The sequence below is a fragment of the Kitasatospora cineracea genome (genome assembly GCF_003751605.1).
In the GTDB taxonomy this organism is placed as follows: Bacteria; Actinomycetota; Actinomycetes; order Streptomycetales; family Streptomycetaceae; genus Kitasatospora; species Kitasatospora cineracea.
Genome location: NZ_RJVJ01000001.1, coordinates 4,194,908 through 4,307,257, shown reverse-complemented (window position 1 = coordinate 4,307,257; position 112,350 = coordinate 4,194,908). Strand labels below are relative to the sequence as shown.

102 protein-coding genes, 2 pseudogenes and 1 riboswitch (2 of these 105 only partly in view) are annotated in these 112,350 nt (G+C 74.7%); of the genes and pseudogenes, 43 read left to right on the top strand and 61 right to left on the bottom strand.

Annotated features, from left to right (window positions below; genetic code table 11):
• From hisG to EDD39_RS19575, 6 genes are all read right to left on the bottom strand, one after another.
• Positions 1–446 carry the 5' portion of an ATP phosphoribosyltransferase gene (hisG, locus tag EDD39_RS19600; protein ID WP_030461410.1) on the bottom strand. 403 nt of this gene lie to the left of the window's left edge, so only the first 446 of its 849 coding nucleotides appear in the window; the start codon lies at positions 444–446; the stop codon falls past the left edge of the window.
• Positions 447–487: 41 nt separating this feature from the next.
• Entirely contained in the window at positions 488–760 is a 273-nt protein-coding gene (locus tag EDD39_RS19595) for a phosphoribosyl-ATP diphosphatase (protein WP_030461409.1), read from the bottom strand.
• Positions 761–876: 116 nt separating this feature from the next.
• The gene (ribH, locus tag EDD39_RS19590; protein ID WP_123557775.1) at positions 877–1,374 is read right to left on the bottom strand and encodes a 6,7-dimethyl-8-ribityllumazine synthase; all 498 of its coding nucleotides are present in this window, start codon (positions 1,372–1,374) and stop codon (positions 877–879) included.
• Between the two features lie 93 nt (positions 1,375–1,467).
• Entirely contained in the window at positions 1,468–2,733 is a 1,266-nt protein-coding gene (locus tag EDD39_RS19585; RefSeq protein WP_123557773.1) for a bifunctional 3,4-dihydroxy-2-butanone-4-phosphate synthase/GTP cyclohydrolase II, read from the bottom strand.
• Positions 2,730–3,371, bottom strand: a complete 642-nt coding sequence (locus EDD39_RS19580; protein WP_123557771.1) for a nicotinamide mononucleotide transporter family protein — start codon at positions 3,369–3,371, stop codon at positions 2,730–2,732. Before EDD39_RS19580 ends, EDD39_RS19585 begins: the two co-directional genes overlap by 4 nt.
• The gene (locus EDD39_RS19575) at positions 3,368–4,027 is read right to left on the bottom strand and encodes a riboflavin synthase (RefSeq protein ID WP_123557769.1); all 660 of its coding nucleotides are present in this window, start codon (positions 4,025–4,027) and stop codon (positions 3,368–3,370) included. The genes EDD39_RS19580 and EDD39_RS19575 overlap by 4 nt, the downstream gene beginning before the upstream one ends.
• A 182-nt stretch (positions 4,028–4,209) precedes the next feature.
• A riboswitch (FMN riboswitch) is annotated at positions 4,210–4,337 on the bottom strand.
• A 149-nt stretch (positions 4,338–4,486) separates the two neighbouring features.
• Between EDD39_RS19575 and EDD39_RS19570 the strand changes: the two genes are divergently transcribed.
• From EDD39_RS19570 to EDD39_RS19560, 3 genes are all read left to right on the top strand, one after another.
• Entirely contained in the window at positions 4,487–4,735 is a 249-nt protein-coding gene (locus EDD39_RS19570) for an SCO4226 family nickel-binding protein (RefSeq protein WP_123557767.1), read from the top strand.
• 45 nt (positions 4,736–4,780) lie between these two features.
• A complete protein-coding gene (locus EDD39_RS19565) occupies positions 4,781–5,419 on the top strand; it encodes an MSMEG_1061 family FMN-dependent PPOX-type flavoprotein (RefSeq protein ID WP_244256809.1) in 639 nt (212 codons plus the stop codon).
• A 293-nt stretch (positions 5,420–5,712) separates the two neighbouring features.
• Positions 5,713–7,107 (top strand): FAD-dependent oxidoreductase, encoded by a 1,395-nt coding sequence (locus tag EDD39_RS19560; protein ID WP_123557765.1) that lies wholly within the window; start codon positions 5,713–5,715, stop codon positions 7,105–7,107.
• Between the two features lie 213 nt (positions 7,108–7,320).
• On the opposite strand, the gene EDD39_RS19555 is transcribed toward EDD39_RS19560, so the two are convergent.
• Together EDD39_RS19555 and EDD39_RS19550 are read right to left on the bottom strand one after the other, a co-directional pair.
• A complete protein-coding gene (locus EDD39_RS19555; protein WP_123557763.1) occupies positions 7,321–7,980 on the bottom strand; it encodes an ABC transporter ATP-binding protein in 660 nt (219 codons plus the stop codon).
• Entirely contained in the window at positions 7,977–9,089 is a 1,113-nt protein-coding gene (locus EDD39_RS19550) for an ABC transporter permease (RefSeq protein ID WP_123557761.1), read from the bottom strand. Before EDD39_RS19550 ends, EDD39_RS19555 begins: the two co-directional genes overlap by 4 nt.
• A gap of 112 nt (positions 9,090–9,201) precedes the next feature.
• Between EDD39_RS19550 and EDD39_RS19545 the strand changes: the two genes are divergently transcribed.
• Complete coding sequence (locus EDD39_RS19545; RefSeq protein WP_123557758.1) at positions 9,202–9,792, top strand: TetR/AcrR family transcriptional regulator; 591 nt, start codon at positions 9,202–9,204, stop codon at positions 9,790–9,792.
• A gap of 39 nt (positions 9,793–9,831) precedes the next feature.
• Here EDD39_RS19545 and EDD39_RS19540 read toward each other — a convergent pair.
• A pseudogene (locus tag EDD39_RS19540) lies at positions 9,832–11,216 on the bottom strand (FtsW/RodA/SpoVE family cell cycle protein).
• Between the two features lie 142 nt (positions 11,217–11,358).
• Between EDD39_RS19540 and EDD39_RS19535 the strand changes: the two are divergent.
• The 4 genes from EDD39_RS19535 (at position 11,359) to EDD39_RS19520 (ending at position 15,522) form a co-directional block, all read left to right on the top strand.
• Complete coding sequence (locus tag EDD39_RS19535) at positions 11,359–12,351, top strand: cytochrome c oxidase assembly protein (protein WP_123557756.1); 993 nt, start codon at positions 11,359–11,361, stop codon at positions 12,349–12,351.
• A gap of 156 nt (positions 12,352–12,507) precedes the next feature.
• Entirely contained in the window at positions 12,508–12,936 is a 429-nt protein-coding gene (locus EDD39_RS19530; RefSeq protein WP_123557754.1) for a DUF302 domain-containing protein, read from the top strand.
• Positions 12,937–13,103: 167 nt separating this feature from the next.
• Entirely contained in the window at positions 13,104–15,266 is a 2,163-nt protein-coding gene (locus EDD39_RS19525; RefSeq protein ID WP_123557751.1) for an MMPL family transporter, read from the top strand.
• A gap of 31 nt (positions 15,267–15,297) precedes the next feature.
• Positions 15,298–15,522 (top strand): hypothetical protein, encoded by a 225-nt coding sequence (locus tag EDD39_RS19520; RefSeq protein WP_123557749.1) that lies wholly within the window; start codon positions 15,298–15,300, stop codon positions 15,520–15,522.
• Positions 15,523–15,607: 85 nt separating this feature from the next.
• Here EDD39_RS19520 and EDD39_RS42725 read toward each other — a convergent pair whose 3' ends face one another.
• The gene (locus EDD39_RS42725; RefSeq protein WP_244256807.1) at positions 15,608–17,179 is read right to left on the bottom strand and encodes an HAD family hydrolase; all 1,572 of its coding nucleotides are present in this window, start codon (positions 17,177–17,179) and stop codon (positions 15,608–15,610) included.
• A gap of 362 nt (positions 17,180–17,541) precedes the next feature.
• A complete protein-coding gene (locus EDD39_RS19505) occupies positions 17,542–18,777 on the bottom strand; it encodes an ADP-ribosylglycohydrolase family protein (protein ID WP_123557747.1) in 1,236 nt (411 codons plus the stop codon).
• A 174-nt stretch (positions 18,778–18,951) separates the two neighbouring features.
• Here EDD39_RS19505 and EDD39_RS19500 point away from each other — a divergent pair, with 174 nt between their 5' ends.
• Complete coding sequence (locus tag EDD39_RS19500; RefSeq protein ID WP_123557744.1) at positions 18,952–19,158, top strand: hypothetical protein; 207 nt, start codon at positions 18,952–18,954, stop codon at positions 19,156–19,158.
• 39 nt (positions 19,159–19,197) lie between these two features.
• Here the strand turns inward: EDD39_RS19500 and EDD39_RS19495 are convergent, their stop codons facing one another.
• The 3 genes from EDD39_RS19495 to EDD39_RS19485 form a co-directional block, all read right to left on the bottom strand.
• Complete coding sequence (locus tag EDD39_RS19495) at positions 19,198–19,941, bottom strand: SOS response-associated peptidase (RefSeq protein WP_123557742.1); 744 nt, start codon at positions 19,939–19,941, stop codon at positions 19,198–19,200.
• Between the two features lie 60 nt (positions 19,942–20,001).
• Positions 20,002–20,973 (bottom strand): aldo/keto reductase, encoded by a 972-nt coding sequence (locus EDD39_RS19490; RefSeq protein WP_123557740.1) that lies wholly within the window; start codon positions 20,971–20,973, stop codon positions 20,002–20,004.
• 163 nt (positions 20,974–21,136) lie between these two features.
• On the bottom strand, positions 21,137–21,541 hold the full coding sequence (locus tag EDD39_RS19485) for a hypothetical protein (RefSeq protein WP_123557738.1): 405 nt from the start codon (positions 21,539–21,541) through the stop codon (positions 21,137–21,139).
• A 102-nt stretch (positions 21,542–21,643) separates the two neighbouring features.
• On the opposite strand from EDD39_RS19485, the gene EDD39_RS19480 reads away from it, so the two are divergent.
• A complete protein-coding gene (locus EDD39_RS19480) occupies positions 21,644–22,321 on the top strand; it encodes a (2Fe-2S)-binding protein (protein WP_123557736.1) in 678 nt (225 codons plus the stop codon).
• A 3-nt stretch (positions 22,322–22,324) separates the two neighbouring features.
• Here EDD39_RS19480 and dmpG read toward each other — a convergent pair whose 3' ends face one another.
• The 6 genes from dmpG to EDD39_RS19450 are packed head-to-tail and all read right to left on the bottom strand — an operon-like array spanning position 22,325 to position 28,499.
• Positions 22,325–23,335 (bottom strand): 4-hydroxy-2-oxovalerate aldolase, encoded by a 1,011-nt coding sequence (dmpG, locus tag EDD39_RS19475; RefSeq protein ID WP_123557734.1) that lies wholly within the window; start codon positions 23,333–23,335, stop codon positions 22,325–22,327.
• Complete coding sequence (locus tag EDD39_RS19470) at positions 23,332–24,279, bottom strand: acetaldehyde dehydrogenase (acetylating) (protein ID WP_123557732.1); 948 nt, start codon at positions 24,277–24,279, stop codon at positions 23,332–23,334. The genes dmpG and EDD39_RS19470 overlap by 4 nt, the downstream gene beginning before the upstream one ends.
• Positions 24,276–25,109, bottom strand: coding sequence for a 2-keto-4-pentenoate hydratase (locus tag EDD39_RS19465; RefSeq protein ID WP_123557729.1), 834 nt, complete (start codon positions 25,107–25,109; stop codon positions 24,276–24,278). The genes EDD39_RS19470 and EDD39_RS19465 overlap by 4 nt, the downstream gene beginning before the upstream one ends.
• 17 nt (positions 25,110–25,126) lie before the next feature.
• Positions 25,127–25,969: an alpha/beta fold hydrolase gene (locus tag EDD39_RS19460; protein ID WP_123557727.1), complete on the bottom strand. Its 843-nt coding sequence runs from the start codon at positions 25,967–25,969 to the stop codon at positions 25,127–25,129.
• Positions 25,969–26,910 (bottom strand): VOC family protein, encoded by a 942-nt coding sequence (locus EDD39_RS19455; RefSeq protein WP_123557725.1) that lies wholly within the window; start codon positions 26,908–26,910, stop codon positions 25,969–25,971. The genes EDD39_RS19460 and EDD39_RS19455 overlap by 1 nt, the downstream gene beginning before the upstream one ends.
• Before the next feature lie 26 nt (positions 26,911–26,936).
• Positions 26,937–28,499, bottom strand: a complete 1,563-nt coding sequence (locus EDD39_RS19450; protein ID WP_123557723.1) for a bifunctional 3-(3-hydroxy-phenyl)propionate/3-hydroxycinnamic acid hydroxylase — start codon at positions 28,497–28,499, stop codon at positions 26,937–26,939.
• A gap of 270 nt (positions 28,500–28,769) precedes the next feature.
• Between EDD39_RS19450 and EDD39_RS19445 the strand changes: the two genes are divergently transcribed.
• Positions 28,770–29,468 (top strand): TetR/AcrR family transcriptional regulator, encoded by a 699-nt coding sequence (locus EDD39_RS19445; RefSeq protein ID WP_244256806.1) that lies wholly within the window; start codon positions 28,770–28,772, stop codon positions 29,466–29,468.
• A gap of 15 nt (positions 29,469–29,483) precedes the next feature.
• Here the strand turns inward: EDD39_RS19445 and EDD39_RS19440 are convergent, their stop codons facing one another.
• The 4 genes and pseudogenes from EDD39_RS19440 to EDD39_RS42720 all read right to left on the bottom strand — a co-directional run.
• Positions 29,484–30,281 carry a helical backbone metal receptor gene (locus EDD39_RS19440; protein WP_244256804.1) on the bottom strand — a complete coding sequence of 266 codons (798 nt, stop codon included), beginning with the start codon at positions 30,279–30,281 and terminating at the stop codon, positions 29,484–29,486.
• 67 nt (positions 30,282–30,348) lie between these two features.
• Complete coding sequence (locus EDD39_RS19435; RefSeq protein WP_208765535.1) at positions 30,349–33,825, bottom strand: carbohydrate binding domain-containing protein; 3,477 nt, start codon at positions 33,823–33,825, stop codon at positions 30,349–30,351.
• Between the two features lie 232 nt (positions 33,826–34,057).
• The gene (locus tag EDD39_RS41070) at positions 34,058–34,543 is read right to left on the bottom strand and encodes a hypothetical protein (protein WP_244257295.1); all 486 of its coding nucleotides are present in this window, start codon (positions 34,541–34,543) and stop codon (positions 34,058–34,060) included.
• Between the two features lie 235 nt (positions 34,544–34,778).
• Positions 34,779–35,456, bottom strand: a pseudogene (locus EDD39_RS42720) (MFS transporter); the annotation flags it as partial.
• Positions 35,457–35,551: 95 nt separating this feature from the next.
• On the opposite strand from EDD39_RS42720, the gene EDD39_RS19425 reads away from it, so the two are divergent.
• Entirely contained in the window at positions 35,552–36,025 is a 474-nt protein-coding gene (locus EDD39_RS19425; protein WP_123557716.1) for a hemerythrin domain-containing protein, read from the top strand.
• Between the two features lie 228 nt (positions 36,026–36,253).
• On the opposite strand, the gene EDD39_RS19420 is transcribed toward EDD39_RS19425, so the two are convergent.
• Both EDD39_RS19420 and EDD39_RS19415 read right to left on the bottom strand, forming a co-directional pair.
• On the bottom strand, positions 36,254–36,901 hold the full coding sequence (locus EDD39_RS19420) for a DUF7691 family protein (RefSeq protein ID WP_123557714.1): 648 nt from the start codon (positions 36,899–36,901) through the stop codon (positions 36,254–36,256).
• A gap of 154 nt (positions 36,902–37,055) precedes the next feature.
• Complete coding sequence (locus EDD39_RS19415; RefSeq protein ID WP_123557712.1) at positions 37,056–38,276, bottom strand: PucR family transcriptional regulator; 1,221 nt, start codon at positions 38,274–38,276, stop codon at positions 37,056–37,058.
• 316 nt (positions 38,277–38,592) lie between these two features.
• Between EDD39_RS19415 and EDD39_RS19410 the strand changes: the two genes are divergently transcribed.
• Positions 38,593–39,033, top strand: coding sequence for an SsgA family sporulation/cell division regulator (locus tag EDD39_RS19410; RefSeq protein ID WP_123557710.1), 441 nt, complete (start codon positions 38,593–38,595; stop codon positions 39,031–39,033).
• An 81-nt stretch (positions 39,034–39,114) separates the two neighbouring features.
• Here the strand turns inward: EDD39_RS19410 and EDD39_RS19405 are convergent, their stop codons facing one another.
• From EDD39_RS19405 to EDD39_RS19385, 5 genes are all read right to left on the bottom strand, one after another.
• On the bottom strand, positions 39,115–39,978 hold the full coding sequence (locus tag EDD39_RS19405) for an ABC transporter permease (protein ID WP_123557708.1): 864 nt from the start codon (positions 39,976–39,978) through the stop codon (positions 39,115–39,117).
• Positions 39,938–40,795 carry an ATP-binding cassette domain-containing protein gene (locus EDD39_RS19400; protein ID WP_030464282.1) on the bottom strand — a complete coding sequence of 286 codons (858 nt, stop codon included), beginning with the start codon at positions 40,793–40,795 and terminating at the stop codon, positions 39,938–39,940. Before EDD39_RS19400 ends, EDD39_RS19405 begins: the two co-directional genes overlap by 41 nt.
• A complete protein-coding gene (locus EDD39_RS19395) occupies positions 40,792–41,301 on the bottom strand; it encodes a MarR family winged helix-turn-helix transcriptional regulator (RefSeq protein WP_123557706.1) in 510 nt (169 codons plus the stop codon). Before EDD39_RS19395 ends, EDD39_RS19400 begins: the two co-directional genes overlap by 4 nt.
• A 155-nt stretch (positions 41,302–41,456) precedes the next feature.
• Positions 41,457–42,260: a hypothetical protein gene (locus EDD39_RS19390; RefSeq protein WP_123557704.1), complete on the bottom strand. Its 804-nt coding sequence runs from the start codon at positions 42,258–42,260 to the stop codon at positions 41,457–41,459.
• Between the two features lie 135 nt (positions 42,261–42,395).
• The gene (locus tag EDD39_RS19385; protein WP_123557702.1) at positions 42,396–43,391 is read right to left on the bottom strand and encodes a hypothetical protein; all 996 of its coding nucleotides are present in this window, start codon (positions 43,389–43,391) and stop codon (positions 42,396–42,398) included.
• Between the two features lie 283 nt (positions 43,392–43,674).
• On the opposite strand from EDD39_RS19385, the gene EDD39_RS19380 reads away from it, so the two are divergent.
• Positions 43,675–43,944 (top strand): GlsB/YeaQ/YmgE family stress response membrane protein, encoded by a 270-nt coding sequence (locus tag EDD39_RS19380; RefSeq protein WP_030913001.1) that lies wholly within the window; start codon positions 43,675–43,677, stop codon positions 43,942–43,944.
• A 160-nt stretch (positions 43,945–44,104) separates the two neighbouring features.
• Here EDD39_RS19380 and EDD39_RS19375 read toward each other — a convergent pair whose 3' ends face one another.
• Positions 44,105–45,436: a hypothetical protein gene (locus EDD39_RS19375; protein ID WP_123557699.1), complete on the bottom strand. Its 1,332-nt coding sequence runs from the start codon at positions 45,434–45,436 to the stop codon at positions 44,105–44,107.
• Between the two features lie 302 nt (positions 45,437–45,738).
• On the opposite strand from EDD39_RS19375, the gene EDD39_RS19370 reads away from it, so the two are divergent.
• A complete protein-coding gene (locus tag EDD39_RS19370) occupies positions 45,739–46,431 on the top strand; it encodes a hypothetical protein (RefSeq protein ID WP_123557697.1) in 693 nt (230 codons plus the stop codon).
• Between the two features lie 94 nt (positions 46,432–46,525).
• Here EDD39_RS19370 and EDD39_RS19365 read toward each other — a convergent pair whose 3' ends face one another.
• Together EDD39_RS19365 and EDD39_RS19360 are read right to left on the bottom strand one after the other, a co-directional pair.
• Positions 46,526–47,167 (bottom strand): LuxR C-terminal-related transcriptional regulator, encoded by a 642-nt coding sequence (locus tag EDD39_RS19365; protein ID WP_208765533.1) that lies wholly within the window; start codon positions 47,165–47,167, stop codon positions 46,526–46,528.
• A gap of 121 nt (positions 47,168–47,288) precedes the next feature.
• Positions 47,289–48,476, bottom strand: a complete 1,188-nt coding sequence (locus tag EDD39_RS19360; RefSeq protein WP_148089475.1) for an ATP-binding protein — start codon at positions 48,474–48,476, stop codon at positions 47,289–47,291.
• Positions 48,477–48,903: 427 nt separating this feature from the next.
• Between EDD39_RS19360 and EDD39_RS19355 the strand changes: the two genes are divergently transcribed.
• The 5 genes from EDD39_RS19355 to EDD39_RS19335 all read left to right on the top strand — a co-directional run bounded on the left by EDD39_RS19355 (position 48,904) and on the right by EDD39_RS19335 (position 53,876).
• Entirely contained in the window at positions 48,904–49,452 is a 549-nt protein-coding gene (locus tag EDD39_RS19355; RefSeq protein ID WP_123557693.1) for a hypothetical protein, read from the top strand.
• Between the two features lie 59 nt (positions 49,453–49,511).
• On the top strand, positions 49,512–50,096 hold the full coding sequence (gene thpR, locus EDD39_RS19350; protein WP_123557691.1) for an RNA 2',3'-cyclic phosphodiesterase: 585 nt from the start codon (positions 49,512–49,514) through the stop codon (positions 50,094–50,096).
• 315 nt (positions 50,097–50,411) lie between these two features.
• A complete protein-coding gene (locus EDD39_RS19345) occupies positions 50,412–52,517 on the top strand; it encodes a cellulose binding domain-containing protein (protein WP_123557689.1) in 2,106 nt (701 codons plus the stop codon).
• Between the two features lie 145 nt (positions 52,518–52,662).
• Entirely contained in the window at positions 52,663–53,151 is a 489-nt protein-coding gene (locus EDD39_RS39670; RefSeq protein ID WP_162870063.1) for a hypothetical protein, read from the top strand.
• A 176-nt stretch (positions 53,152–53,327) separates the two neighbouring features.
• Positions 53,328–53,876, top strand: a complete 549-nt coding sequence (locus EDD39_RS19335; RefSeq protein ID WP_123557687.1) for a signal peptidase II — start codon at positions 53,328–53,330, stop codon at positions 53,874–53,876.
• 168 nt (positions 53,877–54,044) lie between these two features.
• Here the strand turns inward: EDD39_RS19335 and EDD39_RS19330 are convergent, their stop codons facing one another.
• Both EDD39_RS19330 and EDD39_RS19325 read right to left on the bottom strand, forming a co-directional pair.
• Complete coding sequence (locus EDD39_RS19330) at positions 54,045–54,677, bottom strand: SMI1/KNR4 family protein (RefSeq protein WP_123557686.1); 633 nt, start codon at positions 54,675–54,677, stop codon at positions 54,045–54,047.
• Positions 54,678–54,815: 138 nt separating this feature from the next.
• Complete coding sequence (locus EDD39_RS19325; protein ID WP_123557684.1) at positions 54,816–56,135, bottom strand: MFS transporter; 1,320 nt, start codon at positions 56,133–56,135, stop codon at positions 54,816–54,818.
• Between the two features lie 294 nt (positions 56,136–56,429).
• Between EDD39_RS19325 and EDD39_RS42715 the strand changes: the two genes are divergently transcribed.
• Complete coding sequence (locus tag EDD39_RS42715) at positions 56,430–58,214, top strand: discoidin domain-containing protein (protein WP_123557683.1); 1,785 nt, start codon at positions 56,430–56,432, stop codon at positions 58,212–58,214.
• Positions 58,215–58,264: 50 nt separating this feature from the next.
• Here EDD39_RS42715 and EDD39_RS19315 read toward each other — a convergent pair whose 3' ends face one another.
• Positions 58,265–59,464 (bottom strand): IS110 family RNA-guided transposase, encoded by a 1,200-nt coding sequence (locus EDD39_RS19315; protein ID WP_123557681.1) that lies wholly within the window; start codon positions 59,462–59,464, stop codon positions 58,265–58,267.
• Between the two features lie 274 nt (positions 59,465–59,738).
• On the opposite strand from EDD39_RS19315, the gene EDD39_RS42105 reads away from it, so the two are divergent.
• Positions 59,739–63,575: a discoidin domain-containing protein gene (locus tag EDD39_RS42105; protein ID WP_123560598.1), complete on the top strand. Its 3,837-nt coding sequence runs from the start codon at positions 59,739–59,741 to the stop codon at positions 63,573–63,575.
• Between the two features lie 124 nt (positions 63,576–63,699).
• Here the strand turns inward: EDD39_RS42105 and EDD39_RS19300 are convergent, their stop codons facing one another.
• Entirely contained in the window at positions 63,700–64,467 is a 768-nt protein-coding gene (locus EDD39_RS19300) for an NPP1 family protein (protein ID WP_123557679.1), read from the bottom strand.
• 210 nt (positions 64,468–64,677) lie between these two features.
• A complete protein-coding gene (locus tag EDD39_RS19295; protein ID WP_123557677.1) occupies positions 64,678–65,394 on the bottom strand; it encodes a TetR/AcrR family transcriptional regulator in 717 nt (238 codons plus the stop codon).
• A gap of 86 nt (positions 65,395–65,480) precedes the next feature.
• Between EDD39_RS19295 and EDD39_RS19290 the strand changes: the two genes are divergently transcribed.
• Complete coding sequence (locus EDD39_RS19290; RefSeq protein ID WP_123557675.1) at positions 65,481–66,329, top strand: NmrA family NAD(P)-binding protein; 849 nt, start codon at positions 65,481–65,483, stop codon at positions 66,327–66,329.
• Between the two features lie 61 nt (positions 66,330–66,390).
• Here the strand turns inward: EDD39_RS19290 and EDD39_RS19285 are convergent, their stop codons facing one another.
• Complete coding sequence (locus EDD39_RS19285; RefSeq protein WP_123557673.1) at positions 66,391–67,635, bottom strand: S53 family peptidase; 1,245 nt, start codon at positions 67,633–67,635, stop codon at positions 66,391–66,393.
• A gap of 425 nt (positions 67,636–68,060) precedes the next feature.
• Between EDD39_RS19285 and EDD39_RS19280 the strand changes: the two genes are divergently transcribed.
• The 3 genes from EDD39_RS19280 (at position 68,061) to EDD39_RS19265 (ending at position 71,166) form a co-directional block, all read left to right on the top strand.
• The gene (locus EDD39_RS19280) at positions 68,061–68,399 is read left to right on the top strand and encodes a hypothetical protein (protein ID WP_123557671.1); all 339 of its coding nucleotides are present in this window, start codon (positions 68,061–68,063) and stop codon (positions 68,397–68,399) included.
• A gap of 208 nt (positions 68,400–68,607) precedes the next feature.
• Positions 68,608–69,759: a hypothetical protein gene (locus EDD39_RS19270; RefSeq protein WP_123557669.1), complete on the top strand. Its 1,152-nt coding sequence runs from the start codon at positions 68,608–68,610 to the stop codon at positions 69,757–69,759.
• Positions 69,760–69,900: 141 nt separating this feature from the next.
• A complete protein-coding gene (locus EDD39_RS19265) occupies positions 69,901–71,166 on the top strand; it encodes an APC family permease (protein ID WP_123557667.1) in 1,266 nt (421 codons plus the stop codon).
• A 32-nt stretch (positions 71,167–71,198) separates the two neighbouring features.
• Here the strand turns inward: EDD39_RS19265 and EDD39_RS19260 are convergent, their stop codons facing one another.
• Entirely contained in the window at positions 71,199–71,648 is a 450-nt protein-coding gene (locus EDD39_RS19260; RefSeq protein WP_123557665.1) for an ArsR/SmtB family transcription factor, read from the bottom strand.
• 106 nt (positions 71,649–71,754) lie between these two features.
• Between EDD39_RS19260 and EDD39_RS19255 the strand changes: the two genes are divergently transcribed.
• Both EDD39_RS19255 and EDD39_RS19250 read left to right on the top strand, forming a co-directional pair.
• A complete protein-coding gene (locus tag EDD39_RS19255; RefSeq protein ID WP_123557663.1) occupies positions 71,755–73,935 on the top strand; it encodes a heavy metal translocating P-type ATPase in 2,181 nt (726 codons plus the stop codon).
• Positions 73,932–74,345, top strand: coding sequence for a (2Fe-2S) ferredoxin domain-containing protein (locus tag EDD39_RS19250; RefSeq protein WP_123557661.1), 414 nt, complete (start codon positions 73,932–73,934; stop codon positions 74,343–74,345). The genes EDD39_RS19255 and EDD39_RS19250 overlap by 4 nt, the downstream gene beginning before the upstream one ends.
• Positions 74,346–74,401: 56 nt before the next feature.
• On the opposite strand, the gene EDD39_RS19245 is transcribed toward EDD39_RS19250, so the two are convergent.
• Positions 74,402–74,905 carry a MarR family winged helix-turn-helix transcriptional regulator gene (locus EDD39_RS19245; protein ID WP_123557659.1) on the bottom strand — a complete coding sequence of 168 codons (504 nt, stop codon included), beginning with the start codon at positions 74,903–74,905 and terminating at the stop codon, positions 74,402–74,404.
• A 49-nt stretch (positions 74,906–74,954) separates the two neighbouring features.
• Between EDD39_RS19245 and EDD39_RS19240 the strand changes: the two genes are divergently transcribed.
• Both EDD39_RS19240 and EDD39_RS19235 read left to right on the top strand, forming a co-directional pair.
• The gene (locus tag EDD39_RS19240; RefSeq protein ID WP_123557657.1) at positions 74,955–75,512 is read left to right on the top strand and encodes an isochorismatase family protein; all 558 of its coding nucleotides are present in this window, start codon (positions 74,955–74,957) and stop codon (positions 75,510–75,512) included.
• A 397-nt stretch (positions 75,513–75,909) separates the two neighbouring features.
• The gene (locus tag EDD39_RS19235; protein ID WP_123557655.1) at positions 75,910–76,608 is read left to right on the top strand and encodes a DUF1062 domain-containing protein; all 699 of its coding nucleotides are present in this window, start codon (positions 75,910–75,912) and stop codon (positions 76,606–76,608) included.
• Positions 76,609–76,791: 183 nt separating this feature from the next.
• On the opposite strand, the gene EDD39_RS39665 is transcribed toward EDD39_RS19235, so the two are convergent.
• The gene (locus EDD39_RS39665) at positions 76,792–76,950 is read right to left on the bottom strand and encodes a hypothetical protein (protein ID WP_162870062.1); all 159 of its coding nucleotides are present in this window, start codon (positions 76,948–76,950) and stop codon (positions 76,792–76,794) included.
• Between the two features lie 27 nt (positions 76,951–76,977).
• Here EDD39_RS39665 and EDD39_RS39660 point away from each other — a divergent pair, with 27 nt between their 5' ends.
• On the top strand, positions 76,978–77,148 hold the full coding sequence (locus EDD39_RS39660) for a hypothetical protein (RefSeq protein WP_162870061.1): 171 nt from the start codon (positions 76,978–76,980) through the stop codon (positions 77,146–77,148).
• Positions 77,149–77,303: 155 nt separating this feature from the next.
• Here EDD39_RS39660 and EDD39_RS19225 read toward each other — a convergent pair whose 3' ends face one another.
• Positions 77,304–77,756 carry an FxLYD domain-containing protein gene (locus tag EDD39_RS19225; protein WP_123557651.1) on the bottom strand — a complete coding sequence of 151 codons (453 nt, stop codon included), beginning with the start codon at positions 77,754–77,756 and terminating at the stop codon, positions 77,304–77,306.
• A gap of 407 nt (positions 77,757–78,163) precedes the next feature.
• Here EDD39_RS19225 and EDD39_RS39015 point away from each other — a divergent pair, with 407 nt between their 5' ends.
• The gene (locus EDD39_RS39015) at positions 78,164–78,856 is read left to right on the top strand and encodes a hypothetical protein (RefSeq protein ID WP_148089474.1); all 693 of its coding nucleotides are present in this window, start codon (positions 78,164–78,166) and stop codon (positions 78,854–78,856) included.
• Positions 78,857–79,123: 267 nt separating this feature from the next.
• Here the strand turns inward: EDD39_RS39015 and EDD39_RS19210 are convergent, their stop codons facing one another.
• Entirely contained in the window at positions 79,124–80,107 is a 984-nt protein-coding gene (locus EDD39_RS19210) for a LysR family transcriptional regulator (RefSeq protein ID WP_030462788.1), read from the bottom strand.
• 217 nt (positions 80,108–80,324) lie between these two features.
• On the opposite strand from EDD39_RS19210, the gene snpA reads away from it, so the two are divergent.
• Complete coding sequence (snpA, locus tag EDD39_RS19205) at positions 80,325–80,954, top strand: snapalysin (protein ID WP_030462789.1); 630 nt, start codon at positions 80,325–80,327, stop codon at positions 80,952–80,954.
• 80 nt (positions 80,955–81,034) lie between these two features.
• On the opposite strand, the gene glsA is transcribed toward snpA, so the two are convergent.
• Positions 81,035–82,057 (bottom strand): glutaminase A, encoded by a 1,023-nt coding sequence (gene glsA, locus EDD39_RS19200; protein WP_244257234.1) that lies wholly within the window; start codon positions 82,055–82,057, stop codon positions 81,035–81,037.
• A gap of 247 nt (positions 82,058–82,304) precedes the next feature.
• On the opposite strand from glsA, the gene EDD39_RS19195 reads away from it, so the two are divergent.
• Both EDD39_RS19195 and EDD39_RS19190 read left to right on the top strand, forming a co-directional pair.
• Positions 82,305–83,696, top strand: a complete 1,392-nt coding sequence (locus EDD39_RS19195; protein ID WP_123557643.1) for a uracil-xanthine permease family protein — start codon at positions 82,305–82,307, stop codon at positions 83,694–83,696.
• Positions 83,697–83,801: 105 nt separating this feature from the next.
• Positions 83,802–84,854, top strand: a complete 1,053-nt coding sequence (locus tag EDD39_RS19190) for an aldo/keto reductase (RefSeq protein ID WP_123557641.1) — start codon at positions 83,802–83,804, stop codon at positions 84,852–84,854.
• 36 nt (positions 84,855–84,890) lie between these two features.
• On the opposite strand, the gene EDD39_RS19185 is transcribed toward EDD39_RS19190, so the two are convergent.
• The gene (locus EDD39_RS19185; RefSeq protein ID WP_123557639.1) at positions 84,891–86,834 is read right to left on the bottom strand and encodes a hypothetical protein; all 1,944 of its coding nucleotides are present in this window, start codon (positions 86,832–86,834) and stop codon (positions 84,891–84,893) included.
• A 175-nt stretch (positions 86,835–87,009) separates the two neighbouring features.
• Positions 87,010–88,203, bottom strand: a complete 1,194-nt coding sequence (locus EDD39_RS19180) for an LLM class flavin-dependent oxidoreductase (protein ID WP_244256802.1) — start codon at positions 88,201–88,203, stop codon at positions 87,010–87,012.
• Positions 88,204–88,788: 585 nt separating this feature from the next.
• Here EDD39_RS19180 and EDD39_RS19175 point away from each other — a divergent pair.
• The gene (locus EDD39_RS19175) at positions 88,789–89,577 is read left to right on the top strand and encodes a lytic polysaccharide monooxygenase (protein ID WP_123557637.1); all 789 of its coding nucleotides are present in this window, start codon (positions 88,789–88,791) and stop codon (positions 89,575–89,577) included.
• Between the two features lie 179 nt (positions 89,578–89,756).
• Here the strand turns inward: EDD39_RS19175 and EDD39_RS19170 are convergent, their stop codons facing one another.
• Complete coding sequence (locus EDD39_RS19170) at positions 89,757–90,641, bottom strand: LysR family transcriptional regulator (protein ID WP_123557635.1); 885 nt, start codon at positions 90,639–90,641, stop codon at positions 89,757–89,759.
• 106 nt (positions 90,642–90,747) lie between these two features.
• On the opposite strand from EDD39_RS19170, the gene EDD39_RS19165 reads away from it, so the two are divergent.
• On the top strand, positions 90,748–91,485 hold the full coding sequence (locus tag EDD39_RS19165; protein ID WP_123557633.1) for a CTP synthase C-terminal region-related (seleno)protein: 738 nt from the start codon (positions 90,748–90,750) through the stop codon (positions 91,483–91,485).
• A gap of 40 nt (positions 91,486–91,525) precedes the next feature.
• Here EDD39_RS19165 and EDD39_RS19160 read toward each other — a convergent pair whose 3' ends face one another.
• From EDD39_RS19160 to EDD39_RS19140, 5 genes are all read right to left on the bottom strand, one after another.
• On the bottom strand, positions 91,526–93,022 hold the full coding sequence (locus tag EDD39_RS19160; protein WP_123557631.1) for a cytochrome P450: 1,497 nt from the start codon (positions 93,020–93,022) through the stop codon (positions 91,526–91,528).
• A gap of 95 nt (positions 93,023–93,117) precedes the next feature.
• Positions 93,118–93,753: a GTP-binding protein gene (locus tag EDD39_RS19155; protein WP_123557629.1), complete on the bottom strand. Its 636-nt coding sequence runs from the start codon at positions 93,751–93,753 to the stop codon at positions 93,118–93,120.
• Entirely contained in the window at positions 93,734–94,087 is a 354-nt protein-coding gene (locus EDD39_RS19150; RefSeq protein ID WP_030462806.1) for a DUF742 domain-containing protein, read from the bottom strand. Before EDD39_RS19150 ends, EDD39_RS19155 begins: the two co-directional genes overlap by 20 nt.
• A gap of 241 nt (positions 94,088–94,328) precedes the next feature.
• Positions 94,329–94,736 carry a roadblock/LC7 domain-containing protein gene (locus EDD39_RS19145; RefSeq protein ID WP_030462807.1) on the bottom strand — a complete coding sequence of 136 codons (408 nt, stop codon included), beginning with the start codon at positions 94,734–94,736 and terminating at the stop codon, positions 94,329–94,331.
• On the bottom strand, positions 94,733–96,517 hold the full coding sequence (locus EDD39_RS19140) for a sensor histidine kinase (RefSeq protein WP_244256799.1): 1,785 nt from the start codon (positions 96,515–96,517) through the stop codon (positions 94,733–94,735). The genes EDD39_RS19145 and EDD39_RS19140 overlap by 4 nt, the downstream gene beginning before the upstream one ends.
• Positions 96,518–97,006: 489 nt before the next feature.
• Between EDD39_RS19140 and EDD39_RS19135 the strand changes: the two genes are divergently transcribed.
• Positions 97,007–98,599: a CehA/McbA family metallohydrolase gene (locus EDD39_RS19135; protein ID WP_123557627.1), complete on the top strand. Its 1,593-nt coding sequence runs from the start codon at positions 97,007–97,009 to the stop codon at positions 98,597–98,599.
• A 26-nt stretch (positions 98,600–98,625) separates the two neighbouring features.
• Here EDD39_RS19135 and EDD39_RS19130 read toward each other — a convergent pair whose 3' ends face one another.
• Entirely contained in the window at positions 98,626–99,123 is a 498-nt protein-coding gene (locus EDD39_RS19130) for a hypothetical protein (RefSeq protein WP_123557625.1), read from the bottom strand.
• Positions 99,124–99,222: 99 nt separating this feature from the next.
• Positions 99,223–100,632 carry a tyrosine--tRNA ligase gene (tyrS, locus tag EDD39_RS19125; RefSeq protein ID WP_244256798.1) on the bottom strand — a complete coding sequence of 470 codons (1,410 nt, stop codon included), beginning with the start codon at positions 100,630–100,632 and terminating at the stop codon, positions 99,223–99,225.
• A gap of 624 nt (positions 100,633–101,256) precedes the next feature.
• Between tyrS and EDD39_RS19120 the strand changes: the two genes are divergently transcribed.
• Both EDD39_RS19120 and EDD39_RS39655 read left to right on the top strand, forming a co-directional pair.
• Complete coding sequence (locus EDD39_RS19120) at positions 101,257–101,925, top strand: DUF5995 family protein (protein ID WP_123557621.1); 669 nt, start codon at positions 101,257–101,259, stop codon at positions 101,923–101,925.
• An 89-nt stretch (positions 101,926–102,014) separates the two neighbouring features.
• Positions 102,015–103,430: a hypothetical protein gene (locus EDD39_RS39655; protein WP_162870060.1), complete on the top strand. Its 1,416-nt coding sequence runs from the start codon at positions 102,015–102,017 to the stop codon at positions 103,428–103,430.
• A gap of 29 nt (positions 103,431–103,459) precedes the next feature.
• Here EDD39_RS39655 and EDD39_RS19110 read toward each other — a convergent pair whose 3' ends face one another.
• The 4 genes from EDD39_RS19110 to EDD39_RS19095 form a co-directional block, all read right to left on the bottom strand.
• A complete protein-coding gene (locus EDD39_RS19110) occupies positions 103,460–104,899 on the bottom strand; it encodes a GuaB1 family IMP dehydrogenase-related protein (protein ID WP_123557619.1) in 1,440 nt (479 codons plus the stop codon).
• 188 nt (positions 104,900–105,087) lie between these two features.
• A complete protein-coding gene (locus EDD39_RS19105) occupies positions 105,088–105,732 on the bottom strand; it encodes a response regulator transcription factor (protein WP_123557617.1) in 645 nt (214 codons plus the stop codon).
• A complete protein-coding gene (locus tag EDD39_RS19100) occupies positions 105,723–107,084 on the bottom strand; it encodes a VTT domain-containing protein (RefSeq protein ID WP_244256797.1) in 1,362 nt (453 codons plus the stop codon). The genes EDD39_RS19105 and EDD39_RS19100 overlap by 10 nt, the downstream gene beginning before the upstream one ends.
• A gap of 257 nt (positions 107,085–107,341) precedes the next feature.
• A complete protein-coding gene (locus tag EDD39_RS19095; RefSeq protein WP_162870059.1) occupies positions 107,342–108,127 on the bottom strand; it encodes a transglycosylase SLT domain-containing protein in 786 nt (261 codons plus the stop codon).
• Positions 108,128–108,786: 659 nt separating this feature from the next.
• Between EDD39_RS19095 and EDD39_RS19090 the strand changes: the two genes are divergently transcribed.
• The 3 genes from EDD39_RS19090 (at position 108,787) to EDD39_RS19080 (ending at position 111,846) form a co-directional block, all read left to right on the top strand.
• Positions 108,787–109,728 (top strand): AEC family transporter, encoded by a 942-nt coding sequence (locus EDD39_RS19090; protein ID WP_123557613.1) that lies wholly within the window; start codon positions 108,787–108,789, stop codon positions 109,726–109,728.
• Positions 109,729–109,831: 103 nt separating this feature from the next.
• On the top strand, positions 109,832–111,331 hold the full coding sequence (locus tag EDD39_RS19085) for an SDR family NAD(P)-dependent oxidoreductase (protein ID WP_123557610.1): 1,500 nt from the start codon (positions 109,832–109,834) through the stop codon (positions 111,329–111,331).
• A complete protein-coding gene (locus EDD39_RS19080) occupies positions 111,328–111,846 on the top strand; it encodes a nucleotide triphosphate diphosphatase NUDT15 (RefSeq protein ID WP_162870058.1) in 519 nt (172 codons plus the stop codon). The genes EDD39_RS19085 and EDD39_RS19080 overlap by 4 nt, the downstream gene beginning before the upstream one ends.
• Positions 111,847–111,873: 27 nt before the next feature.
• Here the strand turns inward: EDD39_RS19080 and EDD39_RS19075 are convergent, their stop codons facing one another.
• Positions 111,874–112,350 carry the 3' portion of a DUF6348 family protein gene (locus tag EDD39_RS19075; protein ID WP_148089472.1) on the bottom strand. 315 nt of this gene lie beyond the right edge of the window, so only the last 477 of its 792 coding nucleotides appear in the window; its start codon lies off the right edge, out of view; it ends in the stop codon at positions 111,874–111,876.

Here is a 112,350-nt window from a genome sequence, read left to right as displayed (position 1 = left end):
ACGCCCAGGTGCACGGCCGTCTCGACCGCGCCGTCCAGCTTGGTGACGGTGGCCTTCACGCCGTGCTCGGCGAGGTGCTGCTCGACCAGGCCGGTGTACGAGGTGGCGATCCGCAGGCCGTCCAGGTCCTGGACCCCGGCGATCTCGGCGCCGACCGGCCGGGCGAACCGGAAGGTCGAGCCGGCGAAGCCGAGCGCCAGCACCTCCTCGGCCTCGGAGGCCGAGTCGAGCAGCAGGTCGCGGCCGGTGATGCCGACGTCGAGCCGGCCGGAGCCGACGTAGACGGCGATGTCGCGCGGGCGCAGGAAGAAGAACTCGACCTGGTTGTCCGGGTCGACCAGGACGAGCTCCTTGGCCTCCTTGCGCTGCCGGTAACCGGCCTCATGGAGCATCTCCGCCGCGGGACCCGAGAGCGAACCCTTGTTGGGGACGGCGATGCGGAGCATGAGAGGCGAACCCTTCGCGTTGGCGATCAATGGAGGTGGGACTAGAGGTACTTGTAGACGTCTTCGAGCGTCAGCCCGCGGGCGAGCATCATCACCTGGACGTGGTAGAGGAGCTGCGAGATCTCCTCCGCCGCCTCCTCGGGCGACTGGTACTCGGCGGCCATCCAGACCTCGGCGGCCTCCTCGACGACCTTCTTGCCGATCGCGTGGACGCCCTGCTGCACGAGCTGGGCGGTGCGGGAGGTCGCGGGGTCGCCGGTGGCGGCCTTCTGCTGGAGCTCGGTGAAGAGCTCCTCGAATGTCTTGGAAGCCATGATGAGCTCACCTTACGGGGTGCGGGCTGACGGACGGTAAACGGTTTCGCACCGTGGACAGTCGGATGGACGGCCGGCCGGCCCCGGGGGCCCGGGCCCGGGGCCTCGGCGAGGGACTAGCTCCGGGCCTTGGCGAGGGCACGGAGCGCGGCGGCGGTGGCCACGGCCGCGGTGACCGCCTCGTGGCCCTTGTCCTCGGCGGAGCCGGGCAGCCCGGCCCGGTCCAGCGCCTGCTGCTCGGTGTCACAGGTGAGCACGCCGAAGCCGACCGGGACGCCGGTGTCCACCGACACCTGGGTCAGGCCGAGGGTGGCGCCCTGGCAGACGTAGTCGAAGTGCGGGGTGCCACCGCGGATCACCACGCCCAGCGCGACCACCGCGTCGTAGCCGGCGTCGGCCAGCCGCTTGGCGGCGACCGGCAGCTCGAAGGTGCCGGGGACGTGCAGCACGGTGGCGCCGCCGTCCACGCCGAGCTCCGCCAGGGCGCGCCGGGCGCCGTCCAGCAGGCCGTCCATCACCTGCTGGTGCCACTGCGCGGCGACCACCGCGACCCGCAGGTCGGCGGTGTTCTCCAGGGTCTCCGGGGACAGGACGGGGGCTCCGTGGCCGGCCATGTTCGTCTTCCTCTGTTCGTTGCTGACACGCCTCGCTGGTGCGCGTCACTGGTGTGCGTTGCTGACTGTCGTTCAGGGGTCTTGCGGGGGTGCTTACTTGACGTCGTCGTCGAGCCACGGCAGGTCGTGGCCCATCCGGTCGCGCTTGGTGCGCAGGTAGCGCAGGTTGTGCTCGCCCGCGGCGGTGGGCAGCGGGCGGCGGGCGGCGACCTTGAGGCCGTGCTCGGTGAGCGCGGTCTGCTTGGCCGGGTTGTTGCTGAGCAGGGTCAGCGAGCGGACGCCGAGGTCGGTGAGCATCTGCGCGCCGATCGAGTAGTCGCGGGCGTCGGCGGGCAGGCCCTGGTCGAGGTTGGCGTCGACGGTGTCCAGGCCCTGCTCCTGGAGCTGGTAGGCGCGCAGCTTGTGGGCCAGGCCGATGCCGCGGCCCTCGTGGCCGCGCAGGTAGAGCACCACGCCGCGGCCGGCCGCGGCGACGGCGGCCAGCGAGGACTGCAGCTGGGGGCCGCAGTCGCAGCGCAGCGAGCCGAACACGTCGCCGGTCAGGCACTCGGAGTGCAGCCGGACCAGCACGTCCTCGCCGTCGGGGAGCCGGCCGTCCGCGCCCAGGCCGCCGGCCACCAGGGCCAGGTGCTCGGTGCCGTCGATCGTGCCGCGGTAGCCGACGGCGGTGAACTCGCCGTGCTCGGTGGGCAGTCGGGTGACGGCGGCGCGGTCGACGTGCAGTTCGGTGCGGCGGCGGTAGGCGATCAGGTCCTCGATCGAGATGATCGCCAGGCCGTGCTCGCGGGCGAAGGCGTGCAGTTCGGGCAGCCGGGCCATGGTGCCGTCGTCGTTGACCACCTCGGCGATGCCGCCGGCCGGCGGGAGGCCGGCCAGCCGGGCCAGGTCGACGGCGGCCTCGGTGTGGCCGGGGCGGACCAGCACGCCGCCCTCGACCGCGCGCAGCGGGAAGACGTGGCCGGGGCGGGTCAGGTCGGCGGGCGAGGTGCCGGCGGAGGCGAGCAGCTTGACGGTGCGGGCCCGGTCGGCGGCCGAGATGCCGGTGTCCACGCCGTCGCGGGCGTCCACCGAGACGGCGTACGCGGTGCCCTTGCGATCCTGGTTGACCCGGGTCATCGGCGGGAGTTCGAGCCGGTCCAGCTCCGTGCCGGTCATCGGGACGCAGATCACGCCCGAGGAGTAGCGGACGGTGAAGGCGAGCAGCTCGGGGGTGGCGGCCGAGGCGGCGAAGACGATGTCGCCCTCGTTCTCGCGGTCCTCGTCGTCGACCACGATCACGGCGCGGCCGAGCGCGATGTCGGCGACGGCCCGCTCGACCGGGTCGAGGGCGAGCGGCTGGGCGGCGGGCTCGGTGCTCATGCGGTGACTCCCTTGGCGAGCGGGGCGGTGCGGTCCGTCCGGGCCTTCGTCCACCAGCTGACCAGGCCGGCCACCACCAGGACGAAGTAGACGGTGAAGGTCAGGGCGGTGAAGGAGTAGCCGTGCTGGTACGCGTAGGGCACGCCGATCAGGTCGACGGCCAGCCAGGCGAACCAGAACTCGACCCAGCCGCGGGCCTGGGCGTACATCGCGGCCAGCGTGCCGACGAAGATGTAGGCGTCGAACAGCGGGGCGTAGGACAGCTTCGGGTTGAGGTGGAAGAGCCAGGCGACGGCGGCGGTGCCGGCCGCGGTGGCGGCCACCAGCACGGCCCGCTCGGTCCAGGTCGCGAAGCGCACCTCGACCTGGCCGGTGTCGCGGCGGTCGCGCCGCCACTGCGTCCAGCCCCAGACCGAGGCGACCACGACGATCGCCTGCTTGCCGATCAGACCGGGCATGTGGCTGTTCCAGAAGGCGGTGATCAGCACCGCGCCGGCCAGCAGCTGGACGGGCCAGGTCAGCACCGAGCGGCGCCAGCCGAGGACCAGGCCGGTCAGGCCTATCAGGTTGCCGACCATGTCGGCGACCTTCACCTGCTCGCCGAAGGCGGTGAAGGTCAGTTCGGCGAACGAGCTCACTCGGACCCTCCCAGGGTGTCGGGCAGCGCGCGGGTGTCGAGCAGCCGCTCGACGTACTTGGCGAGGACGTCCACCTCGAGGTTGACCGGCTCGCCGACCTGCTTGGCGCCCAGCGTGGTGAGTTCCAGCGTGGCGGGGATCAGCGAGACGGTGAACGAGTCGGGGGCCGCCTCGACGACGGTGAGGCTCACTCCGTCCACGGTGATCGACCCCTTCTCCACCAGGTAGCGCGAGATCGGCTGCGGCAGGGTGAAACGCAGCACCTCCCAGCGCGGATTCCCGTCCGCGTCGAGGTCGCCGGGCTCCCGGGAGAGCAGCGTGCCGGTGGCGTCGACGTGCCCCTGCACCAGGTGGCCGCCGAGCCGGGCGCCGAGCGCCATCGCCCGTTCCAGGTTGACCCGGGAGCCGGGGCGCAGCACGCCGAGGCTGGAGCGCTGCAGCGTCTCGCGCATCACGTCGGCGCTGAACTCGCCGTCGCGGTCGGCGAGTTGCTCGTTGCCGTCGAGGACGGTGAGACAGACGCCGTTGACCGCGATGGAGTCGCCGTGCCGGGCGTCGGCCGTCACGACGGGGCCGCGCAGGCGGATTCGGGAGGACTCGCCGATCTCCTCGATGGAGACGACCTCGCCGAGCTCTTCGATGATGCCGGTGAACACCCGGGTTCTCCTCGCGCTTGGGGCGCGGACTCCGGGGCGGCTCATGGGAGTTGACTGCGGACGGCATGCCGGACGCGGCTCCCCCGGGATGCCTGGGCGTCCTCGCCCGGCACGGGTTCGCTGCCGTCCTGCTCCGCACCCCGGCCCTCGGGTGGGCCGCGGTGATGACACGCCTGATCCGCCGCGCACGCCTCCCATCCGGACTTTAACCGTCGGTCCAGGAATTTCACCTGGTCAACCGGCCGCTGGCTGCGGACGGGTCGCGGACTGTAACCGCCGGTTCGGATTTTCACCGACCCCGGAGTGCGCTGAACGTCACTGGTACTGCATCCACATTGTTGCACGCGCCGGTACTCCGGCCGCAAGGACGCGACCTGTGGCCTGCTTCACGCCCGCGGCGCACGGTGGGAGGGAATAGTTCTCCGTACGGAGGACTCCCGGCCGAGGAGTTGAACCGGCATGACGATGTTCATGGACGTCCACCACGGGATGGCCGGCATCACCGCCGACCAGTTGAAGGCCGCCCACGAGGCGGACCTGGCCGCGCAGGGCGAGGAGGGCGTGGAGTTCCGGCAGGCCTGGGCCGACCCGGACTCGGGCACGGTCTACTGCCTGTCCTCCGCCCCGTCCCGGGAGGCCGTGCAGCGCGTGCACGAGCGCACCGGACACCCGGCGGACGAGGTGCACCCGGTGCCGCTGCAGGTCTGAGACCCCCCTGCCGACGGGGTGTGAGCGGCGGTAGCGTCGGGACACGTGATCTTCGACGCCCTCGCCGCGGACGCGATCCGCGAACCGGTCCGCCTGCGGGCCCTGTACGAGCAGCCGAGCGCGATGGTGCGGCGCAAGCAGGTGGACCGCCTGCACGAGGCGGCCCGCCGGCTGATCGGCTGCTCGTCCCTGGTGTTCGTCGCCACCGCCGACGCCGACGGCAACTGCGACGCCACGCCCCGCGGCGGCCCGCCCGGCTTCGTCGCGGTGCTGGACGAGCACACCCTGGCGATCCCCGACGCCACCGGCAACCGGCGGCTGGACAGCCTGCACAACATCGCCGCCACCGGGAGGGCCGGGCTGCTCTTCGTCGTCCCCGGCCGGGAGGCCACCCTGCGGGTCAACGGGCGGGCCTGCGTCAGCGAGGACCCGGAACTGCTGGCGCGGCTGACGCCGGTGGGGAAGCCGCCGCGCACCGCGATCGTGGTGGCCGCCGACGAGGTCTACGGGCACTGCCCCAAGGCCCTGCTGCGCTCCGCCGCCTGGCGCCCCGAACGCTGGCTGCCGGCGGACGCGGCGCCCAGCTCGGCCGAGGTCACCCTCTCCCACCTGGGCGACCCGGCGCTCACCCTGGAGCAGGTGGTGGCCGCCGAGGAGGAGTCGCTGCGGCTGCGCTACGAGTGATCCTCCGGTGGCCCGCGAGCGCTTCGCGGGCGGTTGCCGAGCGGTCCGCGGGTGGCTCGCGGGCGGTTGCCGAGCGGACTGCGGGCGGACTGCGGGCGGACCGCGGGCGGACCGCGGGGAGGGGTTGCGCGGGGGCTGGTGCATGCTGGGGGAACGGGGTTTCCGCATAGGCGGAACTTTGGGGGGCCATAGTTTCGGCTTATGACGGCATAAGCCGGAGCACCGTACCGGGCGCGCCCGCCGGCCGGAAGGCTGAGCGGTACGCGCCCCGAGTCGAACAGGAGTACCTGCCCATGCCCCGCCCCGTCCGGGTGGCCATCGTCGGTTCCGGCCCCGCCGGGATCTACGCCGCCGACGCGCTGCTGAAGTCCGACCTCGCCGCCGCGCCCGGCGTCTCGATCGACCTGATCGAACGCCTGCCCGCCCCCTTCGGCCTGATCCGCTACGGCGTCGCCCCCGACCACCCCCGGATCAAGGGCATCGTCACCGCCCTCCACCAGGTCCTCGACAAGCCCCAGGTCCGCCTGCTCGGCAACGTCGACTACCCCGGCGACCTCTCGCTCGACGAACTGCACCGCTTCTACGACGCCCTGGTCTTCGCCACCGGCGCCGAGGCCGACCGCGACCTGAACATCCCCGGCATCGAACTCGACGGCTCCTACGGCGCCGCCGACTTCGTCTCCTGGTACGACGGCCACCCCGAGGTCCCGCGCACCTGGCCGCTGGAGGCCGAACAGGTCGCCGTCCTCGGCGTCGGCAACGTCGCGCTCGACGTCGCCCGGATCCTCGCCAAGACCGCGGACGAGCTGCTGCCCACCGAGATCCCGCCGAACGTGTACGAGGGCCTGGCCGCGAACCGCGCCGTCGAGGTGCACGTGTTCGGCCGGCGCGGCCCCGCCCAGGCCAAGTTCTCGCCGATGGAACTGCGCGAACTCGACCACTCCCCCACCATCGAGGTCGTCGTCGACCCCGAGGACATCGACTACGACGAGGGCTCGATCGCCACCCGGCGCGCCAACAAGCAGGCCGACATGGTCGCCTCGACGCTGGAGAACTGGGCGATCCGCGACGTCGGCGACCGGCCGCACCGCATCCACCTGCACTTCTTCGAGAACCCGGTCGAGGTGCTCGGCGAGGACGGCAAGGTCGTCGCGCTGCGCACCGAGCGCACCGAACTCGACGGCACCGGCAACACCGTGGGCACCGGCGCCTTCCGCGAATGGCCCGTCCAGTCCGTCTACCGGGCGGTCGGCTACCGCTCCGACGAACTGCCCAAGCTGCCCTTCGACGCCCTCACCTCGACCGTCCCGCACCAGGCCGGCCGGGTCCAGGAGAACGGCGCCCACCTGCCCTCCGTCTACGTCACCGGCTGGATCAAGCGCGGCCCCGTCGGCCTGATCGGCCACACCAAGGGCGACGCCAACGAGACCGTCGCCTGCCTGGTCGCCGACCAGGCCGCCGGCCTCCTGCGCGAGGCGGCCGAACCCGCCGAGGACGCCGTCCTCGACTTCCTGCGCGACCGCGGCGTCGACTTCACCACCTGGGAGGGCTGGCACCACCTGGACGCCCACGAGAAGGCCCTCGGCGCGGCCGAGGGCCGCGAGCGGGTGAAGGTCGTCGAGCGGGTGGGGATGCTGGACGCTTCGCGCAGCGAGAGGTCCGCGGAACGCAACAGCGCTGCGCGCTGACGGGCGCGAAAGCGACGGGCGCGAAAGCGGCGGACGCGAAAGCGGGGGCGCGGGGAACTGCGCGCGGCGGGAGTCGCACGTCGGTGCGGTCGCGGGATAGTGCAACACACTGTCCTGCGGGGCGATCCGGCTGTGCGTGCTCGGTCGGCCGCGCAGTTCCCCGCGCCCCTGGCTCTCGCTGGGCCTGGCGCGGCAGTTGGCCGTGCTCGCCGTTTACAGCCCTGCCATGGCGATGGTCGCTCCGGCGGCCTCGGCGACGATCGGGTCGTGGGTGGCGACCAGGGCGGCGCAGTGGCGGCGTTGGGCGGTGGTGGCGATGAGGGTGGTGAGGGCGGCGGCTTGGGAGCGGTCGACGGCGGCGGTGGGTTCGTCGATCAGGAGCAGGTCGGGTTCGAGGAAGAGGGCCCGGGCGAGGGCGACGCGTTGGCGTTCGCCGCCGGAGAGCCGGTCGGCGCGGTGGTGGAGGCGGTGGGTGAGGCCGACTTCGGTGAGGGCGTGTTCCGCCGCGGCGCGCAGCCGCCTGGCGGGGCGGCCGGCCACGGAGGCGGCGGCGAGGAGTTGTTCGACGGCGGTGAGGCCGGTGAGCAGGTTGCCGCTCTGGAACATGTAGCCGATCCGTTCGCGTCGCACTCCGGCCCGTTCGGCGTCGCCGAGTGCCGCCAAGTCGGTTGTGCCGAGCAGGACTCGGCCTTCGTCGGGGCGGAGCAGGGCGCCTGCGACGGCGAGCAGGGTGGACTTGCCGGAGCCGGAGGGGCCGACCAGGGCGGTGAGGACGCCGGGGGCGCAGGTGGCGTCGACGCCGTGCAGGACGGGGGTGCGGGCGTCGCCGCGGCCGAGGGCGACGCTGACGCCGCGCAGGGTGAGTTCGGTCATCGTCCGGCTCCCAGCATGGTCATCGGGTCGGCCTTGGCGACCCGGCGGAGGGTGAGGGCGGCCCCGGCGAGGGCGGCGAGGGCGACGGCGCCCATGGTGGCTGCGAGGGACGACCCCGGGAGGCTGAACGGGACTTCGGTGCCGACCAGCAGTCCGACCGCGGAGGCGAGCGCGGCGCCGGCCAGGGTGCCGCCGAGGACGACGGCGGCGGCCTGGGCGAGGGTGTGGCCGAGCAGGCGGCGGCGGGAGGCGCCCATGGCGCGCAGCAGGGCGAGTTCGGGTTGGCGCTGGACCGTCCAGACGCCGAAGAAGGCGCCGACCACCAGCGGGGCGATCAGGTGGAGGAAGAACTGGATGGACGTCATGGTGACGCGTTCGCCGGTGTAGCCGGGGGCGGCCGCGTACGCCTGCTCGACGGTGAGCGTGCGGGTGCCGAACCGGCGGTCGGCGTCGGCGAGTCGGCCTCGGTCGTCGGTCTGCAGGGCGATCGCGGCGTACTGCTGCGGGAGGGCGGTGGCGGGGGTGGTGGCGCCGGGGGTGGTGAAGCGGATGCGCTGCCAGGTGGCGGTGGTGACGTAGCCGGCCGGGACGTGGCCGTAGGAGGAGCGGCCGGTGATGCCGGTGACCTTGAGGGCGATGCCGAGCCGATCGACGGTGAGGGTGTCGCCGATCCGCACGCCCTCCTCGGCGAGTTTCCGGGAGATGACCAACTGGTCGTCGCCGCCGAGGCGTTGGCCGTCCTCGGCGCCGGGGTCGAGGAAGGAGCCGGGGTCGACGCCGAACGCGGCGAGGTCGACCTCGGTGTGCCGGTCGGTGGTGCCGCGGGTGAGGGAGACGCCGAGCGGGGCGGCCCGGACGCCGGGCTGCCGGCGCCAGCGGTCGAGCGTCTCGGCGGGGACGAGGCTGCGGGCGAACTGGTCGGTCCCGGCGTCCGGGGAGAACGCCAGGTGGGTGGCGGGCAGGCGGCGCAGGGCGGAGACCGTGTCGTCGCCGAGGCCGGTGGTGAATCCGGAGACGATCCCGACCAGGGCGGCGACCAGCAGGACGACGCAGCCCATGAGCAGGAAACGGCCGCGGGCGGCCTTGAGTTCGAGCAGGGCGAGGTACACCGCGCTCCTTCCAGGTTGGGGACGATGCGTCCCCAACATAGGGCATGGCGACGCACCGTCCCCAAATTGGGGTCCCGGCCGGACTGACGGGGCCGGCTCCTAGACTGGGCGGGTGCCGAAGATCAGTGCCTCCACCGTCGCCGACCACCGCGCCCAGCAGTACCGGGCGCTGGTCACGGCCGCCCGCGAACTGCTGGAGGCCGAGGGCGACGGCGCCGCGGTGACCTTCGCCGCCGTCGCCCGCCGCACCGGCCTGGCCCGCAACAGCGTGTACAAGTACTTCCCGGACCGGGCGGCGCTGCTGGCCGCCGTCGTGCACGAGTCCACCCCGCTGTGGACCGAGCGGATCGCCGCCGCGATGGCCGCCGCCCGCACCCCCGAGCAGCAGGTCGCCGCGTACGTGCGCGCCCAGTGCGAGCTGGTGCGGGACGGCGAGCACCGGATCGCCCGCGCGCTGGCCGGTGACCGGGACGCGGTGGCGCTGCGCGAGGCCGCCGGGGACGCCCACCGCAAGCTGCTGTCGCCGCTGGTCACCGCGCTCTCCGAGCTCGGCGACCGGGCGCCGCTGCGCACCGCGCAACTGCTCCAGGGCCTGGTGAACGCGGCCGTCACCGCCCTGGAGTCCGGCGCCCCGTACCGGCCGACCACCGAACGGGCCACCGCGCTGGCGGTGGCCTCACTGGCGGCCCTCCAGCCGAACTGACCGGCCGAGTGCCGCTTACCGCACGGGACTTGCCGTCCGTCAGGTCGGAGCCGGTTCCAGTTCGGCCCGGCCGGCGGCGTCGGAGAGCTTGATCAGGACGGCGGTCAGCAGCCAGTTGGCGGTGAGCGAGGAGCCGCCGGCGGCGAGGTAGGGCAGGGCCTTGCCGGTGAGCGGGATGAGGCCGGTGACGCCGCCGACCACGACGAAGACCTGGAGCGCGAGGGCGGCGGCGAGGCCGGTGGCGAGGAGTTTGCCGAACGGGTCGGTGACGGCCACGGCGGTGCGCAGGGCGCGCTGCACCAGCAGGCCGTAGAGCAGCAGGACGGCCATCGAGCCGGCCAGGCCGAGTTCTTCGCCGACGGTGGTGAAGATGAAGTCGCTGCGCCCGGCGAAGCCGATCAGGAACGGGCGGCCCTGGCCGAGGCCGGTGCCAAGGACGCCCCGGAGCCGAGGCCGAAGAGCGCCTGGGCGGGCTGCTGGGAGATCAGGGCCGGGTCGTGGACGGGCCGGTAGATGTCGAGGGGGTGCAGCCAGGCTTCGACCCGGCCGTGCACGTGGGGTTCGAGGTCGCCGACCACGGCGGCGCCGCCGACGGCCATCAGCAGGCCGATGACCACCCACCCGGTGCGTTCGGTGGCGGTGTAGAGCATCACCACGAAGACGCCGAAGAAGATCAGCGAGGTGCCGAGGTCGCGTTCGAAGACCAGCACCAGCAGGCTGACCGCCCAGATCGCCAGCACCGGTCCGAGGTTGCGGCCGCGCGGCAGTTGCAGGCCCCAGACCCGGCGGCCGGTGAGCGCGAGGGCGTCCCGGTTGGCGGTCAGGTAGCCGGCGAAGAAGACCGCGATGGCGACCTTGACGAACTCGTCGGGCTCGAAGGAGAGCCCGCCGAGGCGGATCCACCGCTTGGCGCCGAAGCTGTCCCCGGGGAAGAACGCGGGCGCGGCCAGCAGCACCAGCGCGCCCGTCATGATCAGGTAGACGTACTTCTGGAACAGCCGGTGGTGCCGGACCGCGGCCAGCACCCCGACGGCCAGCAGCGCGGCGATCACCGTCCACTGCACCTGGCCGGGCGCGGCGGGGAGCTTCTGCCAGTCGCCCTTGTCGGCGTGCCAGAGCCGGTACGAGTAGTCGAGGCGGTCGAGCAGGACCAGCCCGAAGCCGCTGAGGAGGACCGCGAGCGGCAGGATCAGCGGGTCCGCGTACGGGGCGAAGCGGCGGACGGCGAGGTGCAGCAGCAGGGCGAGCGCGCCGAGGCCGGCGCCGTAGGGGAGCAGGCCGGGCGGGAGGGCGTCGCGCAGGGCGAGGCTCGCGCCGGTCCAGGCCGCCAGGCAGACCGCCACCGCGAGCAGCAGCAGGGCGAGTTCGCGGCGACGGCGGTGTGCGGCACGGCGTCGGCCCGCGCTGCGCGGGGCGGTTTCCACCTCGGCTCCCCCACTCGGTAGATTCTACAGCGGTGTAGACGTCGGAGCCGGGTCCGCGGTTGCGGGCCCGGCCCCGCGACGGCGCCCGGGTCCCGGATGGGCCCCGCGCTCGGCAACCGCCGCCCGAAGGAGGACCACCGGCATGACCCACCCCGCGGCCGTCGCGCCCTGGCACTGGTCGGCGCTGGCCGACACCTGGACCCTGGAACCGGCGGTGGCCGCCCTGTCCGCGCTGCTCGCGGCGGGCTACCTGGCCGGCGTCCGCCGCCGCCGTCGCACCGGCGGGGCCGACGGGGACGGCCCGTGGCCCTGGCACCGCACCGCGGCCTTCCTGGGCGGGCTGGCGGTCTGGGTCTGGACCACCTGCTCCGGCCTCGGCGCGTACGAGCGGGTGCTGTTCGCCGACCGCGCGGTGCAGCTGGTCCTGCTGCTGATGCTGGTGCCGATGCTGCTCGCGCTGGGCGCGCCGGTCTCGCTGCTGGCCGACGCGCTGCCGGCGGCGGGCCGCGCCCGGCTGCGGGCCGCGCTGTCCGGCCGGACCTCCCGGGTGCTGATGTTCCCGCTGGTGTCCACCGTGCTGCTGGTCGCGCCGCCCTGGCTGCTGTACTTCACGCCGCTGTACGGACGGACGCTCACCGACCCGCTCGGGAACACCGCCTTCCACCTGGTCCTGGTGCTGATCGGCCTGCTCTACTTCTGGCCCCGCCTGCAGCTGGACCCGGTCGCGCACGCGTACCCGCTGATGATCGGCGTGGTGATCACCTTCGTCGAGGTGGTCTTCGACGCCGCCCTCGCCCTGGTGCTGCTGTACGGCGGCCACGTGATCGCCGAGCCGTACTACGCGGGCCTGGCCCGCGACTGGGGGCCGACGCTCGCCCGCGACCAGTTCGTCGGCGGCAACGCGATCTGGATCCTCGGCGACCTGGTCGGCCTGCCCTTCCTGTGCGCGCTGATCCGCCGCCTGATCGTCACCGGGCGCGCCGAGACGGCGGCGGTGGACGCCGCCCTGGACGCCGCGGAGGAGGCCAGGGCGGTGGCGGCGACGACGGCCGGGGCGACCGGGGCCGACGCCCCCGCCGGAGACCGGCCCTGGTGGCTGGACGACCCCAACCTCCGCCACCGCTACGGCGGTTGACCCCTCCGGCCGGGCTGCCGGGCGGCCGGGCGGCCGGGTGCGACGCAGCTCACGGGACGTCCGCGCCGCGCCGGGGAATGCGCCTCCCGGTGTCCGGGTTGCACCGGGCGTACGGTTGAATACCCAGGGGGGTATCGACGAGAGAGGTTCGACGACATGGCGAACACCCACGCGCCCTCGGACGCCCACCCCGGCGGCATCACCGCCACGCTCACCGGCACCACCTTCGCGGAGGCCGCCGACCGGGTCCGCGCGGCCCTCGCCGAGCAGGGCTTCGGCATCCTCACCGAGATCGACATGACCGCCACCCTGCGCGCCAAGCTCGGCGTCGAGCTGGAGGACTACCTGGTCCTCGGCGCCTGCAACCCCCCGCTCGCCCACCGCGCCCTGGAGGCCGACCGCCGGATCGGCCTGCTGCTGCCCTGCAACGTCGTCCTGCGCACCGCCCCCGACGGGACGGCCGTCCTGGTCGAGGCCATGGACCCGCAGCTGATGGTGCAGTTCACCGGCCGCCCCGAACTGGCCGGCATCGCCGACGACGCGGTCGCCCGCCTGCGCACGGCGTTCGCCTCGCTGACCGCCTGAGCCGTCCGAGCCGCCCGACGGCCCGGCCGTCCGACCGCCTTACCTCCCGACCGCCCGACCGCCCGACCGGGGCGCCTCTGTCCGGTGGACGACGCCCCGGGCCCGGCACGCCCTTTCGAATACCCCCCAGGGTATTATTCGTTCCCTTCGCGCTTGGAGAGAGACCAGTGAACCGCTCCGCCCCCGCCCCGGCGGCCCCCGTGCCGCCGGTCACCGCCGCACAGCCCCGCCCCGGGCTGCTGGGCCGTCTCGGCATGTGGTCCGTGCAGCACGTCAAGGCCGTCCTGGCCGGCTGGCTGGTACTGGTGATCGGGCTGGGCGCGTTCGCCCCGCAGGTCACCTCCGCACTGTCCGGCGCGGGCTGGCAGGCCGACGGCTCCGACTCGGTGAAGGTCCGCGCCCTGGCCGAGGAGCACTTCGCGGGCAACGCCTCGTCCGCGCTCCAGATCGTGATCGCCGCGGACCGGCCGGTGAGCGAACCGGACGTGCAACAGGTGGTCGACCGGGCCACCGCGCTCGCCGCCGCCGACAGCCGGATATCGTCCGTGGTCCCGCCGCAGCCCGGCGCCACGCTCAGCGCGGACGGCCGGACCGCCGTGCTGCTGGCCGGGGCCGCCGCGTCCCCGGACGACATGGTGCGGGCCGCCGACGACCTCAAGGAACCGCTGCGCCAGCTGTCCGGCGGCGGCGTCGACGTCACCGCGACCGGCGCGTCCGTGCTGTGGAGCGACTTCAACACCGCCAACCACGACGCGATGATGAAGTCCGAGGTCATGTCCTGGCCGGTGACCCTGGCCATCCTGGTGCTCGCCTTCGGCTCGCTGGTCGCCGCCGGCCTGCCGCTGCTGCTCACCATGGCCGGCCTCGCCGCCTCGGCCGGGTCGCTGGTGCTGATCGGCCACCTGTTCCCGGTGTCGGTCTGGGCGATGAACTTCGCCATGATGTTCGCGCTCGCGCTCGGCATCGACTACGCGCTGTTCCTGGTGGTGCGCTTCCGGGCCGCCCGGGCCGCCGGGAAGGACGGCCCGCGGGCCGTCGCGGAGACCATGGACACCGCGGGCAAGGCCGTCCTGCTGTCGGGCGCGACGGTGCTGGTCAGCCTGTCGGCCGTGATGCTGGTGCCCTCGCCCGCGTTCCGCTCGATGGCGGGCGGCATCATGCTGGCCGTGCTGTTCGTGCTCGGCGCGACGCTGACCCTGCTGCCCGCCGTCCTCGGCAAGCTGGGCCACCGGGTCGACGCGGTGTCCCTGCCCTGGGCCAGGCGGCAGCGTCAGACCTCACCGCGGTTCGCCGCCTGGGGCGAGCGGCTGTGGAAGCACCCGCTGCGCTGGGGCGCGCTCGCCCTGACCGTGCTGCTGGCCCTGGCCGCGCCGGTGCTCGGACTGCGCACCGCCATGCCCTCGATCGACGTGCTGCCCGGCGACGCCAGCGCCCGGGCCGGCTACACCGCCGTCCAGCAGGCGTTCGGCCCGGGCGCCCCCGGCACCCTGCAGGTCCTCACCCCGACCGGCCAGGCCGGGGCCGCCGCGCAGGTCCTCGCCGCGAACCCCGGCATCGCCGGAGTGCTGCCCGCGGTCCCGGCCGCCGACGGCGCGGACTGGTCGATGATCCAGGCGGTGCCCACCGTCGACCCGTCCGACCCGCAGCTCGGCCACACCGTCGACACGCTGCGCGCCGAACTGCCCGACCGCACCCTGGTCGGCGGCGCCCCGGTGGAGAACCTCGACCTGCAGCACCTGCTGACCGGGAAGACCCCGCTGGTGATCGGCGTGGTGATGGGGCTCGGCTTCGTCCTGCTGCTGTTCGCGCTGCGCGCCCCGCTGATCGCGGCGCTCGGCACCGCCGCCGGACTGCTGTCCACCGGCGCGGCGTTCGGCGTGGCCCGGCTGGTCTTCCAGGACGGGCACGGAGCCGGGCTGCTCGGCTTCACCCCGCAGGGCTTCCTGGACGGCTGGGCACCGGTGTTCTTCTTCGCCATGATCTTCGCCATCGCGATGGACTACACCGTCTTCCTGCTGGCCTCCGCGAAGGAGCAGTACGAGCGCACCGGCGACCCGAAGCAGGCCATGGTCGGTGCGCTGGCCCACTCCGGCCGGGTGATCTTCGCCGCGGCGGCCGTGATGGTCGCGGTGTTCTTCACCTTCGCGCTGTCCGGCCCGCTGCCGCCCAAGGAGATGGGCATCGTGCTGGGCGTGGCGGTCCTGCTGGACGCCTCCCTGGTCCGGCTGGTGCTGCTGCCCGTCCTGCTCCGCCTCGCCGGGCGCGCCGCCTGGCACACCCCCCGCCGGCTGGACCGCGTCCTGCCCCGGATCCCGTTCTCGCACTCCTGACCCCCGCCCCCGTACGGAAGGAACTCCTCCCATGTGTCGTCGCGTCACCTGCAAGTCCTGCGGCAAGCCGACCTTCGCCGGCTGCGGCATGCACGTCGACCAGGTCCTGGCCGGCGTCCCGAAGGCGCAGCGCTGCTCCTGCGCGGCGGACGCCAAGGCCGCCAAGACCGCCAGGGCGGCGGGGAACGCCGGGAGCACCGGGGGCGCGGCCGCGCCGGCCGGGTCCTGGTTCTCCCGGCTGTTCGGCCGGAGCTGACGCCGCGCCGAACCGCCCGGACCCGCTCCGGGAACGCCCCCGGGAACGCCCCGGCCCCGCACGCCGCGGGGCCGGGGCGTCCGTGTCAGTGCACCGGCAGCCGCTCGGCGGCCGGCTCCTGTTCGGCGTCCAGCACCCGTTCGGCCAGCTCCGGGTCGAGGGCGACCCGGACCAGGGCGTCGGCCAGCCGGTGCAGGTCGGACGGGTCGACCAGGGCCGCCAGCCGGTCCGGTTCGACGGGAAGCCCGAGGCGTTCGGCACCGACCGGCACCCGGGCGTCCAGCGCCGGACGCAGGTGCGGCCAGACGGCCTGCGCGTCGCGGCAGAACGCGGCGGCACCCGCCGGGCCGATGCCCGGGAAGCGCTGCAGCAGGGCCCGGGTGCGGTCCGGGCGGTACTGCGCCGCCGCGGCGAGCCCGCGCAGGTCGCCGCCGTACTCGTCCTCGGCCAGCCGGGCGCAGTCGTTGAGCCGGGTCGCGGTGCCCTCGGCGAAGTGGCGGTAGCGCCCGGCGATCAGCGCCTCCTTGCAGTGCAGCCGCCCCAGTTCCAGGGTCCCCGCGGGCGTGCCGGCCCCGGCTGCGATCAGCGCGGCCGTGCCGGTGACGGCGATCGAACCGTGGATCCGGGCCGACGCCAGATTGCTCAACACCAGGAGCTGCCACAGCGGTTCGGCCCGGTCCGCGAGCACGATCCCCGCCTGTTCCGGGTACGTGCCCCCCGCGCTCTCCAACAGCATCGCCACCCGCCGCCGTGCGTCCACTCCGGACCTCCCGCCACTGATTCGCCGACGAACCGCCGACTGTCGGGGCCGACGGTACGCGGCGGCCGCCCCGACCGGCCCGCAGCCACGCCGCGAACCCCCGGCCCGTTCCGCCGGGCAACGGGCACCCGGCCCGGCGGACGCGCGGGCGTGCGGGCGTGCGAGCGGGCGCGAACTCCGGCGCGGGCTCAGTGCAGCAGCCGCGGGCTCAGTGCAGCAGCGCGGCGACCTCGGCCAGCGAGTGCACCCGCGGCACGGACGACTCCTCGCCGCTCGGCTCGCGGTCCAGCCAGATGCCCAGCAGCCCGGCGGCGGTGGCCGCCTGCGCGTCCACGTCGAGCCGGTCGCCGACGTACGCGGTGCGCTCGGGGGCACGCCGAGGGCGCGGCAGGCCAGCCGGAAGATCTCCGGATCAGGCTTGGCGCAGCCCGCCTCGGCGGAGGCCGTGGTGTGCGGGACCAGCACGTCGAGGCCGACGGCGCGCAGCTTGCGCCGCTGGACGTCGCCCTCGCCGTTGGTGATCACGCCGGTCCGCCGCGACGCGCCCAACTCCCGCACCGCGCGCGGCGCGTCGGGGTAGGCCCGCCAGGAGCGCTCGTAGCGCCGCAGGTACCCGGCGAACCAGGCGTCGGCGCGGTCGGCCGGCCACTCCCCCAGCCCGAGGTGGGCGGCCAGGCCGACGGCCCGGTTGCGGCGCTGCTGCTGGACGGTCACCTCGCCGGTCAGGTAGCGGTCGTACTCGACCCGTTCGAGGCCGCGCCAGAACCGCAGCACCTCGTCCCGGTCGAACCCCCGCCCGGACAGCTCCGCCGCGACCCCGGCCAGCACGGCCGACTCGGCCGCCCCGTCGTGGTCCACCAACGTGCCGTCGAGGTCGAACAGCACCGCTTCGATCACCGTCCGCCTCCCGTCCTCCCCCGCCCACCCTACCGGCCGCTGACTTCCCGTCACCACCCGGCCACCCCCCGCTCACCTGGCGGCTTCGCCACCGGCGAGGGCCCCGGGCGGGGAACCGGACGGAGGGGGCCGGGCGGAGGAGGCCGGGCGGAGGGGACCAGGCGGAGAGGGCCAGGCGGAGGGGACCAGGCGGAAGGGACCAGGCGGAAGGGACCAGGTGGAAGGGAGCAGGCGGAGGAGGCCAGGCGGAAGGGACCAGGCGGGGGCGGGCAACGCCGGTCCGCGCTCCGGGCGTTGCCCACCGGCTCCGGCTCCGGCGAGGCACGGCGGGCAGCCACCCCGCTCGGGCGCCCCGGAGGGGCTCAGCGGGCAGGGGTGTCGTGTTCGAGGGACAGGAGGGCGTCGAGGAGGTGGGTGGGGGCGGGGTTGCGGGCGGGGTGGGCTTCGGTGTGGACGGCGGTGGGGCGCCAGTGGTCGCCGGGGGCGGGGGCGAAGGCGAGGGACCAAAGTTCGTGGCCGGTGTCGGCGCGGTGGAGGTGGAGGGTGCCGTCGGCAGTGTGGGTGAGCCAGTGGCGGGTGCGCAGGCCGGCGCGGTAGCGGTTCCACTGCCGGTCGGACCAGCGCAGGTCGGGGACGGGGTGGGGGCGGGGCAGGCGCATCGGGGTCAGGCTGGCGGGGGCGGGGAGGACGGCGCCGGGGGTGGGGAACGTCCAGGCGGGCAGGGCTTCGCGGGCGGCCAGCCAGGGGGCGGGGATGCCGGCGGTGCCGGTGCGGGCGGCGACCACGCCGCCGGTGATCGCGGCGACGGTGTCGACGTCACCGCCCGCGCCGATCGCGGCCCACAGCGCGGACGGGTAGTCGGTGAGCCAGTGCGCGGCGCACCACAGCGCGTACGGGACGGTGTCGACGGCGCTGGTGCGGCTGCCGTTGCCGAGGACGGCGGCCGCGGCCCGGGGGTCGGTGCGGTCGGTCAGCGCGGCGGCCTCGGCCAGGCCGCGGCGGACGGCGCCGTGCGGGGTGAGGTCGGCGACGGCGTTCAAGTAGCGTGCGGGAGTGGTGGGTTCGGTGCGGGCGCGGACGGCGAGGGCGGCAGCGACGGCCACCGCGACGGCGCCGTCCACGGCCTGCGGGTGGGTGTGGGTGGTCACGGCGGTGTCGGCGGCGGGGCGGACGGCGGCGGCCGGGTCCTCGGCGTACCGGGCCCCGAGCGGGGCCACCCGCATGGCCGCGCCGTTGCCGAACGAGCCCTGGCCGTCGAAGAGTTCGGCGGCCAGGCGGCGGGCGTCGCCGCCTTCCCGGATCAGCCGGAGCAGCCGGTTGGCGGCCGGTCCGTAGCCGCGGTCGAAGTCGTGCCGGCGGGCGAAGGCGTGGGTGAGGTCGAAGGTGTCGATCGCGCCGCGTTCGCTCTGGGCGGCGTACACCGAGCAGGCCATCTCGGTGTCGTCGGTCCACGGCCACGGGCCGGGCGGTGCGGTGCGGGCGTCGAGGTGGGTGCGGGCGGTGTCGGGCACGAAGAACTGGGCGCCGAGCGCGTCGCCGACGGACAGGCCCTGGAGGGCGTCAAATGCGGGGCCGCGGTGCGGGAAGGAATCAGTCATACGCGCCCCATCGGAGCGCGCGGGCGGGCCCGATGTCAAGGGCCGGATGTCACGGCCCGGCCCGGTCGGGTCGGTCCGGTTGGATCGGTCCGGTCGGCCCGGTCGGATCGGTCCGGCCGGGGCGACCTGCGATGATCGGGCGGTACGGCCGTCGTACGCGAGAGGTGGTTCCCCATGGTCGGTGCGGTGCTGGTCGTCGTCCTGCTGCTGGTGCTGGGCGGGTGCGGCTGCGTGGTGTGGGCCGAGCGCGGCGGCCCCGGCTGGGTGCGGGGCGTGGCCCGGGTGACGCTCGGTGCGGGCCGCGCGGTCCGCTGGGCGCACCGCAATCGGAAGCGGCAGCTGATCTCGGGCGGCTCCGGCAGCTCCGGCGGGGACGACTGACGGCCGGTCAGCCGGGCAGCCCGTCAGTCGGTCAGGCCGTCAGTCGGTCAGGCCGAGCGGGTCGGGGGCGTCGGTGAGCAGGTCGGGCCCGTTCGCGGAGACCCGGTTGACGGCCGTCGGCACCGCCCGGACCAGGAGGTTGCCGTCGGCGGGGCGGTGCAGCAGGTCGTGCAGGTCGGCCCGGTCGGTGTTCGCCGGGTCGAGCCAGCTGTCGAGCCCGTCGCGGGGGACGAGCATCGGCATCCGGTCGTGCACCCGCCCGGCCCGGTCGGTGGCGTCGGTGGTCAGGATGGTGGTCGTCGCCAGCCAGGCCGCCGGGTCGTCCTCCGGCAGGTCGGCGTCCCGCCAGAACTCGTACAGCCCGGCCATCAGCATCAGTTCGCCGGTGGAGAGGAAGTACGGCTGCTTGTACGCCTTGCGGCCGTCGGCAGCGGGCACCTGGCGCCACTCGTAGTAGCCGTCGGCCGGGATCACGCAGCGCCGGACCGCGAACGCCCGGCGGAACGAGGGCTTCTGGTCGACGGTCTCCGAGCGGGCGTTGATCAGCCGGGCCGCGCCCGACCGGTCCTTCGCCCAGGACGGCACCAACCCCCAGCGCAGCGGCCGCAGTTGGCGCGCCACCTCGCCGGTGTCGGCGTCCACCCGTTCCAGCACCGCGGCGACCCGGTCGGTCGGGGCCACGTTCCAGCTGGGCGCCAGGGCCTCGGTCGGATCCCAGTCGGTCACACCGAGCAGGGAGGCCAGCTCGGCGGGTGGGGTGGTGGAGACGAAACGGCCGCACATGCGTCCCAGCCTGCCACCGACCCCCGACAACCGCACCCGCCGACACCCGGGCCGCGGGGCTCAGGAGTAGAAGTTGCGCTCCCAGCGGTGGCCGGCCAGCACCTTCAGCTGCTCCTCGCCGAGCGGGACCCCGTCGCCGACCGCCGCGTTGCGCTCGACGTTGCGGACCGAGCGCATGCCCGGGATGACGGTGGACACGGCGGGTGCGCTGAGCACGAACCGCAGGGCGGTCTCGGCGAGTTGCCCGTCGGTGATGCCCAGGTCCGCGGTGAGCGCGGCGACCCGGCGGGCCACCTGGGCGGGCCGGTCGTCGCGGAAGTAGCGGCGCCGGAAGTCGCCCTCGGGGAAGGTGCTGTCGGCGGTGATCCGGCCGGTCAGTCCGCCCTCGTCCAGGGCGACCCGGACGATCACGCCGACGCCGTGCTCCTCGCAGGCCGGGAACAGCTCGTCCAGCGGCGACTGGTCGAACACGTTGAAGATCACCTGCACCGCGTCCACCACGCCGCTGCGCACCAACTCGACGGCGCTGTGCGGATCGTGGTCGTTGACCGAGACGCCGAACAGGCCGATCAGGCCCTCCTGCTTCAGCTCCTGGACGGTCTCCAGCCAGTCGCCGCGGCCCAGCCAGTCGTCGCTCCACACGTGGAACTGCAGCAGGTCGAAGCGCTCCAGGCCGGCGGCCTCCAGCGAGGTGCGCAGGCTCTCCCGGATGTGCGCGCCGGGGAAGGTCTCGGCCGGGTCGACCCCGCGCCGGGCGGGCCACTGCCGGTTCAGCGGCGGCACCTTGGTCGCCACCCGCACCCGCTCGCCGTTGGCCGCCCGCTCCCGCACCACCCGGCCGACCAGCCGTTCGCTCTCCCCGTAGCCGCGGGCGGTGTCGATGAAGTCCACCCCGAGGTCGATCGCCCGGTGCAGCGCCGCCAGCGACTCGTCCTCCCGGGCGCCGACCCAGTTGGACGCCCCGATCCCCCACGCCCCGTACCCGACCTCCGACACCTCGACGCCGCTGCGCCCGAGCTTCCGGTGCTTCATCCGTGGTCCTCCTGGTTCGAGCCGGCCGTTCCGGGACGGGACCCTAGGCGGCGGCGCGGGCGGGCGCCAGGGGATTACGGGGCGGCGACGTCGACGGTGCCGGCCCGGTGGACGGGGCCGTGGAAGGTGCCGCCGCCGATCTCGTTGCGGGGCGCGGGCCAGGTCACTCCTGGGGCGGTGTGCCGTGGTAGTGCTTGTGGTTGCCGCCGTTGACGGTGCCCGTCATGAGCACCGTCCCGTAGTACGTGCCGTCGTTGATCGTGTTGTTGGTGACCTGACTGGCCAGGGCGGCCCGGGCCTCGCCGTGCCACTGCTCCAGTTCGGGGCCGAACTCCGGTTCCAGCGCGGCCCGGACGGCCAGCGCGGCGTTCAGGCGGCCGGCGAGTTCGGCGTTCTGCGGGTCGCGCTCCAGGGCCACCAGTTCGGCCTCGCCGCTGCTGACGGCGGCGGCCGCGTGCTGGAAGGGCCGTCGGACGAGCGCGCTCAGGCTGCGCCAGCACTGCTTGCCGACTTCCCCTCCCGCGCCTCCGGCCAGTGCCGCCAGCACTCCCAGCGAAATCGGGTCCATCGTCCGCCCCTTCCCCTCCGGCTGCCGCCCCGGTCGGGCGGCTTGTCACATTACACTCCGCTACGTGCCCCTCACCTGCGATTCGCAAGCCCCCGCCCGCCGATGACGGCCGCCGACCCGCTCGCCGTGCTCGGCCCGTACTTCGCCGTCCGCACCGGGGCGGCGGCGCCGCCGGGTTTCCGGCCGCTGGCCGAACTGTACGACGCCCGGGGCGCGTTGGCGGCGCGGATCGCCGAGGTGGCGCGGGTGTTGCGGACGGGCGAGCCGCGGGTGGCGGCGTCGACGGCGCACCTGGGGCTGGCGGCGCGGCTGTGGTCGGTGGCGCTGGGGGCGGCGGTGGCGCGGGGGCGGGTGCCGGACCTGGCGGGGGCGTGGTTCGCGCTGCCGCCGCAGGGGCCGTTCGACCTGTGGGTGCCGGGGGACGGCGGTTCGGAGGCCACTGCCGGGGCGTTGGAACGGGCGGTGCTGGAGGAGCAGTTGGCGCCGCTGGCGGGGGCGGTGCGGGCGGTCGCGCCGCTGGCGCCGGGGCTGCTCGCGGGCAATGCGGCGTCCGCGCTGGTGGGTGCGGCCCGGCAGTTGGGGACCGTCCCGCAACTCCGTTCCCCGGCGGCCGCGTTGGCGCGGGAGTTGCTGGCCGGTCCGGCGCTGGCGGGCACCGGGCGGGCGACGGCGCCCGGCGGGCCGTTGGGGTTCCGCCGGGCGTCGTGCTGCCTGTACTACCGGACGCCGTCCGGCGGCCTGTGCGGTGACTGCGTGTTCACCCGGCCGCCGGGACGGTGAACTTCAGCTGCGGGCGGCCAGGTCGAGCGCGATGTCGATGATCATGTCCTCCTGGCCGCCGACCAGGCGGCGGCGCCCGCACTCCATCAGGATGTCGCGGATGTCGACGCCGTACTGCCCGGCGGCCCGTTCGGCGTGCCGCAGGAAGGAGGAGTAGACGCCCGCGTAGCCGAGGGTGAGGGTCTCCCGGTCGACCCGGACCGGGCGGTCCTGGAGCGGGCGGACCAGGTCGTCGGCGGCGTCCTGGAGCTTGAACAGGTCGCAGCCGTGCTGCAGTTCGGACAGGTCGGCGACGGCGACGAACGCCTCGATCGGGCAGTTGCCCGCGCCCGCGCCGTGCCCGGCGAGCGAGGCGTCGACCCGGACGGCGCCGTGCTCGACGGCGGTGAGCGAGTTGGCGACCGAGAGCGAGAGGTTCTCGTGGGCGTGGATGCCGATCTCGGTGCCGGGGTCGAGGACGTCCCGGTAGGCGCGGACCCGGGCGGCGGTGTCGTTCATGGTGAGCCGGCCGCCGGAGTCGGTGACGTAGACGCAGTGCGCGCCGTAGCCCTCCATCAGCTTGGCCTGGCGGGCGAGTTCCTCGGGCGGGGCCAGGTGGGAGAGCATCAGGAAGCCGGAGACGTCCATGCCGATCTCGCGGGCGGCGGCGATGTGCTGCGCGGAGATGTCGGCCTCGGTGCAGTGGGTGGCGACCCGGACCGAGCGCACGCCCAGGTCGTAGGCCCGCTCGAGCTCGTGGATGGTGCCGACGCCGGGCAGCAGCAGGGTGGTCAGCCGGGCCCGCTTCAGTACCGAGGCGGCGGCCTCGATCCACTCCCAGTCGCTGTGCGAGCCGGGCCCGTAGGTGAGCGAGCCGCCCGCGAGGCCGTCGCCGTGGGCGACCTCGATGGCGTCGACGCCCGCCTCGTCGAGCGCGGCGACGATCCGCTTGACGTCGGCGGGGGTGATCCGGTGGCGGACGGCGTGCATGCCGTCGCGCAGGGTGACGTCCTGGACGAGGATCGGGGTGCTCACGGCTGGCCTGCCTTCCGGGCTGCGATGCGCTCGGCCACCCGCAGGGCGGCGGAGGTCATGATGTCGAGGTTGCCCGCGTACGCCGGGAGGTAGTGGGCGGCGCCCTCGACCTCCAGGAACACCGACACCTGGTGGGTGGGGCGCGGGGCGCCGTCGGCCAGCAGGGTGTGCACGGGCTGGTCGGCGCCGACGGGGGTGATCTGCACCTGCTGCTTGAGCCGGTAGCCGGGGACGTAGCCGGCCACCTCGCCGACCATCCGCTCGACGCTGCGCCGGATCTCCTCGTGCTGTTCCCCGTCCGGGGCGTCGACCAGGGCGAAGACGGTGTCGCGCATGATCAGCGGCGGTTCGGCCGGGTTGAGGACGATGATCGCCTTGCCGCGTTCGGCGCCGCCGACCTTGACGATCGCGGCCGAGGTGGTCTCGGTGAACTCGTCGATGTTGGCGCGGGTGCCGGGCCCGGCGGAGCGGCTGGCGATCGAGGCCACGATCTCGGCGTAGCGCACCGGGACGGTCCGGGAGATCGCGGCGACCACCGGGATGGTGGCCTGGCCGCCGCAGGTGACCATGTTGACGTCGGGCGCGTCGAGGTGGTCGTCCAGGTTGACGGCGGGGACGACGTACGGGCCGGTGGCGGCCGGGGTGAGGTCGATCAGCCGCTTGCCGTGCGGCAGCAGCCGGGCCGCGTGGTGCTGGTGGGCCTTGGCGGAGGTGGCGTCGAAGACGATGCCGATCTCGTCGAACTCCGGGAGGGCGATGAGCCCTTCGACGCCTTCGGCGGTGGTGGTGAAGCCGAGGCGGCGGGCCCGGGCCAGGCCGTCGGAGTCGGGGTCGATGCCGACCACGGCGCCCATGTCGAGGTGCTGCGAGGTCCGCATCACCTTGATCATCAGGTCGGTGCCGATGTTGCCGGACCCGATGATCGCAACCTTGGTCCTGGTCATCGCTGTGCTCCTTCGGTGGGTCCGCCGAGGGTGAACCGGACGGTGCCGAGCGGGGCGACGACCGCTTCGACGGTGCTGCCGGGCCCGACGGCGCGCATCGGGCCGAGCGCGCCGGAGAGCACGACCTGCCCGGCGCGCAGCGGGTCGCCGAGGTCGCGGGCCTGCCGGGCCAGCCACTGCAGGGCGAGCAGCGGGTCGCCCAGGCAGGCGGCGCCGTCCCCGGCGGAGACCTGCTCGCCGTCGACGCTCATGGTCATGGCGGCTTCGCGCGGTTCGAACTCCCGCAGGCTCCGGCGCTCGGTGCCGAGCACGTAGGCGCCGGCGGAGGCGTTGTCGGCGACGGTGTCGGCGAAGCTGATGTCCCAGCCGGCGATCCGGCTGCCGCAGATCTCGATCGCGGCGACCGCGTGGTCGACGGCGGCCCGGACCTGTCCGAGCGTGAGGTCTCCGTCGGCGAGGTCGGCGCCGAGGACGAAGGCGATCTCCGCCTCGGCCCGCGGCTGGAGGATCGAGTCGGCCGGGACGGCGGCCCCGTCCGGGTACTGCATGTCGGCGAACAGGACGCCGAAGTCGGGCCGGTCGACGCCCAGTTGGGCTTGGACGGCGGGCGAGGTGAGGCCGATCTTGCGCCCCGCCACCCGGCCGCCGGCGGCGGTGTGGGCCCGGACGACGCGCTGCTGCACGGCGTAGGCGGCGTGCACGTCGGTGCGGCCGATCAGGTCCCGCACGGGCGGGCACGGGACGCCGGCGGCCTGGGCGGCGAGGAGGCGGTCGGCGGCGGCGGTGACGGCGTCCGGCGCGCTGCCGGCGGCCGGGGTGGGGTGGCTCATCTGGTGCTCCGGTGGCCTCAGTGGTGGGTGACGAAGTCGGTCACCAGGCGGTTGAACTCGTCGGCGTGCTCCAACTGGGCCCAGTGGCCGCAGCGGTTGATCAGGTGCGCGCGGGAGTCGGGGATGTTGGCGGCCAGGAAGAGGGTGGACTCGAAGGAGACCACCCGGTCGTCGCGGCCGTGGATCAGCAGCGCGGGCGCGGTGATGCCGGAGACCTTGGCGAGGTCGAGCCAGATCGGGATCGGCGCGTGCGGGGCGACGGCGGCGATGTTGGCCAGGTGCTCGGGGCGCAACAGGGCGGCCCGGGAGCGCAGTTCGCACAGTTCGGGGGTCGCGAACCGGGCCTTGTCGTAGACCATGATCTCGACCAGTCGGCGCATGCCCTCGGGCGAGGCGTCGGAGTAGGTCCGGTACATGGTCTTCAGGCCCTCGGTGGGGCCGCCGCCCGCGCCGAACAGGAAGGGCTTCATCTGGATCGGCGGGCCCATGGTGATCAGGTGCGAGACCCGCTCGGGGCGCTCGGCGGCCAGGCGCAGCGCGGTGTGGCCGCCCATCGAGTTGCCGACGAACGCGGCCTTCTCGATGCCCATCGCGTCGAGCAGCTGGCAGACGGCGTCGACGTGGTCGTAGGTGGCGAAGTCGACCGGGTCGGACTCGCCCCAGCCGGGCAGGTCGGGGGCGATCACCCGGAAGTGCCGGGAGAGTGCCTCGATGTTGGGCGAGTAGTTGCTCCAGCCGGTGGCGCCGGGGCCGCCGCCGTGCAGCAGCACCACGGGGTGGCCCTGCCCGGCCTCGTGCACCCGGATGTTCCAGTCCTCGGTGCGGACGAACGCGGCGATGTCCTTGGCTTCCAGTGCCATCAGTGCTCACTCCCGGGGAGGTGGTTGGTGCGGGGGGCGCGGCCGAGCAGTTCGTGGACCAGCTCCGGCGGGCGGTGGCCCCAGCTGTGCAGGCGGTCGAGGGTGGTGACCTGCCAGGTGGCGTCGTCGATCAGCAGGCCGCCCCAGCCGTACTCGACCGAGAAGCCGGACGGGGTGCGGACGTAGAAGCTGAACATGTGGTCGTTGGGGTGCATGCCGAGCGTCATCTCGAAGGGCTGCCCGGCGTCCATGCACCGGTCGTGGGCGCGGCCGACGTCGCGGATGTCGGTGACCTCGACCATGAAGTGGTGGGTCCGCTTGGGGTGCGGCATGTCGCCGAACGCGACGCTGTGGTGGCGCGGGTTGCAGTGCAGGAAGATCAGGTCGGCGTGGACGCCGGGGGCCAGCTCCTCGACGATCAGGTCGCTGATCCGGAAGCCGAGCAGGCCCTCGTAGAACGCCAGGTACTCGGCGCGCTCGACGCCCTTGGAGAGCAGCACCTGGTGGCCGGCGCCGCCGGTGCCGGTGACGAAGGAGCCGAGCAGGGCGTCCGAGCGGAACGGGGTGGCGGCGTCGGCGAGGCCGGTGACCAGTTCGATCGGGTTGCCCATCGGGTCGGTGACCTGCACCAGCCGCTCGACCCGGCGGGCGGCGGCCAGTTCGGCGCCGCCCTCGGTGACGGGGACGCCGGCGGCGGTGAGCCGGCCGGCCAGCGCGTCCAGGGCCTCGTCCGAGGCGACCTGGTAGCCGCTGACCACCAGGTCGTCGGCGGGCCCCTCGGTGACGATCCAGCGGTGCGCCTTCTCGTCGGTGCGCAGCGTGAAGCCGTCGGCGGTGCGCTCGCCGAGCTGCATGCCGAGCAGTGTCACGCCGAAGTGCTCCCAGTCGGCGAGGTCGCCGACCTGGTAGACGACGTACGCGAGTTCCTGCACTCCGGTCACGGGTGCCTCCTGGGGGTGGTGGGGGTTCACAGCGCGGGGACGGTCAGGTCGGGGTCGGCGGCGGCGACGAACTTGTCGGGGCGGACGGCGACCGCGCGGGCGCCGTAGCGGGCCAGCCACGGGAGCAGGGTGTCCTCCAGGTCGACCAGTTCGCCGGAGCCCCGGGTGTGGGCGGTGCGGGGGCGGACGGCGAGGTAGCGGGCGCCGAGGGCGTCCCAGCCGGCCTTCTGCCCGGGGGTGAGCAGGCCGGCCGGGTCGAGGTCGGCGCCGAGCAGCACGAAGCCGTCGGGGAGCAGGTCGTCGAGGCGGGCCATCGTGCCGACGGTGTCGCCGCAGACGGGCTGCGGGAGCATCCGGCCGACGGCGCTGGCGTCGCCCCGGGCGCCGTGCAGCCAGCCGGCGGCGAGCACGGGCGGGGCGGTCAGCGGGGGCTCCCAGGGGGTGACGGTGTCCGCGGGGACGGTGTTCATCGCCGCGATCTCCGCCTCGGTGGCCTCCTGCTTGATGACCCGGCCGAGGCCGACCGCGAGGGCGGTGTAGAAGTCGGCGCTGGGGCGGCGCTCGGCCTCGTAGGTGTCGAGCCAGCGCGCGTCGAGGGTGCCGTCGAGGACGCGGGCGAGCTTCCAGCCCAGGTTGTGGGCGTCGCGCATGCCGGTCTGCATGCCGGCGCCGGCCCACGGCGGCATCAGGTGGCAGGCGTCGCCGGCCAGGAAGACCCGGCCGCGGCGCCAGGTCTCGGCGGCCCGGACGTGGTGGCGGTAGAAGGCGTACTGGTGGATGTCGACGTCCTCGGCGGTGACGCCGAGGGCCCGCAGCAGCGGCCAGACCTGCTCGTCGGTGGCGAAGTCGGCCTCGGTCTCGTCGGGCTTGAGCGGGATCTCCCAGCGGTGGTTGCCGGCCGAGAGCGCGATGTCGACGACGGGGCGTTCGCGGTCGGTCCAGAAGGTGAGGAAGTCGCGGTCCGGCCACCAGCGCTTGACCTTGCAGTCGATGACGATCCACAGCGTCTCGGCGGTGTCGCCGAGCATCGGGACGCCGAGCAGCTTGCGGGTGGCGCTGGAGCCGCCGTCGGCGGCGATCGCGTACCGGGCGCGGGTGGTGGTCTCGGCGCCGCTCTCCCGGTCGCGGGCGGTGACCGTCACGCCGTGGGCGTCCTGTTCGACGCCGGTGACCTCGGTGCCGTAGCGGACGTCGAGGCCGGGCAGTTCCTCGGCGCAGCGGCGGAGTTCGGCCTCCATGGCGGGCTGGTAGATGTTGTAGAAGCGCGGCTTGGTGTTGCGGGTGCCGAGGGTGGACGGCGGGTGCTCGACCCGCATGACCTCCTGGCCGGCGTAGGTGACCCAGCGCAGGGCGCGCTGCGGCTCGATCACCCGCTCGATCCGCCGGTCGATGCCGAGTTCCTGGAAGATCCGCATCGTCCAGTCGTTGACGGTCACCGCGCGGGCCCGGGCGTAGATGTCCCGGTCCCGTTCGAACGCGGTGACGCGGGCGCCCTTGGCGGCCAGGGTGAGCGCTCCGACCAGGCCGGTGGGGCCGTAGCCGATGACCGCCACGTCGGTGTCGTACCCGGCTTGTCTGTCGTTGGTCATGCCGATCTCCAGTGATCGCTGCCTAACTTTTGGACCGATCGTTCCGTCCAATACTTCACGCTGGCACGTGTTCGACAGCACGTCAATAGGTCCGCGACGATCCGCCCGCCGCCGGACATCCACCCCGCCCGCCGCCGGATATCCGCCCCCGGGCGCCGCCGGGCGCCCTAAACTCGCCGAGTGGAAAGTGGGACGAACACACCGGACAGGACGGCCAGCGAGGCCCCGCGCAGCACGGCGGGCCCGGTGGCGGGCAGGACAGCGGGTCGGGTGGCAGGCGGGACGGCGGGCCGGGCAGCGGTCGAGGAGCCGGGCGGGGAACCGACCGGCAACCGGCGCGGCCGGCGCTCGAAGGAGGAGATCCTCGACGCCACCGCCCGGGTGATGGCCCTACGGGGCTACGCGGGCACCACCATCTCGACCATCACCGCCGAGACCGGTCTCCCCCGCAGCGCGATCTACCACCACTTCCACTCCAAGGGCGGCCTGCTCTCCGCCGTGATGGCCCGCGGCGCCCGCGGCTTCTTCGCCGCCATGCGCGCCGCCCACGCCGATCCCCCCGCGGGCGGCACCCACCGCGAACGGATGGCCTGGTACCTCGACCGGACCGCCGAAGTCTTCGCCACCAACCCGGAGTTCATGCGGCTGCACTTCCTGCTGCTGCTCAGCGACGAGGCCGCCGAGGCCGAGGTCGCCGAGATGAACCAGCAGGTCCGCGACGAGGGCCGGGCCTACATGCGGGTGATGATCTCCGCCGCCTTCGCCGACCAGGGCCCCGAGATCGCCGAGGCCGTCGCCGCCGAACTCGACTTCTTCACCATCGCGGGCTTCGACGGCGCCTTCATCGCCTCCCAGGCCGACCCCGAACGCACCATCGCCGCCCAGATGGCCCGCCTCACCGACGCCATGGTCGCCCTCGGCGAGGCCGCCGTCGCCCGCCACAAGGCCCTTGCGCAGAAGTCGGGTTGACCACCTGACGGCCCGTCAGCCGCCTGCCCCCGGCCCGCTCCCCCGCCCGGCGAGCCGGGCGGCCAGGACGGCCGGGGCCTCCGCCAACGACGGGCCGTACCAGGTGAGGTGGCGGCCGGAGAGCAGCGCGTACGGCAGGCCGGGGAAGGCGTCGGGGCCGTCGGTGGCGGTGAAGCAGTAGGGCTCGTCCGGGAGGAGCAGCAACTCGGGCTCCAGCGACCGCAGTTCGTCGAGCGACAGGCGCGGGTAGCGGTCGGGGTGGCCGGCCGGGAGCAGGTCGACGCCGAGGCGGCGGAGCAGGTCGGCGGCGAAGGTGTCGTGGCCGAGGACCATCCAGGGGCGGCGCCAGATCGGGGCGACGGCCCGCACGGTGCGGGTCGGCGGGGCGAACGCCCAGGCCCGACGGGCCGCCACCAGCCAGTCCGGGCACGGGAGTTGCAGTGCCTCCACGAGCAGGCGGTGCAGCGAGTCCAGGGCCTGATCGAGGTCGCGGATCCGGGTGGTCCAGACGGGCACGCCCGCGGCGCGCAGCGCGGCCAGGTCGGGGGCGCGGTTCTCCTCCTCGTTGGCGACCACCAGGTCCGGGCGGAGCGCGCGGACGGCTTCCACCGCCGGGTTCTTGGTGCCGCCGATCCGGGCGGCGTCCAGCCCGGCGGGGTGGGTGCACCAGTCGGTGGCGCCGACCAGCAGGCCGGGGGCGGTGACGGCGACCGCCTCGGTGAGCGAGGGGACCAGGGAGACCACGCGACGGACGGTGTGCGGCAGGCGCACCTCGTTGCCCTCGTCGTCCGTCGACTGCCGCTGCGCGTCCATGCGGAAAACGCTAGCAGCGGCCGACGGGTGGACCCGCCGACCGCTGCTGGCGTGCTTCGGTGGTGCGTTACTTCAGGTACGGGCCGTCGGTGCCGATCTTGCCCGGGGCGGCGTTCTTGCCGCCCAGGTCGAGGACGTAGACCCGCAGGTTGCCCTTGCCGGGGGCGGCGATGGACATCGCGCCGTTGGTGACGGTGCGGACGTCGCCGGAGACGGCGTCCTTGTAGGTGCCGTTCGGGATGCCGGTGAAGGTGGCGGCGTCGGTGACGGTGACTAGGGCGAAGGAGTCGACGCCGCTGGTGGCGTCGGTGTAGCGGCGCTTGAAGGACATGCCGCCGCTGACGCCCTCGGTGGAGTACTGGCCCATCTGCAGGGCGGGGATCGCCCGGCGGATCTGGTTGAGCCGCTGCACCTGCTTGACCAGCGGCTGCTGGAGCGTGGTGGCGACGGCGCCGCTGGCCGAGGAGACCACCGAGAAGTCGGAGGCGGTGACGGTGCCCTCGACGTGGTCGCCGTAGTAGGCGCGGCCGGTGGTGGCGAGCGGGCAGGACGGGCCGCAGTCGATCTGCTTCCCGGCCTGGAACTCGATCTCGGAGCCGTAGTACAGGGTCGGGATGCCGCGGAAGGTCCACATCAGGGCCATGTTCTCGGCCCAGGCGTCGGTGCCGCCGGTGTAGCGCACGCTGGACTTGTTGGGCCCGTAGTCGTGGCTGTCCACGTACACCACGTTGTAGGTGGCGTCGTTGGTGGAGTCGTCGGAGTCCTTGCCGTTGCCGAACGCGTTGTGCGCGTCCCCGAAGTTCATGTGCATCCGCATGTCGATGATGTTCATGCCGGAGAACTTCGAGTGGTCGGGCGCGTGGTAGGTGTTGCCGTCCAGGAAGGCGTTGGTGGACGTCGGCTGGTTGCCGGTGCCCAGCTGCTCCTCGTAGTTGTACTGGTCGAGGGCGGCCTGCACGTCGTCGCTGGTGTAGTCCTTGCGCTCCTTCCAGGTGTAGAACTGCGCGGAGTGGTTGACCGAACCGCGGTTCCACTTGTCGTTGACGAACGCGGCGACCTCGCCGAAGACGAAGAAGTTCTGCGCCTTGGCCGGCCCCCAGTCCTGGGTGACCCGCTGCTGGATGGCGGGCAGGAAGCGCCGGTTCCAGGTGACCCGCGGGACGTGCACGGCGGTGTCGACCCGGAAGCCGTCCACGCCCATGTCGATGTACTTGTTGTAGGCGCCGATCAGGTAGTTCTGCACCTCGGCGTTCTCGGTGTTGAAGTCGGCCAGGTCGTCGGCCAGCCAGCAGGAGCGCGAGTCCTCGCCCTCCCAGTTCCCGATCCAGCACTGGTGGTAGTACTTGGACGGGAACATGCCCGAAGTGGGGCTCGGCCACTGGCAGTTGTAGATGGTGTAGCCCTCGGGGCTCTTGTACTGGGTCGGGGTGCCCCAGCCGACGCAGGTCTGCCCGGCGGGCTGGGTGGTCGACCACAGGTCGCCGTTGTAGTAGGACTTGCCGCTCTTCGGCTCGACGGTCAGGCCGTCGTACTCGAAGCCGGGCTGCTTCTCGTCGTAGTACCAGGACCACTGGGCGTCCCGGACGCCGTACACGGTGGGCACGTACAGGCCCTTGGCGCCCCAGCGGGAGCTGTGGTTGTAGACCACGTCCTGGTAGATCTTGACGCCCTTGGCGTGGGCCGCGTTGATCAGGTCCTGGTAGGAGGCGCCGGCCGACTCCAGCCGCGGGTCGACCTTGTAGAAGTCGTAGCCGTGGTAGCCGTGGTAGTCGTAGTCGGAGCGGTTGAGCACCACCGGGGTGATCCAGATCGCCGAGAAGCCCAGGCCCTTGATGTAGTCGAGCTTCTGCACCAGGCCCTTGAAGTCGCCGCGGAACATCGGGTCGTCGTTGGCCGCGTTGCCGGACTTCACGTCCTGGTTGCCGCCCCGGTCGTTGGACGTGTCGCCGTCGTAGAACCGGGCGGTGAGCACGAAGTAGATCGGGTCCTTGCGCGGGTCGGTGCCGATCATCTCGCCGGGCTTGGCGGCCGGCGGGGCGTCACCGGTGGTGGCGACCGCGGCGGCGGAGGCCGCGGAGACGTTCCCGGCCGCGTCCAGCGCCTTCACCGTGTAGGTGTAGACGGTGCGCGCCTCCAGGCCGCTGTCCGAGTACACCGTCGAGCCGACGTTGATCACCGAGGTGCCCTTGGTGCCGCCGCTGCGGGTGACCTGGTAGCCCGTCACCCCGACGTTGTCGGTGGACGGCTCCCAGGTCAGCACGATCGAGGTGTCGGTGGCGTTGGCCGCCACGCTGCCCGGCGCGCTCGGCGCGGTGGTGTCGGGGACGACGGCCGCGCACGGGTCGGCGGCGTTCGCGGTGACCTTGCTGTTCTGCACGGTGCTGACGCCCGCCGGGACGACGTAGTTGGCGCCGTTGTTGTTGTCCCAGGTGCCGTTGCCGTTGTTGAACGTCGCCGCCATGGTGGCCGCCGAACCCAGGTCGACGGTGCGCTTGTACCAGCCGGGGCAGGCCAGTTGCATGCCGACGCCGGGCACCGCCGTCCACGACCCGCCCGCCGGGGCGTAGTGCAGGTTGACGATGCTCCAGCCGACCACCGCGGTCGAGTAGAACACGGTGGCGCTCTTCCCGGCCGGCGCGCTGCTGCTCGCGGACGGCGACGGGGAGGCGGAGGCGCTGGCGCTCGCGGACGGGCTGGGGCTCGGGCTGGGGCTGGAGCCGGCCGAAGCGCTCGGGCTGGGGCTCGGGCTGGGGCTGCCGGTGGCGCACGGCGCGGTGCTGCCCACGACGCCGTCCTTGACCGTCACCACGCCCGTCCCGAGGGCGTAGTTCTTGCCGCCGTTGTTGTCCCAGGTGCCGGAGCCGTTGTTGAACGTCGCCTGCAGGCCCGTCGCGGTGCCCAGGTCGACGGTCTTCTTCACCCAGTCCGTGCAGGCGGCCTCCATCGCCACGCCCGGCACGGTGGTCCAGGTGCCGCCGTTGGGGGCGTAGTGCAGGTCGTAGGCCGACCAGTTGCGGGTCTTGGTGTAGTAGTAGACGGTCGTGCTCGCGCCGGTCGACGACTGGCCGGGGCTCGGGCTGGGGCTCGAACTCGGCGTGGCGGTACCGCCGTTGTCGGTGCCGCAGGGGTCGCTGTGGGCGATCACGCCGTCCTTGACCACCACGGTGCCGGTGCCCAGGGAGTAGTTCTTGCCGCCGTTGTTGTCCCAGGTGCCGGAGCCGTTGTTGAACGTCGCCTGCAGGCCGGTGGCGCTGCCCAGGTCGACGGTCTTCTTCACCCAGTCGGTGCAGGCGGCCTGCATGGCGGTGCCCGGCACGGTGGTCCAACTACCGCCGTCCGGGGCCCAGTGCAGGTTGTACGTCGACCAGTTGCTGGTCTTGGTGTAGTAGAAGACGGTGGCGGTGTTGCTGCCCGCCGTGGTGTCGGTCGCCGCGCTCGCGGTGACGCCTAGTTGAGCCGTGGACAGCAGGCTGGCGGTGAGTGCCGCCACTGCGGTCAGTACGGCGGCGATGGGGCGCCGCCGGTGCCGTGCTCGTCTGGTCAAGGGAGTGTCCCTCGTACGGGGCCGCAGGCGGTGGGGAACTGCCTTGCGGCAGGGGATGGGTGGGGGAGTTTGCGCAAAAACATGAAAGAACTTCCAGGAGGTTACTGAGGCATGACCTGCCTGTAAAGACTCCTTGACGTCACCCATCGGCGAACAATCCGGCTGAAATCCGCCCCACTTGCCGAAAGATCTTTCCGCAAGTACCAATCCGGGCACGGGAACTGGCGGCCCTTCACCCCTCGCCCCGACCGCCCGTGGACGGCGGCTCGCGCAGCACGCGGGCCGCCGCCGCGGCCGCCGTCCCGGTGAGCAGCGCGCAGCCGAGCAGCACCGCCCGCGGGCCGAACGCCCCCGCGAGGGCGCCCCAGGCGGGGTTGGCGGCGGTCAGGGCCGCGCTCTGGACCAGGGCGAGGAGCGCCTGCACCCGGCCGAGGTGGGTCGCGGGGGCGCCCGCCAGCACGAGCGGGCCCAGGTGGCAGGCGAAGGCGCTCGAACCGGCCCCGACCGCCACCGCGGCCGCCGCCGCCCAGGCCGGGGACGGCGCCGACGCGAGCACGGCGGTACCCAGCCCGGCGGCAGCCAGACCCAGCGCGACCCCGCGCCCGGTGCGGCGCAGCACGCCCCGGCGGGCCGCGACCAGCGAGACGCCCAGCACGCCGAGCGCCTGTCCCCCGGCCAACAGGCCGGCCGCGCCCGCGCCCCAGCCGTGCGCCCGCACCAGCAGTGGTCCTGGGGCCTGTCGTCAAGCCCCCGTCGTCGCCCGGAGGGCGGCCCCGCGGCGGCTGGTGCGTGCTCTCGGCGTGCCGGCCGGAAGCCCTCGTACTGGATGTACTTGGGTTTTCGGCCGGTGCGGCGAGAGTGCGTGCCAGGCGTTGCGGGGCAGGCGGGGGCTTGACGACAGGCCCCGGCAGCCCGACCGCCGGCAGCACCCCGGCCGCCGCGACGGCCGCCACCGGCAGCGCCGCCCGCAGGGTCCGGCTCGTCCGCACCGCTCGCAGGCCGTCCGCCATGCCCGCGGGCAGCCCGCCGCCCGTCCGCTCCTGGGTCACCCGCAGCGGGAGCGTCACGGCGAGGACGGCGAGGAAGGTGGCCGCGTCGGCGACCGCGGCGCCCGCCAGGCCGGTGCCCGCGACCAGGAACGCGCCCAGCGGGGCGCCGAGCAGGACGGCCGCCTGGCCGCCGGCCTGCCGCAGCGCCAGGGCCCGGGGCAGCTGCTCCGGGGCGACCAGCAGGCGGGGCAGGGCGCCGCTCGCGGGGAGTTGGAAGGCGTCGACGGTGCCGATCAGCAGCGCGAAGCCGAGCAGCGTCCACGGGGTGCTGCCCGCCGTCCGGTCGGCGGCCGCCAGCGCCAGCACCACGGCCAGCATCGCGGTGTCGCCGAGCAGCGCCGTGCGGCGGGCGCCGAACCGGTCGGCGACGGCGCCGCCGAGCAGCAGCAGGGCGGTGCGCGGCACGGTGACCGCGGTCAGCACCAGCCCGGCGGCCGTCCCGCCGTGCGCGCCGGCGGCCCAGCCGAGGGCGGTGGCGAGGGCGGCGTCCCCGGCGGCCGAGGCCCGGGTGCCGGCCAGCCACCACAGGTACGTCCGGGGCAGGGCGGCGGCAGGGGTCGCGGTGGCAACGGTGGTTTCCATGGCGGGCGACGGTAGGAGCCTCGAGCGGCTCGAGGGCAAGTCCGGGCCCGGCGTGCCGCGGGGGTGCGGCCGGGGCGGGCGGCCAGACTGGCGGGATGTGCCACTACTGCGGGTGCCGTGAGATCCCGCTGATCAAGGACTTCATCCGGGAGCACGAGGCGGCCACCGACCTGACCGGGGAGATCGCCCGCCTGCTGGAGGCGGGCGACCCGGCCGCGGCCGGCGCGCTGCTGGCGCCGCTGGCCGCCGAACTGGCCTCGCACTGGCGGGGCGAGGAGGACGGCCTGTTCCGGGTGATGCGCGCGGACCCGGAGTTCGCGGCGTACATCGACGCCCTGGAGGCCGAGCACCGCGGCCTCGCCGAACTCCTCGCCGCCACCGACCTGGCCTCCCCCGCCGACCGGTCGGTCCTGCTGGCCGCCTTCGACGAGCTGCACGCGCACATCGCCAAGGAGGAGGACGGCCTCTTCCCGGCCTCCCTGATCGCGCTGACCGCCGCCGACTGGAACACCTCGATGGCCGCCTGGCAGGCCGCCCACCCCGGCCGCCGCCCCGCCCCGCCCGGCTGACGGACCGGCGCCGCAGGGCCCTGTGCGGCGCCCCCGCACTGTGCGGCCCTCTGACTGACAGCACGACTCGTGACGACGCGGTGGTCCACCGGTCCCGCCTGATCCCCGAGTACACCACCCGCCACGGGGGCTTCTCGCGCGAGCAGGTGGAGCGGTACCTCCAGGGCGCGATCGCCCCGCTACGTCACCGGCGGCTACTGAGCCCGGCCCCCGTTCCCTCCGGCCCGGTCAGCCGATCAGGAAGAACAGGGTGTCGGAGTAGTGCGCGAAGTGCTCGACGCCGTACCGCCAGGAGTCGTCCTCGACGTCGAAGAGCTCGGCCAGCGCCTCCACGTCCGCCCGGCACTCGGGGTCGACCAGGGGCGCGGCGGCCCGGTAGGCGTCCCGCGCGGCACCGGACCGCTCCAGCGGGAAGCAGCCGGTGTCGGGGTGGCCGTCGGGCGAGACCCCGAGGTCGGGGAAGCCGGCCGGCGGGCCGCCGAACAAGGCGTGGAAGGGCAGCAGTTCGGCGGGCACTCCGGCGGCCTTGAGCTCGTCGTCGACCCGGGCGAACCACTGGACGGGGCGCCGGTAGCCGCCGAGCAGGCCGACGTCCGAACCGCTCTGGGCGAGCAGCAGTTGCAGCGCCCGCTTGTACGCGATGCCGTCCGCCGGGCCGGTCAGGTCGACCTGTCCGGCGAGCAGTTGTTCCAGCGCCTCGGGGACCGGCGGCTCCGACCGGACGCTTTGGCGCACCAGCCGCTCCTCCAGCGCGACGGCCGTGGGGCGCACCCGCGCCAGCACCTCGGCCTGCTGTTCGGTCGGCCGCCCCCCGGAGTTCAGCAGCTCCAGCACCTCGGCCTTGTTCGCGCTCACGTACCTGATCGGTGTCCCCATGCCCGGAGATCCTGCCATCGCGCACCGACCGCGCACGAACCGCTCCCGGAGCGGAAGCCGCCCCGGGACGCGCCGGTCGCGGCCGGTGGCCGGGGCCCGGGTGAGAAGGCACCGGAGGCTGCGGCGCTCTGACGCCCCGTCAGGAGGACCCGGGTCACTCCAGCGGGTCGCGGACCACTTCGGGCAGGTGCAGGACGGCCTGCAGGGCGATGTACAACTCGGCGGAGTCCAGGCGGCGTTCGAAGGAGCGGCCGGAGAGCTGTTCGATCCGGCGGAGCCGGTAGCGGATGGTGTTGGGGTGGCAGTAGAGGAGTTTGGCGGCCTTGTCGGCGGAGCCGTCGACGGCGAACCAGGTGGACATGGTGGTGAGGAGCTGTTCGCGCTGGCTGTCGGGGAGTTCCACGACCGGGCCGAGCACCTGGTTGCCGATCCGGGAGGCGATGGAGGGCGCGGAGGCGACCAGCATGGGCAGCGGGTTGTCGTCGAACAGGGTGACCGTCTCGTCGGGCCGGCCCGAGCTGGCGAGGGCGACCTGGGCCAGGTGCAGGGCCTGCGGGGTCTGGTCGAGGCGGGTGTAGCAGGGACTGACGCCGGCCCGGCGGACGGTCTGGCTGCGCAGGGTGTCGACCAGCAGGTCGATCGCGGCGGCGGCGCGCATCGAGACGATGCCGATGTGGGCGTCGGGGGTGAGCCGCCAGGCGGAGCCCATGTCGTGCTCGCGCAGGGTGGGTTCGATGTCGGGCAGGGCCTGCCGGGCGAGGCCGGGCGCGTGGGCGACGACCACGGCGAAGGTGCCGTCGTACGGCAGGGTGAGCATGTCGGCGGCTTCGAGGACGGAGCCGGGGTTGCCCATGCCGCCGCGCAGCACCACGTCGACCAGGGCGGAGCGTTCCTGGTCGCGGCGGACCATCAGCAGGGCGGCGGTCTCGTTGAAGGCGTTCATCATGGCGTTGGTGGACTCTTCGTTGAACCGCCAGACGTCGGTGGCCATCTGCACCAGCTCCGCGGTGGTGGCGAGGCCGTGGCGCAGCGACTCGGCGGCCATGGTCTCCCAGAGGTTGGCGAAGCCGATCCGGAACGCGGACTGCACGGTGGCCAGCGGGACGCCCTGCTCGGCGCGCAGCCGTCCGGTGCGGCGGGGGGCCTCCAGGCAGAGGCCGTCCTCGTGGGCGAGCCGGCGCAGGGTGAACTCGATGTTGCTGCGGACGGATTCGCTCAGGTCCCCGGCGGGCAGCGGCCCGGCGCTGCGGTACACGCTCATGCCGCCGCGGATCCGGCGGACCGTTTCCTCGGTGATCTCGGCGAGTCGGTTCAGCAGGTGGCCGGCCAGTCGCGCGGCCGAGTCGACCGGCGCGTCGGTGAGTCGGGTGCCCATGCGGTGAGCCTAGGCGGCGCGCGGCGGCGCGTCCGGTCGGCGCGGGGGCGTGCCGGGCGGCGCACACGCCGTGGGGTGCCGGGACGGGCGGCTCCCGCACGGGCGTTCCCCGGGTGAGGGCGGGGGTGGGTGTTGACGGTGCGTCAGTCCGTTGGAGGGAGGGTTTTGTCGCCGCCCACAGGCCGGACCGGGGCCCGGCTGTTCGTCCGGACAGCGTTGGCGCCCGGCGGCGTCCTGGGTGCGCCGGGCGGCTCTAGTCTCCTGCTCAGACCAGCCCGGACCCGCCGGGCCGGACCGAGTGGAGAAGACACCCGTGATGGAGAGCCCCGCCGAGCTGCGCCTGGACCTGGTGATGGATCTGCTGCTGTCGCCGGAGGAGGCCTTCCCGGTCCCGGCGCGGCTGGTGTACTGCGCCGACGACCCGTACGCGGTGCACATCGCCTTCCACGTCGACTCGGCGCAGCCGATCGGCTGGTTCTTCGCCCGGGACCTGCTGGTGCAGGGGCTGCTGCGGCCGACCGGGCTGGGGGACGTGCGGGTGTGGCCGGCCGTGGTGGACGGGCGGCGGATGGTCACCCTGATGCTCTGCTCCCCGGAGGGCGACGCCTTCCTGCAGGCCCCCGCCGCCCTGGTGGCGGCCTGGGTGCGGCGGACGCTGCAGCTGGTCCGGCCGGGCGGGGAGGCCGAGCGCGCCCTGGTGGACCGGGCGCTGGACGCGCTGTTCGCGGCGAACGGGGCGTCCGAGCCCGGCTGTTGAGCCCCGGTCGGACTCCGGCCGGGTCCGGCCGTCGAGCCCGGCCGGGTCCGGCTGTCGAGCCCGCGCCGCCCGGCCGGGCCCTCAGCGGGCCAGCCGCCCCAGCAGCGCGGAGGCCGCGGTGATCCCGGCGACGGTGGCCAGGGCCAGCACGCCGAAGTCCAGGGCGAGGTGGGACGGGGTGCCGATGAGCAGGCCGCGCAGGGCGTCGACCTGGTAGCTGAGCGGGTTGGCCCGGCTGACGGCCTGCAGCCAGCCGGGCATCAGGTCGACGGGGTAGAGCGCGTTGGAGCCGAAGAACAGCGGCATGGTGATGGCCTGTCCGATGCCCATCAGCCGGTCCCGGGTGAGCACGATGCCCGCGATGGTCATCGACAGGCAGGAGAAGAACGCCGAGCCGAGCACCACCGCCACCGCCACGCCCAGCAGCCGCAGCGGGTTCGCGGTCATCCCGACGCCGAGCACGGCGGCCAGCACCACCACCACGGCGGCCTGGATCACCGCCTTGACGCCCGCGGCGAACGCCTTCCCGGTGACCAGCGCGGCCCGCGGGGTCGGAGTGACCAGCAGTTTGGTGAGCACCCCGGAGTCCCGCTCCCAGATGATCATGATGCCGTAGAAGATGGCGATGAACATCGCGGACTGCGCGATGATGCCCGGCGCCAGGTAGTCCAGGTACGGGGTGCCGCCGGTGGGGATCGCCTTCAGCCGGGTGAAGGTCTCGCCGAAGATCAGCAGCCACAGGGCGGGCTGGATCGCCCGGGTGTACAGCTCGGTGCGGTCGTGCCGCAGCTTCTGCAGCTCGACGGTGCACATCGCCACCACCCGGGCCGGGACCACCCGCCAGCCGGTGCGGGCCTTCGGCGGGACCAGCAGCAGTCCCAACTCCGGTGCGGGATCCGGTCGTTCAGCCGACTCGGCTGGCGGTGCGGCGGGTGCGGCGGACATCCGAGAACTCCCCTTCCTTGGCGTCGTCGGTCAGCGCCCGGCCGGAGAAGTGCCGGAACACGTCGTCCAGGGTGGGCGCGTCCTGGGCCGGGTCCTCGGCCCGGACCCGGGCCTTGAGCTCCTCGGGGGTGCCGAGCGCGCGGATCCGGCCGCGGTCCATCAGGGCGATCCGGTCGCAGTGCCGGTCGGCCTCGTCCATGTAGTGGGTGGTGACCAGCACCGTCATGCCGGTGGCCCGGCGGACCGCCTCGACCCGTTCCCAGACGCCCGCCCGGGCGATCGGGTCCAGGCCGATGGTGGGCTCGTCCAGCACCAGCAGCCGGGGCGCGCTGACCAGCGCCTGGGCCAGTTCGAGCCGGCGCACCATGCCGCCGGAGTACGTGCCGGCCATCCGGTCGGCGGCCTCGGTCAGGTCGACGGCGGCCAGCGCCTGGGCGACCCGTTCGGCGCGCTCGGCCCGGGCCACGTCGAAGACCCGGGCGAACAGGGCGACGTTCTCCCGCCCGGTCAGCCCGGCGTCCGCGGACAGCGCCTGCGGGACGTAGCCGAGCAGCCGCCGCACCCCGGTGCGGTCGGTGGCGCAGTCGTGGCCGAACACCCGCACCATGCCGCGGGCGGTCGGCAGCAGGGTGGTGATCGCCCGGATGGTGGTGGTCTTGCCCGCACCGTTCGGCCCGAGCAGCCCGAACACCTCGCCGGGGCGCACCTCCAGGTCGACGCCGTCCACCGCCCGGGTGACCGGCCCCTTCCCCCGGCCGTGGCCGAAGCTGTACACCAACTCCCGGCACTCGACGGCCGGTTGCTCCGGTTCGCTCATCTCTCCGCACTCCCCTCTGCGGCCGCCCGGGCCCGCAGCCCGGACGCGACCGCGCGCAGGGCGGGCACCGCGGCCGTCAGGGCCGCCCGGTCCGCCGGGTCGAGTTCCGCCACCACCTCGCCGACCAGTTCGGCCCGCCGGACCCGCCAGGCGGCCAGCCGATCGACGGCCTCCCCGGTGGCGTGCAGCAGCACCGCCCGGCCGTCGGCCGGGTCGCTCTCGCGGCGCAGCAGGCCCTGGCCGACCAGCTGGTTGACCAGGGTGGACACCGAGTTCCCGGCCAGGAACAGCTCCTCGGCCGCCTCGGAGACCCGCATCCCGGGGGTGTCCGCGACCAGCCGCAGCAGCTCGACCTGGGCGCCGCGCAGCCGCGGCCCGGCCAGCCCGGCACGCAGCTGGCGGCGGATCAGCCGCTGGATGCCGACCAGCAGCGCGGCCAGCTCCTCGGGCTCCGCGGTGTCGGTGGTCTCGGTGCTCTCCGGGGCTCGCTCCGGTTGTTCGCTCACCCTCCGATTTTAGCTCTGAATGAGAGGCATCGGTCGAGGGGTGTCCGGTGAAGAATTCCGCAAGGTTCCGGGAACGCCGCCCGAGACACCGCCGGGAACGCCGCCGGGCCGGCCCGCGCGGGTGCGCGGACCGGCCCGGTGCCGGGGGGCGGGTCTCAGCAGTCGGCGAAGGCGGTGCAGACCGGGGCGGCCAGCGGGTTCAGCACCGCGTCGTCGGAGCCGCCGGCCCAGGCGGTCTTCGGGTGGCCGCCCTTGGGCAGCTGGGCGTGCAGGGTCAGCTCGGCGAGCGTGCCGTCCTTCGCCGTCAGGTACTCGTGCACCTCGGTGCTGCCGCCGCCGGACTGCGGCACGGTGAGGGTCGCGGCGACCGTCATCCCGTCCTCGACGGTGACCTTGACGGTGGCGCCCGGCACGGTGGAGGCGCAGCCCTTCAGGCCCTCGGTGACGCCGGAGAGCAGGCCGTAGGCGCTCTGCGCGGCGCCGCTGCTCTTGGCGGAGGAGCCGAAGCTGGCGATCGTCTCGTCGGCCGCCCAGTCGCCGGCGGCGCCGCCCAGCGCGGCGGTCTCCACCATCGGGACCTCGGCGAAGGAGTCGTCGCGCGGGATCTTGCAGAGTTCCTCGATCCGCAGCCTGCCCTTCTCGCCGAGCACCTTCGCCGGGCCGGCCTTCCAGTGCAGGGCGGAGTTCAGCGGAACGGCCTTCGGGTCGATCCACACCCCGGCGGGCAGCCGCCCGGCCTTCCCGGGGGTGGCCTCGGGGGCGCCCTGGCTCTTGGACGCGGCGGGCGACGCGGAGCCGGCCGCGGACGGCGCGGCGGTGGGCGCGGCGGTGGACGCGGTGGAGGGCGCGGCGGAGGCGGCGCTGTCACCGGTGTCGGTGCCCTCGGGGTCGCAGGCCGTCAGGACGGCGACGGCGGACAGGCAGGCCACCGCGGCGGCGGTGAGGCGGAGCGAACGCACGGATTCAATCCCTGGGAGTTCGAGGACGGCGGAAGGGGGGCGCGGGGCGGGACGGGCCCGGTCCGCGCCGGTGTGGCCACCCGGCCGGGCGGCGGCCGCCCCGGACGGGGACGGCCGCGACGGGGGCGGACCGGATCAGTAGCCCTGCGGCTTGTGGTGCGGGTTGGCCTGCGGCACCTTGCCGGCCAGGTCGTGCCCGTCCGGCGAGACGTGGTACCGGCTGCGGATGTACGTCATGGACGCCGCGACGTTGGCCACCGGGTCGTAGATGTCGGTGGAGGTGCCCTTGACGTGGTTGGCCGCGAAGGTGCTCGGGATGCACTGCCAGCCGCCGCGCGAGCAGTTCGCGGGCTTGCCGTCGCCGACGATGGCGCCGTGGGCGTTGCTGTCCCAGGCGTTGATCTGCGAGCCGGGCGCGTTGTACGAGGACTCGCGGGAGGCGATGGTCAGCATGCCCTCCGTCCAGGCCGCGCGGGCCTGCGGGTCGGTGACGCCCATCGCGTCCAGCGCCTTGGCGATGTACTCGCGGCAGGCGGCCTCGCCGCTCTTGTACTTGCCCGCGCCGCCGTACGTGACCTCGCCGACCTTGATGGCGCCCTCGTGGGAGACCGTCGGCGTCGGGTCCTGGCCGTGGCCGCCACCGCCGTCCCCGTCGTGCTTCTTCGGGCCGTGCGGCATGGGCTTCTTCGGGCCGGTGGGCTTGGTCTCGTGCTTGCCGCCACCGCCGGTGGGCTTCTTCGGGCCGGCCGGCTGCCCGGGGTGGCCGCCCTTGCCGGGCTTCTCGACGCCCTCGCGGGCCCGGCGCTCGGCCTCCGCGTACTCCTTGGCGACGGCGCCGAGCTTGCTGACGTCGCTGCCGAGGTTCTTGGTGAGCTGGTTCTTGGTGGCCTCCAGGGCCGCCATCTGCTGCTCGATCGCGCTGACCCGCTCGCGCACCTGGGCGACCACCGCGCCGAAGCCGATGACGCCGCCGAGGGCGCCCGCCGCGAGGTCGGTGGTGACGGCCCTGGCCATCACGTCCTTGATCTGGCCGGTCCGCTGGGACAGTTCGCCCATCCGCTGCTGGATCGCCTGGAAGTCCTTCTGGATCTTCGCCAGTTCGCCCGCCTGGTAGCCGAAGCCCGCTGCCATCCTGTGTCCCCCCGTAGGACTTGATGTCTGCTCAGGTCGTTTATCCCATCACACCCGGTCCGGACGCAATCACCGGACCCACCGGTTCGGCTACCGCCGGTACCCTTTGCCGAGGCTTTGCAAACCTGCCGGACGGGTGTTCGCCGAGATGCCCGGGCGCCCGGGGCGCGCGATCATGGCTGGTGCGGACCGTCCCGCCGGCGGCCCCGCGCACGGTTCTCCGCGACCGACCGGCCGAGGTGCGGACCGGCTGCCGGCACCCGACCGGAAAGGCTGGGCTCCGATGTTCCAACTCCTCTGGATTCTGCTGATCGGCTTCGTGCTGGGCGTGCTGGCCAAACTGATCCTGCGCGGGCCGCAGTCCATCCCGTGGTGGCTGACCATGCTGCTCGGCGCGGCCGGCGCTCTGCTCGGAAACCTGGTGGCCGGGTGGATCGGCGTGCGGCACACCGGCGGCATCGACTGGATCAGGCACCTCCTGCAGATCGGTTTCGCCGTCGTCCTGGTCGCCTTCGTGGCTCCGGCCTGGAGCAAGTCCCGACCCGGCAGGTAGCCGCCCTCTCCCCCGATCCCGATCCCGATCCCGACACCGACCCGACACCGACCCGACCCCGACACCCGTACCGCCCGCCCGGCCCCCGGCCGAGCGGGCGGCGGCGTGCCGGGGCCTGCCGGGGGCCGCGCTCCGGCAGGCCCCCGGCACGCTCCGGCCGTCAGGCGAAGCGGGAGCTGCGGACCGGGCCCGCCGAGCGGATCCGGTCCCGGCTGCCGGTCGCCCAGGTGGCGGCGGCCCGGGCCGCGAAGTCGGCCAGCGCCGCGTCCGGGTCGGGCGGGGTCGCCCCGTCGCCCGGGTCGGGCTCGGCGGAGGCGGCGAGGACCTCCCGGGCCAGCTCCTCGGCCGGGCGGTCGTCGGCCGGGGAACGGGTGACCTCGCCGTCCTCGCCCATCGCCATCCGCGGCTCCCAGGGCGCGACGATCCGCTGCACCAGCAGGCCGCAGACGTCCGCGGACACCGCGGGGGTGTCGGTCCAGCAGGTGGCGTGCTCGTACAGCACCTCGCCCGGGGCGCGCTCGTGCAGCGCGGAGAGCACCTCCCCGTCCACCTCGTTCAGGTCGTACGCCAGCACCAGCGCGTCCGGGGTGCCCGGCCGGTAGGGGGCGGCGGGCAGGCCCAGCAGTTCGGCCGCGGCCAGGCCGAGCGCCTGGCTGCCCCGGTCGGGCAGCAGCGCGACGGCGGCCGGGCGGCGGCCGGTGGCCTCCAGCACCAGGCGCAGCCGCTCCAGGCCGAGCCGGCAGTCGTCCCAGCCGCCCTGCAGGTACGCCCAGCGGCCGGTCATCCCGGCGTCGTGGCCGAACGGGGAGAGGGTGGCGAGCAGGCCGCCGGTCAGTACGTGGTGCCAGCCGCGCAGGTCGGCCGGACCGGCGGGCGGGACGGCGGCGGCCCGGGCCAGGGTGCGGCGGATCCGGTCGGCGGCGGGCCGCCAGGTGTCGTCGGGGGCGGCGAGCCGGGCGAAGACCTCGCGGGCGAGGGGGAGGTCCCCGGCCATCAGCGCGTTGTGCACCAGCAGGTAGCGGTCGGGCCAGTCGCCGGTGATCCCGTCGTGCTCCCGGAGCAGCTGCACGGCCTCGGCGTGCCGTTCGCCGTCCTCCAGCGCGACGGCCAGTTCCAGCAGCACCTGCCGCGGGGGGACGGCCGGCCCGGCCGGGCGGGAGCGGCCGAACAGCCGCCGCCCGGGCTCCTCGGCGGCGGGCCCGGTGCCGGCCCGCAGCGCCTGGCGCAGCGCGGGGACGGCGAACTCGGACAGGCCGTGCTCGATGCAGGCGTACCCGTACGCGTACAGCGGGCCGGGCCCGGCCGGGTCGGCGGCCAGCGCGGCGGCCGCGGCCGACAGCTCGTCGATGCCCGCCAGTTCGGCCAACGCCGCGACGGCCGGGGCGAGTTCACCGGCCGTCAGACTCTCGGCCCGGGCCCGCAGTTCCCGTACGGCGCCCTGCGGGTCACCGGCGTCGAGCAGTTCACGGGCCTTGGCGAGATCGGGGTGCACTCAGTCTCCTCCTGGAGTCGTTCTCGGCATCGGGTGCGCGCGGCGCTTCCGGCCCCGCCGGGGCGCGCGCCCGCCCGATCATCGCCGCCGGCCGCGCCCGGGCCAACCGGTTTTCCGTTGCCCCGGGCGCGGGCGGGCGGCGACGTGTCACCGTCCGGTCCCGATGCGGTCCGGAAACGGCGTCTTCGCCCCGGCCGCAGGTCCGGCGCCCGTAGCGTCCTGTGCCCGTGACCGGTGCCCGGGTCCAGCAGCCCGCCCGCGCCGTCCTCCGCCCGTACGCACCCCACAGGAGAACTCCCGTCATGACCGGACGTCAGCCACTCGCCGCCCGCGCCCTGCTCGCCGCCTCGGCGCTGGCCGCGGTGCTCGCCCTCGCCGCCTGCGACCCGGAGGGGACGGACGGCGGGGACGCGGCCTCGCCCGCGCTCTCGCCCGCGGCGAGCGCCCCGAAGTCCTCGCCCGCGGCGGCGAAGTCCTCGCCCGCCGCGCCGCCGTCCACGGGGGCCGCGCCCTCGTCCAGCAGACCGGTCTACCCGGGCGGCAAGCACACCCTGACCGAGGCGCGCACGGCCGGCGGGCTGGCCCGGGCGACCGGGGACGCCCAGCTGAGCGACGTGCCGGTGGACCCGGGCGAGATGCGCGAGGGGATGACCCTGGTGGAGGCCAACTACCTTCCCAAGGCGGGTGGTTCGGGCCGTTCGGTGCTGTTCGCCGGGGTCGACAACGTGCCCGAGGACCCCAGCAGGCGCCGCGAGCACCTGTGGCGCGGCCTGATCGACTACGCGCACGGCGAGGGCTCCACCGGCGACCCCGGCGGCTCCGCCCAGTACCCGGCCGGCCCGCTCGGCGGCAACCTGGAGTGCTTCCCGCTCGGCTCCGACACCCTGTGCGGCTGGGTCGACAACAGCACCGCCGGCGTCGCCCTGTTCCCCGGCACCGCGCCGGCCGACGCCGCCGAGCAGTTCGTCCTGATGCGCGCCGACCTGGAGCACTGACGTCCGGCGACGAAGCGGCGGTCGCGGGGCCGAGGGGGGGTCGCGGGGCCGGGGGTCGGGGGCGGTTCGGCAGGGGCGGCTCAGCGGGGGCGGCTCAGCGGGGTCGGCGCGGGTCCAGCAAGTCGCCCGGGCCGAGGCCGAGTTCGCGTTCCAGGTCGGCCGGGGAGTGGTCGCGCAGGAAGTCCGCGAACTTCGCGGTCACCACGGACATGTGCTCCTCGGCGGTCTTCTTGCCGATGAACAGCCGCTCGGCAATGCTGCGGAACGCCTCGCCGCGGGCCCTGGCCGAGAGCACCTCGCGCTGACGGTCCGTCAGACTCGGTAGCCCGCCGCGCCGTTCGGCCAGTTCGGCCAGGCCGACCAGGGCCTGCGTGATCACCACCCGGTCGGCCGCCACCTCGGCGACCGCCCCGGCCAGCGCGGGCAGCGGCTCCGCCTTGTGCACCACCCCGCGCGCGCCGGCCGCCATGCAGCCGACCAGCACCTCGCGGCGGCGCTCGTTGGTGTAGATCAGCACCCGGTACCCGGCCGCGGCCACCGCCTCGACCGCCGCCGCACCCTGCCGCACCCCGGTCCGACCGGTGCCGGTCAGCACCAGGTCGAGCAGCACCACGTCCGCCGCGGGCCGGGCCGCCAGCAGTTCCTCCACGCTGCTGACCGCCAGCACCACCCGCAACTCCGGCAGCAGGTACGGCAGTCCCTCCCGAATGACCGTGTCGTCGTCCACCACGGCCACCCGACTGCCTTCCTCGGCCGGGGCGTTGGGTCCACGCGAGGGGGTCACTCCGGTTCCGTCCTTCCACGCACTCGACAAGTCCCTTCATCCACAAGGTGGTTGGCCACCTGCCGGTCGGCGCTCACCGCTCCGCCGGCCTGCCGCGCAGCAGGACGACCGTCCCCGCGCCCGGCGCGGAGCGGATCTCGGACTCCACGCCGACCTCGGCCAGCGCCCGGCTCACCTGCACCCGCAGGCCGAAGCCGAGCGGCCGGCGGGCCTGGTCGAACCCGCGGCCGTCGTCGCGGACGCTGACCTCCCAACGGCCCAGCCCCGGCGGGGCGTCGGCGTGCACCACGACCTGCCCGGCGGCGGCGTGCGCCCGGACGTTGTGCAGCACCGTCGCCAGCGCCGCCCGCAGCGGACCGGCCACGGCGGGCGGGACGGGCACGTCGGCGGCCAGGTCTACGGCGTAGTCGATCGGCAGGTCGGTGAAGCCCTCACCGGCCTGCCGCACCAGCTCCGCCAGCATCACCTCCGGCCGCTCCCCGGCCGACGGGCCGTCCTCGGCCCGGCCGGAGCCGGCCAGGTCGGCGTCGGACTGCTCCAGGAAGTGCCGCACCCGGGCCGCCCCGGCGGCGGCCTGTCGGCGCAGCACCTCCACCAGGCCCGGTTCCAGGCCGGGTTCGGCCAGCAGCCGCATGATGGTGATCTGGTCGTGCAGCAGCAGCCGGTGCCGGTCCCGTTCGGCCTCCGCGGCCAGCACCGCGGCCTGCCGGCGGGCCTCGTCGGCGTCCCGGCCCAGGCGGCGGACGAACGTCGCGGAGGACCGGGCGGCAACCGCGAACACCAGGTAGCCGATCAGGTTGCTGGCCGCCGTGGAGGCGTGCGCGTGCGACAGGACGACGCCGGGCACCGCGTACGCCGCCGCGACCGCGGCCGTCGCGGCGGCGGTCTGCCCGCGGGTCGGGAGGCCGATCGCCGCGCCGAACACCGCGTTCACGCTGAGCGCGCCGCCCCAGGCCGTCCAGGTGCCCACCCAGTCCTCGGGGGCCAGGTACCAGGGCTGGGCCAGCAGCACGGCCATCGCCACCGCCACGTCGGCCCATGCCCACCCGCCCGCCGGGTACTGCCGCCGGCGCACCGCCACCAGGCACATGGCCAGCGACTGCGCGAGCGCGACGGCCATCAGCAGCCCGTCCAGCACCGGGTCCGTCGCCCGGGCCGTCCCGCGCGGGGCGGCCGGCAGGATCTCCAGCAGCGTCCCGGCCCGCATCAGCACGAACGCGATCACCACGGCGAGTTCCGCCCCCGCCGCCGTGGTCGACAACCCCCCGGAACCGGGCCACGGCCGCCACGGCCGCCACCCCCGCAGCGCGCGCAGCGCCCCGCGCGCGGCGGGGCACGAGGACGTGGGCGGTGCGGACGGTAGCTGTACAGGCGGTAGCTGTACGGGCGGTGGCGGGACGGGCGGTGGCGGTGCGGGCACGGGCCCCATCCTGCCGCAGCCGGGCGGTGGCCGGACCCCGGACGAATCCGGGTTCAGCCCGGCCCGGCGCGCGGCCATGCTGGTGCCCACCACACCGACGGGTACCGGGGGCCCGGCGGGGAGGGAACCGGCCGGTGCGGACGGGCGGACGTCCCGCGCACCGCCGGCGGTCGGACCGGCGCATGCGGCCCCGGTCCGGCCGCTCCGTCCGGCCGCTCCGTCCCGCCGCCCGCCCCCTGCCCGTTCCTCGAAGCAAGGAGCAACTCCCTTGGGACCACTCGCCAGTTGGCGCGCCGCCACCGCCGTCCTGCCCCGCCGCACCGCCCTGCGCCTGCTCGGCGCGTCCGCCGTCACCGCCGCGCTCGCCGCGTGCAGCGGGAAGTCCCTGCCGGGCTCGGGCGGTGCGGGGATCGCCGTGGTCGCGCTGGGCAAGTTCGCGGCCGGCACCTGGAAGGTCTCCGCCCCCGACGCGCACTACCACGACGCCACCCTCACCGTGACCGAATCCGGCACCTGGACGGGCGAGTTCGTCGACGAGCCGGACCAGGACCCGACCACCATGTCCGGCACCTGGACGCTGGCCGGGCAGCGCCTGCAACTCACCATCGACGACCGCGACGGCACCGCCGCCGACGTGCCGGCCGACGTGGCGGGCGACGCCTCGGCCGCCTTCACCTGGACCTACCAGGGTCGCGAGGAGTACCCGGACCGGATCCAGGCCCACTACACGGCCGAGTCCGGCACCCTGGCCCTGACCGTCGGCCCCGCCGACTCCCGCCCGCAGAAGCCGCTGACCATCACCGCCGTCCGCAGCTGATCCTCCCCCGGGGGGCGGGGTGCGCGGGCCGGGGCCGGGCGGGGTGCTAGAAATCCCTGGTGGACGATCCCCTCGAACCCCCGGCGCTGCGCGCCTTCGTGGCGCTCGCGCCGCCCGACGAGGCCAAGGACGAACTGGCCCGGGCGCTGCGGCCCGCGTACGACGCGTACCCCGGGCTGCGCTGGAACCGGATCGAGGACTGGCACATCACACTGGCGTTCCTCGGTGAACTCCCGTCCACCGCCGTCCCGTTGCTGCGTACGGTGCTGGCCGGGACGGCGGTCGGGCAGCCCGCCCTGCGGCTGGGCCTGCGGGGCGGGGGCCACTTCGACGGGCGACTGCTGTGGAGCGGGGTGGACGGGGACCTGGCGGGCCTGCACCGGCTGGCCGACGAGGTCCGGTCCCTGGTGCGCGCCCAGGGCATCGGCTTCCGGGACCGCCCGCTGCACCCCCACCTGACGCTGGCCCGGGCCCGCCGCGACGACGCCACCGCCGTCCCGGCGAGCGCGGCCGTCCTGGCCGGCTTCACCGGCCGGAGCTGGTGGACCGCCCGCATCCACCTGGTCGGCAGCAACACCGCCCGCGGCCCGGGCCCGATCCGCTACCGGGACATCGAGTCCTGGCCCTTCACCACCACCGCCTGACACCGGCCGTTCCCGCAGACCGGGCTGACGCCACATCAACTTCCGGGCTCCGCGATGCACTTCCGCCCCGTCCACCGCCCTGCTCGCCGCCCCGCGAACGTTTCAGCGCCCCGCGCGGGCCCCCGAGCTGCGGGGACGTCCGGCGGTCCGGGCCGCGGATTGACAGGTCCGCTCCCCCTTCCCACCATGGGAGCGCTCCCAAGCGCCGGCCGCCGCGGCACCGTACGCCGCCCGGCCGTCCCCCGTCCCCGTCCGGCTCGGTGGCCTCCGTGGCGTGGCCCCGGGCCGACGCCCCACCCGGGAGGAACCACCCCCATGCTGTTCCGCAGGAGATCCGCCGGGCTGCGCCGCCCGCTCGCCGCGACGGCCTCGGCCGCCCTGGCCGTGCTCGCGGCGGCGCTGCCGCTGTCCGCCCCCGCCGCCGCGGACCCCGCCCCCGCCGCGGACACCACCGTCACGGTGAACGCCGGCGCGGGCCTGGGCACCGTCGGCCAGGCCGCGCTCGGCGCCAACACCGCCATCTGGGACTCGCACATGAACGACCCCCAGGTGGCCTCGCTCTACCGGGACGCCGGGATCGGCGCGCTGCGCTACCCGGGCGGCTCGTACGCGGACATCTACCACTGGATCGACAACAGCGCGCCGGGCGGCTACGTCGCCCCGGGCACCGGCTTCGACGCGTTCATGGGGACGGTGCAGGCCACCGGCGCCCAGCCGATCCTGATCGCCAACTACGGCTCGGGCACCGCCCAGGAGGCCGCGGACTGGGTCCGGTACGCCAACGTCACCAAGGGCTACGGCGCGAAGTACTGGGAGATCGGCAACGAGATCTACGGCAACGGCGTCTACGGCAGCGGCTGGGAGAACGACACCCACGCCGACAAGACCCCGGACCAGTACGCCCGGGAGGTCAAGGCGTACGCCGCGGCGATGAAGGCCGTCGACCCGACGGTGAAGATCGGCGCGGTGCTCACCATGCCCGGCAACTGGCCGGACGGCATCGTCGCGGGCGGCGACAGCGGCGACTGGAACCACACCGTGCTGGCCGCCGTCGCGCACGACGTCGACTTCGTCAGCGTCCACTGGTACCCGAACGCCGGTGGCGGCGACCGGACGCTGGCCGCCGTCCAGCAACTGCCCGGCGAGCTGCGCGAGGTGCGCAACCTGCTGGACCGGTACGCGGGCGCCGACTCGGCGAAGATCGGCATCGCCATGACCGAGGTCAACTCCGAGTCCGGCAACGGCGCCCTCACCAGCCGCCCGAACGGCCTGTTCGCGGCGGAGGCGATGAGCACCGCGCTGGAGAACGGCGTCTTCACCGTCGACTGGTGGGACACCCACAACGGCGTCGGCCCGATCACCACCGTCGGCGACGAGACCGACTACGGCGACATGGGCATGCTGTCCAGCGGCGCCTGCAACGGCAGCGTCTGCGAACCGGCCGTGAACACCCCGTTCGCGCCGTACTACGGCATCAAGGCGCTCGGTGCGCTCAGCGACCCGGGCGACACCATGGTGGCCTCCGCCGCCTCCGGCCCCGAGGTCTCCTCGCACGCGGTGCTGCGCGCCAACGGCGACCTCAGCGTGCTGCTGCTGAACAAGAACTCCACCGCCGCCCGCACCGTGGACCTGCGCTACCTGGGCTTCACCGCCGGGACCGCCGCCCCCGCGGTGCAGCGCTGGGCACCCGGTGACACCGGCCTGGTCGACGCCACCGGCACCGCCACCGCCACCTCGGCGACCCTCGCCCCGTACTCGCTCACCGTGCTGACCGTGCACCCCGCGGCCGGCACCGGCTCCGCCGCCGCCACCGTCGGCGCGCCCGGCACCCCGCGCACCACCGCCGTGGACGCCAGTACCGCCACCCTGAGCTGGCCCGCCGCGACCGGCGCCGTGGACCGCTACGAGGTCTACGAACAGCTGGGCACCACCGTCCAGTTGCTCGGCTCGTCCACCGGCACCTCGGCCACCCTCTACAACCTGCCGCCGGGCTCCCGGCACACCGTCAACGTGCTGGCCCGCGACCAGGCCGGCCACCTCTCCCGGCCCTCCGTCCCGCTCACCTTCACCACCGGCACCCCCGCCACCAGCACCTGCACCGTCTCGTACCAGGTGACCAGTGGCTGGGGCAACGGCTTCGTGGCCGACGTGGTGGTGAACAACCTCGGCCCGGCGGACCTGAACGGCTGGACCGTGGACTTCGACTGGCCCTCCACCGGACAGTCCGTCAACTCCTGGTGGAACGCCGACATCGCCTCCACCGGCCAGCACGTCCGGGTCACCAACGGCCAGTACAACGCCCACCTGGCGCCGAACGGCGGCAGCTCCGCCGAGTTCGGCTTCGTCGGCGCCAACAACGGCGCCAACCCGTCCCCGACGGTGTTCCGCCTGAACGGAACGGTCTGCCGCACCGTCAGCTGACCTTCCCCGCACCGGCGTTCCGCCACCGGCACCTGAGTACCCGTACTCAGGTGCCGGTGTCCGTGCCGAACGATACTGTTCGCACACGTCGGCAATCCGCCACGCCGGGAGCCCGCTCCCGGCGCCACCGAGGGGGAACACCACCATGAAGCGCACCCGTCTCGCCGCGACCGCCGCTGCCGCCGCCGTGCTCGCAGCCACCGCCGCCACCACGGCCTCCGCCGACTCGCCCTCCCCCGCCGCCACCGCCACCGCCACCGCCACCGCCACCGCCCACGGCACTCCCGGCACCGGGCAGGTCATCCCCTACCCGGGTCCCGACGGCCTGATCTGGATCCCCGAGTGGATCGGCGACGGCGGCGCCGTCACCGGCGGCGCCAACCCGGCCGGCCTCCCCGTCACCGTCACCCTCGCCTGCCTCACCACCGACGCCCCCGCCGAGGCCCGCGTCACCTTCACCGCCCAGTACGGCGACCCCACCCCCGTCACCTTCACCACCCCCTGCCTCCCCGGCACGACCACCACCGCCACCACCACCGTCGCCCCCGAACAGGGCCGCTCCTTCTACGTCGGCGTCCAGACCTCCACCCCGGACGTCCACTGGGGCCTGACCGTCACCCAGCCGGAATCCTGACCCCACGGGCCCGCACTCCGGGACTCGGCCGCCCCGTTGCACCGGCTCCCGCCCGGGGCCGGACGGCGGGGCCGGGGCCGGGCAGCCGGGCCGGGAGCGTCCCGGATACCGTCCTCCCAGGAGAGAACCACCCGCAGCCCGGCGGGTGCCAGGAACCCGAGGAGAGCAGACCGGACATGACAGCCAGCGACCCGACGGGCACCCCCGCACCTCCCGCGCCCTCCGCACCCCGGCGCGTCCTGCTGCTGCTCTGGGCGGTCACCGCCACCGCGTACGCCCTCGACCTGGCCAGCAAGATCGCGGTGGTCGCCGGACTCGAGGGCCGCGCGCCCGTCCACCTGATCGGCGACTGGCTGGTGCTGCAGGTTCAGCGCAACTCCGGCGCCGCGCTCAGCATCGGCGAGACCACCACCATCGTCTTCACCCTGATCGCCACCGCCGTCGCCGTCACCGTCGTCCGCCTCTCCCGCCGCCTGGCCAGCACCCCCTGGGCGATCGCCCTCGGCCTCCTGCTCGGCGGCGCCCTCGGCAACCTGACGGACCGTCTCTTCCGCGCCCCCGGCAACCTCCAGGGAGCCGTCGTCGACTTCATCGCCGTCAACAACTTCAGCGTGATGAACCTCGCCGACTGGTCCCTCACCTGCGGCTGCGCCCTCGCCGTCCTCCTCTCCTTCCGCAACACCCCACTGAGCGCCGCCCCGGCCCCGGCCCCGGCCAAGCCCTGACCGACCGCTTCCGGGCGCCTGCCACGGAGACGGGCCGGGGGCGCCCGCCCGGTCCTGTGGGTCGATCACGGCAGCGTCACCGGTCACCACGTCCACGATCTGCAACCGTGGCGCCATCCAGGAGTCGGCCAGATCGCACTTCTCGTGCCGTTCAATCCAGTTTGACCGTCAGGGCAGTCCGACCGGAGCCGGCCTCAGTGGCTGACCGTTCAACTCGTGGGAGTCCTCCTCGTCCCACCACAGGTTGCCCTCCTCGGTGAGGTAGGGGTGCAGGTCGCGGACTCCTCCACCGTCGTGGAGCGCTTGTGCGACGGCGTGGAGGAGATGCGCGAGCCCAGGCCATGAATCGGTGAAGTCGCCGCCGCCGCTGTGGCCTGCCCAGCCCAGGCGCCCCGGGTTCGGGTTGGGCCGTTGGTCGATCACCTGGGCCACGCCGTCGGCGCTCTCGGCCCAGGGCACCCAGAGAGGGTGCCACCAGGGTTCGTCGTCCCACGGGCGGGTGGTCAGGCCGTCGTTCTCGGTCGCGACGTCCATGCGGGTCTGCCAGCGGTCCACGATTCCGCTCACCGACAGTGGGGACTGCTCGGGGAGGAGGGTCGCCCAAGTGCTCAGCCCGTTGTGGCAACGCAGGGACTCGACGAGGTCGCCGGGCAGCTGGATGCCGAGGGCCTGTTCCGCGTCCCGGACCTCGTCCGCTGTCGCCGGCGGGTTGAGCGCCGCAAGGTCGAAAGCCGAATGCATCGCCAGCCAGGCATCGATCCGGCGCCACGACTCCGACGGGGGCAAGATCTGCTGACTCATGGCGTCATCCTGCCCCACGTGTCCGACGCGGCGGACCGAGGAGCCGGATGCGTGCTCCGGCGGCGGAACGATGGTTGAAAGGGCGGTCGCCCCGCGTGGGCGGCCGGGTTTCCGGCACCGGACCGGGTGGGGCGGGGTTCAGGTTTCGTCGGGAGTCGGGAGCGGGGCCGGGGTCGAGGTGGGGCGGGGCCCGGTGGCCGGGGAGAGGGTGGCGGCGGCGAGGGTGAGGAGGAGGACCGGGAGCATGGCGGTGCGCAGGCCGCGGTGGTCGCCGAGGAAGCCGAGGGACGGGGGGCCCGCGAGCAGGGCGACGTAGCCGATCCGGGAGGTGAAGGTGATCCGGGCGGTGGTGTCGGGGCCGGACTCGCCGGCGGCGGAGAGCGCCAGCGGGAAGCCGAGGGAGGTGCCGAGGCCCCAGAGCAGGACGGCGCAGCCCGCGGCGGTCGGGGAGTCGGCGAAGGAGACCAGGGCGATGCCGGTGGCGGTGAGCAGTGCGCCGCCGCCGAGCATCACGGGCCGGCCGAACCGGGCGACGGCGGGGCCGCCGGCGAAGCGTCCGGCGGCCATGGCGGCGGCGAACCCGGCGTAGACCAGCGAGCCGAGGCCGGCCGGCATGTCGTGGCCGTCGACCATCAGCAGCGGCAGCCAGTCGGTGGCGGCGCCCTCGGCCAGCGTCATGGCGAACACCACGCCGCCGATCATCAGCAGCCGCGGGTCGAGGGCGGGCCGCCGTCCCGCCGACGCCGGGGCGGAGGGGTCGGCGGTGGCGCGGCCGAGGCCGGGTCGCAGGCCCGGGAGGGCGAGGACGAACAGGGTGGACGTCACGAGCAGGACGGCGGCCAGGTGCCAGGGGACGGGGAGGCCGATCGCCGCGCCGCCCGCGCCGAGGGCGGCGCCGAGCAGGGTGCCCAGGCTGTAGCAGCCGTGCAGGGCGGGCAGGACGGGGCGGCCGTAGGCGCGTTCCACCTCGGCGCCGTCGACGTTGCTGGCGACTTCCGACAGGCCCATGCCCGCGCCGATCAGCAGCAGGCCGAAGGCGACCAGCGGCGCGGAGGAGAGGGCCGCGCCGAGCGCCGTGGTGCCCGAACTGGCCAGCACCAGGACCATGCCGGTGATGACGACGGGCCGGGTGGAAAACCGGGCCACCAGGGCGCCGGCCACCAGGATGCCGAGCATCGAGCCGATCGACATCCCGAAGAGCACCAGGCCCATCTCGGCGGTGGAGGCGTCGAGCCGGTCGCGGACGTCGGGGGTCCGGGTGACCCAGGTGGCGAGCGCGAACCCGGGTATCCCGAAGCACAGTTGCAGGGCCAGGCGGTGCCGGCGGACCGCCGGGTCCGGCAGCCGGCGGGCCGGACGCTCGGGGCGCTCAAGGCGCTCAGGGCGCTCGGGGCGCTCGGGGCGCTCGGGACGGACACGCTCCCTCAGGCTGACGCGGGATGCCGGGCGGAACTCCATGGGAACGCGGGCCTCCGAGATGGTTGGCGTACCCACGCACCCTAGCCGCGCCCCGGCCCGCCCCTCCGCGCGGGGCGGAATCCCGGCTTCCGGTGCGGGCCGCCCCCGCTTCGACGTGCCGGTTCGGGGGCGGTGGCGGGCGCCGAAATGGGAGAGCGCTCTCCCGCTTGACATGAATTCTGCCAGGTCATCACACTGCTGGGGCGAGAGAGCGCTCTCAGCGCTCCCCTCTCTCTCGCTGCGCGACCGCACACCCCACTCCCCCACCTGCACGCGCACCCGAGGAGCCGTCAGATGCTCGCACCACGCCCCCATCTCCGCTGGAGGGCGCCGCTGTGCGCCCTGCTCGCCGTCACCGCCCTGCTGGCGAGCCTGCTGCTCGCCCTGGCCCCGGCACCGACCGCCCACGCCGCCGGGGCGCTGCTCTCGCAGGGCCGGCCCGCCACCGCCTCGTCCACCGAGAACGCCGGCACGCCCGCCTCGGCCGCCGTCGACGGCGACGCCGGCACCCGCTGGTCCTCCGCCGCCGCCGACCCGCAGTGGCTCCAGGTCGACCTCGGCTCCAGCCAACCGGTCGGTCAGGTCGTCCTGCGGTGGGAGGCCGCGTACGCGAAGGCGTACCGGATCCAGACCTCGGACGACGGCACCAACTGGACGAGTGTCTACTCCACCAGCACCGGCACCGGCGGCACCGAGACCCTGAACGTCACCGGCACCGGCCGCTACGTGCGGGTGTACGGCACCCAGCGCGCCACCCAGTACGGCTACTCACTCTGGGAGTTCCAGGTCTACGGCGCCGCACCGAGCAGCTGCGGGACGTCGAACGCCGCGCAGGGACGCCCGGCCACCGCCTCGTCCGCCGAGAACGCCGGGACGCCCGCCTCGGCCGCCGTCGACGGCGACGCCGGCACCCGCTGGTCCAGCGCGTTCGGCGACCCGCAGTGGCTGCAGGTCGACCTCGGCTCCAGCCGGACCGTCTGCCGGGTCCGGTTGCAGTGGGAGACCGCGGCCGCGAAGGCGTACCAGATCCAGACCTCGAACGACGGCACCAACTGGACGAGTGTCTACTCCACCAGCACCGGCACCGGCGGCACCGAGACGCTCGACGTCACCGGCACCGGCCGCTACGTGCGGGTGTACGGCACCGCCCGCACCACCGCGTACGGCTACTCGCTCTGGGAGTTCCAGGTCTTCACTACCACGGATGGCAGCAACTCCCCTTCCCCCAGCCCGAGTTCGAGCAGCAGCACGCCGCCCGCCGACCCGTTCTGGGGCGACACCGGCAGCATTCCGGCCGCGAAGAACGTGCTGACGGTGAAGGTGCTGAACCGCACCAACGGCGCCTACCCGGACAGCCAGGTGTACTGGAGCTTCAACGGCCAGGTGCACTCGATCGCCGAGCAGCCGTACCTCGACATGCCCGCCAACTCCTCCGGCCGGATGTACTTCTACCTCGGTTCGCCGACCAGCAGGTACGCCGACTTCATCGAGTTCACCGTCGGCCCGGACGTCTTCAACGGCAACACCACCCGGGTGGACGCCTGGGCGCTGCCGCTGGCGATGCGGCTGCACGCGGCCGACGGCTACGACGTACAGGTCGGTGACGCCCGGTCGGTGTTCGACGAGAGCCGGGCGCAGCTGTTCCAGGACTTCGCGGACGCCGTCCCCCAGGAGTTCAAGGTGCTGGCGCAGACCGAGGCCCCGTACCGGATCATCGCGCCGGGCAGCGACCCGAGCTTCCGGACCGGCGGCGTGAACGCGAACTACTTCACGGCGTACGCGAGTTCGGTCGGCGTCAACGAGTCCACCTCGAACATCTTCGGCTGCGCGGGCACCATGGCCGCCGACCCGGGCATGTGTTCGGCGCTGAACCGGCACGTCGCTACGCTGCCGCAGTCGCAGTGGTCCGACCCGACGAAGTACTACGCGGCGGGCCCGGCCAACTACTACGCCGAGTTCTGGCACGACCGCGCGATCGACGGCCTGGCGTACGGCTTCCCGTACGACGACTACGCCGGCCAGTCCTCGTACGTCTCGCACGCGAACCCGCAGTGGCTCGAGGTCGCCGTCGGCTACTGAGCCCCGGCGCGTCCCCCACCCCCTGTCTGCGAGGAGTCTCAATGACCGAGTCAAGCTGCCTGCGCGTTCAGAACGGGGGTGAAGATCCGATTGTTGCGCAGGAGCGCCCACAGGACGCTGACCCGGCGGCGGGCGAGGGCGATGATCGCCTGGACGTGCTTGCAGCCCTCGGCGCGCTTCTTGAGGTAGAAGTCCCGGTTCGGCCCGTCCCGCATGATGCTGGTCTGCGCGGACATGTAGAACACCCGTCGCAGGCGGCGACTGTAGCGTTTCGGCCGGTGCATGTTGCCGGTGCGGCGACCGGAATCGCGGGGGACGGGCACCAGCCCGGCCGCCGAGGCGAGGTGGCCGGCGTCCGCGTAGGCGGCCAGGTCCCCGGCGGCGACGACGAGCTCGGCGCCGAGTATCGGCCCGATGCCGGGCAGGGACTCGATGATCTCGGCCTGCGGGTGGGCACGGAAGGTGTCGCGGATCTGCTTGTCGATCCGCTTCAACCGGTCGTCCAGGGCCAGGATCTGTGCGGCGAGGTCGGCGACGATCGCGGCGGCGACGTCCTCGCCGGGCAGCACGGTGCGCTGGGCCTCGGCGGCCTCCAGCGCGGTCGCGGCGACCGCGTCGGCGCCGCGCACGCTCCGGTTGGCGAGCCAGGCCGTCAGCCGGGCCCGGCCCCGGCGGCGCAGGGCGGCCGGGGTCTGGTAGCCGGTCAGCAGGACCAGGGCGCCCTTGTGCGCGGAGTAGTCGAAGGCCCGTTCCAGGGCGGGGAAGATGCCGGTGAGCACGTCGCGGAGCCGGTTGATCATCCGCACGCGGTCGGCGACCAGGTCCGATCGGTGCGCAGTCAGCAGTGCGAGGTCCGCCGCGAGCTGGGCGGGCACCTCGATCGCAGCGAAGTCCCTTCGCTGACGGGAGGTTTCGGCGATGACGTAGGCGTCGCGGGCGTCGGTCTTCGCCTCGCCCCGGTAGGCGCCGGCCATGCGGTTGACGGTGCGTCCGGGCACGTAGACGGCCTGCTGGCCGTGGGCGGCGAGCAGGGCCAGCAGCAGTGCCGAGGCGGTGCCGGAGATGTCCACCGCCCAGTGGACCTGCTCGGCCAGCTCCAGGATTTCGCCGAGCGCGGTCAGGATCGCCGTCTCGTCGTTGACGATCTTCTTCGACCACAGCGTTGTGCCGGCCTCGTCGACCACGGCCGCCCAGTGATGGCCCTTGCCGGCGTCAACACCCGCCCAAGCACGGGCACTTCGCTCTCCCACTCGCCCCTCCTCGATCCCGCCTGCATTTCATCGGCCCGAGGAACACCCCGCCATCGTCTCCGTAAACAGCGACCGCACACAGCGCGCACATCTCAATCAGCAGCCAGGGCGCCCCGAAGAGCCGGACGGCCACTCCTCGCAAGCCACTGAAGGCAGAGAACCGTTAGCCACATCCGGCCCTCCCGGGCCGACCAACACCTTACGGAGAACCGTGAACGCACGTTCGGCACGCCCGCCGGGCTTCGCCCCGGCGCCCCGACGCACCGTCAGCACGCTGTGGACGGCGGCCCTCGCCGTCCTGGCCCTGCTCACCACCCTGCTGGTCGCGGGCACGCCCGCCGCGCAGGCCGCCCCGACGCTGCTCTCCCAGGGCCGGCCCGCCACCGCCTCGTCCGCCGAGAACGCCGGCACGCCCGCCTCGGCCGCCGTCGACGGCGACAACGGCACCCGTTGGTCCTCCGCCGCCGCCGACCCGCAGTGGCTCCAGGTCGACCTGGGCGCCGCCGCGACGCTCAGCCAGGTCGTGCTGCGCTGGGAGACCGCGGCCGCGAAGTCCTACCAGATCCAGACCTCGAACGACGGCGCCAACTGGACGAGTGTCTACTCCACCAGCACCGGCGCGGGCGGCACCGAGACGCTGAACGTCTCCGGCACCGGCCGCTACGTGCGGATGTACGGCACCGCCCGCACCACCCAGTACGGCTACTCGCTCTGGGAGTTCCAGGTGTACGGCACCGCCGGGACGGGCGGCGGGGGCGGCGCCGCCTGCGGCGCCCAGAACGCCGCACTGGACCGGCCGGTCACCGCCTCCTCCGAGCAGAGCGCCGCCTTCTCGGCCGCGGCCGCCGTGGACGGCGACGGCGGCACCCGGTGGTCCAGCGCCGCCGCCGACCCGCAGTGGCTCCAGGTCGACCTCGGTGCGGTGCTGCCGGTCTGCCGGGTCTCGCTGGCCTGGGAGGCCGCGTACGCCACGGCGTTCCAGGTGCAGGTCTCCGCCGACGGGGCGAACTGGACGAGTGTCTACTCCACCAGCACCGGCGCGGGCGGCACCGAGACGCTGAACGTCTCCGGCACCGGCCGCTACGTGCGGATGTACGGCACCGCCCGCACCACCCAGTACGGCTACTCGCTCTGGGAGTTCCAGGTGTACGGCACCGCCGGGACGGGCGGCGGGGGCGGCGCCGCCTGCGGCGCCCAGAACGCCGCACTGGACCGGCCGGTCACCGCCTCCTCCGAGCAGAGCGCCGCCTTCTCGGCCGCGGCCGCCGTGGACGGCGACGGCGGCACCCGGTGGTCCAGCGCCGCCGCCGACCCGCAGTGGCTCCAGGTCGACCTCGGTGCGGTGCTGCCGGTCTGCCGGGTCTCGCTGGCCTGGGAGGCCGCGTACGCCACGGCGTTCCAGGTGCAGGTCTCCGCCGACGGGGCGAACTGGACGAGTGTCTACTCCACCGCCACCGGCACCGGCGGCACGCAGGCGCTGGACGTCACCGGCACCGGCCGCTACGTCCGGATGTACGGCACCGCCCGGGGCACCGCGTACGGCTACTCGCTCTGGGAGTTCCAGGTCTTCACCGGCGGGGGCGGCAGCACCCCGACACCGTCCCCCACGCCCACTTCCACGGGTGGGAACGGGAGTTGCGGCACCGTCAACGCGGCGCTCGGGCACCCCGCCAGCGGCTCCTCCACCGAGGACGCCAACCCGGCGTACGACGCGTTCTACGCGACCGACGGCAGCACGCTGACCCGCTGGTCGAGCGCGGTCGGCGACCCGCAGTGGATCGTGGTCGACCTCGGCGGGAGCCTGCCGGTCTGCCAGGTGGTGCTGCAGTGGGAGAACGCCTACGCCACCGGGTTCCGGATCGAGCTGTCCGACGACAACGCCAAGTGGACGAGTGTCTACTCCACCACCGCCGGCACCGGCGGCACCCAGAAGGTCGACGTCACCGGCACCGGCCGCTACCTGCGGCTGTACACCACCGCCCGGGCCACCGGGTACGGCGTCTCGCTCTGGGAACTGGCCGTGCGCACCGTCGGCGACCGGACCGTCACCATCCCGCCGCCCGCGCCGAAGCCCGCCCCGGGCAGCTGTCCGTGGCTGAACCAGCCGAACCTGCCGGTCGCCACCCGGGTCGCCCAGCTGATGGGCGCGATGACGCAGGAGCAGAAGGACAAGATGCTGTACGGCGACGGCTCCGACGTCTACATCGGGCAGATCGCCGGGCAGCCCGAGCTGTGCATCCCCGACCTCAACCTGGAGGACGGCCCGAGCGGCGTCGGCGACGGCCTCGGCGGCGTCACCCAGTTCCCGGACGGGGAGGTGTCCGCGGCCACCTTCGACCCGGACTACGTGCACGAGTTCGGCGTCGCGGTCGGCCAGGAGTTCGCCGGCAAGGGCGTGCACGTCTCGCTCGGCCCGACGGTCAACATGGTGCGCGACCCGCGCTGGGGCCGGGCCTACGAGACCTTCGGCGAGGACCCGTACCTGAGCGGGCAGATCGCCAGTGCGGACGTCCAGGGCCTGCAGAGCCAGGGCGTGATGGCCGAGGTCAAGCACGTCGCCGCGTACAACGTCGAGCAGCCGTCCGCGCCCGGCAACGAGATCGTCGACGCCCGCACCCTGCAGGAGATCTACCTGCCCGCCTTCCAGACCGCGATCGAGAAGGGCGGCGCGGCGGCGCTGATGTGCGGCTACAGCATGGTCAACGGCGAGTACTCGTGCCAGAACCCGGCGCTGGAGAACGTCGCGATGTACCAGCAGGCGGGCTTCCAGGGGTTCATCACCTCGGACTGGGGCGGCATCCACTCCACCGTGCCGTCCGCCAACGCGGGCGAGACGGTCGAGATGCCGTTCAACGGCTTCTTCGCCGCCCCGCTGCTGCAGGCCGTCGCCGACGGCCGGGTCAGCCAGGCGACCTTCGACACCATGGTCTCCCGGGTGCTGACCCAGATGTTCCGCTTCGGCCTGTTCGACAAGGCGCCCAGCGGCTCCAAGACCGCGATCGTCGCCACCCCCGCCCACCGCGCGGTCGCCCTGCGCGGCGCCGAGGAGGGCACCGTGCTGCTCAAGAACAACGGCCTGCTGCCGCTGGACGCGAACGCGGGCCGCTCGATCGCCGTGATCGGCACCCAGGCCGGTCCCGGCACCCTCACCTCCGGCGGCGGCAGCGGCAACGCCACCAGCTCCGGCACCTACACCCCGCTGTACGGCCTCCAGCAGCGCACCGCGGGAACCGGCACCACCGTCGCCTACGACGACGGCACCGACCAGGCGGCCGCGGTCGCGCTCGCCAAGGCGTCGAACGTGGCGATCGTCTTCGCCGCCGACGACTACGGCCACGAGACGGCCGACACCGCCACCCTCGACCTGCCCGGCAACCAGAACGCGCTGATCTCGGCGGTGGCCGCGGCCAACCCGAACACCGTCGTGGTGCTCAGCGACAACTCGGCGGTCATGATGCCCTGGCTGAACCAGGTCGCGGGCGTCTTCGAGGGCTTCTACCAGGGCCAGGAGTTCGGCGAGGCCATCGCCGCGCTGCTGTTCGGCGACGTCAACCCGTCCGGGCACCTGCCGATCACCTTCCCCGCCGCGCTCTCCCAGGTCCCGGCCAACACCCCCGCCCAGTGGCCCGGCACCGGCGGCACCGTGCAGTACTCCGAGGGCCTGAAGATCGGCTACCGCTGGTACGACAGCAACAACCTCACCCCGCTCTTCCCGTTCGGCCACGGCCTGTCCTACACCACCTTCGCCTTCTCCGGCCTCCAGGTCGGCCCGCTCAGCGGCGGCCGGGCCACCGTCACCGCGACCGTCACCAACACCGGCGGCCGGGCCGGCACCGAGGTCGCCCAGCTGTACGTCGGCGCCCCCGCCGACACCGGGGAGCCCCCGCACCAGCTCAAGGGCTTCCAACGGATCACCCTGGCCCCCGGCGCGTCCGGCACCGTCAGCTTCACCGTGACGGCGCACAACCTGGCGCACTGGGACACCGGCAGCGGCAACTGGACCGCCACGGCGGGCAGTTACCAGATCCTGGTCGGCGACAGCTCCCGGCACCTACCGCTGACCGGCAGCCTCGCCAACCCGGCCACCGTCGTGGCGAACGCGATGGACTGACCGGGGGCCGCCCCCACCGCACGGCCGGGGGCCGCCGCCCGCCGCACGGCCGGGGGTGCCCGCGGGCGCCCCCGGCTCCGGTGCTCCCGGCCGCGGGGTCAGGCGTTGGGGTCAGGCGTCGGGGTCAGGCGTTGGGGTCGAACGGGATGCCCGCGGGCATCGCGTGCGCCAGCGCGTACGCGAAGGCGCCGTCGCCGATCTTGATGGTGGCGGCGCCGAAGTCCGCCGACAGCAGCTTGTCGCGGTAGCCGGCGGGGTAGCCGTCCCAGCCGACCAGGCGCGGGTAGAACCAGTTGCCGGTGGCGTTCTCGGCCGGTTCGTCGTTGGCGTTGGCGAACCGGAAGTCGTGGGTGGAGACGCCGTCCTTGTGGTAGACGATCTTCGGGTGGGTGCCGTCGAAGCGGATCGCCGACCGGGCGGCGACCTGGTAGCCGCTGTGCTGGGAGACCGACACGTACTGCACCTGGTCGTCGTGCACCCACACCAGCACGTGCTCCCAGTCGTGCCGGTGCCCGATCGCGGCCGGGCCGAGGGTGGCCTGGTCCTTCTCGAAGTAGCTGGCGTACATCAGGGCGCACCAGCCGTTGTTGCACTTGGTGCGCGAGTAGGTGTTGGAGTCGGCGAGCTGGGCGTAGTCGTGGCAGTGGCCGTTGACGTCGCCGCCGAGCTTGAGCCCCGGGTTGATCGTGCCGTCGGCGCCGATCGCGGCGGTGGCGTAGCAGCCGTCCTTGTCGTAGTCGTACGCCGGGGAGAAGGTCTGGTCCAGCCCCGGGGCGTTCTGCGGCAGCCGGGTCAGCACGCTCGCCCCGGCCGGGGTCGGGAGGGCCGCGACGAGCGCCGTCGCGGCGGCCAGCCCGAGCAGGGCCCGGGCCGGGGAACTCGGCTTGCGCATGATGACTCCTGATCGGCCGTCGGATCGGGTGCGGGGCCCGCGCCGGGCGGACCGACGGACAGTCACCGCGGGTGCGGGCACCGCGAATCTAGAGGCGGCGCCCACTTCCGACAAGGCGTGGAATAAGACAGGACCCGGCCCCCGCGCCGCGGGTGCCGGCGCGGGGACCGCACGGATCGCCCCGTCCCGCCGGGACGCCGACGTCGGCGCTCAGGTGCCGGCGACGCGCTCCAGCCAGTCGCCGAACAGGGCGCTCTCGTGCGGGGTGAACCCCTCGATCGCGGGCAGGGCGGCGCGCAGGGTCACCGCGGCGGTGGCCGGGACGGAGAGGGCGAGTTCCTGGGGGTCGGCCAGGACGGCGGCCCGGACGGCCTCCCAGGCCAGGTCGGACAGGGTGGTGTCGCGGTCCGCCTCGGGCTGGTCGATCAGGGTGAGGACGACGCCGGTGCCGGCCGCCCGGATCAGGTCGACGGCGCGCCGCTCGGGGACCTTCAGCCGTCCGGCCCGGGCGACCCGGGCGACCCGCTGCCGCAGTATCCGCACCCCGGCGTCGGCGGCGGACCGCCCGTCCGGGCCCGGCGCCGTGGTGTGCATCAGCCGGAACAGGGCCGGGTTGACCAGTCCGAAGCCGATGTGCAGGTCCCAGCCGGCGCGCAGGCCGCGCACCGGGTCCTCGTCCGCGTCGACCGGGGGCTTGCGCGCCGTGTAGACGGCGTAGCCGTGTTCGGCGACGGCCTGCAGCAGGCCGTCCTTGTCGCCGAAGAGGCGGTAGATGGTGGGCGCCTGGACGCCCGCGGCGAGCGCCACCGAGCGGGTGGTGACCGCGTCGGGGCCCTCGGCGGCGAGGAGTTGGGCGGCGACCTCGACCAGCCGGGTGCGCACGGCGTCGCGCGAGGTCTGCGGGGGGCGGGGACCGGCATCGTTCACGTTTCCGATGGTATCTCATGTTTGTTATCGATGAATTTCCAGTGTTAACGTAAAAGCAGAACCACCGATAACAACAGGAGTGGATCATGATCGTCATCACCGGGGCCACCGGCGCGCTGAACGGCGCCACCGTCGACCACCTGCTGGAACGCCTCCCCGCCGACGAGATCGCGGTCGCCGTCCGCGAGCCCGCCCGGGCCCGGCGGTTCGCCGACCTCGGCGTCGAGGTCCGCCGCGGCGACTACGCCGATCCGGCCTCCCTGCCCGGCGCCTTCGAGGGCGCCGACCAGCTGCTGCTGGTCTCCGCCAGCGACCCGGGCGCGGACGCCGTCGCCCTGCACCGCACCGCGATCGACGCCGCCGCGGCGGCCGGCGTCGGCCGCATCCTCTACACCAGCCACCAGGGCGCCCACCCCGACAGCGCGTTCAAGCCCGCCCGCGACCACGCCGCGACCGAACTCCTGCTCGCCGGCTCCGGCGTGCCCTGGACCGCGCTGCGCAACGGCTTCTACGCCCACAGCCTGGCCCGGCTCCTCGGACCCTGGCGGGAGACCGGCACCATCACCGTCCCCGCCGACGGCCCGGTCTCCTGGACCGCCCGCGCGGACGCCGCCGAGGCCGCCGCCGCCGTGCTCGCCGACCCCGGCGCCCACGACGGCCCGGTCACCCTCACCGCCCCCGAGGCCCCCACCTTCCAGCAGGTCGCCGAGCTCGCCGGCGAACTCTCCGGCCGCCCCGTCCGCTGCGTCACGGTCGCCCCCGAGGACTGGGTCGCCGGTCAAGTCGCCCAGGGCACACCGGAGTTCATGGCCCGCTTCACCCTCGGCATCTACCTGGCCGCCGCCCAGGGCCGCTTCGCCGGCACCGACCCGCTGCTGCCCGCCCTGCTCCCCCGCGCCCCGCGCACCGTCCGCGACCTGCTCGCCGCCGCCTGAACGCACCGGGCCGCCACCCCCTCGGCGGGGGTGGCGGCCTGCGGACGGGGCCGGCGGGGCGTCAGCCCTTGAACGCGGTGGTGCCGTTGGGGGTGCCGAGGCCGGTCGGGCCGTCGTAGCCGGTGCCGGCGGTGCACAGGTAGGACGGCGAGCAGGAGCCGTTCGACCCGGAGGTCACGTCGAAGAGGGAGGAGGTGTGGGCGTAGGGGAAGGAGGCCGGGCTGGAACCGCTGGACGGCGCGCCGCCCAGGGCGTAGACGCCGGCGATGATCGGGGCCGCGGCGCTGGTGCCGCCGTAGACCGCCCAGCCGCTGCCGCCGTAGGTCTGGTAGACGGCGACGCCGGTGGCCGGGTCGGCGACGGCCGAGACGTCGGCGATGGTGCGCTTGCTGCAGCCGGTGTCCTTCTGCCAGGTCGGCTTCGCGTCGTACTTGGAGCAGCCGGAGCCGGTGCCCTCGGTGGAGTTGGTCAGCCAGACGCTCTCCGACCAGCCGCGGGTGTTCGAGGCCTTCTTGAGCGCGGTGCCGCCGACCGAGGTGACGTACTTGGAGGCGGCCGGGTACTGGGCGCCGTACGCGGAGTCGCCGGAGGAGACGGTGATGGCGACGCCCGGGTGGTTGAAGTACGAGGAGTCGTAGGAGGTGTCGGCGGAGGACTCGCCGCCGCCGTAACTGTTGGAGACGAACTTGGCGCCCAGGCTGACCGCGGTGTTCACCGAGGTGCCGAGGTTGGCCATGGTCGCGCTGCTCGCCTCGACCAGGACGATGTGGGCGTTCGGGGCGATCGCGGAGACCATGTCGAGGTCGAGCGAGATCTCCCCGGCCCAGCCGGAGTTGTTCGCCGGGAGGCTGCTGCCGCCGCTCTGGTTGACCTGCTTGAAGCAGCCGCTGGCCTTGGTGCAGGCGGGCAGCCCGTACTGGGCGCGGTAGACCGCCATGTCCGACTCGGCGTTCGGGTCGTTGTAGGCGTCCACGATGGCGACGGTCATCCCGGCGCCGCCGTTGGCGGGCAGCTTGTAGGCGCTCAGCAGGTCGCCGGGCCCGTAGCCGGACGGGGTGGCGTTCGGGGTGACGCCGAGCTGCCGGACCCCCTCCACCGTGCTGGTCACGCGCAGCGCGTGGCAGGCCATGGTGTCGCCGTGGGCGAGGGTGTCGCACGCCCTGACCCAGGACGTGCCGCCCCGGGCGTCCGCCTGCGGGGCGGTGGCCGCGCCCGCCGGGGCGGCGGCCGTGAAGGCGGAGAGGAGCAGGGCGGCGGTGCCCGCGACGGCGAGGGTCGTGCGGCGGGCTGCGGGGGAGGTGCGCATGCGGAGGTGCCTCCTTGGCTGGGGTGACCGGAAGCGGTGCATGCCGCGCCGCGCGAGCGGATGGTGTCCGCGGGCACGGCTGGGCAGGGCTCTGCGGCGGGGGTTCGGGGCCGCCGTTCGGCCGGGGGTCCGGGAAAGGCCGGACTGGCGTTCGACGGTAGGGGGGCATGCTCATGCCCAACAAGGAGTCGGCCCGGATCCGAACCCGCCCTTTACCCAGGCCCCCTGACGCTTGGTCGGTCGACTTCCCTTCGCCTGGGGAACTTTTGCCTCCGCTTCCCGGCCGCCACCGGACGCCCCCGGGCCTGTTACACCGTCACAGTCCGGGAACGGGACCCCCCGCGCCCCTGTCGCCGCCCCGCCGCCGCCTGCCACAGTGGGCCGACGCCGGCCACGGGGGCCCGGCCGAGAACGAGGTGACCCGGATGAGAACACGACTCGCAGGAGCACTGCTCGCCCTGACCCTGGCCGTCGGCGGCACCGCCCTGACCGCCGGCCCGGCAGCCGCCGCCGCACCCCGCACCGCCCCGGCAGCGGCCGTCCAGCAGGCGCCCGCCACCACCACGCCGACCGCGGGCGGCCCGCAGGCCCAGGCGCCGACCGGCCAACGGGCCCAGGCCACCACCCAGTTGGCGAAGAGCAAGGCGAAGAAAAAGAAGAAGTCCAAGGGCGGCCTGATCGGCGCCCTGCTGGTGGTGCTCCTGGTCGTCGTGGTGGGCGCCGTCCTGCTGTGGCTGGTCATCCGCCGGATCCGCCGCCGCTGACCCCGCCCCGGGGCCGCTTCCGGGGTGACGCCCCGGCAGCGCCCCCGCCCCGGCAGCGTCTCCGGCCCCGGCAGCGTCTCCGGCCCCGGCAGCGTCTCCGGCCCCGACGGCGGGCCCGGCCGCCGGGCCGCCCGGGGTTCGGCCGGGGTTCGGCCGGGGGCGGATTTCCCGTTGCCATTCCGGGCGGCGGTCGAGATGATCTCCGGCCGTGACACATCTCCTGGTCCTGGCGGTCCCGATCCTGGTCGCCGTCCTGATAAGTAACCTGCGGAGCAAGCGCGCCACCGCCCCGGTCGGACGCACCGCGAAGAAGCCGGAGTTCCGCGCGCCGGTGTCCTTCGACGCCGCCGCGTACGGGCTGGTACCGCGCGAGGCGCTCGACCCGCGGCGCCCGGGTCCGCCCGCGCCGGAGCGGGACCGCCGGCGGTCCCAGGCCGTCGCCGACGCCGCCCGGCAGGGCGACTGGCGCCCGGCCGCAACGCACGTCGCCGCGGCCGGGCACGACTGGGACGAGCGCTGGTCGCGCTTCGAACTGCTGCGCGCGATCGCCCGGCAGGACGACGGGTGGCTGACGGCCTGGCGGGAGGCCGACCCGGACGACTGCGACGCGGCCGCCCTGGAGGCCGACCTGATGGTCCACCGGGCCTGGGCGATCCGGGGCCGCGGGTACGCGAACGAGGTGCCGGCCGAGAACATGGCCCGCTTCCACGCGCTGCTGCCCGCCGCGATCGAGGCCGCCCACCGGGCCGCGCTGCTCGACCCCGCGAACCCGGCGCCGTGGGTGGTGCTGGTGACGGCCGCGCGCGGCGCCCGCTACCGGCCCGACCGCTTCCGGCCGCTGTGGGAGGGCCTGGTGGCCCGCGCCCCGCACCACTACGAGGGCCACTGGCAGGGCATGCAGTACTGGTGCGCCAAGTGGTACGGCACCAACGGGAAGATGATGCGGTTCGCCGAGCAGGCCATGGACGGCGCCCCGCCGCACAGCCTGCTCGCGGGCATCTACCTGCACGCGCTGTCCGAACTGGAGGAGCGCGGCGCCGGGCTCCCGACCGGCCCCGCCGCGAACGCCCGGCTGGCGGCCGCCGCCCGGGCCCTGTCCGCCGCCCGGCCCGAGGACGAGCGGGTCCCGGGCCTGCGCCACCTGCTGGCCCACCGACTGGGCGGGGCCGGGATGCACGCGGAGGCGCTGGAGCAGTTCCGGCTGCTCGGCCGCTGGTGCGGCGCCCAGGTGTGGGCGGGCCGCGGCGACCCGGTCGAGGCGTTCCACGCGGCCCGCGCCGAGGCCGTCCTGCGGTCGGGCGCCCAGCCGCTGCCGCCCGAGCGGCGGGCGAAGAACACCGACGCCGCCCTGCACTCCTGACCCCTCCCCCGCCGTCACCGGCCCCGCCCCTCCCCTCGCCGGCCCTGCTCCTCCCCTCGTAGGCCCCCGGTGTTCACCGGGCCGCCACCGGGCTCGGATATCGTGCGCCGGTATCGGAGCACGTCACCGGGAGGACGGGACATGGGGACGTCGGCGGCAGCGGCCGGGCCGGGGGAGCTGAAGCGGCACCTGGGGGTGTTCGACGCGGTGGTGATCGGGCTCGGCTCGATGATCGGCGCGGGCGTCTTCGCCGCGCTCGCCCCCGCCGCGGCCGCCGGCGGGTCGGGGCTGCTGCTCGGTCTGGCGCTGGCCGCGGTGGTCGCCTACTGCAACGCCACCTCCTCCGCCCGCCTCGCGGCCCGCTACCCGCAGTCCGGCGGCACCTACGTCTACGGCCGCGAGCGCCTCGGCGACTTCTGGGGCTACCTGGCGGGCTGGGGCTTCGTGGTCGGCAAGACCGCCTCGTGCGCGGCGATGGCGCTGACCGTGGGCTCCTACGTCCGGCCCGACCGGGCCCACGCCGTCGCGGTCGCCGCGGTGGTCGCGCTGACCGCGGTGAACTACGTCGGGGTGCAGAAGGCCGCCCGGCTGACCCGGGCGGTGGTGGCCGTGGTCCTGGCGGTGCTCGCCGCCGTGGTCACCGCCTGCCTCACCGGCCCGACCGCCGACACCGGCCACTGGGCGATCGGCACCGGCGCCGGGTGGCACGGCGTGCTCCAGGCCGCCGGGTTCCTGTTCTTCGCCTTCGCCGGGTACGCGCGGATCGCCACCCTCGGCGAGGAGGTCCGCGACCCGCAGCGCACCATCCCCCGTGCGATCCCGACCGCGCTCGGCATCACCCTGGTCGTCTACGCCGCCGTCGCGCTCGCCGTCCTCGCGGTCCTCGGTCCCGACCAACTCGCCCGCAGCGCGGCGCCGTTGGCCGACGCCGTGCGCGCCGCCGGGGTGCCGGGCCTGGCCCCGGTGGTGCGGGTCGGCGCGGCGGTCGCGGCGCTCGGCTCGCTGCTCGCGCTGATCCTCGGCGTCTCGCGCACCACCCTGGCGATGGCCCGCGACCGCCACCTGCCGCACGTCCTGGCCGCCGTCCACCCGCGCTTCGGCGTCCCGCACCGGGCCGAGCTCGCCGTCGGCGCCGTCGTCGCCGTGCTGGCGGCCACGGCGGACGTGCGCGGGGCGATCGGCTTCTCGTCCTTCGGCGTCCTCGCCTACTACGCCGTCGCCAACGCCGCCGCCTGGACCCTCACCCCCGCCGAGGGCCGCCCGCCCCGGATCGTGCCCGTCCTCGGCGCCGCCGGGTGCGCCGTGCTGGCCTTCGCCCTGCCCGCCGCCTCGGTGCTGTGGGGCGCGGCCGTGCTCGCGCTGGGCGCCGCCGCCTACGGGGTGCGGAAGGTGTCGGCGCGCGGCTGAACGCCCGGGCTGCCGGGGTGGTCGACCGGCCGCTACCGGGCGGCGGGACGGTCGGCCCCGCCGCCGTCCGCCCCACTGCCGCCGTCGCCGTCGCTGTCCCCGTCCCCGCCGCCGTCGCCGTCGCCGTCCGCGGCGTCGCTGAGGCCGAGCCGGAGGTGCTCGGTGTGGTAGACGGCCTGGTCGAGGAGTTCGGCGACGTGGTTGTCGTACAGGGCGTAGACGACGGAGCGGCCCTGCCGCTGCCCGACGACGAGGCCGAGGTTGCGCAGCAGGCGGAGCTGGTGGGAGCAGGCGGACTGCTCCATGCCGACCTCGTGGGCGAGTTCGGTGGCGGCGCAGGGGCCTTCGCGCAGGCGGGCGAGGATCAGCAGCCGGGACGGGGTGGCGAGGGCCTGGAGGGTGGTGGCCACCCGGGCGGCGTTGTCCGCGTCCAGGCTGATGCGCGGGACGGCGTTCTTGGCGGGGGTGGCTCCGTGACCCATGCGGCAATAGTACAGACGACGGATGAATGGGTGTTCATGTGTTCCTGTATCGTCGGCAGGGTCCGCCCCCACTGCCCCGCGGCCTGCGCGAAGGGTCCCGTCCGCCATGCCTTCCTCCACCCTGCTCGCCCGCCCCGCCGAGGCGCCCGCGGCGGCCGCCGCCGCGCCCCGGCGGCGCACCCGGGTGCTCGCCCTGCCGGAGGCCCGCTGGGCCGCCGCCGCGCTGGTGCTGTTCCTGACGGCGCTGCCGCTGCAACTGGCCGGCGCCCCGGCCTGGTCGTGGGGCCCGCTGTACGCGCTCGCCTACGCGGCCGGCGGCTGGGAGCCCGGCCGGGCCGGGCTGCAGGCGCTGCGCGAGAAGACCCTCGACGTCGACCTGCTGATGATCGTCGCGGCGCTGGGCGCGGCGGCGGTCGGCCAGGTGATGGACGGCGCGCTGCTGATCGTCATCTTCGCCACCTCCGGCGCGCTGGAGGCGCTCGCCACCGCCCGCACCGCGGACTCGGTGCGCGGCCTGCTCGACCTGGCGCCCGCCGTGGCGACCCGGCTGCCGGACGACGGCACCGAGGAGCGCGTGCCGACCGGGGAGCTGGCGGTCGGCGACGTGGTCCTGGTGCGGCCGGGCGAGCGGATCGGCGCGGACGGCCGGGTGCTGGACGGGGTGAGCGAGGTCGACCAGGCGAGCATCACCGGCGAGCCGCTGCCGGTCGCCAAGCGGACCGGTGACGAGGTGTTCGCCGGGACGCTGAACGGCACCGGCGCGCTGCGGGTGAAGGTCGAGCGGGACGCCTCGGACTCGGTGATCGCCCGGATCGTGCAGCTGGTCGAGGAGGCGTCGGAGACCAAGGCGCCCACCCAGCTGTTCATCGAGAAGGTCGAACAGCGCTACTCGCTGGGCATGGTGGCCGCGACGCTCGCGGTCTTCGCGGTCCCGCTGCTGGTCGGCGCGGCGTTCACCGACTCGCTGCTGCGCGCGATGACGTTCATGATCGTGGCCTCGCCGTGCGCCGTCGTCCTGGCGACCATGCCGCCGCTGCTGTCCGCGATCGCCAACGCCGGGCGGCACGGCGTGCTGGTGAAGTCCGCGGTGGTGATGGAGCGCCTGGGCCAGGTCGACGCCGTCGCGCTCGACAAGACCGGCACCCTCACCGAGGGCACCCCGCGCGTCACCGACGTCCGCCCGCTGGCCGGCGCCGGACCGGACGAGGACGGGCTGCTGGCGCTGGCGGCCTCCGCCGAGCACCCCAGCGAGCACCCGCTGGCCCGCGCCGTCGTCGACGCCGCCCGGGCCCGCGGCCTCGACCTCGCCCCGGCCGCGGACTTCGCCTCCACCCCCGGCGTCGGCGTCACCGCCACCGTCGCGGGCCGCACCGTCGCCGTCGGCGCCCCCGCCCACCGGCTCGGCACCGCCCGCCCACTCGGCACCGCCGACCCGGCCGCCGATCCAACCACCGTCCCGGCCCGCGCCACCGCCACCGCCGCCCCCGCCCCGACCCCGGCCCCGGCCCTCACCTCCACCCCCGGCACCCCCGCCCGCCCACTCGGCACCACCCGCCCCCTCGGCACCGCCGACCCCACCGCCCCTCCGGCCGACGCACGGACCGCCGTCCCCGTGACCGCCCGGGCCGCCGCGGTGGCCGCCGAGCTGGAGCGGTCCGGCCGCACTGCCGTCCTCGTCGAGGCGGACGGCGTGCCGGTCGGCGTGCTCGGCATCGCCGATCGGCTGCGCCCGGACGCCGCCGCCACCGTCACCGCGCTCACCGCCCTGACCGGCACCGCCCCGGTGCTGCTCACCGGCGACAACCCGCGCGCCGCCGCCCGCCTGGCCGCCGAGGTCGGCATCACGGACGTCCGGGCGGGGCTGCTGCCGCAGGACAAGGTCGCCGCCGTCCGCGAGCAGGAGGGCGCCGGGCGCAAGGTCCTGGTGGTCGGCGACGGCGTCAACGACGCGCCCGCCCTGGCCGCCGCGCACACCGGCGTCGCCATGGGCCGGGCCGGGTCCGACCTCGCCCTGGAGACGGCGGACGCGGTGATCGTCCGCGACGAACTCGCCACCGTCCCCGCCGTCGTCGCCCTCTCCCGGCGGGCCCGCTCCCTGGTGGTGCAGAACCTGGTCATCGCCTCGGTGTTCATCACCGCCCTGGTGGTGTGGGACCTGGTCGCCACCCTGCCGCTGCCGCTGGGCGTGCTCGGCCACGAGGGCTCCACCGTCATCGTCGGCCTCAACGGCCTGCGCCTGCTGCGCGACGCCGCCTGGAAGCGCGCCGCCGCCGAGGGCCGCCGGTGAGCCGCCGCGCCCGCGAGAAGGCCGCCGCCCCCGCGGCGGGGGCGGCGGCCCGCTGCACCGTCACCGTCTGCCGGGGCTGCTGCTGCGGCACCCCGAAGATCCCCCGCCTCGACCACGCCGCCCAGCTCACCGGCCTGCGCACCGCCCTCGCCGCGACCGCGACCGTCCGCCCCGTCCCCTGCCTCGACGCCTGCGAGCACGGCAACGTGATCGTCGTCCAGCCCTCCGCGGCGGGCCGGAAGGCGGGCGGCCGGCCGGTGTGGCTCGGCCTGGTCAACGACCTGGACGCCTCCGCCGACATCACCGCCTGGATCGAGGCGGGCGGCCCCGGCCTCGCCGACATGCCCGCGGTCCTCGACCTGTACGCCTTCAGCCCCTCCCGCCGCATCCGCGCGCAGCTCGGCGACTGATCCCGCCCGGGCCCGCCGACGCGGGGCCGCCAGGTGCGTCAACTCCCCTGGTAAAACTAGGAGTTGCCTCCGAGAGTGGGCCCTCCGGGGTCCGCTCCCGGGTCCGGCCGCCCGCGCGCCGGGAGGCCGTGCGAGGCCGCGAGGCGGTCGAACGCCGCACCGAGGGCGTCCCGCTCGGCGGGGGTGAGGCCGGCGGTGAGTTCCGCGTCGAGCGCGACCGCCTGGGCCGTGCACCGGGCGAGCAGGTCGCGGCCCCGGGCGGTGAGGTGCAGCAGCTGGCGGCGGCGGTCGGCCGGATCGCGGAGCCGCTCGATCGCGCCCGCGGACTCCAGGTGGTCGGCGAGGGACACCACCAGGCTGGGCGCCACCCGCATCACCTTGGCGATCTCCAACTGCGAGGCGCCCAGCCCCGCGTCGAGGACGCTCAGCAGGGCGACGTGCTTGGGCTTCAGACCGTGGGCGATCAGGGCCGCCGCGTGCCGGTCGGCGACCAGCGCGCCCAGGACGCCGAACCGGAAGCTGAGTGTCTCGACCCACTTGACGTCGTTCACGAGAAGCATGCTACCTTCGCCAAATCGTTCTAGCCCTGAATGATTTGGAGTCAGAACAGTGCTCGATCCCCGCACCGTACAACTCGTCTTCGCCGACCTGCAGGACAGCATCGTGGCCCTGAGCCGCACGAACGACCCGGACACCATCAGGCGCTCCGCCGGAGTGCTGGGCCGGCTCGCCCGGACACTGGACATCCCGTTCACCGTGTCGGCCGCACCCCGGCCCGGCGGCCCCGGCGTCATCGCCGAACTCCCCGCCGCGACACCGTTCGTGCGCAGCGGCCCGTGCTGCTGGGACGACGCGCCCTGGCGCCGGGAGGTCGCCGCCAACGCTTGCACCACGCTGGTCCTCTGCGGCGTGACCTCGGAGATCGTGGTCCTGCACACCGCGCTCGACGCCCTGGCCGACGGCTACGCGGTGACCGTCCTGGTCGACGCGAGCGGCGGCATGTCGGAGCGCACCGAGAACGCGGCCTTCGACCGGATCCGGGCGGCGGGCGGCACCGTGACGTCGGTGGCGAGCTTCGCCACCGACCTGGTGCGCGACTTCACCGATCCCACCGGCCGCGAGGTCATCACCGCCCTGCACGGCCTGCTGGACCAGGCGATGTCCTGACGATCATCCGTAGGGCGTGAGCCGGAGTCTCGACAGTCGCGTCCCGCCCCTCCCGCGCCAGGCGAGCGCACGAGTCCAAATCCCGGCAGAGCACCCGGGAGTCCGACCGGGGTGGACGGGCAGCGGGCTGGAGTTCCATGAGATGAGCGGCACGCGGCCACCGGCGGAGAGCGCGGGGAAAATCGGTTGCCGCGGGCCGCCGTCTCGATCATGATCGCCCGCATGGACCTTTGATGACTGCCACGTAGTACGTACCTGTCGCGCGATCAACCGCGGAGCCTGAAGACCCGGCTCCGCGGCGATGGGTCGCGCCCCTCGTGAGCATCCGTCAGAGAGCGGGAGCCGCCGAGCGAGTTCGGCGTGCCCTCCTGCTGAGTCCTGAAAGCATCCACCACACATGAATACCGACCGCAAGGCCCTGTGGGCCGTGCGCCAGTCCGCCCTGCCCACCGTCGTCCGGTCCTGCCCGGACTGTCCCGGCACACGGCACCGCGCCTCGGGGAAGATACGCGCCAACGCGAACGGCAAGCTGCTCGACGTCTGGCTGCTGCTGAGCTGCGCGACGTGCGGCCGGACCTCGAAGGTGCCCGTCCACGAGCGCGTCCACGTCTCGACGCTGGAGCCGGCCCGGCTGGTGGCGTACGAGATCAACGACCCGGCAGCGGTACGGGAGTTGGTGATGAGCGCGTCGCTCGCGGCGAAGAACCGGTACCGGCTCGACTGGACCGGGACGTGGGAGCTGGCGACCCGCACGCCGCTGTACGCGCTCGACGACCCGAACCCGCTCTCGGTGCAGGTGCGCTTCGAGCTGCCCGCGCCGGTCCGGGTGGAGCGGCTGCTCCAGCTCGGTCTCGGCCTGAGCCGGGCCGAGGTGCGCCGTCTGGTCGCGGACGAGCGGATCCGCCTACCGTTCGCTCCGGACGTCAAGGCGCACCAGGACTTCGAACTCACCCTCCACGAACCTGGTTTCGTCGATACGGCCAGGCACGCGAAGTCCCTCGGTGCGCCCGACACAGAACGCACCGACCTGGCTCGGATCGGGCTGCCGCCCGTACCCGGCCGGGAGCTCCCGCGCCGGGCCACGGCGCACGCCTAGAAGTCCGAGTAGATCCTGCCGATGGAGGGGCGGTCCCGCTCAGGGGGCTCCACGCAGGCGGTCGGGTCCGCCCGGGTCCGCCCGGGCGGACCCGGGTCCGGGCGGACCCGATCGGCCGGCGGGCGGAGGTGGTACGGCAGGTGAGGCGCTCGGCCGTTCGCGCGGCGGGCTCACCACCAAAATTCACCCGAGTGCGGTCGCCACCAGGTACGACAAGCGCGGCTGCGTCCACCTCGGCACCGCCACCGGAGCCGCACTCGCCATCTGGCTCCGCTGCTGACCGGCGAGTTCGCCGTACTGCGGGTACGGGCCTCCGGGCAGCCCGAGCAGTTCGATCAGCATCCTCGAAGGCCTTCCGCGGCAAGCGAGTTGACCATCATCCGTGAGGCCCGCGGCGAGCCAGTCCGCGGCGGGGACGACGACCCCGGCGATCTGCTGGTCAGCGGGATCGGCATCGCTCGCCACCAGTCCGAGGCGGCGGCGTGGAAGGCCGGGTGCACGCCCGACCCCAACGGCTTCGAACCGTCGGCTCCATGGTGATCGTCAATCACCCCGAGCAGGTGCGTCGGCGCGCACACCACACGGCATGCGACACCACGGGGAGGGTTCCGCGCATGCCGGCCCGCCGGGCCCGCTGAACACGGTCGTGCCCCGCCGCACTGCTCGCGGCGGGGCACGCGCACATCCGTCTCACATCACGGGGCCGCGTACCGAGTCACCTTCGACACCTTGCACGACGCCTTCCCCTTCACCTCCGCCGTCCCCGCCGCCTTCACGTTCGCGGCCTGACCCGCCGCCAGGTTGTTCGTCGCCGCGATGCCCTCCGCGAGACGCGTTCCGCCGGCGTCGACGAACTCGATGTTGACGATGTAGTTCGAGCTCTTCGACGAGTGGTTCGTGATCTTCAAGTCCGCGGACGGCCAGTGCAAAGTCGGGTCAACCTGGCAGGACACGATCTCCACGTCGCCGTTCGCGTCGTCACTGCCCGCGGCCGGGGGTGCAGCAGCGGGCTGGGACGCCTGCACGGGCGCGTCGGCCCCGGCGCTGGTGGTGCTGGTCTTCGTGGTGCTGGTGGCGGCCGGGTCGCACGCGACAACGGTTGCTGCGGCGAGGAGCAGGCCGACGGTGGTGAGAGCGGTACGGCGCACGTTCAACGGTTCCCCAGGGGTGACGGTCGGGTGGTCGGATGAGAGGGACCGTAGCGACCGTGGAGGAGTGGTGTTCACGATGTGGCCGGACCGTGACCAGAACGACTACTCGCGCACCCGGGAAGGATCGACTTCCGAGAACACCGCGTTGCCCTGGAAGTCGGGGCCCTCCTCCCTCTCCGACTCGGCGTGGTGTTCGAACGCCTCAACAGCCCTGCTGGCAGGACGTTCGCACAGGCTCCGTGAAGCTCCACGTGTCGCCAGGTGGCGCAAGGATTCCGGCGTCGACGGTGAGGGCCCGGTCCACGCCGTCCGGTTGCACCGTCGGCACTCTGGCGCCGATCCGGACGGGTGGCGCGCCGGCAGCCGGTGTCCTTCGACCGTCCCACGGCCACACCCACGTCGCCGTGTCGGCAACCAGCCGCTCCAGCTCCGCCCCCGTCACCTCCGGGCTTTCCTCCTGGACGGATGCGGCACCGAGCCCCCGACGCAACGTCAACCACCCGCCCGCGACCAGCCGGAGCGCCGCCGCCGCCAGCTCCGGCACCCGAGCGGACTGCTCCTCGAGACGACGCGTTGCGCCGTCTCGACACCTCGGACGAGCCCGCCCACCCGGAGTCGGCGGGACCTCCGTCGGCACGGCCGCCGCCCCGTGCTCGCGCAGACGCCTCCGCCGCCTCCCCGCCGGTCAGGACCAGGCGACAGGACCCGCCGGCGGTCAAGATCGAGACGAGCTGTACGCGCGCCGGCCGCTGCCGGAGGACTTTCCCGACGAGCAGACCCGCGCCGACGCCCACGACGGCCGGATCCAGGAGTGCCGGGACTTCGAGGAGGAGAAGGCCGCGGGTGCGGTGGTCGCCCGGGAGCACGGCTGCGGGTTCGCCGCCCTGCCGGTGATCACCGGCCCGCCGGCCGGCCCGCCGCGGTGGGACGGACGGGCCGCCTGCACCCTGATCGTCCCGCTGTCCCTCGACCACTCCGGCAGTACCCAGCCCATCGCCTTCGGCGAGCGGATCGGCCGCAACTGCTACGGCTTGCTGCCGCCCGACCGGGGACGACGCCCGGGAGGCGCTCGCCGGATCGGCACGCCGACCGGGTGAAGGCGCCCCCGGGGCCCGGTGCCCGGGGCGGGGCACCGTTTCGGCGGGTGAGGATCAACCGGTGCGGGTCAGCGGGCGGACCGGGCCACGATGCCCGCGCGGTGGAGCCCGGCCCGGGAGACGGCGGCGGTCTCCTCGTAGCGGGTCGCTGGACCGCGCCGGTTCTTCAGTCGGTCGACGCGCCGCTCGACGGTGTTGCACCGTTTTGCCAGGCGGATCCCGGGCGGACCCCGACCGGCCGAACCCCGGACGGTCCCGGACCTGCCGTCAGGCCGGTGGCGGTGCCGGGGCGAGGAGGGTGTGCAGGGGGCGGTTGTGGCGGCGCAGCCAGGCGCGGTAGGCGGGGTTGACGCTAGCCAGGTCGAGGTAGGCGTGGCGGAGGTCGCCCCAGAGGCCGTCGAGGGCCGGGCCGCCGACGGTGTCGGGGCGCCAGGTGAGCAGCAGGCGGACGGCGAGCGGGTCGCCGTGGACGGGGCGCAGGACGGTGCCGGGGCCGGGCGGGGAGGTGGGCTGGCAGGGGCGGACGGCCTCGCCGGAGGCGACGAGTTCGGCGGCGGTGGCGTTGTCCCGGACCTGGACGACGCGCGGGTCGAGTCCGGCCCCGGCGAAGACCCGGCGCAGGGCGGCGTACTCGTGGTCGGCGGTCGGGTCGACCATCCAGGTGTCGTGGGCGAGGTCGGCGAGGCTGACGACCGGCCGGCCGGCGGCGGGGTGGGTCTCGGCGAGGGCGACGAACTGGGGTTCGCGGGCGACCAGCACCCGCCGCTCGGTGCCGGCCGGCACCTGCAGCGGGAAGCCCTCGCTCTCGTGGACGAAGGCGATGTCGAGTTGTTCGGCGGCGACCAGGTGGAGCAGGGCGATCGCCGAGATGTCGATGTGGATGGTGGTGTCGGTCTCCGGGAGCCGGTCGTGGATGCGGCGCAGCCAGGCGGCGACCGCGCGGCTGCCGACGCTGCCGATCCGCAGTCGGCGGCGGCCGGGTCCGGCGGCTTCGGCGCGGGCGGCGGCGACCAGGGCGTCCATCTCGGTGATCACGGGCCGGGCGCGGGAGAGCACCCAGTGGCCGAGGGCGGTGGGGCGGCTGCCGGTCCGTTCGCGGGTGAACAGCCGTCCGCCGATGGTGCGTTCGATGCGGTGCAGTTGGGTGGTCAGCGACGGCTGGGTCATGCCGAGTCGACGGGCGGCCTTCCGGACGCTGCCGGTGTCGGCGACCGCGCACAGCACCCGCAGGTGTCGGACGTCGAGGTCCATCACGGGAGCATAGCCAGGCGTCCAGCTTCTGCCAAGAGCATGTCAAGCAAGTCCCAGGTCCGGTCAAATCCCGCGCCGCACACGGGTATTGGCCCGAGCTATCGCCGGTTGCCATCTCCGCTCCCCGGCCGCCCTGCCCCAAGCTCGGTGCAACAACTCGTCACCGCGTCCCGGACGGCCTCCCCACGGCCCCGGGACCCGCGAAATGGAGTCCCCCATGAACCGCTCCATGACCCTGCTCGCCGCCGCCCTCGGCATGGTCCTCGCGGCCGGCACCGCCGCCGTGCCCGCCGCCGCGGCCACCACCACCCAGGGCTACACCCCGTCCGCGAGCTCCGCCGTCAACTCCTCCCGGGACGCCGACAACAAGGCGTTCTACGAGGCCGTGATGAAGTCGGCCCGCTCCAAGCAGGCCGCCAACCCCTACCTGCTGGCCGTCACCGTCACCTACGACGCCAGCCAGGCCCCGACCTTCCGCACCGTCATCTCGCAGAGCGCGCAGATCTGGAACTCCTCGGTCTCCAACGTCCAGCTCCGCTCCGGCACCAACGCCGACTTCCGCTACTACGAGGGCAACGACTCCCGCGGCTCCTACGCCTCCACCGACGGCCACGGCAGCGGCTACGTCTTCCTCGACTACGCGCAGAACCGGCAGTACAGCTCGCTGCGCGTCACCGCGCACGAGACCGGCCACGTGCTCGGCCTGCCCGACCACTACTCCGGCCCGTGCAGCGAGCTGATGTCCGGCGGCGGCCCCGGCACCTCCTGCACCAACCCCTACCCGAACACCACCGAGCGCAGCCGGGTCAACAGCCTCTGGCTGTACGGCCTCGCCGCCGCCCACTGACCTCAGCCCACTGCCCCCGCCCGCCGAGCACCCGGCCCCGCTCCCCGAGCGGGGCCGGGTCGCTGCGCGCAGCCGGGGGTTCAGCGCGCGGACTGCGGGTGGGCGGTGGAGGCGAACAGGTTCAGGGCGAGGGCGCCGGACAGGTAGTGGGTGACGCGCTGGCCGCGGACGCTGTTGCCCGCGCCGTCCAGGCGGGGGGAGAACACCGCGATCGAGCCCTTGCCCGGGGCGACGGTGACGATGCCGCCGGAGACCCCGCTCTTGCCGGGCATCCCGACCTCGTACAGCCAGTCGCCGCTGCGTTCGTACAGGCCGGCGGTGGCCAGGGCGGCGAGGGTGTCGCGGCAGACCTCGGCGTCGACCACCCGCTCGCCGGTGAGCGGGTTGACGCCGCCGTTGGCGAGGGTCGCGCCCATCACCGCGAGGTCCCGGACGCAGACCGCCAGCGAGCACTGCCGGGTGTAGAGGTCGGTGGTGGCGACCGGGTCGCGGGCCAGCGCGCCGTAGCTGTCCAGCAGGCGGGCGATCGACTCGTTGCGCTGGTTGGTGGCCGTCTCGGAGGCGTACACCCGCTCGTCCAGGGCCAGTTCGCGGCCGGCGAAGCGGGAGAGGCCGCGGCGGACGAACTCCCAGCGCTCCTCGGCGGATCCGCCCGGGGCGAGGGCGGTGGTGGCCAGTGCCCCGGCGTTGACCATCGGGTTCATCGGGCTGCCGTGGTTGAGTTCGACGGCCAGCACCGAGTTGAACGGCAGGCCGGTGCTGTTGACGCCGACCCGGCGGCGGACCGCGTGGTGCCCGAGCTCCTGGTCGACCAGGGCGAACACGAACGCCTTGGAGACCGACTGGATCGAGAACAGGTGGTCCGCGTCGCCCACCGCGTGGACGCTCCCGCCGACGTGCGCGAGCGCGATGCCGAACAGTTCCGGATCGGCCTCGGCCAGCACCGGGATGTAGTCGGCCACCCGGCCCCCGCGGTCCGCCTGGAAGCGCCGGTGCACCCGGGCCAGCGCCGCCCGCACCGCCCGGTCCGCGGGCAGCCGCCCGGTGGAGACCGCCGCCTGCGCCGTCCGGGCGTCGACGATGTCCCCGGAGTCGTGGATCACGCTCTCCAACCGGTGCCTCCCGCTGCCCGCCCCGGCCGCCCGGGGCCCTCGCCCGCTTCCGCCGACTCGCGGAACCCCTCGTTCCGCCGACTCGCGGAACCCATCCTGCCCGCCCCGCCCTCGCCCCGCCTCCGTCCGGTGACACGGGTGGCCTGCGGTGACACGGGTGGCCTGCGGTGATCGCGCGGCGGGGGTGGGGGATCATGGCGCGACGCATGTTCGGGCTGGTGAGCGAGGGAGACGCGGGATGAAGGTCGGCTTCGGGTGGAAGCTGCACGGGGACGGGCGGGCGCCGCGGCCCGGGGCGGTGGTGCGGCCGGACGAACGGCTGTCCTGGGGGCGGACGGTCGGGCTCGGGGCGCAGCACGTGGTGGCGATGTTCGGGGCCACCTTCGTGGCGCCCGTGCTGATGGGCCTGGACCCGAACCTCGCGGTGATGGTGTCGGGCGTGGCGACGGTGTTCTTCCTGCTGGTGACGCAGGGCCGGATCCCGTCCTACCTGGGCTCCAGCCTGTCGTTCGTCGGCGTGGCCGCGGTGATCAAGGCGCAGGGCGGGGACGCGGCGACGCTGACGGGTGCGCTGCTGGTGGTGGGTGCGGTGCTGGCGGCGTGCGGGGCGGTGGTGCAGGGGTTCGGGGCGCGGGTGATCCACGCGGTGCTGCCGCCGGTGGTGACGGGCGCGGTGGTGATGCTGATCGGCTTCAACCTGGCGCCGGTGGCGGCGGGGACGTACTGGCCGCAGGACCAGTGGACGGCGCTGCTGGTGATGGCGTTCACGGCCCTCGCCCTGGTGGTGCTGCGCGGGTTCTGGTCGCGGATCGCGATCTTCCTGGGGCTGGTGTTCGGGTACGGCGTCTCGTGGCTGTTCGACCGGGTCTTCGGGCGGATCCACTCCTCGGTGGGCGGCGGGGCGGCCACCGACCACTGGCGCCTGGACCTGTCGGGCGTCGGCAAGGCGGACTGGATCGGCCTGCCGTCCCTGCACGCACCGAGCTTCTCGGCCTCGGCGATCCTGGTGGCGCTGCCGGTGGTGGTGGCGCTGATCGCCGAGAACGCCGGGCACGTGAAGGCCGTCTCCGAGATGACGGGCGACCCGCTGGACGACCGGATGGGCGCGGCGATCGTGGCGGACGGCGCGGCCACCGTGCTCTCCACCGCGGTGGGCGGCCCGGCGACCACCACGTACGCGGAGAACATCGGCGTGATGGCGGCGACCCGGGTGTACTCGACGGCCGCGTACTGGTGCGCGGCCGGCTTCGCCATCCTGTTCGGCCTGTGCCCGAAGTTCGGCGCGGTGATCGCGGCGATCCCGGGCGGCGTGCTGGGCGGCATCACCGTCGTCCTGTACGGCATGATCGGCCTGCTCGGCGCGCAGATCTGGATCCACAACAAGGTGGACCTGACCAACCCGCTGCACCTGGTCCCGGTCGCGGCGGGCGTGATCGTCGGCATCGGCAACGTGACGCTGAAGTTCACCGACACCTTCGAACTCGGCGGCATCGCCCTGGGCACGCTGATCGTCCTGCTCGGCTACCACGGCCTGCGCGCCCTGGCCCCCGCCCACCTCAAGCACCCGCGACCCGCCGCGGACGGACCGCTGCTGGACGAGGGCACCAGCAGCTACGACGACCGGGGGTGACGGGCGGCGGACCTCCGCGCGGAAAGGGGTTGATCTCGAGTCGACTCCAACTCCTAGAGTGGCCGCAGGCGCACCAGTGACCAGAGCGACGGAAGGGAATCGACCATGCGTTACCGGACTCTCGGCGGCACCGGCATCGAGGTGAGCACGCACTGCCTGGGCACGATGATGCTCGGCTCGGTGGGCAACCCGGACCACCAGGAGGGGGCCCGGGTCGTGCACGCCGCACTGGACGCCGGGATCAACTTCGTCGACACCGCCGACATGTACTCGGCGGGCGAGTCCGAGGAGATCGTCGGCAAGGCGCTGCAGGGGCGGCGCGACGACGTGGTGCTGGCGACCAAGGTGCACTTCCCGATGGGCCCGGGGCCCAACCGGGGCGGCAACTCGCGGCGTTGGATCCTGCGGGCGGTGGAGGACAGCCTGCGGCGGCTGCGCACCGACTGGATCGACCTCTACCAGGTGCACCGGGCCGACCACCGCACGGACGTCGAGGAGACCCTGTCGGTGCTCGGCGACCTGGTCCGGCAGGGCAAGATCCGGGCGTTCGGCTGCTCGACCTTCCCGGCCGCGGAGATCGTCGAGGCGCACTGGGTGTCCGAGCGGCGCGCGCTGCCCCGGTTCCGGACCGAGCAGCCGCCGTACTCGCTGCTGGCCCGCGGCGTGGAGAACACGGTGCTGCCGGTCGCCCGCCGCCACAACATGGGGGTGCTGACCTGGTCCCCGCTCGCCTCCGGCTTCCTGACCGGCCGCTACCGCAAGGGCGGGACGATCGACCTGGGCAGCGGGCGGGCCGCCCTGACCCCGCACCGCTTCGACCCGGCGCTCCCGGAGAACGCCCGCAAGCTCGACGTGGTCGAGCAACTCGTCGCCCTGGCCGACGACCTCGGCTGCACGCTGCCCGAACTCGCCGTGGCGTTCCCGCTCGCCCACCCGGCCGTCACCTCGGTGATCCTCGGCCCCCGGACGGTCGAGCAGCTCGCCGGCCTGCTGAAGGGCGCCGCGCTGACCCTGGACGACGAGACCCTGGACCGGATCGACGCGATCGTCCCGCCCGGCACCGACCTCTACCGCGCGGACGGCGCCTGGCAGCCCCCCGCGCTCACCCCGGCCGCACTGCGCCGCCCCGTCGCCGACCGCGCCGCCGCCGACAACTGACGGACGGCGGTTGGCGGTTGGCCGAAGGCGGACGGCTCAGCCCCCGGCCGAGGGCTGAGCCGGCAGGCGGCCCTGCAGGGTGCGGGACCACTCGGCGATGCAGTCCGCGAGCTGGCGGTCCGTCAGCTGCGCCGGGTCGCCGCCGCAGCCGGCCGCCGGGGCGGCGGGCGACGCGGGCGCGGTGGGGGCGGGCGTCCCGGGCGGCTGCGGCTGGGGCTGCGGCTGGCCGCCGGGCGGGGTGATCCGGTCCTTGAGCGAGACCAGGTTGGGGGTGACGGTGGCGTCGCCCGAGAGGTCGATGTAGTCCTGGGTCTGCCCGTTGAAGTCGACGAAGCCGCGCCACGTGTCCCGCCCGAACGGGATGATCTCCTGGAGCGCGCCGCCCTGGCCGACGCTGATGGTGATCGAGGTCTGCTGGGCCATGTACGAGACCATCCGGCTGGCCAGCACGTCCAGGTTGACCGACGGGGCGTCGTCGGCCCGGACGTACACGTGCAGGTCGTTGAGGCCGTCGCCGACCCGGTCGGCCTGCAGGACGGCGAAGGCGACCACCAGTTGGGAGGAACTGTCCCGGGGCACCAGCGGCGTCACGTAGTACAGGTGGCCGTCGGCCTTCGAGCGGAGCAGGAACTCGCCGGGGTTGGTGGCGTTGGCGGCCGAGGAGGTGTGGTCGTAGCCGAAGCCGCGGTCGTCCTTGACGCCGCGCCCGCCGAGCCACTGCACCTCGTGGATCTGCGAGCGGACCACCGAGGCCGGGTAGACCGCGCCGGGCAGGTCGCCGGGGTCGACGGTGGCGCGGTAGGCGAGGTCGGGGCGGCCGTCGGCGGAGCCCTTGAGGACCAGCACCCCGGCGGGGGCGGTCACGGTGCGCTGCTTCCAGCCCTGCTCCCGGGCCACCGAGATGACGATCACGGGCTGCGCGGTGCGGACGTCGGGGCCGTCGCAGTAGCCCCAGATGTCCTGGTCGCTGTAGACCAGGTCGGGGAAGCGCTCGGCGAGCAGGTTGCGCAGGCTGACCGCGCCCGTCCCGCCGAAGGCCCGGCCGAAGGCGTGGTCGCCGTGGAAGGCGCAGGAGGCCACCGAGTTGGTGTTGCCGTCCCAGACCGCGACGCCCTCCATCGGCTGCTCACCAGAGCCGTCCAGCACCGCCGTCCACACCCCGCCGCCCGCCTGGCCGCCGGTACCGGTACCGGTTCCGGTGCCGGTTCCGGTGCCGGTTCCGGTGCCGGTTCCGGTGCCGGTTCCGGTGCCGGTTCCGGTGCCGGTTCCGGTGCCGGTTCCGGTTCCGGTGCCGGTGCCGGTGCCGGGCAGGTAGTGCAGGCTGTGGTCGAGCAGGTGGATGCCGGAGGTCAGGCCCGCGCTGTCGGTGAGCGCCTTGTTCGCGGCGGCGTAGGAGGCGGTGCGGGCCTCGAAGTCGAAGTCCGGCATCGGGGCGGTCTTGACGCAGGCCGGGACGTCCGAGGTGCCGACCAGGTCGCAGCGGGTGCCGTCGCCGGGGCGGCTGTGCTCGGTGACGGGCAGCACCGAGCGCGGGGTGGCCGCGCCGCCCGCCGGGACGTCGAGCACGGTGGAGCGGGCGTAGAACCGGCCCGCGTCCTTGTCGTTGTCCCACAGCCCGGTGCCGGTCCGCACCAGCGAGCCGATCACCGCCAGCACCACCACGGCCATCGCCAGCCGCGGCCACCACTCGGTGAAGTCGGACCCGGCCTCGTCGGTGGCGAACCAGACCGCCACCGCGGTGCCGACCAGGCCGACCGCCAGCCAGAACCAGAACAGCGGCGCCGCGTCCCACGGCCCGCCGCGCGGGAAGAACTGGCGCTCGATCAGCAGGACGTAGCTCTGGTCCTGCTGCCCGAAGCCGCCGAACAGGAAGTGCTTGACCACCCAGACCAGTGCCGCCAGCAGCGGCATCCACAGCCACCAGGCGGCCAGCCCCGGCATGGTGCTGCGCACCGCCTGCCGCACCCGCGCGTTCGACATCCCGCTCCCCCGTTCCCGACCCGCCCCGCACGGCGGTCCCCTGCTGCGTCCTTCCCGCCGGGTCCGTCCGGCAAGCTTCCGGACGGGCGCGCGGTCGGGGCGGACGGCCCGTCATGACCATGCGGGGGGACACGTTAGCGTGACGGTCCGTCACCCGGCCCCGGGGATGCGGCGCTCACCGGGCGGCCCGTACGTCCCGGGCGTCCCGGGCGTCCTGCACGGCCTGCGCGGCCCGCCCGGCCCGCCCGGCCCGGGCGTCCTGCGCGGCGGCCAGGGCCCGGACCCGGGGGACGACCTCCTCGCCGACCCGGTACGCCTCCTCCAGGTGCGGGTAGCCGGAGAGGACGAACTCCTCGACGCCCAGGGCCCGGTACTCGGCGAGCCGGGCGGCGACCTCGTCGTGCGAGCCGACCAGCGCGGTGCCGGCGCCCTCCCGGACCAGGCCGATCCCGGCCCACAGGTTGGGGGCGACCAGCAGGTCGCGGGCGGTGGCGGTGCCGCCGCCGTGCAGGGCGGTCATCCGGGCCTGGCCGGTGGAGTCCATCGCGGCGAACCGGGCCTGGCTGGCGCGGACCGCCGCCGGGTCGAGGCCGGACAGGATCCGGTCGGCCTCGGCCCACGCCTGCTCGGCGGTGTCCCGGCTGATCACGTGCAGCCGCAGCCCGTAGCGCAGCGTGCGGCCCTGCCCGGCGGCGATCGCGCGCAGCCGCGCGATCCGCTCGCCGATCGCGGACGGCGGTTCGCCCCACAGGAGTTGGACGTCGGCCCGGCGGGCGGCGACCTGTTCGGCGGCGGGCGAGGCGCCGCCGAAGTACAGCGGGACGGGGTGTTCGACGGCGGGGTCGACGAGTCGGGCGCCGTCCAGGCGCAGGTGCTCGCCCTGCCGGTCGACGCGCTCGCCCGCCAGCAGGTCGCGCAGCGCGGCCATCACCTCGTCGGTGCGGGCGTAGCGCTCGTCGTGCGCCAGGTGGTCGCCGTAGGCGCGCTGTTCGGCCGGGTCGCCGCCGGTGACCACGTTCAGCCGGAGCCGTCCGCCCGCGAACCGGCGGAAGGAGTCGGCCTGTTGGGCGAGCAGGGTGGGGCTGGCGAAGCCGGCCCGGAAGGCCACCAGGAAGCCGATCCGGCTGGTGTGCTGGGTGAGCGCGGCGGCCAGGATCCACGGGTCGACGCAGCCGAGGCCGACCGGTGCGAGCAGCGCGGTGAACCCGGCCTGTTCGGCGGCCGCGGCGACCTGGGCGAGGTAGCCGACGTCGGCGGGGCGGCGGGTGGCGGCGCCGGTGCGGCCCTGCACGGCGGTGACGCCGCCGGGGTCGCGGCCGTCGCCGCCGGTGGGCAGGAACCAGTGGAACACGGGGGTGCGGTCAGGCACGGGGTCCTCATTCTCCGGGAGCGGCCGGGGCATCGGGGGGACGGAACGGACGCCCCCCTCTCCCCGGACGGCCCCGCCCGGGTACGGGCACGCGGACCTGCGGACCTGCGGGCACACGGGTGGCGGGGGCGCCCGACCCGGTGGGGCCGCGGGGAGGGGGTGCGGCGGGATCAGGCGCGGCGACAGGCAGCGGAACACACCCGGAGCAGGTCGATGTGACCCCGGGTCGTCAGGAGGACGCGCTGCGGCATGCGCCGGAAGCTACCACGTCCGGGGTGCCCGGGGTCGGTCGCGGTCCGGTCGGAAGTCACACACATTTCGGCACGGGTCCGGTGACGTTCTGTCAGTTCTTCGGTGAACTGCGCTCACCGGAGGCGGACATTTCGCTCAACCACTTGACCGCGTCCTGTACGTCGCTATCGTCTCCCTCAGTATCCGGTCTAGACCTATGGCCGTCTCCCGACCTGTCGCACCGGTCGTACGGAGGAGTACCGCTCGTGTCCGCCCCACCGCGCCACGGCGGGGTCCGCCGTGCCCCGACGGCCTCGGGCAGACCTGAACCCCCACATCAGGAAGGCACCCCACATGCAGACCAAGAGAAAGGTGACCGCCGCCGTCGGCGCGCTGGTCGCCCCCCTCCTCGGGATGACCCTCTCGGCGGGCACCGCCGACGCCCACGGCTGGATCACCAACCCGCCCAGCCGCCAGGACCAGTGCGCCAACAACGTGGTCAGCTGCGGCCAGATCAAGTACGAGCCGCAGAGCGTCGAGGGCCCGAAGGGCCTGTTCAGCTGCTCCGGCGGCCACTCCGAGTACGCGGAGCTGGACAACGACAACCTGGGCTGGAAGGTCACCAACGTGTCCTCCGTCCAGACCTTCACCTGGCACTTCACCGCCCGGCACTCCACCGCGAACTGGCAGTACTACATCGGCAACCAGCTGATCGCCACGTTCCCGGGCAACAACGCCCAGCCGCCGGCCGACCTCAGCCAGACCGTCAACTTCGGCAGCTTCACCGGCCGCCAGAAGGTCCTCGCGGTGTGGAACGTCTCGGACACCGCGAACGCGTTCTACTCCTGCATCGACGTCAACATCGGCGGCACCGGCGGGACCACGGGCGGCACCACCGGCGGGACGACGGGTGGCACCACGGGCGGGACCACCGGCGGCACGACGGGTGGCACCACGGGCGGGACCACCGGCGGCGGCTCCGGCACCTGCACCGCCACCGCCTGGAGCGCCGGCGCGACCTACAACGGCGGCGAGACCGTCTCCTACGGCGGCCACAACTGGCGCGCCAAGTGGTGGACCCAGGGCGAGCAGCCCGGCTCCACCGGCCAGTGGGGCGTCTGGGACGACCTCGGCGCCTGCTGACACCGGCCACCGGCCACCAGGCACCGGTCACCGGCCGCCAGGCACCCCGCGACACCGCTGACCGACCCGACGGGCCCCCTGTGGGGGAGGGCCCCGGCCCGGCCACCGGCACCCGCACCAGGCCCCCGACCCGCACCCCGGGCCGGGGGCCCTCGCCTGCCCGGACCCACCACGCCCCCTCACGCCCCGCGCGGCAGCGCGTCCACGAACGCCCGGGCCGGGGCGTCCAGCACCGGGGCGAACAGCACCTCCCGGCGGTGCGCCAGCCGGGGTGCGCGGACCGGGAGGGCGGTCGCGCCGGCGCTCGCGGCCAGGGCCCGGGGCAGCACCGCGAGGCCGTGGCCCGCGACGGCCAGGGCGAGCAGGGCGGCCGCGTCGAGGCCCTCGTAGTCGGCGACGGCCGGGAACGCGCCGCCGCCGGTCGCGGTCCGCAGGTCGGCCAGCGGGGCGGCGACGGCGGGTGCGTCGAGCCAGCCCGCGTCGGCGAGTTGACCGAGGTCGACGCCGGTCCGCCGGTGCAGCGGGTGTCCGGCCGGGCAGAGCACCGCGCAGGGCTCCTCCCCCAGCCCGGCCTGCCGGACCGGCCCGAGGTCGCCGAGGGCCAGCGGCCCGCCGGGCGCGGTGTAGCCGTCGGTGACGCCGACCGCGCAGCCGCCCGCCGCGACCTCGGCGGCCACCGCCCGCCGGGGCAGCACCCGGACCCGGACCCGCAGCCGGGGGTCGTTCTGCCGGACCTTGGCGAGGGCCTGGGCGACGGCCGGGTCCATCGCCAACGGGGAGACCGCGACCAGGAGTTGGGGACGATCGGGGACGGAGAGCCGCCGCACGTCGGCCCGGGCCGCGTCCATCCGCTCCAGCAGCAGCCGGGCGTGCTCGACCATCCGCTCCCCGGCCCCGGTCGGCCCGACCGGCCGCCGGTGCAGCAGCGGCGCGCCCAACTCGGCCTCCAGCGCGGCGATCTGCTGCGACACCGCGGACTGGGTGTAGCCGAGTTCGAGGGCGGCCGCGGAGAACGAGCCGAGCCGGGCGACCGTGACGAGCGTCCTGAGCAGGTGCGAATCCACGCCCCCAGTGTGCGCGCCCCGCCGGCCGGGCCGATCAGCGGTGCTGATGGGCCAGCAGGAACGCGTGTTGGACCGGCCGGCCCGGCCCCGGCCAGGATGGCCGGTCATGGACACCGGACACCGCACGCACACGGCCCGGGTCGCCCTGGTCGGCGACCGCTCCCCGCACGTTCCGGCGCACCGGCAGGGGCCGCCGATGCTGGCGGCACTGCTGGACACCGACGGGCTCGCGGTCGAGCCGTACTGGGTGGGGACGGAGGAGGTCGACGCCGGAGAACTCGCGGGGTTCGACGGGATCTGGCTGGTGCCGGGCAGCCCGTACCGCAGCGAGGCCGGGGCGGTGACGGCGGCCCGCACCGCCCGGGAGCGGGGGGTGCCGTTCCTGGGGACGTGCGGCGGGTTCCAGCACGCGATGCTGGAGTTCGCCCGGCACGCGTGCGGCATCGGCGGTGCGGCGCACGCCGAACAGCAGCCCGGGGCCGAGGAGTTGGTGATCGTCCCGCTGTCCTGCTCGCTGTACCGGCAGGAGGGCGGGATCCGGCTCTCCCCGGGTTCGGCCGCGCACCGGCTGCTCGGCGCGGAGCGGGCCACCGCCCGCTACAACTGCGGCTACACGCTGGCCCCCGGCTACCTCCGGGTGCTGCACGCGCACGGGATGCGGTTCACCGGGCACGACGCGGACGGCGAGGTCCGGGTGGCCGAGCTGCCCGGCCACCCGTTCTACCTGGCCACCCTGTTCCAGCCGGAGCTGACGCCGGAGCACGAGGGCCCGCACCCGTTCGTCCGCGCCTTCGCCCGCGCCGCGGTCCGGTCGGCCCGGTCGGCCCGGGGAGACCTCGGGTGAACCGGGGCCGGGGCCGGGCCCGCCGGCCCCGCCCGGCCCGTCAGCCGCGCAGCCGGGCCAGCAGCGCGCTCCACCAGCCGCGCCGCTGCTGGGGCACCACCGGCGGCGCGGGCGGCAGCGGCGGCGCCGGCACGGGCGCGGGCCCGGCTGCGGGCGTCCGCAGCGGGGTCGCGGCGACCGGTCGCGGGCCGGGCACCAGCGGGGTCGACGGCGCGGCCGAGGAGGGGACCGGGCCGGCCGGCGGCTGCGGCCGGAGGGCGGCCCGCGGGGTGAAGCGGGCCGGCAGCTCGGTCAGGTGGCGGGACATCCAGCCGCCCCGCCAGACCAACCGGTCCTCCTCGACCGAGAGTTGGAGGTCGGGCAGCCGGGTGAGCAGGATGTCGATGCCGGACTCGGCGATCGCCCGGCCGATCTCCTGGCCGGGGCACTCGTGCGGGCCGCTGCCGAACGCCAGGTGCGAGCGGTTGCCGAACAGCGGGGTGTCCAGGTCGGGCCGGACCGCCGGGTCGGCGTTGCCCGCCGCGACGCCGAGCAGCAGCATGTCGCCGGCCTTGATGGCCTGCCCGCCGAGCTCGGTGTCGCCGGTCGCCCAGCGGCCGGGCACCAGCATGAACGGCGGGGAGTCCCACAGCACCTGGTCGAGGGCGTCCGGCAGGGTCATCTGCCCGCCCGACAGGTGGGCGCGGAAGCGGCTGTCGGTGAGCACCATCTTCAGCGTCTCGGAGATCAGGTTGATGGTGGTCTCGTTGGCGGCCAGCAGCACCGAGCGCAGGTGTTCCAGCACCTCGTCCTGGCTGAGCCCGGACGGGTGCTCGATCAGCCAGGTGATCAGGTCCTGGCCGGGTTCGTTGCGCTTGCGCTCCACGGTGCGGCGCAGCGACTCGACCACGTACTCGTTGCTGGCGACGGCCGTCTCGGTGCCCTTGACCAGGTCGCGGGCGGCCTCGACCAGCCGCGGACCGTACTCCTCGGGCATGCCGAGGAGCTGGGTCATCACCAGCATCGGCAGGTGCTCGGCGAACTGGGAGACCAGGTCGACCCGGCCGCTGTCGCCGAACTCGGCGATCAGCTGGTCGGAGAACCGGGTGACGTAGCGCCGCATGCCGCGTCGGTCGAAGCGGTTCAGGCCGTCGGTGACGGCGGTGCGCAGCCGGCGGTGCTCCTCGCCGTCGACGAAGGAGCAGGTCGGCTGCCAGGCGATCACCGGCAGCACCGGGGAGTCGGGGGCGACCCGGCCCTGCTGGAACTCGGTCCAGCGCCGGGAGTCGCGGGAGAACCGGGACGGGGTGCGCATCGCGGTCAGGTTCGCCGAGTAGCCGAGCACCAGCCAGGCCGGCAGGTCGCCGTGCAGCAGGATCGGCGCGACCTCGCCGTGCTCGGCGCGCAGCTTCTCGTAGAAGCCGGCCGGGTCGGCCTCGGCCTCGGGGCCGAACAGCCGCAGCAGTCCGTCGCCCTGCGGCCCCCCGCCGGCGCGGTGGGCGGGACAGCCGGGCGGCGGGACGGGCGCGCCCTGGTGCGCGTGCTCTTGGTACGTCACGGGGTAACTCCGGGGGGAGGATCGAGAAGGGGGGTGCGGCCGGCGGACGGCGGGGGCCGGCCCGGCGATCGGCCGGGGAGGGCCGGCCGGGAGGGTCAGCCGACCGGCTGGGCGGTGGCCGCGGCGGGCCGGGCGGCGAGGTCGTACAGGTAGCGCATCAGGGCCATCAGCACGTCCCGGCTGGACTCCCGGGAGCGGGCGTCGCACTGGACGATCGGCACGTGGTGCGGCAGGTCGAGCGCGGCGCGCAGTTCCTCGACGGGGTAGCCGGGCGACTCGGGGAAGGCGTTGAGCGCCACCACGAACGGCACCCCGCGGTCCTCCAGCCGGCCCAGCACGTCGAAGGAGACCTCCAGCCGCCGGGTGTCGACCAGCACGACCGCGCCCAGCGCGCCCTCGAACAGGCCGTTCCACAGGAACCAGAAGCGCTCCTGGCCGGGCGTGCCGAAGACGTACAGCACCAGTTCGTCGCTGATGGTGATCCGGCCGAAGTCCATCGCCACCGTGGTGGAGTTCTTGCGCTCCACCCCGGCCAGGTCGTCGATGCCGACGCCGGCCTCGGTCATGGTCTCCTCGGTGGTCAGCGGGCGGATCTCGCTGACCGCGCCGACCAGGGTGGTCTTGCCGACCCCGAAGCCGCCGACGATGACGACCTTGACGGCGGTGGCCACGGTGGCCGGGAGCAGCTCGGCCTCGCGCGGCCCGCGCGGCTCAGAGCCGTTGAAGTCCATGGATCACTGCCTCCAGCAGGGAAAGGTCGGGAAGGGCGGCCGGGGGGATCGGGGCGCGGACCTCGATCCGGCGTTCGGCGAGCAGGTCCGCCAGCAGGACGGTGACCAGGCTGTTCGGCAGCCGCAGGTAGGCGGAGATCTCGGCGACCGACAGCGGGGAGGAGCAGATCCGCAGGATCGCGGCGTGCTCGGGCTGCATGGTGGGTTCGGGGCGGGCGCGGGCGACGACCAGCGTGACCAGGTCGAACCCGGCGGTGGCGGACTTGCGGTCGCGCCCCCCGCTGATCACGTAGAGCCGCTCCGGGTTGGCGTCCGCCCAGTCCTGGTTGCTCATCCCCGCACCTCGGTGTGGCCGGCGGCCGGTCGGCGCGCCGGCGGTGTTCCGGTCGTTGCTGCCGCGCTGCCGGGCCCGGGGCCGGACCCCGATCCGGCCCCGGGGCCGGGCCCGCGCCCGACGCTCGGCGCGCCCGCACGGCCTGCACTGCCCGCCCCGGCCCGGTCGTCCGCTCGGGCCCCGGCGGCCCGGCGCCGCGGCCGTAACGCGGTCCGGCGGCCCGTCGGGTCGGCGGTGCGAGTCACGCGATCTGCTCGCTGCCGCGGACCGGCGTGGTCAGGTGCTCGCCGATCCGGGCGACCAGGTCGCGCATCCGCTGGCCGACCAGTCCGGCGTCCACGCCCTCGTCGGCGAGGACCGCCAGGTAGGCCCGGGAGCCGGCCGCCATCAGGTAGAAGAACCCGCCGCCGACCTCGATCACCACCAGCCTCATCCGCCCGTCGCCGTGCGGGAACTCGTGGCCGACCGCGTTGGCCAGGCTCTGCAGTCCGGCGCAGGCGGCGGCCAGCCGGTCCGCGGTGTCGGGGTCGGTGCCGTGCTGGGCCAGCCGCAGGCCGTCGGCGGACAGCACGATGACGTGCCTGATGCACGGAACGGTCTCCGCGAGGTCCTTGAGCATCCAGTCCATGTTGGTCCGTTGCTGAATCACTTGTCGCCTTTCCCTGCTGCTTCGTCACTGGCTCGGCTGTCGCCGCCCGGCCCGGCGGACGGCGCGGTGCCGTTGACGCCGTCGGTGAAGGCGGCCAGCCACAGGCCGGGCTGGACCGGCTCGGGGGCGGATGCGGGTGCGGGTGTGGATGCGGGTGCGGATGCGGGTGTCCGCGGCGCCGGGGCGGCCTGTAGCGGCGGCGCCGCGGCCGGGGCCCGGTCCTGCTGCGGGGGGCGGGCCGCGCCGAAGCGGGACGGGGTGGCGTGGCGGCGGCGCTGGGGCAGCCCGTTCGCGGTGCGTTCGAGCACCAGCGGGACGTCGTCCTGGTACGGGTCGGCGGCGGCCGCGGGTGCGGGCACGGCGCGCGGGAACGTCCCGGTGGGGGCGGCCGCGACGGAGGACGCGGCCGGGAAGGCCGCGGTGGCCGCGAAGCCCCCGGCGGGGGTGTGGGTCGCGGCGGCGGGGTGCGGGCGGGGCGCGGTGTCCGCGAACTCGGCGCCGGCCACCATCGGGTAGGGCTCGGTGTCGGCCGGGCCCTGGGCCTGGTGCGCGGGGAAGGCCAGCGGGGTGGTGGTGGCGATCCGGCCGATGCCGTGGGCGCGGCTGGGCGCGGGCGCGGTGGTGATGTACGTCTGCGGGACGATCAGCACCGCGCGCACGCCGCCGTACGCGGACGGGCGCAGCGAGACCTGGAAGCCGTAGGCGCGGGCGAGCCGGCCGACCACGGCCAGGCCGAGCCGGGGCGCCTCGCCGAGGCCGTTGAGGTCGATGCCGGACTCGGCCTCGGCCAGCATCCGTTCGGCCCGGGCCCGGCCCTCCTCGCCGAGGCTGAGGCCGCCGTCCTCGATCTCGATGGCGATGCCGGTCTGCACCTCGACGGCGGTGAGGTGGACGTTGGTCTGCGGCGGCGAGTAGCGGGTGGCGTTGTCGAGGAGTTCGGCGAGCGCGTGGATCAGCGGTTCGACGGCGGGGCCGACCACGGCGACCTCGGAGACCGGGTGCAGTTCGACCCGGCGGAAGTCGAGGATCCGGGAGATGCCGCCGCGCAGCACGCTGTACAGCGGGACGGGGTTGTTCCACTGGCGGCCGGGCCGGGCGCCGCCGAGCACGGCGATGGAGTCGGCGAGGCGGCCGATCAGCGCGTTGCCGTGGTCGAGCAGCAGCAGGTCGTCGAAGACCGCGGGGTCGTCGCCGTGCCGGTCCTCCATCTTGCGCAGGTCGATGGCCTGGCGGTGGACGATGGCCTGCACCCGGCGGGCGATGTTGACGAAGGCGCGCTGCGCGGACTCGCGCATCGCCTCCTCGTTGTCGACGGCGTCGAGGACGGCGCGCAGCACGGCGTAGCGGAAGTCGTGGAACTCGTCGCCGGCGTTGTTGACGTGCTGCTGCTCGTAGGAGCGGAGCACGTCGGTGATGAACTCGCCGCCCTGCATCCGGGCGACGGCCTGCGGGAGTTCGGTGCGGGCGAGTTCGAGCATGCCGGCCTGCTGGCGGGCCAGCCGGTGCCGCTGCTCGGCGTCCTGCCGGGCGGCCTCCTCGCGGGCCAGTTCCAGTGCGCGGCCCCGGCGCACCGCCTCGTAGCCCGCCAACGCCACGGCCGCGGCGCCCACCAGGCCGCACCAGACGATCCCCGAGGTGGCCGCGCCGGGGGCCGCCGCGACGGCGAGGCCGACGGCCGCGCCGATCACCGCCGCGGGCAGCAGGCAGACGAGCACGGCCGCGGGCAGCCGCCCTCCTGACGACGGTCCGCCTGGTGACGATCCAGCTCGAAGCATCAGCATCCTCATACGCTCGGAGGGGACGGGGGTGTGGGCGGGGCCGGGCGGTGCGGCGGGGCCCGGGCGCGAAGCAGCATAGCCGCTGCGCCGAGGCTCTGACGGTCCGTCAGAATTCTTTTCCCCCAGGAGAGTTGCCCTGCTGGAGGGCCGTTTCCGGAATCCGCCGGCGCGGTCCGGACCGCGCCGCGCCCGGCTCATAGGCTTGTCGCACCACGCGCCCCCGGAGTAGCGCCGCGCCCCGGATTCACCCGGACGAGCGGTAGTCCCGGCAAACCTTCGGCCACGACCGGGCGAAACTGCTAGGCGCATATTCCCCCACCCCTCGTTCACGCATCCTCCGCAGCACCGTGGGCCCCGACTCACCCCGGCCTCACCCCCGGTTCACCCCGCCGGGTAGGGACGCCCGGTGAGACGCCGACGCCGACGCCGACGCCGACGCCGACGCCGACGCCGACGCCGACGCCCCGCCCGCGCCCACCGACCGGAGGCCCGATGCCCACCGACCCGTCCGCCCTGCCCGGCCGCCGCGCCCTGCTGCGCACCGGCCTCGCCACCGGCGCCGCGACCGCCACCGCCGGCCTGGCCGCCCCGACCCCCGCCGCGGCCGCCTCCCCCGTCACCGGTGCCGGTGCCCCCGCCCCCGCTCCCCTCCCCGCCGACCGGACCGTCACCCTGACCGGCCGACTGCCCACCGGCGCGGCCGACTTCGTCCACCTCCCGGTGGAAGTCCCGTCCGGCGTGCGGGAGATCGCGGTGTCCTACAGCTACGACCGGCCCGCCGTCCCGGCCGGCACCCCGGGCAACTCCTGCGACATCGGCATCTTCGACGAGCGCGGCACCGAACTCGGCGGCCGGGGCTTCCGCGGCTGGTCCGGCGGTTTCCGCGACTCCTTCGCGCTCTCCGCGGGCGCCGCCACCCCCGGCTACCTGCCCGGCCCGGTCAACCCGGGCACCTGGCACGTGGTGCTCGGCCCGTACCAGGTCGCCCCGCAGGGCCTGGCCTACACCGTGCAGGTCACCTTCCGGTTCGGCCGCCCGGGCCCGGCCTTCACCCCGCACTACCCGGCCGAGCGGGCCCGCGGCCGGGGCCGCGCCTGGTACCGGGGGGACTGCCACCTGCACACCGTGCACTCCGACGGCCGCCGCCTGCCCGAGGAGGTCGCGGCCGGGGCCCGGGCCGCCGGGCTGGACTTCATCGTCTCCACCGACCACAACACCACCTCCGCGCACGGCGTCTGGGGCCCGCTGGCCGGGGACGACCTGCTGGTGATCACCGGCGAGGAGGTCACCACCCGCAACGGCCACTGGCTGGCGCTCGGCCTCGACCCCGGCGAGTTCGTCGACTGGCGCTACCGCTCCCGCGACGGACGGTTCCCCCGCTTCGCCCGCCAGGTCCGCCGCAGCGGCGGCCTGGTCGTCCCCGCCCACCCCTACTGCCCGTACGTGGCCTGCCAGTGGAAGTTCGGCTACCAGGACGCCGACGCCGTCGAGGTGTGGAACGGCCCCTGGACGTACGACGACGAGTCCGCCGTCGACACCTGGGACGCGGGCCTCGCCGCCGCCCTGCGCGAGGGCCGCGACTGGCTGCCCGCGCTGGGCAACAGCGACGCCCACAGCGCCCCGCAGCCGATCGGCAGCCCGCACAACGTCGTCCTCGCCGACGACCTCAGCCGCCCCGCGGTCCTCGACGGCCTGCGCGCCGGACGCAGCTGGATCGCCGAATCCGCCGCCGTCGGGCTGGAGTTCACCGCCACCGGCCACGGCCGCCGGGCCGGCATCGGCGAACGCCTCACCGTCCCCGCCGACGCCCCCGTGGACGTCGAACTCACCGTCTCCGGCGTCCCCGGCGGCACCGCCCGGCTGCTCACCGACGAGGGCCAGCTCCACCAGGAGACCCTCCCCGCCACCGGCCCCGCCACCGTCCGCTGGCGCACCACCGCCTCCCTCGCCGCCTACGTCCGCGCCGAGGTCCGCCACCCCAGGGCGGACGGCACCCCCGGCAAGGGCAACGCCATGGGCCCCGACCTGCCCTGGGGCCCGATGGCCGCCCTCACCAACCCGATCACCCTCCACGTCCAGCAGTAGCCCGGGTGCGGGGAACGGTCAGGCCGTCAGGAGTCGGCGGCCTTCCGGAACCGCTTGGCGAGCGCGGGGTCGGACTCCCACCACAGGCCGGCCCCGCCGCTCCCCTCCCCCGCACCGGCCTGCGGGGCCTGCGGCGCCGGGGGCTCGGGGTCGTCGACGCGCACCCGGAACATCAGGCCGGGGACGGTGCGGAACACCACCGCGAGCAGAACCATCGTCGCCACCGCGTAGACCGGGGGTACCGTGATCCCGGCCAGCAGCGGCAGCAGGAGCGCGACGCCGAGCCCCGTCCCGCGGGCCGTGACCGGGGCGTCCCCGTCCTCGGCCACCCGCACCGTCACCGCGTTGGAGCCGGTGCGGTCCTTCGCGGCGACCCGCACCGTGTGGGTGCCGGCCGGCACCGGGAACCGCGCGGTCTCCCCCTGCCGGACCTGGCCGGCCCGGACCCCGTCGACGAGGACGCCGAACGTCCCCGCCCGGCCGATCCCCGGCTGCTCCGCGCGCACCACGATGGTTCCGGTCATCGCCCCTCACTTCTGATGATCATGCGATAAATCGCGCCAAGGATAGGGCACTTGCCGCCCCGCACGCCCGTGCGCGCCCGTGCGTTCCGGGCGGACCGCTCAGGTCAGCTCCACCACCTTCCGCCCGCAGCGCAGGAACACCCGGCGGGACGCCCGCGGGCGGGCCAGGTCGTGCGCACCCAGCACGACCCGCAGCCGCTCGTCGGCGTCCGCCCGGCCGAGCGGGACCGTCCGCTGCGCGCCGCCGGTGTGCTCGACGACGAGCCTGAGGCCGCCCGCCTCGGCGACCCGGCGGACCTGGTTGAGGCTGGGCAGTTCGCCGCTGACCTTGACCAGCAGCTCGCCGAGCGTCGCCGCGCCGTGCGCGGCGGGGTCGACGGTGGGCAGCGGCCCCGCCTCGGAGTACCGGCGGACCGAGAACCGGGCCCGGAAGGCGTCCCGGGCGGCGAGCGCGGCGGCCTCGCCGTGCACGGTGGCGGTGACGGCGGCGGCCAGCAGGGTCTTCACCGCCATCGGGTGCCGGCGGCCGTCGTCGACCTGGGCGAGCAGCAACGCGACCTCCTCGTCGAGCAGTTCGGTGAGCGCCCGCAGGTACCCGGGCAGCAGCCGGTCCGCGCAGGCCATCAGCCGGCCGAACATCTCCTCGGCGGGGAAGCCCAGCCCGACGTAGTTGTTCCTGGACTTGCTCATCTTGGCGCCGGTGCCGTCGGTGCCCTCGATCAGCCCGGTGGCGAGCACCACCTCGGGCCGCTGCCCGGTCGCGCTCATCACCCGGCGGCACATCTGCAGGTTCAGCAGCTGGTCGAGGCCGCCGAGTTCGACGTCCGCGACGAGCTCCACCGAGTCGAGCGCCATCACCACGGAGTAGACCAGCTCGGCCAGGGTCAGCCCGCTGCCCTCGGTGAGCCGGGTGCGGAAGTCCTCGCGCTGGAGCGCGGCGGAGGCGGGCAGCCGGGTGAGCACCTCCAGGAAGCGCGGCAGCGTCATCGGCTCCAGCCACTCGCTGTTGAACCGGAACTCCGCCCGCTCGAAGTCGAAGAACGGCCCGACCTGCTGCCGGTAGGTGGCGACGTTGCGCCGCACGTCCTCCTCGGTGAGCGGCGGGCGCTCGGCGCTGCGGCCGGACGGGTCGCCGATCCGGGCGGTGACGTCCCCGACCAGGAACACCACTCGGTGGCCCATCCGCTGCAACCGGCTGGCCAGGATCATCGGCACCGCGTGCCCGAGGTGCACCTCCGCCCCCGTCGGGTCGATCCCGAACTTGACCGTCAACGGCCGCCCCTCGCCGAGCAGTTCGGCCAGCCGCCCGCCCCCGGGCAGCACCTGCGCGACCCGCGCCCCGAGCAGCTCGGCCTGCCGCCCGGCGGACAGCCCGGACAGGTCGGCGCGCCGGCGTTCGGCGAGCAGCCCGAGCAGCCGGGCCAGCTCCGGCCCCTCCCGCAACTCCCCCTCGTCCTCGATCAGTTCACGGAGCTGCGCGGCACTTCGGTCGAACACGGTGGCGGCCATGGCCATCCTCTCGGGAGGCGTCGGCGCACGGCGGCAGGGCAACTGCCGCCGAACACGGACGGGGATGCGGGGGACTCGGCGGGGGCCGGACGCAGCAGGGGACGGCTGCCGGCCGGCCCGCGAAGGGGCGGCCGCCCACGGCTCGCGGCAGGTGTCGACGCCCGGACCGGCCGCGCCGGCCGCGGACGGGCGCCCGCACGGGGGCACGTCAGCGCATCAGCACGTCAGCAGGGTCGTCCGAAAGGACCGGGAGGCTCGGCCGCCCGCGGACGGGGGCAGGCCGGAGGGCGGTGTGCACCGCCACTAATATCGCTTCACCACGCGAGCCTCCGGGGACAGGGAACGGCGGGAGCGCGAAATGCGCCCGGCAGCGCCGTCGCCGCCCATGCTGCCCCACCCGCCCCACCCCGCGCACCTGGTTTTTCCCTCCCCTTCCCCGCCCCTTTCCCCCCGGCTCTCCCTCTCTCCCCGCCCTCCCCTCCCCTCCCCTTTTTCCACCCGCCCGCACCGCGCGCGCGGCTTGGCAGCGGCGCCCCCGCCTGCGAAGGTGACGGAGTATCAGCCCACCATCCCCTTGTCCGATCATCCCCTCACCCATCCCCTCATCCTCATGGGAGCGTGCGCATGACCGCACCGGTACTGACGGTGGACCAGGTGGTCGACCGGATGACGCAACTGGCCGCCGAACTCCCGCCCGCCGACGGGGTCGCCGTGTTCAACGCGATGTACCTCACCGTCACCCGGCTGGTCCGCGACCACCTCGCCGCGGGGTACTTCGACGACCCCGCCGCCATGGCCGAACTCGACGCCGTCTTCGCCGCCCGCTACCTGGCCGCCGCCGACGACGACCGCGCCGGCCGCCGGCCCGCCGCGTGCTGGCGCCCGCTGTTCGACCTGCGCGCCGCCCCCGGCGTCCACCCGCTCCAGTTCGCCCTGGCCGGCATGAACGCCCACATCGAGAACGACCTCCCGCTCGCCGTCCTGGACACCTGCCGCCTCACCGGCCGCACCCCCGACCAGTTGCACGCCGACTACCTGCGGATCAACACCCTGCTCGCCCAGGTCGAGGCCCAGGTCCGCACCGCCCTGCTCCCCGTCCCCGTCGGCGGCCCCCTGCTGCACGTCCTCTCCGTCTGGAGCATCGACCGCGCCCGCGACGCCGCCTGGGCCTCCGTCCTCACCCTCTGGGAACTGCGCCGCCTCCCACCCGCCCGCGCCCTGGTCGCCGACGCCCTCTCCGGCTCCGTCGGCATGGTCAGCCGCGCCCTGCTCACCCCGCTCAGCCCGAACTGACGGCCCCGTGCCCGATGATGGTTCCCCGGCCCCGAACGCCGGGGAACCACCGCACGGCACAGCACGGCACAGCACGGGACGGAACAGCCATGGCGAAGCGCAAGCAGGGCGACGGGCGCCGCGAGCCGGACGGCCGGGGTTTCGTCCAGGTCGTCCGGCAGCCGAGCACCGGTGTCGAGGCGGTGTCGGGCCGGGCCTGGGTCGGGGTGGACCAGCAGGTGGGGCACGGTTCCGCGGACGCGTTGTTCGCGTTGACGCAGCGGCAGTACGCGGCGGCGCTGGCCGGTGAGGGGCTGGGGTCGTTCGAGGGCGAGTGCTGGCGGGGCGGGCACGACGAACTGCTGCTGTTCCACCCGGGCGGCGGGTCCTGGCGCCCGGAGCGCTGGTTCCCGGCCCGGGCCCGGATGCTGCCGCCCCGCTTCGAGGGCGAACTCTGGTGGCACGTCGACGCGTTGGACGAACCGGCGGACGGCCCGCAGGCCGCGGTCGCCCGGCTGCTGGCCGCCGGGACGGACCGCGCGGTGTTCCGGCTGACCGGCGAGGGCGCCTACCCGCGGCCCGCCGCGCTGATCGGCGGTCTGGGCCCGGGCAGCGACCGGGCGCGGGCCCGGGCGGTGCTGGGCGAGCCGGTCGAGGAGGGCGGCGACGTGCACGCCGTCGAGGGCGACCGGGTCCGGCTGGGGTACGTCGACGGCGGCCTGGCCACGATCGCCCTGGAGCGCCCGGCCCCGCAGCCGCTGCCGACCGGGCCGGTCCGCGCGTTCCTCGCCGTGCTCGGCGAGCCGGAGGGCGGCCCGGCCTTCCGGGAGGCGGCCCGCCTGGCCGGCGGCGCGCACCGCCGCTGGGCGTCCTCGTCCGGCCGGTCCCGGCGGCTGCTCGCGTTCGCCGCCGGCCCGGAGGTCCAGGTCGGGGACGGCCGGGTGCTGAGCGTCCGACTGCCCGCGGCCGGCCTGCTCCCCGGCGCCCGCGCGGACGTCCACCGCGCCCTCGGCGCCCCGTCGGCCACCGTCCGGGGCACCGACCTGCACCGCTACGGCACCCGTGACCTGCTGGTCGGGTACGGCTCCGAGTTCGACTCGGCGCACCCGGGCGCGGCGCCGGGCACGGTGACGGCGGTGCTGCGCGGGGTCGGCGTCGCGCACCACCCGCACCGGTGGCGGTCCGGCGAGTTCACGCTCTTCCTCGACGTGCTGGGCCGCCCGGAGCCGCACCCGCTGGTCGAGCTGGTGCGCGCCCTGCCGGGGGTGCGGCTGGTGCTGCGCCGCGGCCTGGTCGACGGGGTCGTGATCGGCGACCGGGGCCACCGGTCCGAGCGCTTCGCGTCCTTCGTCGACGGCATGCCGGCCGGACCCGCCCGCGCGGACGTCCCGTTCGAGCGGCCCGACCGCTGCGGCGAGCACGACGACCTGCGGGAGTTCGAGCAGGGCTGGGTCCACGTCCACTGCGCCGACGGGGCCGCGGTCAGCACCGTCACGGTCGCCCGGCAGCCCCCGCCGGTGCGCTGACCGGCACCGGACGGGGGGCGGGGCCGGGATCAGACCCAGCTGGAGTGCAGCGGCTTGCCCTCGGCGTAGCCGGCCGCGCTCTGGATGCCCACGATCGCCTTGTCGTGGAACTCCTCCAGGCTGGCCGCGCCCGCGTAGGTGCAGGAGGAGCGGACGCCCGCGACGATCGAGTCGATCAGGTCCTCGACGCCGGGGCGGGCCGGGTCGATGAACATCCGGGAGGTGGAGATGCCCTCCTCGAACAGGCCCTTGCGGGCCCGGTCGTAGGCCGACTCGTCGGAGGTGCGGTTGCGCACGGCGCGGGCCGAGGCCATGCCGAAGCTCTCCTTGTACTGGCGGCCGTCGGCGGTGGTCTGCAGGTCGCCGGGCGACTCCAGGGTGCCCGCGAACCAGGAGCCGACCATCACGTTGGAGGCGCCGGCGGCCAGCGCCATCGCCACGTCGCGCGGGTGGCGCACGCCGCCGTCCGCCCAGACGTGCTTGCCCAGGCGGCGGGCCTCGGCGGCGCACTCCAGGACGGCGGAGAACTGCGGGCGGCCGACGCCGGTCATCATCCGGGTGGTGCACATGGCGCCGGGGCCGACACCGACCTTGAGGATGTCGGCGCCCGCCTCGACCAGGTCGCGCACGCCGTCGGCGGAGACCACGTTGCCCGCGACGATCGGCACCTGCGGGTCGAGGCCGCGCACCGCGCGCAGCGCGCTGATCATCGACTCCTGGTGGCCGTGCGCGGTGTCCACCACCAGCACGTCCGCCCCGGCCTCCAGCAGCGCCTTGGCCCGGCCGGCCACGTCGCCGTTGATGCCGACGGTGGCGGCGATCCGCAGCCGGCCCGCGGCGTCCACCGCGGGGGTGTAGAGGGTGGCGCGCAGCGCGTTCTTCCGGGTCAGGAGGCCGACCAGGGTGCCGTCGGCGGCGACCACGGGGGCGAGCTTGCGGTGCGCCTCGTTGAGGCGGTCGAAGGCGGTGCGCGGGTCGATGCCCTCGTCCAGCAGCAGCAGGTCGCGGGACATCACCTCGGACAGGCTGGTGAACCGGTCCACGCCCTGGCAGTCGCCCTCGGTGACCACGCCGACAGGCTTGCCGCCCTCGACCACGACCAGCGCGCCGTGCGCGCGCTTGGGCAGCAGCGAGAGCGCGTCGGCGACGGTGTCGCCGGGGGCGAGGGTCAGCGCGGTGTCGTGCACCAGGTGCCGCTGCTTGACCCAGCCGATCACCTCGGAGACGACCTCGATCGGGATGTCCTGCGGGATCGCCACCAGCCCGCCGCGGCGGGCCACCGTCTCGGCCATCCGGCGCCCGGCGATCGCGGTCATGTTCGCCACCACCAGCGGGACGGTGGTCCCCGTCCCGTCGTTGGAGGAGAGATCGACACCCTGCCGGGAGCCCACCGCGGACCGGCTGGGGACCATGAAGACGTCGTCGTACGTGAGGTCGTACGCGGGCTTGAGGTCGTTCAGGAAGCGCATGAAGGGGCTCTCTGGCTGGGAAGAAACGTTACGGCGCGACGCAGCCGAGCCGCGCACACCCAACGTTCGATTCTCGTTCAATCCCCCGCCCGGAGCCAGCCCACGCCCGAATCCTGAAGATCACCACAACCGGGCGGCACCGATTCCGCCCAGCACCTGGAGGAACCTCCAAGGGCCCCGGCCGGCCGTCACGCCCCCAGGTGGCGCAGCACCGCCAGCACCCGGCGGCTGTAGCCGCCGGTCCGCGGGAGGTCAAGCTTGTCGAAGAGGGTGCCCAGGTACTTCTCGACGGCGCTGAGCGAGAGGTGCAGCCGGGCCGCGATCGCGGTGTTGGTGAGCCCCTCGGCGAGGGCCTCCAGCACCTCGCGCTCGCGCGGGGTGAGCCGGGCCGACGGGTCGGCGGGCTCGGCGCGGCCGACCAGGCGGCGGACCACCTCGGGGTCGATGACGGTACCACCCCCGCCGACCCGTTCCAACGCGTCCAGGAACTCGTCGACCTCCGCGACCCGGTCCTTGAGCAGGTAGCCGACCCGCTCCGCGCCCGCGGCCAACAGCTGGGCGGCGTAACCGCGTTCGACGTGCTGGGAGAGCACCAGCACCCCCACCCGCGGATGCTCGGCGCGGATCCGTACCGCCGCCCGGACGCCCTCGTCGGTGTGGGTGGGCGGCATCCGGATGTCCGCCACCACCACGTCCGGCGGGTCGGCGGCGACCGCGGCGAGCAGCGCCTCCGCGTCGCCGACGGCGGCGACCACCCGGTGGCCCTCCTCGGCGAGCAGCCGGACCAGGCCCTCGCGCAGCAGGGTGGAGTCCTCGGCGACGATCACGCGCACGGCAGCTCCGCGGTGACGAGGGTGGGGCCCCCGCGGGGGCTGTGGACGCGCAGGGTGCCGTCGAGCGCGGCGACCCGGGCCCGCAGCCCGGCCAGGCCGCCGCCGTCCGGGTCGGCGCCGCCGGCGCCGTCGTCGCCGACCTCCACGGTCAGCCGCGCCCCGACCGCCTCGACCCGGACCTCCACGGCGGCCGCGCCGGAGTGCTTGGCGGCGTTGGTCACGCACTCGCTGACCACGAAGTACGCCGCGGTGCGAACCGCCTGCGGCAGCGGGCCGGGCAGCGCGCAGCGGATCCGCAGCGGCAGCGCGGTGCGGGCGGCCAGACCGGCCAGCGCCTCGTCCAGGCCGAGGGTGTCGAGCGCGGAGGGGTGCACCCGCCAGGCGACCTCGCGCAGTTCGGTGAGCAGTTCGCCGGACTCCCGGTGGGCCTGGGCGAGCAGCTCCGCGGTGCGCCCCGGGTCGGTGCCGCGGCCGGCCCGGGCCAGCAGCAGGCGCAGCGCGACCAGGCGCTGCTGGACGCCGTCGTGCAGGTCGCGTTCGATCCGGCGGCGCTCGGCGTCCACCGCGCGCAGGACCGCGGCGCGGCTGTCGGCGAGTTCGGCGACCCGCAGGCGAAGCAGTTCGGCCTCGGACGGGCCGAAGCAGTCCCGGCCCAGCCGGGCCTCCAGCGCGGCCAGCGAGACCAGGCCCTGGACGGCCAGGAACAGCAGCACCCCGCCGAGCAGCACCTGCCCGGCCAGGTCGGCCCAGCCGAGCGAGCCGCGCACCGCCTCGAGCGCCAGCAGCCCGACGTACTGCTCGACCGCGTCCCAGCGGTCGCCGAGCAGGTGTCCGGCGGTGATCAGCATCCCGTTCCAGGTCAGGCTGCCGACGGCGGTGAGCCCGGTGAACCGCGGCAGCGGCATCCGCTCCACCCCGGCCGGGACCGAGACCGGACTGCGGAAGACCGGCACCATCCGGCCCAACAGCACCGCCTTGGTCCCGTGCCGGGCGAACCACGCCTCGGTCCGCTCCAGGTCCGCGGGCCGCACCAGCGGCAACCGGGCCCACAGCGCGTGCATCCGCTCCCGCCCGAAGAACGCACCCGGCAGGTAGAGCGCGAGCACCCCCGCCACCGAACCGGCCGTGGTCCAGCCGAGCGCCGCGGGCAGGCCGAGCGTGCCGCGCCCGGCCGCGAAACCCGTCAACGGCAGGATCACCTCACTGGGCAGCGGCGGAAAGAGGTTCTCCAGCGCGACGGCCAACCCCGCCCCCGGCCCCCCGAACGTCTCCACCAACCCGGCCGCCCACCCCGCGAGCCCCTCGGTCGGCGCCTGCCCGGCGGCAGGAGCCGCGGTTTCCAGCAGCAGCACGATGCCCTCCTCGTCGTGAAGCCACCCGAGCCCCCTGCCCGGGTGCGCCCCTCACGCTGGAAAGCCCTGCTCACGCCCGGTACGCGGTTTCCCACCCGACCCGACTGCGGTTTTCCGCACCCCGCCCCTTCTCCGGGTGCACCGCGGCCCTTCCCCCTCCCTCTCCCCTTTACTTCCTCCCCCGAACGCGCCGCGGCCCCCTGCGGTGCGGTTGCACCGAGGGGGCCGAGAAGGCGGTTCCGCGTGGCGGGCGGTTCCTAGTAGCCGCGCCAGTGGGCGCCGTAGCCGCGGGCGGCGGCCATGTTGTCCATGTTGCCGTAGCGGGCGTCGCAGTACTGCGAGCTGGCGATCAGGTTGTCCACGGGGTTGCGGATGTCCGTGTGGCCGGGCAGCGCGTACACCTTGAAGGTCGGCATGATCACCTGGGTCAGGCCGATCGACGGGGTGCCCTTCTTGGCGTTCGAGTCCCAGTTGTTCTGGGCGTTCGGGTTGCCGCCGGACTCGGCGATCGCCGCGGCGTGCATCGCCCGCGCGGACGGCACGTGCTTGCCGTTGGCGGCCAGCACGTCGCGGGCCTCCTCGATCCAGCCGTCCAGGTTGTTCGCGTAGGTCTTCTTCGCGGGGGCGGCGGCCTGCTGGGCGGCGGCCTGGTCGGCAGCGGCCTTCTCCGCCGCGGCCTGGTCGGCGGCGGCCTTGTCCGCCGCGGCCTTGTCCGCCGCGGCCTGGTCGGCGGCGGCCTTCTCGGCAGCGGCCTGGTCCGCCGCGGCCTTCTCCGCCGCAGCCCGGTCGGCGGCGGCCTGGTCCGCGGGGGCCTGGCTCTGCTGCTGGACCGGCTCGCGGGTCTCGCTGCGGGAGGCGGTCTGGCCGCCGTCGCGGTTCGCGTCCTGGGTGGCAGCGGTGTCCGCGGTGGTGACCGCGGCGGCGTCGGTGCGGTGGGACGAGGGGTTGGCGAACGCCTGGGAGACGGGCAGCAGGGTGCCCACGGCGATGGCGCCGGCCAGTCCGAGGCCGAGGACGGCGTCGGGCATGCGGTGGTGTCCCATCCGCACCTGGGGCAATCGGCCGAGGTTGTGCTTGATACGTCGCATGTCGGGTACCTCCGAGAGTCGGTTCCAGGTCACGCCGGGCCCGGGTGGACGTGCGGGGTCCCCGCTCGTTGCGGGGTCCTCGGCCCGGGACGGCCGGCCCGGCGGCTCCTGCTCACCGGGGACGCCGCGCCGCGCTGGTCTCGCGGTTCGCTGCGTCATGGAGCCCCGTGAGCACTGGGATCGGCTCGGGGCACAACCACGAGACTGCCGGAGCCCCAACCACGCGGCAAACATCCCGAAATGGGCCCTGCACAACTCCTTCACATCCCGGCTTCCCTTGCGCCCCAAGGGAGTTCACCGCTCCGGGACCCCGGTATTCCGGCCCGGCTGTGAAGAAGGCCACAGCCGCCCCCAACCTCCCCCGGACACCGGCGTTTTGGGTCCGAGCCCAGTCCTGGCACGGCCTGTGCGCCTCCCCGCCCCCGGCCCGGACCCCGGCCGCGGTGTGACCGCGGCCACCGCCCCGCCCTGTGACGCCGCTCTCCCCCCGGCCACCCAGCGCAGCCGTCCGGCCACCGGAAGCGCCCCGGCAGTGACCGGGCTCACGTCCCGTCACCCCCGCCCGCCGGTCCCGGGGCCGGCCCGGGACTGGTTGACTGCGGCGGGAGGTCAGGGTGGAGGCATTGGTCTCGGCGTTCGCGCCGATCTGGGCACTGACGGCGGTCGGGTGGCTGGCCGGGCGGACGGGGCTGCTGGGGGCGGACGCCGAGGCGGTGCTCGGCCGGTTCGTGTTCCACGTCTCGATGCCGGCCGCGCTGTTCACCGTGGTGGCGCGCACCGACCTGGCGTCCTTCGCCGACCGCTGGGTGCTGGCGTTCGCCGCCGGGACGCTGGTCGCGTCGGTGCTGGGCCTGGCGGCCGGGCTGCGGGCCGAGCGCAGCACCACCGAGCGGACGGTGGCGGTGATGGCGGCGGGCTACGTGAACTCCGGCAACCTCGGCATCCCGGTCGCGGCGCAGGTGCTCGGCAGCGCCTCGTTCGCGGCGCCGGTGCTGCTGTTCCAGGTGCTGCTGGTCACACCGGTGCTGCTGACCGTGCTGGACGCGTCCACCGGCACCGCCCCGCCCAGCTCGGCCGCCCGGCTGCGGCGGCTGGCGATGCTGCCGCTGCGCAACCCGGTGATCCTCGGCGCCGGTCTGGGCGCGCTGTTCTCCGCCGAGGGCTGGCACCTGCCGGGGCCGCTGGCGCACTCGGCGGACCTGCTGGGCGCGGCGGCCGTCCCGACCGCGCTGGTCACCCTCGGGCTGTCGCTGCACACCCCGCCGGGCACGGCGGCGCAGCGCCCGGACCGGGGCGAGCTGGGCGTCGCGGTGCTGGTGAAGACGGTCGGGCAGCCGCTGGCCGCGCTGGCGGTCGGCGCGCTGCTGCTGCACCTGCGGGGGCCGCAGCTGCGGGCGGCGGTGCTGATGTCGGCGCTGCCGACCGCGCAGAACGTGTACGTGTACGCGCGGCTGTACGGGGCGGCGCCGGTGCTGGCCCGCTCGGCGGTGCTGGCGTCGACGGTGCTGTCGATGCTGACGCTGTCGGTCATCGCCTGGTCACTGGGCGGCGGTTGAGCGCCCCCCGGGGAACGTGCGGCAGGTCACAGGCTTCGCCCCGGCGGGGGCCGCTCCCGTAGAGTTCGGCGGTACGGACGGGGCGATCGAGGAAGCATCGGCAGTGACGAACCAGCAGAGCGGGCCGGGCAGCGCCCCGGTCGAGGACGACACCGACTACGGCAAGGGCATCGATCCCGACCGCCTGGAGCTGTGCCTGAGCGTGCTCGCCGAGCTGGACGGGATCCACGTCGACCACCCGGACGCGATCCGGGTCCGGCTGGCGGTCGGCGGTCTCTTCCGCACCCTGAAGCAGCGCCGCCGCCAGGAGACCCGGGCCCGCAAGACCGCCAACGACCGCGCGGTGACGGCGCGGACCGCGACGGGCGCGGCGGGCCGGATCGACGACGAGACGGCGGGCGTGTTCGGGCTGAGCACCGAGACCACCACCGAGCTGGCCGGCATCCTGGAGCGCCCGCGCTCCTGCTACACCTGCAAGCAGCGGTACGTCGAGGTGGACGCGTTCTACCACCAGCTGTGCCGCAGCTGCGCGGCGCTGAACCGCTCGCGCCGGCACGCCCGGGCCGACCTGACCGGCAAGCGGGCGCTGCTGACCGGCGGCCGCGCCAAGATCGGCATGTACATCGCGCTGTGCCTGCTGCGCGACGGCGCGCACACCACGATCACCACCCGCTTCCCGAACGACGCGATCCGCCGCTTCACCGCGATGCCGGACAGCGCCGAGTGGATCCACCGCCTGAAGATCGTCGGCATCGACCTGCGCGACCCGGCGCAGGTGATGGCGCTGGCCGACGAGGTCGCCGCGGACGGCCCGCTGGACATCCTGATCAACAACGCGGCGCAGACCGTCCGCCGCTCCCCCGGGGCGTACCGGGAGCTGGTGGCGGCCGAGTCGGCGCCGCTGCCGGCCGGGGCGCTGCCCGCCTCCACGGTGATCGGCCGGTTCGGCTCGGGCGCGGTGGACGTGCCGGCGCTGCCGGGGCAGAACCGCGGCGAGCAGCCGTCGGTGAGCGCCGAGGAGGTCACCTCGCTGGCCCTGGTGACGGGTTCGGCCTCGCCGGAGCGGATCGCGGCCGGGACGGCGATCGACGCGGGCGGCCTGGTGCCGGACCTGGCGGACACCAACAGCTGGGTGCAGACCGTCTCCGAGGTCGGCCCGATCGAGCTGCTGGAGGTGCAACTGTGCAACTCCACCGCCCCGTTCATCCTGATCTCGCAGCTGCGCCCGGCGCTGGCCGCGTCCTCCGCGCGCCGCAAGTACGTGGTCAACGTGTCGGCGATGGAGGGCGTCTTCGAGCGCGGCTACAAGGGCTCGGGCCACCCGCACACCAACATGGCCAAGGCCGCGCTGAACATGCTGACCCGCACCAGCGCGCAGGAGATGTTCGAGACCGACGGCATCCTGATGACCGCGGTGGACACCGGCTGGATCACCGACGAGCGCCCGCACCCGGAGAAGATGCGCCTGCACGAGGAGGGTTTCCACGCCCCGCTCGACCTGGTGGACGGCGCGGCCCGGGTCTACGACCCGATCGTCCGGGGCGAGTCGGGCGAGGACCTGTACGGTTGCTTCCTGAAGGACTACCAGAAGGGCAAGTGGTGACGGACGCGCGGCACCAGGACGTTCTGCACCAGGACGCTCGGGCCCCGCTCGGGACGCACCCGTTGCCGCCGCTGGTCGGCGCGGGCGTGATCGTGCCGACCGGGGACGGGCGGGTGCTGATCGGGCGGCGCACCACCGCCGGGGAGCCGCCGACCTGGAGCCTGCCCGGCGGCAAGGTCGACCACCCCGGCGAGTCCTTCGAGGCGGCCGCCGCACGGGAGTTGGCCGAGGAGACCGGCATCGTGCTGCCCGCCGAGGAGATGCGGGTGCTGGCGGTGCTGCTCGACCACGAGCTGGGCCGCACCCGGGTGACGGCGGCGGTGCTGGCCCCGCCGAGCCTGGCCGGGGCGCTGGTGACCGAGCCGCACGCCTGCGCCGGCTGGGAGCGCGTCGCCCTGGACGCGCTCCCCGAGCCGATGTTCTACCCGTCCGCACAGGTCCTGGCGGCCTGGCTGCCGGACTACCGGGCCCCCGGCGGCACCTGGCGCTACCCGGCGCCCCCGCAGGGATCCTGACGGCCCGTCAGCCCTTTCGGCTCTCCGCTACTGCCGTCCGGCCGCCCGGAGCCGGACGTCCGCCGGGGGCCGGGCCCCGGCCCGGCGCACCAGCAGGACGAAGGTCCGCACGTAGGCTTCGCCCTCGGTGACCTGCGGCCAGTCCAGGGCGGCGAGCGCCGCGGACGCGGCGGCGTGCGGCTCGCCGTGCACCCGCACCTCGGCCACCCGCCGTCCCGCCCCGCCGCTGCCGAAGTGCACCTGGACGCCGACGAGTTGGTCCCGGCCGAGGTCCCCGCCCAGGGCGGGGGCGAGGGCGGGCAGCACGGGGTTGCGGACCAGCCAGTCCTGCACGTCGTGGAAGTGCCGGCCGGTGCCCCAGCCGACCACGCCGCCGTGGATGGCGTGCCAGCCGGGCAGGCCGTCCGGGTCGGACGGGTCCAGGTGGCCGGCGAACCGGCCGTTGTGGGCGACGAGTTCGATCAGCGCGGCGCCGGTGGTGGACGCCCACACCTCGACGCCCCG

Bases quoted from the DNA above. Each gene is read 5' to 3' on its own strand.
- EDD39_RS19595 (WP_030461409.1), bottom strand. From the start codon at position 760: ATGGCTTCCAAGACATTCGAGGAGCTCTTCACCGAGCTCCAGCAGAAG.
- ribH (WP_123557775.1), bottom strand. From the start codon at position 1,374: ATGGCCGGCCACGGAGCCCCCGTCCTGTCCCCGGAGACCCTGGAGAAC.
- EDD39_RS19585 (WP_123557773.1), bottom strand. From the start codon at position 2,733: ATGAGCACCGAGCCCGCCGCCCAGCCGCTCGCCCTCGACCCGGTCGAG.
- EDD39_RS19570 (WP_123557767.1), top strand. From the start codon at position 4,487: ATGACGATGTTCATGGACGTCCACCACGGGATGGCCGGCATCACCGCC.
- EDD39_RS19560 (WP_123557765.1), top strand. From the start codon at position 5,713: ATGCCCCGCCCCGTCCGGGTGGCCATCGTCGGTTCCGGCCCCGCCGGG.
- EDD39_RS19555 (WP_123557763.1), bottom strand. From the start codon at position 7,980: ATGACCGAACTCACCCTGCGCGGCGTCAGCGTCGCCCTCGGCCGCGGC.
- EDD39_RS19535 (WP_123557756.1), top strand. From the start codon at position 11,359: ATGACCCACCCCGCGGCCGTCGCGCCCTGGCACTGGTCGGCGCTGGCC.
- EDD39_RS19530 (WP_123557754.1), top strand. From the start codon at position 12,508: ATGGCGAACACCCACGCGCCCTCGGACGCCCACCCCGGCGGCATCACC.
- EDD39_RS19520 (WP_123557749.1), top strand. From the start codon at position 15,298: ATGTGTCGTCGCGTCACCTGCAAGTCCTGCGGCAAGCCGACCTTCGCC.
- EDD39_RS19505 (WP_123557747.1), bottom strand. From the start codon at position 18,777: ATGACTGATTCCTTCCCGCACCGCGGCCCCGCATTTGACGCCCTCCAG.
- EDD39_RS19500 (WP_123557744.1), top strand. From the start codon at position 18,952: ATGGTCGGTGCGGTGCTGGTCGTCGTCCTGCTGCTGGTGCTGGGCGGG.
- EDD39_RS19495 (WP_123557742.1), bottom strand. From the start codon at position 19,941: ATGTGCGGCCGTTTCGTCTCCACCACCCCACCCGCCGAGCTGGCCTCC.
- EDD39_RS19490 (WP_123557740.1), bottom strand. From the start codon at position 20,973: ATGAAGCACCGGAAGCTCGGGCGCAGCGGCGTCGAGGTGTCGGAGGTC.
- EDD39_RS19485 (WP_123557738.1), bottom strand. From the start codon at position 21,541: ATGGACCCGATTTCGCTGGGAGTGCTGGCGGCACTGGCCGGAGGCGCG.
- EDD39_RS19480 (WP_123557736.1), top strand. From the start codon at position 21,644: ATGACGGCCGCCGACCCGCTCGCCGTGCTCGGCCCGTACTTCGCCGTC.
- EDD39_RS19470 (WP_123557732.1), bottom strand. From the start codon at position 24,279: ATGACCAGGACCAAGGTTGCGATCATCGGGTCCGGCAACATCGGCACC.
- EDD39_RS19465 (WP_123557729.1), bottom strand. From the start codon at position 25,109: ATGAGCCACCCCACCCCGGCCGCCGGCAGCGCGCCGGACGCCGTCACC.
- EDD39_RS19460 (WP_123557727.1), bottom strand. From the start codon at position 25,969: ATGGCACTGGAAGCCAAGGACATCGCCGCGTTCGTCCGCACCGAGGAC.
- EDD39_RS19450 (WP_123557723.1), bottom strand. From the start codon at position 28,499: ATGACCAACGACAGACAAGCCGGGTACGACACCGACGTGGCGGTCATC.
- EDD39_RS19440 (WP_244256804.1), bottom strand. From the start codon at position 30,281: ATGGACGCGCAGCGGCAGTCGACGGACGACGAGGGCAACGAGGTGCGC.
- EDD39_RS19425 (WP_123557716.1), top strand. From the start codon at position 35,552: ATGTGCCACTACTGCGGGTGCCGTGAGATCCCGCTGATCAAGGACTTC.
- EDD39_RS19420 (WP_123557714.1), bottom strand. From the start codon at position 36,901: ATGGGGACACCGATCAGGTACGTGAGCGCGAACAAGGCCGAGGTGCTG.
- EDD39_RS19415 (WP_123557712.1), bottom strand. From the start codon at position 38,276: ATGGGCACCCGACTCACCGACGCGCCGGTCGACTCGGCCGCGCGACTG.
- EDD39_RS19410 (WP_123557710.1), top strand. From the start codon at position 38,593: ATGGAGAGCCCCGCCGAGCTGCGCCTGGACCTGGTGATGGATCTGCTG.
- EDD39_RS19405 (WP_123557708.1), bottom strand. From the start codon at position 39,978: ATGTCCGCCGCACCCGCCGCACCGCCAGCCGAGTCGGCTGAACGACCG.
- EDD39_RS19400 (WP_030464282.1), bottom strand. From the start codon at position 40,795: ATGAGCGAACCGGAGCAACCGGCCGTCGAGTGCCGGGAGTTGGTGTAC.
- EDD39_RS19385 (WP_123557702.1), bottom strand. From the start codon at position 43,391: ATGGCAGCGGGCTTCGGCTACCAGGCGGGCGAACTGGCGAAGATCCAG.
- EDD39_RS19380 (WP_030913001.1), top strand. From the start codon at position 43,675: ATGTTCCAACTCCTCTGGATTCTGCTGATCGGCTTCGTGCTGGGCGTG.
- EDD39_RS19370 (WP_123557697.1), top strand. From the start codon at position 45,739: ATGACCGGACGTCAGCCACTCGCCGCCCGCGCCCTGCTCGCCGCCTCG.
- EDD39_RS19345 (WP_123557689.1), top strand. From the start codon at position 50,412: ATGCTGTTCCGCAGGAGATCCGCCGGGCTGCGCCGCCCGCTCGCCGCG.
- EDD39_RS39670 (WP_162870063.1), top strand. From the start codon at position 52,663: ATGAAGCGCACCCGTCTCGCCGCGACCGCCGCTGCCGCCGCCGTGCTC.
- EDD39_RS19335 (WP_123557687.1), top strand. From the start codon at position 53,328: ATGACAGCCAGCGACCCGACGGGCACCCCCGCACCTCCCGCGCCCTCC.
- EDD39_RS19330 (WP_123557686.1), bottom strand. From the start codon at position 54,677: ATGAGTCAGCAGATCTTGCCCCCGTCGGAGTCGTGGCGCCGGATCGAT.
- EDD39_RS19325 (WP_123557684.1), bottom strand. From the start codon at position 56,135: ATGGAGTTCCGCCCGGCATCCCGCGTCAGCCTGAGGGAGCGTGTCCGT.
- EDD39_RS42715 (WP_123557683.1), top strand. From the start codon at position 56,430: ATGCTCGCACCACGCCCCCATCTCCGCTGGAGGGCGCCGCTGTGCGCC.
- EDD39_RS19300 (WP_123557679.1), bottom strand. From the start codon at position 64,467: ATGCGCAAGCCGAGTTCCCCGGCCCGGGCCCTGCTCGGGCTGGCCGCC.
- EDD39_RS19290 (WP_123557675.1), top strand. From the start codon at position 65,481: ATGATCGTCATCACCGGGGCCACCGGCGCGCTGAACGGCGCCACCGTC.
- EDD39_RS19285 (WP_123557673.1), bottom strand. From the start codon at position 67,635: ATGCGCACCTCCCCCGCAGCCCGCCGCACGACCCTCGCCGTCGCGGGC.
- EDD39_RS19280 (WP_123557671.1), top strand. From the start codon at position 68,061: ATGAGAACACGACTCGCAGGAGCACTGCTCGCCCTGACCCTGGCCGTC.
- EDD39_RS19265 (WP_123557667.1), top strand. From the start codon at position 69,901: ATGGGGACGTCGGCGGCAGCGGCCGGGCCGGGGGAGCTGAAGCGGCAC.
- EDD39_RS19260 (WP_123557665.1), bottom strand. From the start codon at position 71,648: ATGGGTCACGGAGCCACCCCCGCCAAGAACGCCGTCCCGCGCATCAGC.
- EDD39_RS19255 (WP_123557663.1), top strand. From the start codon at position 71,755: ATGCCTTCCTCCACCCTGCTCGCCCGCCCCGCCGAGGCGCCCGCGGCG.
- EDD39_RS19245 (WP_123557659.1), bottom strand. From the start codon at position 74,905: ATGCTTCTCGTGAACGACGTCAAGTGGGTCGAGACACTCAGCTTCCGG.
- EDD39_RS19235 (WP_123557655.1), top strand. From the start codon at position 75,910: ATGAATACCGACCGCAAGGCCCTGTGGGCCGTGCGCCAGTCCGCCCTG.
- EDD39_RS39665 (WP_162870062.1), bottom strand. From the start codon at position 76,950: ATGCTGATCGAACTGCTCGGGCTGCCCGGAGGCCCGTACCCGCAGTAC.
- EDD39_RS19210 (WP_030462788.1), bottom strand. From the start codon at position 80,107: ATGGACCTCGACGTCCGACACCTGCGGGTGCTGTGCGCGGTCGCCGAC.
- snpA (WP_030462789.1), top strand. From the start codon at position 80,325: ATGAACCGCTCCATGACCCTGCTCGCCGCCGCCCTCGGCATGGTCCTC.
- EDD39_RS19195 (WP_123557643.1), top strand. From the start codon at position 82,305: ATGAAGGTCGGCTTCGGGTGGAAGCTGCACGGGGACGGGCGGGCGCCG.
- EDD39_RS19190 (WP_123557641.1), top strand. From the start codon at position 83,802: ATGCGTTACCGGACTCTCGGCGGCACCGGCATCGAGGTGAGCACGCAC.
- EDD39_RS19185 (WP_123557639.1), bottom strand. From the start codon at position 86,834: ATGTCGAACGCGCGGGTGCGGCAGGCGGTGCGCAGCACCATGCCGGGG.
- EDD39_RS19175 (WP_123557637.1), top strand. From the start codon at position 88,789: ATGCAGACCAAGAGAAAGGTGACCGCCGCCGTCGGCGCGCTGGTCGCC.
- EDD39_RS19165 (WP_123557633.1), top strand. From the start codon at position 90,748: ATGGACACCGGACACCGCACGCACACGGCCCGGGTCGCCCTGGTCGGC.
- EDD39_RS19155 (WP_123557629.1), bottom strand. From the start codon at position 93,753: ATGGACTTCAACGGCTCTGAGCCGCGCGGGCCGCGCGAGGCCGAGCTG.
- EDD39_RS19150 (WP_030462806.1), bottom strand. From the start codon at position 94,087: ATGAGCAACCAGGACTGGGCGGACGCCAACCCGGAGCGGCTCTACGTG.
- EDD39_RS19140 (WP_244256799.1), bottom strand. From the start codon at position 96,517: ATGCTGATGCTTCGAGCTGGATCGTCACCAGGCGGACCGTCGTCAGGA.
- EDD39_RS19135 (WP_123557627.1), top strand. From the start codon at position 97,007: ATGCCCACCGACCCGTCCGCCCTGCCCGGCCGCCGCGCCCTGCTGCGC.
- EDD39_RS19130 (WP_123557625.1), bottom strand. From the start codon at position 99,123: ATGACCGGAACCATCGTGGTGCGCGCGGAGCAGCCGGGGATCGGCCGG.
- tyrS (WP_244256798.1), bottom strand. From the start codon at position 100,632: ATGGCCGCCACCGTGTTCGACCGAAGTGCCGCGCAGCTCCGTGAACTG.
- EDD39_RS19120 (WP_123557621.1), top strand. From the start codon at position 101,257: ATGACCGCACCGGTACTGACGGTGGACCAGGTGGTCGACCGGATGACG.
- EDD39_RS39655 (WP_162870060.1), top strand. From the start codon at position 102,015: ATGGCGAAGCGCAAGCAGGGCGACGGGCGCCGCGAGCCGGACGGCCGG.
- EDD39_RS19110 (WP_123557619.1), bottom strand. From the start codon at position 104,899: ATGCGCTTCCTGAACGACCTCAAGCCCGCGTACGACCTCACGTACGAC.
- EDD39_RS19095 (WP_162870059.1), bottom strand. From the start codon at position 108,127: ATGGGACACCACCGCATGCCCGACGCCGTCCTCGGCCTCGGACTGGCC.